Annotated in this window: 102 protein-coding genes, 2 tRNA genes and 1 pseudogene (2 of these 105 running past the window's edge); 61 read left to right on the forward strand and 44 right to left on the reverse strand. The window is 62.1% G+C overall.

Going from position 1 to position 113584, the window contains the following annotated elements; genetic code table 11:
- Positions 1 to 521, reverse strand: partial view of an isocitrate lyase gene (aceA, locus tag NCHU2750_RS01615; protein WP_119938861.1) — the beginning only. Its footprint begins 769 nt before the window's first position; only the first 521 of its 1290 coding nucleotides appear in the window; it begins with the start codon at positions 519 to 521; its stop codon lies off the left edge, out of view.
- A gap of 196 nt (positions 522 to 717) precedes the next feature.
- Between aceA and NCHU2750_RS01620 the strand changes: the two genes are divergently transcribed.
- From NCHU2750_RS01620 to NCHU2750_RS01640, 5 genes are all read left to right on the forward strand, one after another.
- Entirely contained in the window at positions 718 to 2136 is a 1419-nt protein-coding gene (locus NCHU2750_RS01620; RefSeq protein ID WP_119938862.1) for a helix-turn-helix domain-containing protein, read from the forward strand.
- Between the two features lie 144 nt (positions 2137 to 2280).
- Positions 2281 to 3375, forward strand: coding sequence for a polyamine ABC transporter substrate-binding protein (locus NCHU2750_RS01625; protein ID WP_119938863.1), 1095 nt, complete (start codon positions 2281 to 2283; stop codon positions 3373 to 3375).
- Between the two features lie 89 nt (positions 3376 to 3464).
- Positions 3465 to 4622 (forward strand): ABC transporter ATP-binding protein, encoded by a 1158-nt coding sequence (locus NCHU2750_RS01630; RefSeq protein WP_119938864.1) that lies wholly within the window; start codon positions 3465 to 3467, stop codon positions 4620 to 4622.
- Positions 4623 to 4634: 12 nt separating this feature from the next.
- Positions 4635 to 5567, forward strand: a complete 933-nt coding sequence (locus NCHU2750_RS01635; RefSeq protein WP_119938865.1) for an ABC transporter permease subunit — start codon at positions 4635 to 4637, stop codon at positions 5565 to 5567.
- Position 5568: 1 nt separating this feature from the next.
- Positions 5569 to 6390, forward strand: a complete 822-nt coding sequence (locus tag NCHU2750_RS01640) for an ABC transporter permease (RefSeq protein ID WP_119938866.1) — start codon at positions 5569 to 5571, stop codon at positions 6388 to 6390.
- Positions 6391 to 6413: 23 nt separating this feature from the next.
- On the opposite strand, the gene NCHU2750_RS01645 is transcribed toward NCHU2750_RS01640, so the two are convergent.
- The gene (locus NCHU2750_RS01645; RefSeq protein ID WP_119938867.1) at positions 6414 to 8300 is read right to left on the reverse strand and encodes an AsmA family protein; all 1887 of its coding nucleotides are present in this window, start codon (positions 8298 to 8300) and stop codon (positions 6414 to 6416) included.
- Positions 8301 to 8433: 133 nt separating this feature from the next.
- Between NCHU2750_RS01645 and NCHU2750_RS01650 the strand changes: the two genes are divergently transcribed.
- Entirely contained in the window at positions 8434 to 10410 is a 1977-nt protein-coding gene (locus NCHU2750_RS01650) for an acetoacetate--CoA ligase (protein WP_502703812.1), read from the forward strand.
- A gap of 341 nt (positions 10411 to 10751) precedes the next feature.
- Here NCHU2750_RS01650 and NCHU2750_RS01655 read toward each other — a convergent pair whose 3' ends face one another.
- Entirely contained in the window at positions 10752 to 15302 is a 4551-nt protein-coding gene (locus tag NCHU2750_RS01655; RefSeq protein WP_245480308.1) for an ATP-binding protein, read from the reverse strand.
- 236 nt (positions 15303 to 15538) lie between these two features.
- Here NCHU2750_RS01655 and NCHU2750_RS01660 point away from each other — a divergent pair, with 236 nt between their 5' ends.
- From NCHU2750_RS01660 to NCHU2750_RS01675, 4 genes are all read left to right on the forward strand, one after another.
- On the forward strand, positions 15539 to 15982 hold the full coding sequence (locus NCHU2750_RS01660) for a phasin family protein (protein WP_119942819.1): 444 nt from the start codon (positions 15539 to 15541) through the stop codon (positions 15980 to 15982).
- A 172-nt stretch (positions 15983 to 16154) separates the two neighbouring features.
- A tRNA-His gene (locus tag NCHU2750_RS01665) sits at positions 16155 to 16231 on the forward strand.
- 334 nt (positions 16232 to 16565) lie between these two features.
- On the forward strand, positions 16566 to 16961 hold the full coding sequence (locus NCHU2750_RS01670) for an FAD synthase family protein (RefSeq protein ID WP_119942821.1): 396 nt from the start codon (positions 16566 to 16568) through the stop codon (positions 16959 to 16961).
- 126 nt (positions 16962 to 17087) lie between these two features.
- Positions 17088 to 18227 (forward strand): CDP-glycerol glycerophosphotransferase family protein, encoded by a 1140-nt coding sequence (locus NCHU2750_RS01675; protein ID WP_119938869.1) that lies wholly within the window; start codon positions 17088 to 17090, stop codon positions 18225 to 18227.
- Positions 18228 to 18298: 71 nt separating this feature from the next.
- Here the strand turns inward: NCHU2750_RS01675 and NCHU2750_RS01680 are convergent, their stop codons facing one another.
- The 3 genes from NCHU2750_RS01680 to NCHU2750_RS01690 all read right to left on the reverse strand — a co-directional run bounded on the left by NCHU2750_RS01680 (position 18299) and on the right by NCHU2750_RS01690 (position 22820).
- On the reverse strand, positions 18299 to 20686 hold the full coding sequence (locus NCHU2750_RS01680; RefSeq protein WP_119942823.1) for a phosphoketolase family protein: 2388 nt from the start codon (positions 20684 to 20686) through the stop codon (positions 18299 to 18301).
- A 389-nt stretch (positions 20687 to 21075) separates the two neighbouring features.
- Positions 21076 to 22113, reverse strand: a complete 1038-nt coding sequence (gene adhP, locus NCHU2750_RS01685) for an alcohol dehydrogenase AdhP (RefSeq protein WP_119938870.1) — start codon at positions 22111 to 22113, stop codon at positions 21076 to 21078.
- A gap of 209 nt (positions 22114 to 22322) precedes the next feature.
- Entirely contained in the window at positions 22323 to 22820 is a 498-nt protein-coding gene (locus tag NCHU2750_RS01690) for a hypothetical protein (RefSeq protein WP_119938871.1), read from the reverse strand.
- Between the two features lie 241 nt (positions 22821 to 23061).
- On the opposite strand from NCHU2750_RS01690, the gene NCHU2750_RS01695 reads away from it, so the two are divergent.
- The gene (locus tag NCHU2750_RS01695) at positions 23062 to 23307 is read left to right on the forward strand and encodes an XRE family transcriptional regulator (protein ID WP_119938872.1); all 246 of its coding nucleotides are present in this window, start codon (positions 23062 to 23064) and stop codon (positions 23305 to 23307) included.
- A gap of 50 nt (positions 23308 to 23357) precedes the next feature.
- On the opposite strand, the gene NCHU2750_RS01700 is transcribed toward NCHU2750_RS01695, so the two are convergent.
- Complete coding sequence (locus NCHU2750_RS01700; protein ID WP_119938873.1) at positions 23358 to 24245, reverse strand: LysR family transcriptional regulator; 888 nt, start codon at positions 24243 to 24245, stop codon at positions 23358 to 23360.
- 124 nt (positions 24246 to 24369) lie between these two features.
- On the opposite strand from NCHU2750_RS01700, the gene NCHU2750_RS01705 reads away from it, so the two are divergent.
- From NCHU2750_RS01705 to NCHU2750_RS01720, 5 genes are all read left to right on the forward strand, one after another.
- A complete protein-coding gene (locus tag NCHU2750_RS01705; RefSeq protein WP_119938874.1) occupies positions 24370 to 25866 on the forward strand; it encodes a CoA-acylating methylmalonate-semialdehyde dehydrogenase in 1497 nt (498 codons plus the stop codon).
- A 143-nt stretch (positions 25867 to 26009) separates the two neighbouring features.
- Complete coding sequence (locus tag NCHU2750_RS31115; protein ID WP_256377698.1) at positions 26010 to 26132, forward strand: hypothetical protein; 123 nt, start codon at positions 26010 to 26012, stop codon at positions 26130 to 26132.
- A gap of 462 nt (positions 26133 to 26594) precedes the next feature.
- Entirely contained in the window at positions 26595 to 27065 is a 471-nt protein-coding gene (gene rirA / locus NCHU2750_RS01710) for an iron-responsive transcriptional regulator RirA (protein WP_119938875.1), read from the forward strand.
- Positions 27066 to 27238: 173 nt separating this feature from the next.
- Positions 27239 to 27763, forward strand: a complete 525-nt coding sequence (locus NCHU2750_RS01715) for a gluconokinase (protein WP_119938876.1) — start codon at positions 27239 to 27241, stop codon at positions 27761 to 27763.
- A gap of 160 nt (positions 27764 to 27923) precedes the next feature.
- Positions 27924 to 28580, forward strand: a complete 657-nt coding sequence (locus NCHU2750_RS01720) for a TetR/AcrR family transcriptional regulator (protein WP_119938877.1) — start codon at positions 27924 to 27926, stop codon at positions 28578 to 28580.
- 23 nt (positions 28581 to 28603) lie between these two features.
- Here NCHU2750_RS01720 and NCHU2750_RS01725 read toward each other — a convergent pair whose 3' ends face one another.
- The 4 genes from NCHU2750_RS01725 to prmB form a co-directional block, all read right to left on the reverse strand.
- The gene (locus tag NCHU2750_RS01725) at positions 28604 to 29959 is read right to left on the reverse strand and encodes an NAD(P)/FAD-dependent oxidoreductase (RefSeq protein WP_119938878.1); all 1356 of its coding nucleotides are present in this window, start codon (positions 29957 to 29959) and stop codon (positions 28604 to 28606) included.
- A 1-nt stretch (position 29960) separates the two neighbouring features.
- A complete protein-coding gene (locus NCHU2750_RS01730) occupies positions 29961 to 31355 on the reverse strand; it encodes a glutamine synthetase family protein (RefSeq protein ID WP_119938879.1) in 1395 nt (464 codons plus the stop codon).
- Positions 31356 to 31834: 479 nt separating this feature from the next.
- Positions 31835 to 33085: an NAD(P)/FAD-dependent oxidoreductase gene (locus NCHU2750_RS01740; protein ID WP_119938880.1), complete on the reverse strand. Its 1251-nt coding sequence runs from the start codon at positions 33083 to 33085 to the stop codon at positions 31835 to 31837.
- Between the two features lie 91 nt (positions 33086 to 33176).
- Positions 33177 to 34091 carry a 50S ribosomal protein L3 N(5)-glutamine methyltransferase gene (gene prmB / locus NCHU2750_RS01745; protein ID WP_119938881.1) on the reverse strand — a complete coding sequence of 305 codons (915 nt, stop codon included), beginning with the start codon at positions 34089 to 34091 and terminating at the stop codon, positions 33177 to 33179.
- 274 nt (positions 34092 to 34365) lie between these two features.
- Between prmB and NCHU2750_RS01750 the strand changes: the two genes are divergently transcribed.
- A complete protein-coding gene (locus NCHU2750_RS01750; protein WP_119938882.1) occupies positions 34366 to 35190 on the forward strand; it encodes a pseudouridine synthase in 825 nt (274 codons plus the stop codon).
- Positions 35191 to 35419: 229 nt separating this feature from the next.
- Positions 35420 to 35842, forward strand: coding sequence for a GFA family protein (locus tag NCHU2750_RS01755; protein ID WP_119938883.1), 423 nt, complete (start codon positions 35420 to 35422; stop codon positions 35840 to 35842).
- 36 nt (positions 35843 to 35878) lie between these two features.
- Here NCHU2750_RS01755 and NCHU2750_RS01760 read toward each other — a convergent pair.
- Positions 35879 to 35952 (reverse strand) — tRNA-Gln (locus tag NCHU2750_RS01760).
- Positions 35953 to 36245: 293 nt separating this feature from the next.
- Here NCHU2750_RS01760 and NCHU2750_RS01765 point away from each other — a divergent pair.
- Together NCHU2750_RS01765 and NCHU2750_RS01770 are read left to right on the forward strand one after the other, a co-directional pair.
- Positions 36246 to 37979, forward strand: a complete 1734-nt coding sequence (locus NCHU2750_RS01765; RefSeq protein ID WP_119938884.1) for a Ppx/GppA phosphatase family protein — start codon at positions 36246 to 36248, stop codon at positions 37977 to 37979.
- Entirely contained in the window at positions 37976 to 38710 is a 735-nt protein-coding gene (locus NCHU2750_RS01770; RefSeq protein WP_119938885.1) for an RlmE family RNA methyltransferase, read from the forward strand. The genes NCHU2750_RS01765 and NCHU2750_RS01770 overlap by 4 nt, the downstream gene beginning before the upstream one ends.
- Positions 38711 to 38777: 67 nt before the next feature.
- Here the strand turns inward: NCHU2750_RS01770 and NCHU2750_RS01775 are convergent, their stop codons facing one another.
- A complete protein-coding gene (locus tag NCHU2750_RS01775; RefSeq protein ID WP_119942827.1) occupies positions 38778 to 40190 on the reverse strand; it encodes an MFS transporter in 1413 nt (470 codons plus the stop codon).
- Between the two features lie 229 nt (positions 40191 to 40419).
- Between NCHU2750_RS01775 and NCHU2750_RS01780 the strand changes: the two genes are divergently transcribed.
- The 4 genes from NCHU2750_RS01780 (at position 40420) to NCHU2750_RS01795 (ending at position 44860) form a co-directional block, all read left to right on the forward strand.
- Complete coding sequence (locus tag NCHU2750_RS01780) at positions 40420 to 41424, forward strand: MBL fold metallo-hydrolase (RefSeq protein ID WP_119938886.1); 1005 nt, start codon at positions 40420 to 40422, stop codon at positions 41422 to 41424.
- A 320-nt stretch (positions 41425 to 41744) separates the two neighbouring features.
- Complete coding sequence (gene guaB / locus NCHU2750_RS01785; RefSeq protein WP_119938887.1) at positions 41745 to 43238, forward strand: IMP dehydrogenase; 1494 nt, start codon at positions 41745 to 41747, stop codon at positions 43236 to 43238.
- Positions 43239 to 43444: 206 nt separating this feature from the next.
- Positions 43445 to 43864 (forward strand): MAPEG family protein, encoded by a 420-nt coding sequence (locus tag NCHU2750_RS01790; protein WP_119942829.1) that lies wholly within the window; start codon positions 43445 to 43447, stop codon positions 43862 to 43864.
- 111 nt (positions 43865 to 43975) lie between these two features.
- On the forward strand, positions 43976 to 44860 hold the full coding sequence (locus NCHU2750_RS01795) for a dienelactone hydrolase family protein (RefSeq protein ID WP_119938888.1): 885 nt from the start codon (positions 43976 to 43978) through the stop codon (positions 44858 to 44860).
- Here NCHU2750_RS01795 and NCHU2750_RS01800 read toward each other — a convergent pair.
- The 4 genes from NCHU2750_RS01800 to NCHU2750_RS01815 all read right to left on the reverse strand — a co-directional run bounded on the left by NCHU2750_RS01800 (position 44841) and on the right by NCHU2750_RS01815 (position 47484).
- The gene (locus NCHU2750_RS01800; protein ID WP_119938889.1) at positions 44841 to 45794 is read right to left on the reverse strand and encodes a hydrogen peroxide-inducible genes activator; all 954 of its coding nucleotides are present in this window, start codon (positions 45792 to 45794) and stop codon (positions 44841 to 44843) included. The two genes, NCHU2750_RS01795 and NCHU2750_RS01800, sit on opposite strands and share 20 nt — an antisense overlap.
- A 95-nt stretch (positions 45795 to 45889) precedes the next feature.
- A complete protein-coding gene (locus tag NCHU2750_RS01805) occupies positions 45890 to 46195 on the reverse strand; it encodes a type II toxin-antitoxin system RelE/ParE family toxin (RefSeq protein WP_119938890.1) in 306 nt (101 codons plus the stop codon).
- Position 46196: 1 nt separating this feature from the next.
- Positions 46197 to 46472 carry a CopG family ribbon-helix-helix protein gene (locus tag NCHU2750_RS01810; protein WP_162939445.1) on the reverse strand — a complete coding sequence of 92 codons (276 nt, stop codon included), beginning with the start codon at positions 46470 to 46472 and terminating at the stop codon, positions 46197 to 46199.
- A gap of 64 nt (positions 46473 to 46536) precedes the next feature.
- Positions 46537 to 47484, reverse strand: coding sequence for a LysR substrate-binding domain-containing protein (locus NCHU2750_RS01815; RefSeq protein WP_119938892.1), 948 nt, complete (start codon positions 47482 to 47484; stop codon positions 46537 to 46539).
- A 190-nt stretch (positions 47485 to 47674) separates the two neighbouring features.
- Between NCHU2750_RS01815 and NCHU2750_RS01820 the strand changes: the two genes are divergently transcribed.
- From NCHU2750_RS01820 to NCHU2750_RS01830, 3 genes are all read left to right on the forward strand, one after another.
- Positions 47675 to 47989: a YjiS-like domain-containing protein gene (locus NCHU2750_RS01820; RefSeq protein WP_119938893.1), complete on the forward strand. Its 315-nt coding sequence runs from the start codon at positions 47675 to 47677 to the stop codon at positions 47987 to 47989.
- 291 nt (positions 47990 to 48280) lie between these two features.
- A complete protein-coding gene (locus tag NCHU2750_RS01825; RefSeq protein ID WP_119938894.1) occupies positions 48281 to 48739 on the forward strand; it encodes a MarR family winged helix-turn-helix transcriptional regulator in 459 nt (152 codons plus the stop codon).
- On the forward strand, positions 48736 to 49557 hold the full coding sequence (locus NCHU2750_RS01830) for an NAD-dependent epimerase/dehydratase family protein (protein ID WP_119938895.1): 822 nt from the start codon (positions 48736 to 48738) through the stop codon (positions 49555 to 49557). The genes NCHU2750_RS01825 and NCHU2750_RS01830 overlap by 4 nt, the downstream gene beginning before the upstream one ends.
- Positions 49558 to 49593: 36 nt before the next feature.
- Here the strand turns inward: NCHU2750_RS01830 and NCHU2750_RS01835 are convergent, their stop codons facing one another.
- The 4 genes from NCHU2750_RS01835 to NCHU2750_RS01850 all read right to left on the reverse strand — a co-directional run bounded on the left by NCHU2750_RS01835 (position 49594) and on the right by NCHU2750_RS01850 (position 54002).
- Positions 49594 to 50967: a glutamate--cysteine ligase gene (locus NCHU2750_RS01835; protein WP_119938896.1), complete on the reverse strand. Its 1374-nt coding sequence runs from the start codon at positions 50965 to 50967 to the stop codon at positions 49594 to 49596.
- Between the two features lie 146 nt (positions 50968 to 51113).
- A complete protein-coding gene (locus NCHU2750_RS01840; RefSeq protein ID WP_119938897.1) occupies positions 51114 to 51851 on the reverse strand; it encodes a 16S rRNA (uracil(1498)-N(3))-methyltransferase in 738 nt (245 codons plus the stop codon).
- A gap of 10 nt (positions 51852 to 51861) precedes the next feature.
- Entirely contained in the window at positions 51862 to 53415 is a 1554-nt protein-coding gene (locus tag NCHU2750_RS01845) for an inorganic phosphate transporter (RefSeq protein WP_119942831.1), read from the reverse strand.
- 104 nt (positions 53416 to 53519) lie between these two features.
- Positions 53520 to 54002, reverse strand: coding sequence for an NUDIX hydrolase (locus tag NCHU2750_RS01850; RefSeq protein WP_119942833.1), 483 nt, complete (start codon positions 54000 to 54002; stop codon positions 53520 to 53522).
- Between the two features lie 334 nt (positions 54003 to 54336).
- Between NCHU2750_RS01850 and NCHU2750_RS01855 the strand changes: the two genes are divergently transcribed.
- The 3 genes from NCHU2750_RS01855 to glcF all read left to right on the forward strand — a co-directional run bounded on the left by NCHU2750_RS01855 (position 54337) and on the right by glcF (position 58571).
- Complete coding sequence (locus tag NCHU2750_RS01855) at positions 54337 to 55770, forward strand: FAD-linked oxidase C-terminal domain-containing protein (protein WP_119938898.1); 1434 nt, start codon at positions 54337 to 54339, stop codon at positions 55768 to 55770.
- A gap of 253 nt (positions 55771 to 56023) precedes the next feature.
- Positions 56024 to 57244: an FAD-binding protein gene (locus NCHU2750_RS01865; RefSeq protein WP_119938899.1), complete on the forward strand. Its 1221-nt coding sequence runs from the start codon at positions 56024 to 56026 to the stop codon at positions 57242 to 57244.
- 1 nt (position 57245) lies between these two features.
- Positions 57246 to 58571, forward strand: a complete 1326-nt coding sequence (glcF, locus tag NCHU2750_RS01870; protein WP_119938900.1) for a glycolate oxidase subunit GlcF — start codon at positions 57246 to 57248, stop codon at positions 58569 to 58571.
- Positions 58572 to 58737: 166 nt separating this feature from the next.
- Here the strand turns inward: glcF and NCHU2750_RS01875 are convergent.
- Positions 58738 to 59421, reverse strand: a pseudogene (locus tag NCHU2750_RS01875) (L,D-transpeptidase).
- 174 nt (positions 59422 to 59595) lie between these two features.
- The gene (locus NCHU2750_RS01880; RefSeq protein WP_119938901.1) at positions 59596 to 60453 is read right to left on the reverse strand and encodes a L,D-transpeptidase; all 858 of its coding nucleotides are present in this window, start codon (positions 60451 to 60453) and stop codon (positions 59596 to 59598) included.
- A gap of 244 nt (positions 60454 to 60697) precedes the next feature.
- Here NCHU2750_RS01880 and NCHU2750_RS01885 point away from each other — a divergent pair, with 244 nt between their 5' ends.
- The gene (locus tag NCHU2750_RS01885; RefSeq protein WP_119938902.1) at positions 60698 to 61321 is read left to right on the forward strand and encodes a DNA-3-methyladenine glycosylase I; all 624 of its coding nucleotides are present in this window, start codon (positions 60698 to 60700) and stop codon (positions 61319 to 61321) included.
- On the opposite strand, the gene NCHU2750_RS01890 is transcribed toward NCHU2750_RS01885, so the two are convergent.
- The 6 genes from NCHU2750_RS01890 to relB all read right to left on the reverse strand — a co-directional run bounded on the left by NCHU2750_RS01890 (position 61308) and on the right by relB (position 64374).
- The gene (locus tag NCHU2750_RS01890; protein WP_119938903.1) at positions 61308 to 62012 is read right to left on the reverse strand and encodes an HAD family hydrolase; all 705 of its coding nucleotides are present in this window, start codon (positions 62010 to 62012) and stop codon (positions 61308 to 61310) included. The genes NCHU2750_RS01885 and NCHU2750_RS01890 overlap by 14 nt on opposite strands.
- 94 nt (positions 62013 to 62106) lie before the next feature.
- Entirely contained in the window at positions 62107 to 62517 is a 411-nt protein-coding gene (gene copM / locus NCHU2750_RS01895; protein ID WP_119938904.1) for a CopM family metallochaperone, read from the reverse strand.
- Positions 62518 to 62571: 54 nt separating this feature from the next.
- A complete protein-coding gene (locus tag NCHU2750_RS01900; protein ID WP_162939446.1) occupies positions 62572 to 63000 on the reverse strand; it encodes a hypothetical protein in 429 nt (142 codons plus the stop codon).
- Between the two features lie 93 nt (positions 63001 to 63093).
- Positions 63094 to 63846 (reverse strand): hypothetical protein, encoded by a 753-nt coding sequence (locus NCHU2750_RS01905; RefSeq protein ID WP_119938906.1) that lies wholly within the window; start codon positions 63844 to 63846, stop codon positions 63094 to 63096.
- A 17-nt stretch (positions 63847 to 63863) separates the two neighbouring features.
- Complete coding sequence (locus NCHU2750_RS01910; protein ID WP_119938907.1) at positions 63864 to 64133, reverse strand: type II toxin-antitoxin system RelE family toxin; 270 nt, start codon at positions 64131 to 64133, stop codon at positions 63864 to 63866.
- On the reverse strand, positions 64117 to 64374 hold the full coding sequence (gene relB, locus NCHU2750_RS01915; protein ID WP_162939447.1) for a type II toxin-antitoxin system RelB family antitoxin: 258 nt from the start codon (positions 64372 to 64374) through the stop codon (positions 64117 to 64119). The genes NCHU2750_RS01910 and relB overlap by 17 nt, the downstream gene beginning before the upstream one ends.
- A 118-nt stretch (positions 64375 to 64492) precedes the next feature.
- On the opposite strand from relB, the gene hisS reads away from it, so the two are divergent.
- From hisS to NCHU2750_RS01935, 4 genes are all read left to right on the forward strand, one after another.
- Positions 64493 to 66052 (forward strand): histidine--tRNA ligase, encoded by a 1560-nt coding sequence (hisS, locus tag NCHU2750_RS01920; protein WP_119938909.1) that lies wholly within the window; start codon positions 64493 to 64495, stop codon positions 66050 to 66052.
- A gap of 171 nt (positions 66053 to 66223) precedes the next feature.
- The gene (locus NCHU2750_RS01925) at positions 66224 to 67333 is read left to right on the forward strand and encodes an ATP phosphoribosyltransferase regulatory subunit (protein ID WP_119938910.1); all 1110 of its coding nucleotides are present in this window, start codon (positions 66224 to 66226) and stop codon (positions 67331 to 67333) included.
- On the forward strand, positions 67333 to 68031 hold the full coding sequence (gene hisG / locus NCHU2750_RS01930) for an ATP phosphoribosyltransferase (RefSeq protein WP_119938911.1): 699 nt from the start codon (positions 67333 to 67335) through the stop codon (positions 68029 to 68031). Before NCHU2750_RS01925 ends, hisG begins: the two co-directional genes overlap by 1 nt.
- Before the next feature lie 19 nt (positions 68032 to 68050).
- Positions 68051 to 68659 carry a class I SAM-dependent DNA methyltransferase gene (locus NCHU2750_RS01935; RefSeq protein WP_119938912.1) on the forward strand — a complete coding sequence of 203 codons (609 nt, stop codon included), beginning with the start codon at positions 68051 to 68053 and terminating at the stop codon, positions 68657 to 68659.
- 78 nt (positions 68660 to 68737) lie between these two features.
- Here the strand turns inward: NCHU2750_RS01935 and NCHU2750_RS01940 are convergent, their stop codons facing one another.
- Positions 68738 to 69184 carry a DoxX family protein gene (locus NCHU2750_RS01940; protein WP_119938913.1) on the reverse strand — a complete coding sequence of 149 codons (447 nt, stop codon included), beginning with the start codon at positions 69182 to 69184 and terminating at the stop codon, positions 68738 to 68740.
- 707 nt (positions 69185 to 69891) lie between these two features.
- Between NCHU2750_RS01940 and NCHU2750_RS01945 the strand changes: the two genes are divergently transcribed.
- On the forward strand, positions 69892 to 70968 hold the full coding sequence (locus NCHU2750_RS01945; protein WP_119942835.1) for a D-alanine--D-alanine ligase family protein: 1077 nt from the start codon (positions 69892 to 69894) through the stop codon (positions 70966 to 70968).
- A gap of 278 nt (positions 70969 to 71246) precedes the next feature.
- Positions 71247 to 73136 (forward strand): methyl-accepting chemotaxis protein, encoded by a 1890-nt coding sequence (locus NCHU2750_RS01950; RefSeq protein WP_119938914.1) that lies wholly within the window; start codon positions 71247 to 71249, stop codon positions 73134 to 73136.
- A gap of 170 nt (positions 73137 to 73306) precedes the next feature.
- On the opposite strand, the gene NCHU2750_RS01955 is transcribed toward NCHU2750_RS01950, so the two are convergent.
- Both NCHU2750_RS01955 and NCHU2750_RS01960 read right to left on the reverse strand, forming a co-directional pair.
- A complete protein-coding gene (locus NCHU2750_RS01955) occupies positions 73307 to 73924 on the reverse strand; it encodes a hypothetical protein (RefSeq protein WP_119938915.1) in 618 nt (205 codons plus the stop codon).
- Positions 73925 to 74096: 172 nt separating this feature from the next.
- Positions 74097 to 74765 carry an NUDIX hydrolase gene (locus NCHU2750_RS01960; protein ID WP_119938916.1) on the reverse strand — a complete coding sequence of 223 codons (669 nt, stop codon included), beginning with the start codon at positions 74763 to 74765 and terminating at the stop codon, positions 74097 to 74099.
- Between the two features lie 195 nt (positions 74766 to 74960).
- On the opposite strand from NCHU2750_RS01960, the gene NCHU2750_RS01965 reads away from it, so the two are divergent.
- Together NCHU2750_RS01965 and NCHU2750_RS01970 are read left to right on the forward strand one after the other, a co-directional pair.
- The gene (locus NCHU2750_RS01965; protein WP_119938917.1) at positions 74961 to 75866 is read left to right on the forward strand and encodes a hypothetical protein; all 906 of its coding nucleotides are present in this window, start codon (positions 74961 to 74963) and stop codon (positions 75864 to 75866) included.
- A gap of 113 nt (positions 75867 to 75979) precedes the next feature.
- The gene (locus NCHU2750_RS01970; RefSeq protein ID WP_119938918.1) at positions 75980 to 77224 is read left to right on the forward strand and encodes an adenylosuccinate synthetase; all 1245 of its coding nucleotides are present in this window, start codon (positions 75980 to 75982) and stop codon (positions 77222 to 77224) included.
- A 126-nt stretch (positions 77225 to 77350) separates the two neighbouring features.
- On the opposite strand, the gene groL is transcribed toward NCHU2750_RS01970, so the two are convergent.
- Together groL and groES are read right to left on the reverse strand one after the other, a co-directional pair.
- Positions 77351 to 78994, reverse strand: coding sequence for a chaperonin GroEL (groL, locus tag NCHU2750_RS01975; protein ID WP_119938919.1), 1644 nt, complete (start codon positions 78992 to 78994; stop codon positions 77351 to 77353).
- Between the two features lie 58 nt (positions 78995 to 79052).
- Entirely contained in the window at positions 79053 to 79349 is a 297-nt protein-coding gene (groES, locus tag NCHU2750_RS01980; protein ID WP_119938920.1) for a co-chaperone GroES, read from the reverse strand.
- Between the two features lie 649 nt (positions 79350 to 79998).
- Here groES and NCHU2750_RS01985 point away from each other — a divergent pair.
- From NCHU2750_RS01985 to mctP, 4 genes are all read left to right on the forward strand, one after another.
- A complete protein-coding gene (locus tag NCHU2750_RS01985) occupies positions 79999 to 80847 on the forward strand; it encodes a TIGR01459 family HAD-type hydrolase (RefSeq protein ID WP_119938921.1) in 849 nt (282 codons plus the stop codon).
- Positions 80848 to 80916: 69 nt separating this feature from the next.
- Positions 80917 to 81897 carry a bifunctional riboflavin kinase/FAD synthetase gene (locus NCHU2750_RS01990; RefSeq protein ID WP_119938922.1) on the forward strand — a complete coding sequence of 327 codons (981 nt, stop codon included), beginning with the start codon at positions 80917 to 80919 and terminating at the stop codon, positions 81895 to 81897.
- 157 nt (positions 81898 to 82054) lie between these two features.
- Positions 82055 to 82252 (forward strand): DUF3311 domain-containing protein, encoded by a 198-nt coding sequence (locus tag NCHU2750_RS01995; protein ID WP_119938923.1) that lies wholly within the window; start codon positions 82055 to 82057, stop codon positions 82250 to 82252.
- On the forward strand, positions 82242 to 83714 hold the full coding sequence (mctP, locus tag NCHU2750_RS02000) for a monocarboxylate uptake permease MctP (RefSeq protein ID WP_119938924.1): 1473 nt from the start codon (positions 82242 to 82244) through the stop codon (positions 83712 to 83714). Before NCHU2750_RS01995 ends, mctP begins: the two co-directional genes overlap by 11 nt.
- 44 nt (positions 83715 to 83758) lie before the next feature.
- Here the strand turns inward: mctP and NCHU2750_RS02005 are convergent, their stop codons facing one another.
- A complete protein-coding gene (locus NCHU2750_RS02005) occupies positions 83759 to 84043 on the reverse strand; it encodes a type II toxin-antitoxin system RelE/ParE family toxin (RefSeq protein ID WP_119938925.1) in 285 nt (94 codons plus the stop codon).
- 5 nt (positions 84044 to 84048) lie between these two features.
- Entirely contained in the window at positions 84049 to 84330 is a 282-nt protein-coding gene (locus tag NCHU2750_RS02010) for an antitoxin of toxin-antitoxin stability system (RefSeq protein WP_119938926.1), read from the reverse strand.
- Between the two features lie 317 nt (positions 84331 to 84647).
- Here NCHU2750_RS02010 and ileS point away from each other — a divergent pair, with 317 nt between their 5' ends.
- A complete protein-coding gene (ileS, locus tag NCHU2750_RS02015) occupies positions 84648 to 87566 on the forward strand; it encodes an isoleucine--tRNA ligase (RefSeq protein WP_119938927.1) in 2919 nt (972 codons plus the stop codon).
- A 160-nt stretch (positions 87567 to 87726) separates the two neighbouring features.
- A complete protein-coding gene (locus NCHU2750_RS02020; RefSeq protein ID WP_245480309.1) occupies positions 87727 to 88347 on the forward strand; it encodes a hypothetical protein in 621 nt (206 codons plus the stop codon).
- Positions 88348 to 88425: 78 nt separating this feature from the next.
- Here the strand turns inward: NCHU2750_RS02020 and NCHU2750_RS02025 are convergent, their stop codons facing one another.
- A complete protein-coding gene (locus NCHU2750_RS02025) occupies positions 88426 to 88881 on the reverse strand; it encodes a nucleoside deaminase (RefSeq protein ID WP_119938929.1) in 456 nt (151 codons plus the stop codon).
- A 146-nt stretch (positions 88882 to 89027) separates the two neighbouring features.
- On the opposite strand from NCHU2750_RS02025, the gene NCHU2750_RS02030 reads away from it, so the two are divergent.
- Genes NCHU2750_RS02030 through NCHU2750_RS02040 form a run of 3 tightly spaced genes read left to right on the forward strand, consistent with a single transcriptional unit; the run spans position 89028 to position 92623 of the window.
- Positions 89028 to 91124: a pseudouridine synthase gene (locus NCHU2750_RS02030; protein ID WP_119938930.1), complete on the forward strand. Its 2097-nt coding sequence runs from the start codon at positions 89028 to 89030 to the stop codon at positions 91122 to 91124.
- Positions 91125 to 91127: 3 nt separating this feature from the next.
- Positions 91128 to 91688, forward strand: a complete 561-nt coding sequence (gene rsmD, locus NCHU2750_RS02035; protein ID WP_119938931.1) for a 16S rRNA (guanine(966)-N(2))-methyltransferase RsmD — start codon at positions 91128 to 91130, stop codon at positions 91686 to 91688.
- A 53-nt stretch (positions 91689 to 91741) separates the two neighbouring features.
- Positions 91742 to 92623 (forward strand): patatin-like phospholipase family protein, encoded by an 882-nt coding sequence (locus tag NCHU2750_RS02040; protein WP_119938932.1) that lies wholly within the window; start codon positions 91742 to 91744, stop codon positions 92621 to 92623.
- A 12-nt stretch (positions 92624 to 92635) separates the two neighbouring features.
- Here the strand turns inward: NCHU2750_RS02040 and NCHU2750_RS02045 are convergent, their stop codons facing one another.
- Positions 92636 to 94453 carry a monovalent cation:proton antiporter-2 (CPA2) family protein gene (locus NCHU2750_RS02045; protein ID WP_119938933.1) on the reverse strand — a complete coding sequence of 606 codons (1818 nt, stop codon included), beginning with the start codon at positions 94451 to 94453 and terminating at the stop codon, positions 92636 to 92638.
- A gap of 106 nt (positions 94454 to 94559) precedes the next feature.
- Here NCHU2750_RS02045 and NCHU2750_RS02050 point away from each other — a divergent pair, with 106 nt between their 5' ends.
- The 8 genes from NCHU2750_RS02050 to NCHU2750_RS02085 all read left to right on the forward strand — a co-directional run bounded on the left by NCHU2750_RS02050 (position 94560) and on the right by NCHU2750_RS02085 (position 101065).
- Complete coding sequence (locus NCHU2750_RS02050) at positions 94560 to 95906, forward strand: TldD/PmbA family protein (RefSeq protein ID WP_119938934.1); 1347 nt, start codon at positions 94560 to 94562, stop codon at positions 95904 to 95906.
- Between the two features lie 5 nt (positions 95907 to 95911).
- Positions 95912 to 96715 carry a 3'(2'),5'-bisphosphate nucleotidase CysQ gene (locus NCHU2750_RS02055; protein WP_119942837.1) on the forward strand — a complete coding sequence of 268 codons (804 nt, stop codon included), beginning with the start codon at positions 95912 to 95914 and terminating at the stop codon, positions 96713 to 96715.
- Between the two features lie 61 nt (positions 96716 to 96776).
- Positions 96777 to 97013: a DUF4170 domain-containing protein gene (locus tag NCHU2750_RS02060; protein ID WP_119942839.1), complete on the forward strand. Its 237-nt coding sequence runs from the start codon at positions 96777 to 96779 to the stop codon at positions 97011 to 97013.
- Positions 97014 to 97174: 161 nt separating this feature from the next.
- Positions 97175 to 98509, forward strand: a complete 1335-nt coding sequence (gene waaA / locus NCHU2750_RS02065) for a lipid IV(A) 3-deoxy-D-manno-octulosonic acid transferase (protein ID WP_119938935.1) — start codon at positions 97175 to 97177, stop codon at positions 98507 to 98509.
- Entirely contained in the window at positions 98506 to 99276 is a 771-nt protein-coding gene (locus NCHU2750_RS02070) for an HAD family hydrolase (RefSeq protein ID WP_119938936.1), read from the forward strand. The genes waaA and NCHU2750_RS02070 overlap by 4 nt, the downstream gene beginning before the upstream one ends.
- Before the next feature lie 5 nt (positions 99277 to 99281).
- Positions 99282 to 100325: a tetraacyldisaccharide 4'-kinase gene (gene lpxK / locus NCHU2750_RS02075; protein ID WP_119938937.1), complete on the forward strand. Its 1044-nt coding sequence runs from the start codon at positions 99282 to 99284 to the stop codon at positions 100323 to 100325.
- A 54-nt stretch (positions 100326 to 100379) separates the two neighbouring features.
- A complete protein-coding gene (locus NCHU2750_RS02080) occupies positions 100380 to 100817 on the forward strand; it encodes a PIN domain-containing protein (protein WP_119938938.1) in 438 nt (145 codons plus the stop codon).
- On the forward strand, positions 100814 to 101065 hold the full coding sequence (locus tag NCHU2750_RS02085; RefSeq protein WP_119938939.1) for a hypothetical protein: 252 nt from the start codon (positions 100814 to 100816) through the stop codon (positions 101063 to 101065). The genes NCHU2750_RS02080 and NCHU2750_RS02085 overlap by 4 nt, the downstream gene beginning before the upstream one ends.
- Positions 101066 to 101085: 20 nt before the next feature.
- On the opposite strand, the gene NCHU2750_RS02090 is transcribed toward NCHU2750_RS02085, so the two are convergent.
- Both NCHU2750_RS02090 and mutL read right to left on the reverse strand, forming a co-directional pair.
- Complete coding sequence (locus tag NCHU2750_RS02090; RefSeq protein ID WP_119938940.1) at positions 101086 to 101319, reverse strand: DUF2093 domain-containing protein; 234 nt, start codon at positions 101317 to 101319, stop codon at positions 101086 to 101088.
- A gap of 92 nt (positions 101320 to 101411) precedes the next feature.
- A complete protein-coding gene (gene mutL, locus NCHU2750_RS02095) occupies positions 101412 to 103259 on the reverse strand; it encodes a DNA mismatch repair endonuclease MutL (protein WP_119942841.1) in 1848 nt (615 codons plus the stop codon).
- A gap of 376 nt (positions 103260 to 103635) precedes the next feature.
- Here mutL and NCHU2750_RS02100 point away from each other — a divergent pair, with 376 nt between their 5' ends.
- Together NCHU2750_RS02100 and NCHU2750_RS02105 are read left to right on the forward strand one after the other, a co-directional pair.
- Positions 103636 to 105318, forward strand: a complete 1683-nt coding sequence (locus NCHU2750_RS02100; RefSeq protein WP_119938941.1) for a response regulator — start codon at positions 103636 to 103638, stop codon at positions 105316 to 105318.
- 101 nt (positions 105319 to 105419) lie between these two features.
- Positions 105420 to 106775 (forward strand): putative bifunctional diguanylate cyclase/phosphodiesterase, encoded by a 1356-nt coding sequence (locus NCHU2750_RS02105; RefSeq protein ID WP_119938942.1) that lies wholly within the window; start codon positions 105420 to 105422, stop codon positions 106773 to 106775.
- A 47-nt stretch (positions 106776 to 106822) separates the two neighbouring features.
- Here NCHU2750_RS02105 and NCHU2750_RS30290 read toward each other — a convergent pair whose 3' ends face one another.
- Positions 106823 to 106984 (reverse strand): hypothetical protein, encoded by a 162-nt coding sequence (locus NCHU2750_RS30290; protein ID WP_162939448.1) that lies wholly within the window; start codon positions 106982 to 106984, stop codon positions 106823 to 106825.
- A gap of 56 nt (positions 106985 to 107040) precedes the next feature.
- Between NCHU2750_RS30290 and NCHU2750_RS02110 the strand changes: the two genes are divergently transcribed.
- Positions 107041 to 107439 (forward strand): hypothetical protein, encoded by a 399-nt coding sequence (locus tag NCHU2750_RS02110; RefSeq protein WP_162939449.1) that lies wholly within the window; start codon positions 107041 to 107043, stop codon positions 107437 to 107439.
- A 225-nt stretch (positions 107440 to 107664) separates the two neighbouring features.
- Here the strand turns inward: NCHU2750_RS02110 and NCHU2750_RS02115 are convergent, their stop codons facing one another.
- Positions 107665 to 108222: a TetR/AcrR family transcriptional regulator C-terminal domain-containing protein gene (locus tag NCHU2750_RS02115; RefSeq protein ID WP_119938944.1), complete on the reverse strand. Its 558-nt coding sequence runs from the start codon at positions 108220 to 108222 to the stop codon at positions 107665 to 107667.
- 66 nt (positions 108223 to 108288) lie between these two features.
- On the opposite strand from NCHU2750_RS02115, the gene NCHU2750_RS02120 reads away from it, so the two are divergent.
- Positions 108289 to 109548 carry an FAD-dependent monooxygenase gene (locus NCHU2750_RS02120; RefSeq protein ID WP_119938945.1) on the forward strand — a complete coding sequence of 420 codons (1260 nt, stop codon included), beginning with the start codon at positions 108289 to 108291 and terminating at the stop codon, positions 109546 to 109548.
- Between the two features lie 196 nt (positions 109549 to 109744).
- Positions 109745 to 111787, forward strand: coding sequence for an NADH:flavin oxidoreductase (locus tag NCHU2750_RS02125; RefSeq protein ID WP_119938946.1), 2043 nt, complete (start codon positions 109745 to 109747; stop codon positions 111785 to 111787).
- An 89-nt stretch (positions 111788 to 111876) separates the two neighbouring features.
- On the opposite strand, the gene NCHU2750_RS02130 is transcribed toward NCHU2750_RS02125, so the two are convergent.
- The gene (locus NCHU2750_RS02130) at positions 111877 to 112524 is read right to left on the reverse strand and encodes a PRC-barrel domain-containing protein (protein WP_119938947.1); all 648 of its coding nucleotides are present in this window, start codon (positions 112522 to 112524) and stop codon (positions 111877 to 111879) included.
- Between the two features lie 214 nt (positions 112525 to 112738).
- Positions 112739 to 113584: the 3' portion of an SMP-30/gluconolactonase/LRE family protein gene (locus tag NCHU2750_RS02135; protein ID WP_119942843.1), read on the reverse strand. 36 nt of this gene lie beyond the right edge of the window; 846 of the gene's 882 nt are visible here — the last part of the coding sequence; its start codon lies off the right edge, out of view — the gene reads right to left on this strand; the stop codon is at positions 112739 to 112741.

Consider the following 113584-nt stretch of genomic DNA (forward strand, 5'->3'; position numbering starts at 1 on the left):
TGGACGCCGGCCGCGCCCGCCTCGATGAACGCCTTCATGATCTCGAAGGCGTTGAGAGGTCCGCCGAAACCGGCCTCGGCATCGGCAACGATCGGGGCGAACCATGTCTCGACCGACAGGCCCTTGCCCTCGGCGGTTTCGATCTGGTCGGCCCGCTGGAGCGTCCGGTTGATCCGCCGCGCCAGTTCCGGTGCCGCATTGGCCGGATAGAGCGACTGGTCGGGATACATTGACGACGCCGTATTGCTGTCTGCAGCCACCTGCCAGCCGGAGAGATAGATCGCCTTCAAGCCGGCGCGAACCTGCTGCATCGCCTGGTTGCCGGTCATGGCGCCGAGCGCATTGACGAAATCCTCGTGTCTCAGCAGCGACCACAGCCGGTTGGCGCCCTTTTCCGCCAGCGAGTAACGAATCTCGATCGAGCCGCGCAGCCGCGTCACGTCCTCTGTCGAATAGGGGCGGGTGATGCCGTCGAAACGGCCTTGCGGTGCATTGGCGATCAGCCTGTCAAAACCAGTCATAGTCTCTCTCTCCCGTTCGTTTCGGTCATCCGCCTCCAAGCAAATGTCCTGTGTAATATTTACAGAATTGATGATTATCATTCCATAAGTCTGTGATATAAAACGAGTTATGTTGTCATGACTTACACAAGGCTGCGTGTGACGAAGTAAAAATTGTAAAAATCGAACCGCGTAAAGATTTGACAGGAGGAGGTCGATCGTGGAGCGGAAAGTATTCGCAGGCGGCCGTGTCCGGCGCGTCCGGCAGGGGATGGGCCTGACCCAGACGGCGATGGCGGGGGCGTTGGATATCTCGCCCTCCTATCTCAATCTGATCGAGCGCAACCAGCGGCCCCTGACCGTGCAGTTGCTGTTGAAGCTCGCCGCCACCTACAAGTTGGATCTCGATGCGCTGCAGGGAGAGGGCGGCGGACTGTCGGGGCAATTGCGCGAAGTCTTTGCCGATCCGCTTCTGGCCGGAGAAATCCCCGGTGACCAGGAAATCGTCGAGGTGGCGGAGGCCGCACCCAATGCAGCGCTCGCCACCGTCAAGCTCTACCGTGCCTATCGCGAACAGGCCGGCCGTCTGTCCGATCTCGCCACACTGCTTGCCAGCGAAGGTCGTGAAATGGCCTCCGCCGGCAGCCACATGCCGATCGACGAGGTTCGCCAGGCCTTCGAGCGACGCCCGAATTTTTTCGCTGGTATCGAAGACGCCGCCGAGATACTCGGCAAGGGCTTTGCGGCGGGTGACGACCCGCCCTCGGCGCTGCGCAACTGGCTGAAGACCGAGCGCGGCATCACGGTTCGCACACTGCCGACCCATGTCATGCCGAGCCTGCGCCGCCGCTACGACCGCCACAGCATGCGGCTCTTCCTCTCCGAGCGCCTGTCACCCTTCGATCGCAACCGCGAACTGGCGATGGAAGTGGCGCTGCTGGCGATCGGGCCGGCAATCGACGCCGAGCTCCACACCCTCTCGCTGCAGACGGCGGAAGCCCGCCGCATCGCCCGCTTCGAGCTTGCCCGCTATGCGGCCCACGCGCTGCTCATGCCCTATGGCAGCTTTCTCGCTGCCGCCGTCAGGGCGCGCTATGACATCGATATCCTGCGCTCACGCTTCGATGTGTCTTTCGAACAGGCCGCAAACCGCCTGACCTCGCTCTGTCGACCGGATGCCGCAGGCATTCCGTTCTTCCTGATGGAAATCGACCATGCCGGCCATGTCGTACGCCGTGCCGGGGCGCAGGGCTTTCCCCGCGCGCGGTTCGGCGGCCAGTGTCCGAAGCTCAACATCCATTCCGCCTTTGCCGAGCCCGGCCGCATCCTGGTCGATCGGGTGGACATGCCGGAAGGCGATGCCTTTCTCGCGGTCGCCAGAACGCTGGAAGGACCGCAGGCCGATTTCGGCGAAAGGATCAGGCGCACGGCGATCCTCATCGGTTGCGACATGGCCCATGCCGGCGAGGTGGTCTATACCGCAGCCTTGCCGGCCTCGGGCTTTTCGGTCGCTGCCGGCCCCGCCTGCAGGATCTGCGAGCGCAAGGCCTGCCTTTCGAGAGCCGAGCCGCCGATCACCCGCCCGCTCGGTCTGGACGAAATGGTGACCGGATTGAGCGCGTTCGATTTCCAATAGAAAGACAGAAGCTTTGCGGCACTGCACATTACCACTTGTGGCTCGCAAAAATCCTTTCTACTCTACTTAAAAATAAAGAGGGAATGGCATGCGGAAAAGAGGTCGCGAACCTCTCGCAATGTCGGAGCTGGAACAGGAGAAATCATGCGAAACCATATACTTGGCCTTGCAGCAGCATTTGCTGCTACGGTCTTTTCGACCGCTGTGATGGCGCAGGAGAAGGAAGTCCACGTCTATAACTGGTCCGACTATATTGATGAATCCATCCTGACGGATTTCACCAAGGAGACGGGCATCAAGGTCGTCTATGACGTGTTCGATTCCAACGACATTCTTGAGACCAAGCTTCTTGCCGGTGGCTCCGGCTATGATGTCGTCGTTCCGACCGGTCCGTTCCTCGCCCGCCAGATCCAGGCCGGTGTCTTCCAGAAACTCGACAAGTCCAAGCTTCCGAACCTGAAGAACATGTGGCCGCAGGTCATGGACCGCCTCGCCAAGTATGATCCCGGCAACCAGTATGCCGTCAACTACATGTGGGGCACGACCGGCATCGGCTTCAATGTCGACAAGGTCAAGAAGGTGCTGGGGGATGTTCCGATCGACAGCTGGGATGTCCTCTTCAAGCCCGAAAATGCCAAGAAGCTGAAGGCCTGCGGCGTCAACATTCTCGATGCCTCCGACGAAACCTTCGCGATTGCCCTCAACTATCTGGGCAAGGACCCGGACAGCAAGAAGACCGCCGATCTCGAGGCAGCCGGCGAAGTCTACAAGAAGATCCGCCCCTATGCGAAGACCTTCAACTCCGCCGCCTATATCAACGATCTCGCCAATGGCGACATCTGCATGACGATCGGCTGGTCGGGCGACGTGCTGCAGGCCAAGACCCGCGCCGAGGAAGCCAAGAACGGCGTCAACATCCAGTTCATCATCCCCAAGGAAGGCACCTATATGTGGTTCGACAACCTCGCCATCCCTGCGGATGCGAAGAATGTCGACGAGGCCCATGCCTTCATCAACTACCTGATGAAGCCCGAGGTGATCGCCAAGGCGTCGAACTACGTCCAGTATGCCAACGGCAACCTCGCTTCGCAGCAGTTCGTCGACAAGGAAATCCTCGACAACCCGAACGTCTATCCGCCCGAAGAGGTCGCCAAGCACCTCTTCACCATCTCGCCCTACGATCCCAAGTCGCAGCGCGTACTGAACCGGCTCTGGACCCAGATCAAGACCGGCAAGTAATCACCGATCGGCAAGGGCGGGCATTCGACCCGCCCTTTTCATTTCAAACGACGCTGAGACTAGAAGACAAGCTGGGGCAAGGCATCCGCATGGCGAAATCTCTCGGACCGGTTAAGCGCAAATTCTCTCCCTGGACCGACCCTGATGCGGTCCCCTTCATCCGTTTCGAAAATATCACCAAGCGCTTCGGCACATTCACCGCCGTCGACAATCTGACGCTTGATATCTACGAGAAGGAATTCTTCTCCCTGCTTGGCCCTTCCGGCTGCGGCAAGACCACCCTGATGCGCATGCTGGCCGGTTTCGAGGAGCCGACCGAAGGCCGCATTCTCCTGCAGGGGCAGGATATCCGCGGCGTGCCGCCCTATCGCCGCCCCACCAACATGATGTTCCAGTCCTATGCGCTTTTCCCGCATATGACGGTGGAGAAGAACATCGCCTTCGGCCTGCAGCAGGACAATCTCCCCAAGGGCGAGATCTTGGCCCGCGTCGAGGAGATGCTGAAACTCGTCAAGCTCGAACAGTTCGCCAAGCGCAAGCCCAACCAGCTTTCCGGCGGCCAGCGCCAGCGTGTCGCGCTTGCCCGCTCGCTCGCCAAGCGCCCCAAGGTGCTGCTGCTCGACGAACCGCTCGGCGCGCTCGACAAGAAGCTGCGCGAGGAAACCCAGTTCGAGCTGATGGACCTGCAGCACACGCTCGGCCTCACCTTCCTGATCGTCACCCATGACCAGGAAGAGGCGATGACCGTGTCCGACCGCATCGCCGTGATGGACAAGGGCGTCATCGTGCAGGTGGCGACGCCATCGGAAATCTACGAGGCGCCGAACAGCCGCTACGTGGCGGATTTCATCGGCGACATCAACATTCTCGAGGGCAAGATCACCGAGACGGCGAGCGCGCTCGGTGCCCCCGGTGTCGTCAAGCTGGATTGCGACGGCCTCGCCGTTGCTGTCGATCAGGAATGCCAGGCAGTCAGGGGAGACGCGGTTGCCTTCGCCATCCGCCCGGAAAAGGTGCGCATCTCGCTCGATGCGCCGGCCGACACCACGGTCAACAGCTTCTATGGCGAAGTCTGGGATATCGGCTATCTCGGCGATTTCTCGCTCTTTCTCGTCCGCGCGGAGGACGGCCGCATCCTGCGCGCCGCCCAGGCCAATGTCTCGCGCCTCGTCGACCGGCCGATCACCTTCGGCGACATGGTCTGGCTCACCTGGTCGCATGACGCCGGCCTGGTTCTGACGCGCTAGGGGAGGGTGACCATGGCCAATATCGCGGCAACCAGCCCGTCCGATGTAAAGCCTGCGAGCGGTCCCTCCTGGACCCGCTGGTTCGTCGTCCTCGTGCCCTATATCTGGCTGCTCCTGTTCTTTGCAGCGCCGTTTCTGATCATCTTCAAGATCTCGCTATCCGACACGGCGATCGCCATGCCGCCCTATACGCCGGTTTTCGACGGCTTTGGCGCGATCGGCGATTTCATCTCGCAGCTCGATTTCGAAAACTACTTCTTCCTCACCGACGACCCGCTCTACATCGACAGCTACCTCTCGTCGCTGAGGATCGCCTTCATCTCGACCGCGCTTCTCCTGCTGATCGGCTATCCGATGGCGCTCGCCATGGCGCGGGCATCGAACAATATCCGCCCGACGCTGGTGATGATGGTCATCCTGCCCTTCTGGACCTCCTTCCTCATCCGCGTCTACGCCTGGATCGGCATCCTCAAGCCCGACGGACTGCTGACGCTTCTGTTGCAGACATTGCATCTGATGGGGCCGGACCAGCAGGTGGAGATCTTCCACACCGACACGGCCGTCTTCATCGGCATCGTCTATTCCTATCTGCCCTTCATGGTCCTGCCGCTTTATTCCGCGCTGGAAAAGATGGACCATACGCTTCTAGAGGCCGCCGCCGATCTCGGCTGCACGCCCTTCAAGGCCTTCTGGAAAATCACCTTTCCGCTCTCGCTTCCGGGCGTCATCGCCGGCGCGCTGATCTGCTTCATCCCGATCACCGGCGAATTCGTCATCCCCGATCTTCTCGGCGGCGCCGACACGCTGATGATCGGCAAGACGCTCTGGACCGAGTTCTTCGGCAATCGCGACTGGCCGCTGGCATCTGCGGTGGCTGTCGTGCTGCTCGTGCTGCTCGTCGTGCCGATTGCGCTGTTCCAGAACATGCAGAAGAAGGTGGCCTGACATGAAGTCCTCACGCTTCGACATCACCATCCTGACGCTCGGCTTCGCCTTCCTCTACATCCCGATCGTCATTCTCGTCGTCTATTCCTTCAACGCCTCGCGGCTGGTGACGGTCTGGGGCGGCTTCTCGCTGCAATGGTATGGCACCATGTGGTCCAATCAGGGCCTGATGGATGCCGCCTGGGTGACCGCCCGCGTCGGCGTCATCAGCGCCACCGTCGCCACCGTGCTCGGCACGCTGGCAGCACTCGCTTTGGTCCGCTTCGAGAAATTCTTCGGCCGCATCCTGTTCTCGGGCATGATCTATGCCCCGCTGGTCATGCCGGATGTCATCACCGGCCTCTCGATGCTGCTTCTCTTCGTGGCGCTCAATGTCGATCGCGGCTTCTGGACCGTCATAATCGCCCACACGACCTTCACCATGTGCTACGTGGCGATCGTTGTGCAGTCGCGTCTTTTGACCTTCGACCGCAGCCTGGAAGAGGCTGCACTCGATCTCGGCTGCCCGCCGGTCAAGACCTTCTTCAAGATCACGCTGCCGCTCATCCTGCCCGCAGTGCTGGCCGGCTGGATGCTGGCCTTCACCCTGTCGCTCGATGACCTTGTCCTGGCGAGCTTCAACACCGGTCCGGGCGCTACGACCTTGCCGATCAAGATCTATTCGCAGGTTCGCCTCGGCGTGACACCGGAAATCAATGCGATCTGCACGATCCTCATCGCGCTCGTCACCGTGGGTGTGATCATCGCCTCGCTGATGACCAAGCGGGCCGAGATCAAGCGCATCCGCGATGAACATCTGGCCATTCGCGGCGCGTCGGCCTGAGGCCGTTGACCGGGTTCGGCGCTCTATTCGCTGGCTTTTTGCTGAGGCGCTGCCGTTGGCCAGAGGATGGGGCTCGGCCATGCGCCGCCGATGAAAAAGCCGAGCGGCGCGCCGCCATCCTTCGACAGGACCGAAGCCGAAAGCGCCAGGCTGCGGGTGGCAAGCGGCACAGCCCCCTTCATCGAGATCGTCTCGTTTCGTCCGGCAATCTCGGCCTTGTCGAAATTGGCGATCCCGTCGCGGATCACCGCCGACGCATTGATGCTGTCGAAATCCACCGCGCCGGTGGCTGCGGCGCCGAGCGGGAAATAGGGTTTCTGCCCGGCCAGTTGGCGGATCACCGCCATGTCTACTCCGGTCAACCTGCCGGGACCGGCCTGGAAGCTCAGCGAGCCAGTCGCGGCGTTCCAGGCACCCTCGTTGATCGGCTGAGGCACGTCGAGCGCGATGTCGAGTGATCCCTGCGCCTGCGGTATCGGTCCCGCAAGCTGCAATTGCTGCGCAAGCGCAGCGAAATCGGCGCCGCGGATCGACGCGCGGAAGGCAACCGCCCGCCGCTTGTCGTCCTTCCCGGACGCTTCGCTGCCGGCCGGTTCCACGCCCTTGGTTTCCTTGATCGTGCTGATCCTGCCGGTCAGGCGCCCCGGCTGCAGGTCGCTGTCGAGTATGTCGAGACGGAACTGGTCGGACACGTTCATCAGCCCGAGCGCAATGTCATGGATCTGGACTGCGCCGAGCGTCGCAATCTGCGAAGAGAGCCTGAGATCGAGTTCCAGATCGGTCATCAGCGAGGGAAGCGCATGCGGCTCCTTCATGATCGTCGGTTCGAGTGCTGCAAGCAGGCGCAGGAGATCGATACGGTCGAAGGCCAGCGTGCCGGACAGTTTCGAGCGGCCGGCATCGGGTATGTCGACTTCCATCAATCCGGTGGCATGCTCGTCATTGAGCCCGAGGGATAGATTTTCAAACCGCAATTCCTGTCGGTCGGCAATCAGCTTGGCGCTGAAGGAGGCCGATTGCAGCCCGTCCACCAGCGCGGGATTGAACCCGGCCCAGCGCATCAGCGCCGGCATGTCGGAAGCCTGCAATTCGGCATCGCCGGAGAAATAGCCTCGTCGGGTCAGGCTGGCGATGCCATCGAATGTCGCCTGGCCGAAATCCGAGTTCGCCCGCCCCTGAAATTCGCCGCTTCGCCCGTCGAGAAGCAGAAGCGGCTGGGTGCTGCGCAGGTCGAGCTCGATCTTCTTGCCGCGCAGCATCGCTTCCATTCGCCCCGAAGCAGGCGCAGAAAGGTGTGGCCAACCCATTCTGCCGTCGATCGCGTCGATGCGCAGCGCTGCCTCGCCGGGGCCGGCGGCGATCTCGATTACCCCGTTTATCACCTGCATCTCGCCGACCGGAGCATCGAGCCCGGCGGGAAGCGTCTGGTGGTCGCCATTGGCCGTGACTTTCGTCATCGCGTCCATCAGCAGGCCACCCTGCGCCCAGCGCAGATGGCCATCAGCGTCGCGGTCGAGATAGACACGCGGATGGACGAGCCTGAAGTCCTTGAATACCGGGCGATCCAGCAAGGCCTCCATCAGGTCGAACGACGCCGATAGTGAATCGATCTTCGCCAGCACCTTCTGGTCTTCGGTTCCGCTGCGCTGAATGGTGATATCGGAAAGCGTCACCTTCGGATGCGGCCAGAAGCGGATCGTAGACACGCCGCCGATCGTCGCTTCGTGTCCGGTCCATTGTTCGACGGATTGCTCGATATGCTCCCTGATCATTTTCTCCGAGATCAGGAAGGGTGTGACGATCCGGAAAATCGCAACCGCCAGGATCACCAGCGCAGCCGCGATCAGCAGCACTCGGCCATAGGGCCGGCTGGCATGCCTGCGGATGGTGTGGGCGGCTTTTGTGAACATGCAAGGCGCATATAGGAAATGCAGTTGAGGCGCAATTCAGGCAGTCCATCGAGAAATGGGCTTGCACGACCGCAGCCTGCGACATCTTATACACATCCGCGTGTGCCGGCAGGGGGAGGCCGGACACAAAGCGATGAAAGGGAGGATTATGGTCGATCAGGAAAAGCCGCTTTGGACCCCGTCCGAAGACGAACAGCGCGCCACACCGCTCTATCGGTTCATGCGCTGGTGCGAGAAGCGCCACGCAAGAAGCTTTGCGGACTATGATGCCTTCCACGCCTGGTCGGTCGCCGAACGCGAGGATTTCTGGTCGGCTATCTGGGACTTCTGCGGCGTGGTGGGCGAGCGCGGCGCAACGGCCCTGCTCAACGGCGACGACATGCTCGCCGCGCGCTTCTTTCCCGAGGCACGGCTGAACTTCGCGGAAAACCTTCTGGCCCATGCCGGTGCCGAAACGGCCACGGCGCTGATCTTCCGCGGTGAAGACAAGGTTTCCTATGCATGGACCTGGGGCAGGCTGCGCGACGAGGTGTCGAAACTGCAGCAGGCCTTTCGCGACCTTGGCGTCGGCAAGGGCGACCGCGTCGCTGCAATGATGCCGAACCTGCCGGAGACCATCGCCTCCATGCTGGCCACGGCCTCTCTCGGCGCCATCTGGTCGTCCTGTTCGCCCGATTTCGGCGAAAAGGGCGTGCTCGACCGTTTCGGCCAGATCGAGCCGAAGCTCTTCATCGCCTGCGATGGCTACTGGTACGGCGGCAAGCGGCAGGATGTGGCGGACAAGGTCAAGGCGGTGGCCGCGATCCTCGACGTGCCGGTCATCGTCGTGCCCTATGCCGGGGATGCGGCGGCGCTTGCCGGCAGCCTGACAAATGGCCGAACCTATCCCGAGCTGACGGCGAGCTATGAGGCCGGGCCGCTCGATTTCCCGCAACTGCCCTTCTCCCACCCCCTCTATATCCTCTTTTCCTCCGGCACGACCGGCATTCCCAAATGCATCGTCCATTCGGCCGGCGGAACGCTGCTGCAGCATCTGAAGGAACACCGGCTCCATTGCGGCATCGAGCCGGGCGAGCGGCTTTTCTACTTCACCACCTGCGGCTGGATGATGTGGAACTGGCTGGCTTCGGGGCTTGCTGTCGGCGCAACGCTCTGCCTGTTCGACGGTTCGCCCTTTGCCCCGGATGGCAATGTCCTGTTCGATTATGCCGCCGAGGAGCATTTCTCGGTCTTCGGCACTGCCGCGAAATATATCGATTCATTGCGCAAGTCCGGCATTGCGCCGAAACAGAGCCACGACCTTTCGGCGCTCCGCCTGATCACCTCGACCGGCTCGCCACTGTCGCCGGAAGGCTTTGCCTTCGTCTATGATGGCATCAAGGAGGACATCCATCTGGCCTCCATCTCCGGCGGCACCGATATCGTCTCCTGCTTCGTTCTCGGCAATCCGCTGAAGCCGGTCTGGAAGGGTGAGATCCAGGGACCGGGGCTCGGCCTCGCCGTCGATGTCTGGGACGATGACGGCAGGCCTGTCCGCGGCGAGAAGGGTGAACTCGTCTGCACCAGGGCTTTCCCCTCTCAGCCCATCATGTTCTGGAGCGATCCGGACGGCGCCAAATACCGCGCCGCCTATTTCGAGCGTTTCGACAATGTCTGGTGCCATGGCGATTTCGCCGAATGGACAGAGCATGGCGGCCTCGTCATCCATGGCCGGTCGGACGCGACGCTCAATCCGGGCGGCGTGCGCATCGGCACGGCGGAAATCTATAATCAGGTCGAGCAGATGGAAGAGGTGGCGGAAGCGATCTGCATCGGCCAGGACTGGCATGACGATGTCCGCATCGTGCTCTTCGTCCGCCTCGCCGATGGGCTGTCGCTCGATGAGGAGCTGGCGAGGGCAATCAAGAGCCGCATCCGCATCGGCGCGTCCCCCCGCCACGTCCCCGCCAAGATCATTCAGGTCTTGGATATTCCGCGGACCAAATCCGGCAAGATCGTCGAACTCGCAGTCCGCGACATCGTCCATGGGCGGCCGGTCAGGAACAGGGAAGCGCTCGCCAATCCAGACGCGCTGAAGCTTTACGAAAGGCTTGCAGAACTGACCAACTGATCTTGCTGCGATGCAGCAATACATGGACCCGTCTCATTTCGGGACATGTTTAAGCGGTTGTTGAGTGACGTTCGTCAAATGCGGGGCGTAACGGCCCGAACCGGTGTATCAATACCGTCATGCGATGAAGCTTGAGGCGCACCCCGCACCCCGTCGTCGTTGAACAGCACAATTTCTAAAGGCAGCCCCGGCTGCCTTCTTTTTAAACCCGGATACATGCATAGCGCGAAAAATGTGATATTTAGTCACGTTATGGAGCCGCTCTTCCATCATGTCGCAACCGCGCATCATGGATGGGAGAGGACGCATGGGGACGGGAGGCAAGCCCCCGCCTTTTGATCTCAGCTCGCCAGAACCCGTTGCGAGGGGAAGGTGATCTCCACCAGCGTGCCCTCGTTCGGCGCCGACGAAATCGAGAAATTCGCCCGGTTGGCATCCACCATCGCCTTCGTCAGCGGCAGGCCGAGGCCTGTGCCGTCACCGCGCTTGCGCGAGGCACCAGCCACCTGACGGAACGGCTTCATCGCGAGCTCAAGCTCGGCGCGGGTCATGCCGATGCCGGTATCGCGGATCCGCAACACAACGCTGCCATTCGCCTCATAGGCCGTCGATACGACGATCTGGCCGCCGGACGGGGTGAAGCGGATGGCGTTCGACAGGATGTTGAGCACGATCTGCTTGATCGAGCGCAAATCCGCCACCACCTGCGGCACGGTCTGCGAGAGCGAGGTGCGGATGATCACGCGCTGGCCATTGGCCTGCGGCTGCACCAGCGACACCGCTTCCGACACGGTCTCGTTGAGGCCGACCGAGACGAAGTCGAGATCCAGCTCGCCGGCTTCGATCTTGGAAATGTCGAGAAGGTCGTTGACGATATCGAGCACATGCCGTCCCGAGCGGCCGATATCGTTGGAATATTCGATATAGCGCGGATGGCCGACAGGCCCGAGCCGTTCGGAGGCCATCATGTCGGCAAAGCCGATGATTGCATTGAGCGGCGTACGGATCTCGTGGCTCACATGCGCCAGGAACTCGCTCTTGTGTGCATTGGCCGTCTCGGCGGCACGCTTGGCGGTGCGCAACTCCTCTTCGGTCCGCTTCCACTGGGTAATGTCGCGGATCACGGCGCAATAGCCGTTGGACGAGGTCAGCCGGCCGATCGTCATGAACAGCGGAATGAAGCCGCCGGATGCCTCGCGACCGATCACCTCGCGCCCGTCGTTCAGCACGCTCGCAACGCCGTGGCCGGACAGGCCTGCCAGATAGTCGATGATTGCCCGCTGGCTCTCATGGGCAAACAGCGTGACGAAGGGCTTGCCGTTGATTTCTTCGGCATCGAAATTGAACAGCGCGCTCGCCGCCCGGTTCAGCGAGCGGATCTCGCCGTCCGCCCCGATGATCACCACGCCATCGGTCGCCGTCTCCAGAATGGCCCGCATCTCGTCGACTTCGACCTGCAGCTTGGCCAATTGGTCGGCGGTGCGAAGCGGCCTGAGCGGCAGCACGTTGGCGCCGGATGTTTCCGGATGTTCCGGCTCTGCGGCCGCCACCGGCATCAGCGCCAGCATCAGCGCCGAAGCGTCATTCCAGCGGATCGACTGCAGCCGCGCCGTGACCGGCACGATCACGTCATCGGCGCGCACCACCACCATGCCGCCGGCATGGGTGGTCTTGTCTTCCAGTTCCTGCCGCTGCAGCAGCGCATCGAGCCCGCCGATATCGGCAAGAGCCTCGAGCGTCGAATAGCCGGTCATCTTGAGGAATTCGCCATTGGCATGGATCAGCCGGTCGCCGGCATGCACCAGCAGGGCCACCGGCATCTGGTCGATGATCTCTTCCGAAAGCCCGATCCGGTCGCGCCCCGGCATCATCGCCGCAAGCGCTGCCGCATCTGCCGGCGAGGGGAGGTGGTCTGTCTCTGCCTGCTCCCGCTCGTAGCCTTCGCCATGCCCGACACTGCTCTCATCGGCGGCATCGTGCCCGGCGAAATCGTCACCGGACACCGCGTCGGATAGCTCTTCCACGCCATGCGTCTCAGGCTCGGCGATCTCGCCAGCAGCCTGCAATGTGTCTGCCCCGGTCTCTTCGACTTCAGCCTGTTGCGAACCAGTCTGTTCCAAACCAGCCTCGGGAGCCGGGGCCGAATCATCCTCGGCCTCGTACGCTTCGACTTCACTATCGAAGGTGGACGCATCGGCCGTCGCGATATGGTCGTCGCCGTGCGCTACGTCTGAACCATCGCTCTCATTTTCGGTCGCCTGCGAGGGCTGATGATCGTGATCATCCGTCGCCGCCATCGAGGGTGTGGTAGCCGCCTGATGCTCGTCCTCGGTCACGATAGCGGCCGGTTCGGCCTTGCGGCCTGCTTCCGCATCCTCCGTCGATCTGACGAATGTATCGAGCCGGCGCGCGATCTCCTGGAAATTCGCCTGTTCGCCGGGGCTCAGCCGCGAACGATGTTCCTCCAGATGGATCACCTTGTCGGAGATCCGACGGCCGGGATTGTCGACCAGCCTCAGGGCCGGGGGCTCGCCCGCCGGCCATTCATGCGCAGCTTCGTCGATGACCGCCGGCTGTTCCTCGGGCTGGTGGTCCGCATCTGCTTCGTCCGCCGCCGCATGTTCGGCGCCATCGTCTGCCGTTGCGTGAACGGCAGCCTCGTCTTCCACTTCGTGGCTTGCAGGCCTCGTCTGTTGCAGGTCGTCCGTGGACTGATGGTCCTGTGGCAGAGTATCCCGAGCGGCTTCATTGCCGGTATCTTCCGGCATATCGTCGGCGACGCCGGTGTTATCTGCCACCACCTCGGCGGCAGGCTCGCTCGCCTCAGGTGCCTCAGCCTCCATCAGGCCATGGCCTTCCCCGGCCGTGGCAGGAGCCTCCGCTGTATCGTCGACATGAGCGGTGTCGCCCGCCACATCGTCATTGTCCAAATGCGGATTGCCGAGCGACAGTCCCGCCGCATTCGGATCCTCTGCCGCATCGCCCATGCGAACGATGCCGAAGCCGCGGAAACCGTCGAATTCGCGCGCCCGCGTATAGGTCGGCAGGGCTGCGAGATCGACCGGAACGACCAGAGACGTGCCCTCCACCGGCCACCAGATCGTCCGGCCGGACCAGGTGTCGCGGCGGCTGAGAAGTTCGGCGATCTTGCCGTCCGGATCGAGGTTGAAAAGTGCGGCAAGGTCGGAAAATGCCATGCCGGAAATATCCGCTGCATGCGGCCCGACGGCATCGGCAAATTCCCGCGACACTTCGCTGAACCGGCCGGAAGCGTCGATCTTCCAGACGAAGCGCACGGTCTTCATCAGCAGCTGCGGCTCGAATTTCTCGTCCGCCACGGGCGCAAGCTCGGCGTCGTCATCGACGAGAACCGGCGCTTGTTCGGGCACCGCCTCGGGCGCAACCTCGGACATTGCCTCGGATGTATCCGCAGAAGCTTCGTCGCTCACGCCATGGGCTGTCTGCTCCAACGCAGCGCCGTCGTCTTCCGCAGCGGTTTCGCTCGAGTGATGCGCCTCGACGGGCTCGTTTCCTTGATCGTGAGCCTCAGCGGCCTGATCGGCCGCCACGTCATCCAAGACCACGTCGTCCGAGGCCGTGTCATCCACAATGGCCGTCTCGCCGGCATGCTGAAGCGTCGCGTCCTGCTCTTCGGCCGGCTCTCCACCCGTCGCATCTGCGAAATGCGTCTTCTCAGCCTCGCCGACGACGATGGACTCTTCCGGAGCGACCATCTCGCCAGCCGGCTCCGGCGCATCATCCATCTCCGCCTCGGCATCGTCTGCCGCATGCATCGTCTCGTCCGGGAGTGGGATCACATCGTCGGCCGGAAGGTTTTCGCCATGCGGTTCGTCTTCGCCGGCGTTCTCCGGCTGCAGCGCATGCTCGCCGATACCGTCCGCTGCAGGCTCGTCCCGTGCCAAAAGATCCGCCGCATCGCTCGCGGCAGCCAAGGCATCCGGCTCTTCGCCGGTTGCCATGTCATCTGCCGGCTCGGCTGCATCCGGCGTACCCTCGAGCGAAATCTCTTCCTCGATCTCCGGATTGTCCTCGATCGCGGCCACCGCGCTGAGCGCATCCTCATAGTCCGGCGTCTCGCCGGACGAGATCTCTGCCGTCTCGATCGCAGCCGGCATGGCATTGGCCATCAGTACCGGTGCAACGATCGCAGGCGCTTCCGGCACCACCGCCTCGGTGGACGCAGGCGCGGTTACGGCTGTATCCTGGCTGCGGGTCGCGCCGACGACGAAGAGAAGGTTGAGCGCCGGATCTTCCGACACCTGGCCGATCGCAGCCGGCAGATAACCGCCGGAGGTCGAGACTGGCCGCTTGATCAGCCGGTGGCGATCATTGCCGACCATCGACACCAGCATGCGCGTCGTCTGCACGGAAATTGCCAGTGCCGGAAACTGGCCGGATTGCGCCAGCACCGCGCCCTGCTCGTCGAGCACGGCCATATGCGTTTCGGGGTCGTCGAACCCTTCGATCAGTCGCGCTGCCCGTTCGGCAAGCGAAAGCTTCTGGTTGTCGACCGGCACGCAGAGCAGGATGCAGGATTTGTTCTGCACCGTGATCATCTCGCAGCGCGCCTGCACGGCGACCCTGAGGAACCCGGAGGCGATGCGCACGGTAAATGTGCGGCGATCGCCGACGGCGCTGAGCGAACGGGCCACCGGCTCCACCTGGCGGAACATCAGTTCTCCGCGGTCGAGGCCCTGGTCGAGGAAATCATAGATCGAGGCAAAGCCGAACAGCGCCGCTCCGCGACCGTTCGCCCAGGAAACCGAGCGCAGGTCGGCGGAAAAAAGCACGACCGCCATACCCGCAGCAAAGGCTTCGCTGACACGGTCGTGTACGGCGACGTCGATGAAAGGATATTGCACGTCAGACATGGGCCAGCCTGTGAATTTACCTGTCGGCCCATAAGGCCATGGAATTAACCTCTTGTTAATATCCCGCCCCCTTCGAAGGGTCCACAAGGGAGGCGAGGAACGCGTAAACAGGGTTAACGCCGGCCGGTTGTTCACTGCTTCATGTTGCAATGCACAATGGCATCGACTATATTTACGGCAGAGGAGGCCCGGCGCTGCCTGTTTTTTCGCCGGACCGGATTTTGGAGGACCTGGATATGGCTTTTACCGACGATATTTTCTCTTTTTCCGCTTTCGATCCGGCCAAGCTCACGCAAGGCTGGCGCGAATTTGCCGAACAAGGCACGACCAGTTCCCGCGATGCCTACGGTAGGATGAAAAACGCCGCCGAGGAAGCCACCCAGACCATGCAATCCACAATCCATTCGGCCCAGGCGGGCACGATGGAATTCGGCCTGAAGGCGATGGACGCGCTGCGCACCAATACGGAAATGTCGCTCTCCCACATGGAGCAGCTGATCAGCGCCAAGTCCTTTTCCGAGGTTGTCGAACTGCAGACCGCTTTCGTGCGCAAGCAGGCGGAATTTACCGTCGAGCAGGCAAGGACGATGCAGGAAGCGGCCCGGAAAATGGCCGATGATGTTGCAAAGCCCGGTAAGGAAGCCGCCGAAAAGGTGATGGGCGCCTTCAAGGGCGCCTGAGCTGAAAAGAGCCGCGCCGCCGGAAGGCTTCAAAGCATGCTTTCCGCGCGCCATCGTCGCGTAGCGGTGATCCCACCACGATCCGGGATAGCTCGAATTTGTGCCTGCAAGGGACTTGCAATCTTCATGCGATGGCCGTATGTGACCGGTCAGCGTCGCTTCGGCGACCTATGCGGTTGTAGCTCAGTTGGTTAGAGCGCAGGTTTGTGGCACCTGAGGTCGGTGGTTCGACCCCACTCAACCGTACCATCCCGCCACCCAGAAAGTTCGATAATCACAAGGACTTACTGGGTGGCGGGAGAATTCTCCCAGGCCGTATCATGTTGTCCCGTTAAATTTGAGACAAAGCCCGGTATCCGCTCAGGATGTTGTTTCCTGCGGCTTCGATTGCGCCGTTTCGGTCCTGTTTCTCGCCCTGAATACCCAGCCCCTCCCGGCAAACGTGCTCCAGCCTTTCAGGGATCAGCCTCGCGCCAGTTTGCACGGCGACAATGTGGCCGATATGCAAGGTAGCGCTGCCTTGCGCGCGTGGGCCTTGCTCGACGCAAGGAACGCGGCACTGGTCGCCTTTGGGGGTATGTTTATGAAGACGGTGATCACGTTCGGTACGTTCGATATGCTGCATGTCGGCCATATCCGGATACTTGAACGTGCCAAGAGGCTTGGCGACCGGCTTCTGGTCGGTGTGTCGAGCGACGAGCTCAATTTCCGCAAGAAGCAGAAGAGCGCGATCTACAACGAGCAGGATCGCATGGAGATCATCCGTTCGATCGCTTTTGTCGATGACGTTTTCCTCGAGGAATCTCTTGAGCTGAAGGGCGAATACATCAAGCAGTTTTCCGCCGACATCCTCGTCATGGGTGATGACTGGGAAGGCCGGTTCGATATGTTCAACGACCTGTGCCAGGTCGTCTATCTCCCCCGCACGTTGGGAATATCGACGACGGAAACGCTCGAATACATAAGGGTAGGCGCCTGAGGGCACCTCCTTCGAAGCGGAGGCCGTCTCAAGCCAGATATGCCTCAACGGTTTTGGTCTTGATATCTCTCGGCGGGGAAACGTGGTCCGGCCGATGGCAGGGCGCTGGCGGGTAAAGGTCTTGCAATGACGCAAAAGAAAATCGTCTTCTACGGATGGAACCCGTTCCAGCTTCTGCATTTCCGCAGGCTGATCAAGGCCATTCCGGGTGCCTGCTTCATCCTGGAGAATCGGGAAAACTCGATCAAGGATTTTGCCCCCGAACTGCTCAACGACCCCCTGGTTCCGGTCATCGTGATCGAATCGGCCAAGGTGCCGGCGCTGAACGCCATCGCCGATGTCGTGGTATGCCAGAACGAATTCCCGCTGATCGAGACGTTCACCAGAGCCAAGATCGCCATGGTCCAATATGGCTATGCGAAGGAACCGCACAATTATGGCCCCTGGCGCGTCTTTGCCGATCTCAACCTCGCCTATGGTCCCTACGCAGTCGAGCGCATGGCCTATTTCGCCCCGAGCGTCGATGTCGGCAACCCGCAATATGACGACTGGTTCGACGAGAGTTTTCACCAGCGGGCCCGCGCGAAATATGGTCCACGCCTCGATCCGGCCCGCAAGACCATTCTCTATGCACCGACCTGGGGCGATCTGAGCAGCATCGACCGGTTTCTCGGGGCCGTCCAGGCGCTTTCCGGCGACTATAACGTCCTCCTCAAGATACACCACAATACCCAGCGCAGAGAGGCCGGCCGCCGCGATGCCGTCACCAATCTCAATACGCATCACTTCGGCGCCAGCGACGCTCTGCTCGATCTGATCAGCGTCTCGGACGTTGTCATCTCGGATTATAGCGGCGCGATTTTCGATGCGGTGTTCTGCTCCAGGCCGATTGTTCTTCTCAATGACCAGAAGTCGTCGTCAAGCGACAAGATGGATGACTACAGCATCGAGTTCTCGCGACGCGGCGAACTCGGCCTGCAGGTCGATCATCCCGGCGATCTGAAGGCCGTGGTCGACCGGGCTGCGTCCGATCCGAACGCCGTGATGGCGTTGAGCGAGGCTCTGCGAAACGAACTCTTCACCGATCGGCCCGATGCGACGGAAGAGGCGGCGAAGGCCATCCTCGATCTCGCCAACGGCAAGTACCAGCCCTCCCAGATGCAAACCTATCTCCGCAAGGAGATCAGGGCCTTTCGCGAAACCAGCAGGCAGCTCGGCGTTGCGGTCTATCGCATGCGGCAGATGCAGATGTCGTCTGCCAGGTAAACGAAAACGCCCCCTTTTTGAGGGAGGCGCATCGCCGTCCGGGATGGTTCCGGTTACAATCGACCGGAGGCCTACTTGCCTGCCGACCACATCCAGTCGCGGATTTCCGGCATGTCCTCGCCATATTCGCAGACATAGGCCTTATGCTCTGCAAGCTTGGCATTCAGCATCTCGACCACATGCGGAACCTTTTCCTTCAGTTCCGGCACCCATTCGATGACGTCGAGCGCCAGATGGTAGCGGTCGAGCTGGTTCAGGACCGTCATGTCGAAAGGCGTCGTCGTCGTGCCTTCCTCGATGAAGCCGTGAACATGCATGTTGCGGTGGTTGTTGCGCTTGTAGGTCAGCCGGTGGATCAGATACGGGTAGCCGTGATAGGCGAAGATCACCGGCCGTTCGGTGGTGAACATCCGGTCGAAATCCTCGTCGGTCAGGCCGTGCGAATGTTCTTCCTTGGCCTGCAGCGTCATCAGGTCGACGACGTTGACGACACGGATTTTCAGGTCCGGGATCGCTTCGCGCAGGATGGAGACCGCAGCCAGCGTTTCCATCGTCGGCACGTCGCCGGCGCAGACCATCACCACGTCGGGTGAGATCGTGTCCTCTTCATTGCCGGCCCAGTCCCAGATGCCGATACCGGCCTGGCAATGCTTGGCCGCATCCTCGATGCCCAGCCATTGCGGCTCCGGCTGCTTGCCGGCGACGATGACGTTGATCCGGTCCCAGGTGTTGAGGCAATGGTTGGCCACCCAAAGAAGCGTATTGGCATCCGGCGGCAGGTAGATGCGCACCACGTCGGCCTTCTTGTTGGCGACGAGATCGACGAAACCGGGATCCTGGTGCGAGAAGCCGTTATGGTCCTGCCGCCACACATGCGAGGTGAGCAGGTAGTTGAGCGACGAGACCGGCTTTCTCCATTCCAGCTCGCGCGTCACCTTCAGCCACTTGGCATGCTGGTTGAACATCGAATCGATGATGTGGATGAAGGCCTCGTAGCATGAGAACAGGCCGTGCCGGCCGGTCAGCAGATAGCCTTCCAGCCATCCCTGGCAAAGATGCTCCGAAAGCACTTCCATCACCCGGCCGTCGGGCGACAGATGCACGTCGTAAGGCTCGATCTTCTCCATCCACACGCGGTCTGTCACGTCGAACACGGCGCCCAGCCGGTTCGATTCCGTCTCATCCGGCCCGAAGATGCGGAAATTCTTTTCCTCGTCGTTGAGCGTCAGGATATCGCGCAGATATTTGCCGAGGATCTCCGTCGTCTGCACGATCGTCTTACCGGGCTCCGGCACGTCGATCGCATAGTCGGAAAGTGGCGGGCATTTCAGCTCCTTGCGCAGCAGCCCGCCATTGGCATGCGGGTTGGCGCCCATGCGCCGTTCGCCGGTCGGCGCGAGCGCCTTCAGTTCCGGCTTCAGTCCACCGTCGAGATCGAACAGGTCTTCCGGATTGTAGGACCGCAGCCATTCTTCCAGCACTCTGCGGTGGTCTGAATTTTCGCGGCAATTGGCGACCGGCACCTGGTGCGCGCGCCAGAAGTCCTCGACCTTCTTGCCGTCCACTTCCTTCGGTCCCGTCCAGCCCTTGGGGCTGCGCAGCACGATCATCGGCCAGCGCGGCAGTTCGGCATGTGAGGGATTGGAGCGGGCCTTGTCTTGAATTGCCCGGATCGTATCGGTGGCGGCATCCATGGCGCCTGCCATCAGCCGGTGCATCGCCTCCGGCTCGTGGCCTTCGACGAAGATCGGCTCGTAGCCATAGCCTTCAAACAGCTTTCTGAGGTCTTCGTCGGGAATGCGTGACAGCAGCGTCGGATTGGCGATCTTGTAGCCGTTGAGGTGCAGGATCGGCAGGACTGCACCGTCGCGGGCGGGGTTTAGGAACTTGTTGGAATGCCAGCTTGCGGCGAGCGGCCCGGTCTCGGCCTCGCCGTCACCCACCACGCAGGCGACGATCAGGTCCGGATTGTCGAAGGCCGCGCCATAGGCATGCACAAGCGCATAACCGAGCTCGCCGCCTTCATGGATCGATCCGGGCGTTTCCGGCGCCGCATGGCTCGGAATGCCGCCGGGGAAGGAGAACTGCCGGAACAGCCGGTGCATGCCCTCGGCGTTTTCCGCAACCTCCGGATAGATCTCGCTATAGATGCCCTCAAGCCAGGTATTGGCCACCATGCCCGGTCCGCCATGGCCCGGTCCGCAAATATAGATGACGTTGAGATCGCGCTTTTTGATCACCCGGTTGAGATGCGTATAGATGAAGTTCAGCCCCGGCGTCGTGCCCCAGTGGCCGAGCAGGCGCGGCTTGATATGCTGGGGCTGCAGCGGCTCGCGCAGGAGCGGATTGTCGAGAAGATAGATCTGCCCCACGGACAGGTAGTTTGCGGCCCGCCAGTAGCGGTCCATCAGCTTCAGTTCGGCATCCGGAAGCTCGCTCTGCGACGCTTTGGGTGCCATGACGGGTGCCGCTTCGCCTTCGGATGGCTGAAGGGCTGCGTGCTGGACTGGACGTGTCGTCGGCATGAATCTCTCCTCAAGGTTTGGCGCAGGCCGGGCAGGGGTGCAACCAGGCTGCTTCTGGCGTTGGAATCGGCGAAGTGGCGACGGGCTCGGGCACGTCCAGGCATTCGCCGTTGGTCTCCCCGTCAGGTCAGGCGGACTGGCGGCGCAGGCAGCCGGGGGAGCCGGCCTTCCTGCGCGTCTTGCGGATGCATCGGGAGGATCATGTCGCATCCCGCATGCCAGTCCAAGTCGTGAAATCGGTAAGTCGTGAATGCGATGAAAGGCGGATTGTCGGGTGAGCGGAGAACGGCACGGCCTCCGCCGCGCCGCCCTCCAGCCGCCGCTCAGGCCGATGCGGCGAAATCGAGCACCATGCGGCCCTCGACGGTGCCGTTTTTCAATCGCTCGAAGATATCATTGATATCCTCCAGCGGTGCGGTGTTGATCTCAGCCTTCACCTTGCCTTCGGCGGCAAACGCGAGCGCCTCGTCGAGGTCGCGCCGTGTTCCGACGATCGAGCCCCGAACGGTGATGCGTTTCAACACGACGTCGAAGATCGGCGTCGGAAAATTGCCGGGCGGCAGGCCGACAAGGCTTACCGTGCCCTTGGCACGCGTCAGCGCGATCGCCTGGGAGAAAGCCGGTGGCGAGACGGCGGTGACAAGCACCCCATGGGCGCCGCCGCTGGTGGCCTTGATCGCCTGCTCGACCGCATCCGGGTCGCGCGCATTGATCGCTGCGTCCGCGCCGAGCGAGCGGGCAAGCTTCAGCTTCTCCTCGCCGACATCGAGTGCCAGCACATGCAGGCCCATTGCCTTGGCATATTGCACGGCCACGTGCCCAAGCCCGCCAATGCCGGAGATCGCCACCCATTCGCCGGGCCGGGCTTCGGTTTCCTTCAGACCCTTGTAGGTCGTCACCCCGGCGCAGAGGATCGGCGAGATCGCCGCGAAATCGACGCCGGCAGGAAGCTTGGCCGCGAATGCCGCATCGGCGATCACATATTCGGCGAACCCGCCATCGACGCTGTAGCCGCTATTGTGCTGCCTCGGGCAAAGCGTTTCCCAGCCGGTCTGGCAATATTCGCAGCGCCCGCAGGCATCATGCAGCCAGGCAACGCCCACCGCATCGCCTTCCTTGAGGTCCGTCACACCGGGGCCAACTTGGACGACGATGCCGGCAGCCTCGTGACCGGGAATGAAGGGCGGGTTGGGCTTGACCGGCCAGTCGCCGTCGGCGGCATGCAGGTCGGTATGGCATACGCCGCAAGCGGAAACCTTCACCAGCACTTCGCCGGGTCCCGGAACGGGCACAGGCACGCATTCGATCGTAAGGGGCTTGCCGAACTGCTTGACGACGGCGGCTTTCATGGTCTGAGGCATGCGGGGTCTCCTTGTCCGGCACATCCACCCGAAAACCGCTTTGACGGTCTTCGCAAAGTCCGATGTGCACCCTCCAAAAATGTCACAGCGTCCTGTCGCGCCTCATGGCGCAGGGCCTGTCGAGCCCACGGGTCTGGAGGCTAGGAGATTTGCGGACGACTTCATTGATCCAGCGCAATCTTTTCATTTAAACGATTAGCATCTGTTTCTCAGGCGTCTTGGCGCGGCTTGTGCTCGGCAATTTCGGAGGCATGACGGAATATATGGACCAGCCGGTTTTGATCTTTGCCAAGCTGCATCAAGGCTTTGTCGAACCTGCGCAATTCGCTTGCTGCCGGGCGGCGCGAACCGGCATTGCCTGCCTGGGTCTGGCCTGCTTGGGCCCGGAAGCCATGAATTGCCGGCCTGACGGAAATTCGTGGCCCCACATTGTCCTGGAACTGCGCAAGCCTCATTCCCGCCTTCACCAGCAACGCGCGCACACCGGGCCTGCTTTCCGTCGCGATCACCACCCGGAAGGCGTTGATCAGCGCTTCCTTGCCGACGGGCAGTTCCTCCGTGTCGAAAAGGTCGCCGCCCATCTCATGTTCCCTGATGTGGATGAGGAATAGGTCGACCAGATGATGGGCCGCCTGAAGTAACTGTGCATCCGTTCCGCGCGGGATCTCGCCGCCTCGCATCGTGCTGGCAAAATCGTGATAGGGCATGCTCTCATCCTCCCTTGCGGAGGGAAACGCATGAAACTCCGCTTTGTTCTGCTCCCATAATGCCGTCAAGAAATACGGAGGGGCCACCGTTTTTTATCTTTCGGCTTGTGCAATGCAGCATTGCCTCTTGCACATCGGCGCCGATGGCCTATGTTCACTGCGCGACAGTGTGTCGCAGTCTGGGTCTTTAGACCCCCTTCACCCGCATTATTTGGTGGGTCGCGATAAGAAGGATGAAACCATGACAGTCTCAATCAGCACTATCAAAGCGTCTCAGTCCGGTGCCGTTATTTCCGGCCAGGTGGCCCGTGCCGTAGCCGAAGCGCGCGTTGCCGCCGGCTACAGCATCGACGATCTGGCCGTGACCACAGGCCTCGTCCACGATGAGATCCTCCGTGTCGAGGACGGCTCGAATGCCGATCCTGCAAAGGTCCGCCGCATTGCCGCGGCCTTGAAGATCCCGTCTTCGGCCTTCCTGGTCGCATGACAAAGAGCCCGGGTTGATCCCGGGCTTTTTCTTTTGCGGGCCTTTGGCCGTCATCCCGCAACGAAGATGTTGCTCTCCGCGGCGATCAGTTCGCGGATATAGTCCACGACGGTGCGCAGCCTCACGAGATCCCGCGAGGTCTCGTGATAGGTCGTCCAGTAGGACCGGCGGATCGCCACCTCGGGCATGATCCGCACCAGTTCTCGATGCTGGCGCGCCACATAGTCGTGCAGGATGCCGATACCGGCGCCGGATCTGACCGCCTCGACCTGCCCGATAGCACTCGATACCTCGAACCCGGCATCCCAGTCGCGCATCACCTCTCCGGTGAAATTCAGTGACGGCGAGAAGATCAGATCCTCCACATAGCCCACCCGCGCATGTGCCCTCAGTTCGTCGGCGCTTTTCGGTTCGCCGGCGATAGCGAGATAACTGCGCGCGGCATAAAGCCCGAGCGTGTAATCGGTCAGCTTCGAGGATACGAGCCGTCCCTGGTCGGGCCGCTCGATGGTGATGGCGATATCGGCCTCCCGCTGCGACAGCGAGAAATGCCGCGGCACCGGCACGAGCTGGATCTTCAACAGCGGGTGCCGCCGCGTCAGCCGCCCCATCCGCGAGGCAAGGAAGGAGACCCCGAAGCCGTCCGGCGCGCCGATCCGCACCGTGCCGGCAATCACGCTGTCGGGGCTTGAGGCAAGCACCTGTGCCGACAGCATCTCGGTTTCCATCCGCTCGGCTGCCGCAAGCAGGGCCTCGCCCTCCGCCGTCAGCGTGCAGCCATTGGTGCGGCGGATCAGAAGCCGCGTCTTCAGCGCATCCTCCAGCGCCGTCATCCGCCGCCCGAGTGTCGCATGGTTGATGCCGAGCCGCCGTGAGGCCGAAAGCAACTGCCCGGTGCGTGCCACTGCCAGGAACATCCTCACGTCATCCCAATCCACGGACCGCTCCACTCTGTTATGTCGAATTTTGCACAATGGTTGCGTAAACTATCGCGTTGAATTGCGCAAATTCGAGTGACATTCTGTCCGCCAGATCAATAGGTCGAACAGCAGGAGGAAAACCATGAAGGAAATCGGTCATTTCATCGGCGGCAAGCACGTCGCCGGCACCAGCGGACGTACCGCCGACGTCTTCAACCCGGCGACGGGAGAGGTCCAGGCCAAGGTCGCACTCGCCAGCGTCTCGGAGATCCGCGCCGCCGTCGAGAATGCCAAGGAAGCCCAGCCGAAATGGGCTGCTACCAACCCGCAGCGCCGCGCCCGCGTGTTCATGAAATTCGTCGACCTGTTGAACCAGAATATGGATGAACTGGCGACGCTCCTGTCGAGCGAGCATGGCAAGACGGTCGAGGATTCCAAGGGCGATATCGTCCGCGGCCTGGAAGTCTGCGAATTCGTCATCGGCATCCCGCACCTGTCCAAGGGCGAGTTCACCGAAGGCGCCGGCCCGCAGATCGACATGTATTCGATCCGCCAGCCGGTCGGCATCGGTGCCGGCATCACGCCGTTCAACTTCCCCGGCATGATCCCGATGTGGATGTTCGCGCCTGCCATCGCCTGCGGCAACGCCTTCATCCTCAAGCCGTCGGAGCGGGATCCGTCACTGCCGCTGCGTCTTGCCGAACTGATGATCGAGGCGGGTCTGCCGGCCGGCGTCCTCAATGTCATCAACGGCGACAAGGCGGCCGTCGACGCGATCCTCACCGATCCCGATATCGGCGCCGTCTCCTTCGTCGGCTCCACCCCGATCGCCCGCTATGTCTATGGAACGGCGGCGTCGAACGGCAAGCGTGCCCAGTGCTTCGGCGGCGCCAAGAACCACATGATCATCATGCCCGATGCCGATATGGATCAGGCCGTCAACGCCCTGATGGGCGCCGGCTACGGCTCGGCCGGCGAACGCTGCATGGCCGTCTCCGTTGCCGTTCCGGTCGGCGAGGAGACCGCCAACCGCCTGGTGGAAAAGCTGGTGCCCAAGATCGAAAGCCTGCGCATCGGCCCCTATACCGATGACAAGGCCGACATGGGCCCGGTCGTCACCAAGGCCGCCCAGGAGCGCATCAATGGCCTGATCGACAAGGGTGTGGAAGAAGGCGCCAAGCTCGTCGTCGATGGCCGCGGCTTCAAGCTGCAGGGTTACGAGAACGGCTATTTCGTCGGTGGCACGCTGTTCGACAACGTCACGCCCGACATGGAGATCTACAAGCAGGAAATCTTCGGTCCGGTTCTCTCCGTCGTCCGCGCAGCCAATTACGAGGATGCCCTGTCGCTGCCGATGAAGCACGAATATGGCAATGGCGTTGCGATCTTCACCCGCGATGGTGATGCCGCCCGCGATTTCGCATCCCGCATCAATATCGGCATGATCGGCATCAACGTGCCGATCCCGGTGCCGCTCGCCTATCATTCCTTCGGCGGCTGGAAGGCCTCCTCCTTCGGCGACCTCAACCAGCATGGCACGGATTCGATCAAGTTCTGGACCAAGACCAAGACGGTCACCGCGCGCTGGCCGTCCGGCATCAAGGACGGCGCCGAGTTCGTCATGCCCGTCATGAAATAGGCCAGTCATGAAATAGGCCGCAGACGACAATCCCGAGCGATGACCGCAGCCATCATCTGTGGCTGCGGTCGTCATGTGTCATCACGAACCATTGACCTTGAGCCCACGCGGTATAACTTAACCGTGAGTAGGAGTGGGAGTTCATGGTTTACGAGTGGGACGAAAAGCGGGCTCGGTACGCCAAGCTCAGCCGGTGGGGCGCCACATTGGCCGTGGCGTTGGTATTTTCCGGAATATCCGTGGCAGCCATGGCCTGGCTGGCCTGATATCGAGGCGGCGCCTCGGTGGCTCCGCCGCAACGTTGACTTCCCGACGAACGGCCTGAAAATCAAAGTGATTTTCCGGCCCGTCTGATTTTTTTGCCGCAATCGGTGCCCGTCCGGCCTGCCGCCGACGCGGCTGTCGCGCTCTCCTGCGATGCGCGCGTGGCCTTATGCGTCGAATAGCCCTAATCGAATGATCATATTGTCATGGACAGCCCCCGCCACAGGAATAAGACGGTTTCGCGTGCAGGCACTTTGCCGGCGCGGTAGTGACTAATGCGGGCTTTCCGTCTATATCCTGATCCTAATCCTCAGGATTCGGGAGGCGCGGGGGATCATCCTGCAAAAATGCCTGACGGCAGCCGGTAGGTCACGACGCGGAATTCGGCGGAGAATGTGTAATTTGGAATTGTTCAAAACTAGCTGACGCTATATACAGGGATAAACACCCCTCGGGAGAATGAAATGCGTTTGACGAAGCAGACAAATTACGCCGTGCGAATGCTGATGTATTGTGCGGCCAATGAAGGGCATCTCAGCAGAATTCCCGAAATCGCCAGGGCCTATGGCGTATCCGAACTGTTCCTCTTCAAGATCCTCCAGCCGCTCAACAAGGCAGGTCTCGTGGAAACCGTTCGTGGCCGCAATGGCGGCGTGAAGCTTGGCCGTGCGGCCGACAAGATCACCCTGTTCGATGTCGTTCGTGTCACCGAAGATAGTTTCGCCATGGCGGAGTGCTTCGAAGACGGCGTCGTCGAATGTCCGCTGGTCGATAGCTGCGGCCTCAACTCGGCGCTGCGCAAGGCCCTGAACGCCTTCTTCGACGTTCTGGCCGACTACACGATCGACGACCTCGTCAAGGCACGCCCGCAGATCAGCTTCCTGCTTGGTATCGATATTGCAGACACGCCGAAGGCTGTTGCCCCGGCCGCCTGATCTGCCTTTTCGAAAGAGCCAGATCGATTTTGAGAAAGCGCCGGCAGAGCCCGGCGTTTTTCGTTTCCGCGCTCCTCTCGATCCCGCCAGTGCCAGCCGCTCCAGGGGGCTACACATCTCCCGCCGAAATGCTATGTCTTCGCCGCATCGCATGTCAGGGCAGGGAGAACACTATGTCGAAAGCGATCATCGTGATGGGTGTAAGCGGTGCCGGGAAGTCATCGGTCGCCGAGCTTCTGGCAACGCGCATCGGCTCGAAATTCGTCGAGGGAGACCGACTTCATCCCGAAGCGAATGTGAAGAAGATGGCGGAAGGTACGCCGCTGACCGACGAGGATCGCTGGCCGTGGCTGGACATCATCGGCCGGAAACTCAAGTCCTCGCGCGAAGCCGGTGAGGATATCGTCCTGACATGCTCGTCGTTGAAGAAGATCTATCGCGACAGGCTTCGCTCTGCCGGCGGCGAGCCGCTCTATTTCGTCTTTCTGAAGGGCACTCCCGAATTGCTGGCCGAGCGCATGGGGGCGCGCAAGGGCCATTTCATGCCGACCGCCTTGCTTCAAAGTCAGTTGGCCACTCTGGAGAGTCCGGAAGGCGAGCCCGGTGTCGTTACCGTGAATATTGACGCGGAGGTCAGCGATATTGTTGCTGATTCTATCGCAAAACTTGAAACGCTATGGGCGAGCAACCGTGAATAGCTGATTTCGATTGGATTTATATCAATATTAAACGTTTTTTCGTGTTTTTTGCTTGCGCAGGTGATCCGAAGCAACCCTTTCTACGTATAACGCTCAATTAGCGTTGCCGGTTAGGCCGGCGGTGCTTCGTCTAATGAGCGTTAGTGGGAAAAGGGATCGTATGCAGGAGTCGAGCCAGGGGGCGGGACGCGCCGCGCTTCGCCGGGTGCCGAAACAGGAAAGAAGTCGCGAGCGTATCGGCGAGATCCTGAAAGTTGCAAAGGAACTGATCGGGCAAAAGGGCATCGATGCGGTTACGATGAAGGAGATCGCGGCATTGTCCGGCGGTCCCATCGCGTCCGTCTATCAATACTTTCCCAACAAGTCGGCCATCATCGCAATGCTCTACGAGCTTTACGTCGAAGAGGTTCGTGGCCTGATCGGTGAACAGCTCTCCCGCATCGAAACCGCCGACGACGCCCTGCGCGCCACCGACGGCCTGTTCGACATGTATTACGAGCGCATGCGTCAGGAACCTTCGACCCAGGACCTGTTGAATGCCATCCAGGCCGACAAGGCGCTTGCCGATCTCGATATCGCCGAAACCCGCGATCAGGCTGAGGGATTTTTCCAGATCACGCAGCATTTCGTTGCAGAACCGCTGCGCGAAAACTACGCCCAGACTTTGTTCGTCATGTTCCATATGGCCGGCGCTACGCTGCGCCTCGCCCTGATGGTGCCGGCGGAAGCAGCCCAGATCTCGGCGCAGTTCAAGTCGATCGTACGCACCCACGCGACTTATTATCTCAAGGGCCATTTCCCTGAGGCGGTCGTCTGAGGCCATGGACCAATTGTCTGGCCTCAGACCCCAAGCCTGTCCCTGAGGCCGTAATACCATGCGCCAAGCGCGGTGAGCGGCACGCGGAACATCCGTCCGCCGGGGAAGGGCAGGTTGGGCAGCGATGCCCAGATATCGAAGCGCTCGGCATGGCCGGCTACGGCCTCGCCGAGGATCTTTCCGAGAAGATGCGTCGTCGTCACCCCATGGCCGCTGTCGCCATGGGAGAAATAGACCGTGTCGGAAAGCTTGCCCATATGCGGGATGCGGGTCAGCGTCAGGGCGAAATTGCCGCTCCAGGCATAGTCGATCCGGGTACTCTTCAATTGCGGAAATGTCTTCAGCATGTTCGGCCGGATCACGCCGGTCAGGTTCTTCGGGTCCGTGCCGCCATAGCCGATACCGCCGCCATAGAGCAGCCGGTTGTCTGCGGTGCGGCGATAGTAGTCGAGAATGTAATTGGCATCCTCGACGCAATAGTTTGCGGGCAACAGGCTCTCGATCAGCGACGCATCGAGCGGTTCCGTCACCATCACCTGGCTCGATACCGGCATCATCCGGCTGTGAATTTCCGGCGCAAGCGGCGCGAGATAGGCATTGCCGCAGATCAGCACATAGGATGCCGTCACCGATCCCGTCCCCGTGCTGACAACGGGCTTGCTCTTCGCCGTATCGACCGCAATCGCCCGCGATCCCTCGAAGATCCTGGCGCCAAGGCTTTCGGCAGCCGATGCCTCACCGAGCACGAGATTGAGCGGATGGATATGCCCGCCGAGCTTGTCGATCATCCCGCCCGCATAACGGTCGGTCTTCACGTATTTTGACACGTCCGCCTTCGACACCATTTCCAGCCCGGCATGCCCATGGCGTTCCCAGTCGGCCTTGTGATGCTCCATCTCGCGGATCTGCTTGTCGGTAAAGGCGGCGAAGAAGCCGCCATGTTCGAGGTCGCAGTCGATCGCATATTTCTTGACCCGCTCGCGGATGATATTGCCCCCCTCGAGCGACATCCGGCCCAGCGCGATTGCCTTGTCTTTTCCGTAGCGTCCGGCAATCGTTTCCAGATCGCGGCTATAGCCATTGACGATTTGCCCGCCATTGCGGCCCGAGGCGCCGAAGCCGATCCGCGTTGCTTCGAGCACGATGACCGAATAGCCGCGCTCGGACAGTTCAAGTGCTGCCGAAATGCCGGTAAATCCCGCCCCGATGATACAGACATCGGCGGTCAGATCACCGGCGAGCGCTGGGCGCACGGTCTTGTCGTTGGCGCTCGCTGCATACCAGGATCCGGCATGACCGGGATTGGCCCCGGACCCGGCATAGCCGGTAGTGGCCAAGAACCCGGCATGGCCGGTATTGGCGTTGTCTTGAAACGTCATCTCACACCGTCCTTATGTAAGCGTCGTACTCCACGTCGGTAACGCGCAGCGAAAACTCGGCGAGTTCCTGCGCCTTGCAGGCACTATAGAGCGAGCGGTATTTCGGGCCGAGTGTGGCATAGGCGAATGTGGATCTGGCAAACTGCCGCAGCGCATAGTCCCAATTGGTCGGCAAAGGATCGTGGTTGATCGCATGGTCGTCGCCGGTGATCGCCCCGCCCGGATGACGCTTCTCCTTGATGCCGGAAAGCGCTGCATTGAGGATCATCGCCAGCGCCAGATAGGGATTGACGTCGGCGCCGGCGACACGATGCTCGATGCGGGTCGCGGGCTTCGACGCGGTGATGACGCGCACCGCCGCCGAGCGGTTGTCGAACCCCCATGAGGCATAGGTCGGCGCATGTTCGGATGGCCGAAGCCGCCGGTAGGAATTGGCATGCGGCGCAAACACCGCCATGCTCTCGCCCATATATTCCAGAAGCCCGCCGACCGAATGGAAAAGCGCCTCCGAGGGCCCGTCCTCGCCGGCATAGATATTGCGGCCTGTGGCATCGATCAGCGAGAAATGCGCATGCATGCCGCTGCCTGCCTGCATGCCATAGGGCTTTGCCATGAAGGTGGCATCGAGATCGTTGGCCCGCGCCACGCCCTTGACGATCCGCTTCAATAGCACCGCATAGTCGGCGGCTTTCAGCGCATCCGGCACATGGTTGAGATTGATCTCGTATTGGCCGGGACCGTTTTCGCGCACCACCATGTCGGCCGGTATGCCCTGCGCCCGCGCTGCACTCGCAATGCCGTGGAACACGTCCTCGAAATCCTGCAGTTCGGAAATCGAAAGCACCTGCGTCTGGCCCGTATGCCAGCGCCCCTCGCGGGAATTCGGCGGCCTGACCGGATCGATCGCCGAACGCACGGGATCGATCAGGTAGAATTCCAGCTCGGTCGCCACGACCGGCGTCAGCCCGATCCTTGAAAAACCGTTGACGACATTGGCCAGCACCTGCCGCGGATCGCCGTAAAAGCCGGTACCGTCGGGATCGCGCATGGCAAGCAGAACCTGCGCCGTTGGCCGGTTCAGCCAGGTAACGCGCGACAGCGTGCCGGGAACGGGAAAGCACAGGCCATCCGGATCGCCGGTTCCCTGCGCCAGTCCCGCGGAATTGACGTCACGGCCCCAGACGTCGAGCGCATAGACGGAACGCGGCATCGCCATGCCCTTGGACAGCACGTCGAGCGCCCGTTCGCGCGGCACCCACTTGCCGCGCGGCACGCCATTGACGTCGATCACGAAGGCTTCGAGAACCTCGATATCCGGATTGGCACCGAAGAAGGCTTGCGCATCGAAGAGCGCCTGATTGTCGAGAGAGGAATTCGGATTGGCAATATCATCCATGAAACACCAGAAATTCGCTTCGCCGCTGGACGCCTGCGCGCCCGCCCGTACTGTCGAAACAGCGTGCTAACGGTCGAGGAATCTGGCGTCGTAGATGAGATATCGTGCCATGATCGCAATCCCCGGTCGGTTCCGGGCATCGTCCCTTCTGGTTGTGGAACAAGCCTAACCCGGCTTTGAGGCAAAAGCCAGCTTTAGGGTCAAAACTCAATCAGGATAGGGGTTCTGCAAGCTGTATTTTGTTCCTGAGTAGGAGGAAAGGTGCAGGAAATGCTCATCATTTTCAAACCTTTCCGACGCCCGCAGGGACAAAATGCAGCTTGTCCGAAGGATTGGTTCTGATGGGCCGCCTGATCGCAAACAATGCTCGACAAGACCCAAAGGTCTTGCCTTGCGCTTGTTTGCTTCCATTCAATCCCATCAGAACCAACAGAACCCCTATCCTGATTGAGTTTTGACCATAAGGCCGCGATCACCACTTAGGCGTTGAACCGCTCCGGCCGATAGGCCGAAATGTCGATCAGCGTCCTGGCGCCTGTCATCGCCTCGGCGATCAGCTGGCCGGTCACCGCGCCGAGCGTCAGGCCGTGATGGGCGTGGCCGAAGGCGAACCACAATCCCTCGTGCCGCGGCGCCTTGCCGATGGCGGGCATCATGTCCGGCGTGCAGGGCCGCGCACCCATCCACGGTTCTGCGTCCAGCCTCTCGCCAAGCGGGAATATGGTTTTCGCCACGGCCTCGGCACGGGCAAGCTGGACTGGCGTCTTCGGCGCATCGCGCCTGGCGAACTCCGCTCCCGTCGTCAGCCTGATCCCCTGGTTCATCGGCGCAAGCAGGTAGCCGCGCTCGGCATCGAGGATCCAGCCGTTCAGCACCGCATTGCCCTTCGGCGCGTAATGCATGTGATAACCGCGCTTCACCCCGACGAGAAAGTCATAGCCGAGTGGCTTGGTGACGACTTCCGACCACGGCCCGAGCGCCACCACCACATCCTTGGCCTCGACATCGCCGTCGGCGGTTTTCACCCGCCAGCCCGTCGCGGTCTTCGAAAGGCTGCGCGCATCGCCCTTCAGCACCTGCCCGCCAAGTTTTTCGAACAGCCGCACATAGGCCTGCGTCAGCGCCAGCGGGTCCTTGACCGACCACGGATCCTCCCAGCGCAATGCGCCTGTAAAATCCTTTGAAAGATGCGGCTCGCGGGCGGCCAGTTCGTCTGCCGACAGTGCCTCGAAGGCCACGCCATGCTCCCGCTTCAGCCTTTCTGCCTCGCGCAGTTCATGGTCACGCTTGGCATTGGTGCGAAACACCTCGCTCCAGCCATGCTTGGAAATCAGCGCCTGCGCGCCGGCCTCCTCGATCAGTTCGGCATGGGTGGAAACCGAATGCTCGATCAGGGGCGCATAGGCCCGCGCGATGGACTGGTGGCGGGCATGATTGGAATGCCACCAGTATTTCGCCAGGAAGGATGATACGGAGGGAATGGCCCGCCAGTGGAAATGCGCGTCGATGCGGTTGTTCAGCGTATAGCGCAGGATCTGGCCGAACTGCTGCGGAAAGCCATAGGGCACGATGCCTTCGCGCTGGATCAGCCCGGCATTGCCATAGGATGTCTCGCGCCCCGGTTCGCCCCGGTCGACCAGTGCCACCGCCTTGCCGCGCCGGGCAAGCTGCAGCGCCGTCGACACGCCGATAATGCCGGCCCCCAAAACGATGACATCCGCAGCCGCCATGAAATTCCCTTGCCCCGCATGAACCCCGTGAAGCGGAACATGACGTTCCGCCAGGAGCGGCGCAAATGAAAAATACTTATATGGCGATCGCTCAGCCCTGCAGCGCCTCGGCCGAAATCCAGAACACCGCATCCTGCGATTCCGCCGTCTCCAGCCAGAGGAATTCCAGATGCGGATATTCTTCCTCAAGGATCTCGCGGCCCGAGCCGATCTCGCAGATCATCCCGCCCTCCGGGTTGAGATAGGCGCCGGCCTCGGCGAGGATCCGGCGCACCAGATCGAGCCCGTCCTCGCCCCCGTCATGCGCCATCGCTGGCTCCGCCCGGTGTTCTGCCGGAAAACCATCCATCGAGGCATGGTCGACATAGGGCGGGTTGGTGATGATCAGGTCGTAGGTCTTGCCCTTGAGCGGGCCGAACAGGTCACCGGCAAACAGCGAAACCTGCTCTTCCACGTCGTGCTCGGCGACGTTGATCTTCGCCACTTCCAGCGCATCGGCCGAAAGGTCGACGGCATCGATTGTGGCATTGGGGAAGAATTTTGCAGCCAGAACCGCAAGGCAACCGGAACCGGTGCAGATATCGACGGCGCTTTCCACCGCAAAGGGATCCGGCAGGTAGGCCGAACCCTGTCCGCTCAGATATTCAGAAAACAGGATCTCGCCGATATGCGAACGCGGCACGATCACCCGCTCGTCGACATGGAACCTGACACCCTGGATATAGGAATGGCCGGTAATGTAGGAGGAAGGCTTGCGCGTCGTCACCCGCGTCTCGATCCGCTCCGCCAGCAACTGGCGTTCGGAGGGCAGGAGCCGTGCATCGAGAAACGGGTCGAGCGCGTCGATCGGCAGGTTGAGGCTGTCGAGCAAAAGGAAGGCCGCATCGTCGCCGGCCGTCGTCGTGCCATGGCCATAGCCCAGCTCGGCGGCATTGAAACGCGAAATCGCATAACGCCAGTAGTCGCGCAGCGTCACGAGGTCTGTCGTAATATTATCCTGGCTCACGGGCGTCTCTCTTCGGTGGCGATGATTTTGAAGATGACCAGACCATATAGGACTGGACTGCGGCGGGCATAGAATGGCAAGGGCGGATGGGTCAACAGGCAGAGCATACCAAAGTCCCGTCCCAACCCTCCCCACAAGGGGGAGGGCTTAACCCGGCCGCCCGGTCGAGACTGAAATTGAGGCAACGCGTTGCCTTTGGTCTTCTCCCCCCTTGTGGGGGAGATGCCTGGCAGGGCAGAGGGGGACTTTCGCTGTCGCAAGTAGAGTTCGTGAGATGAAGCAGAACAGCAGGCGCGCAAAACCCGCCCAGAATCGCAAGCCGGCGCCCGCCTCAAGCCGCAAACCTGCGCCGTCCTCCTCGGCGAAACGGGTCACGCTTCCCCGTGCGCTCTCCAAGCTCGGCTTCTGTTCGCGCACGCAAGGCGAGGAACTCATCCGCGCCGGCCATGTCTCGGTCGATGGCCGCACCGTCACCGACATAGAGGCCTGGATCGATCTCGATGCCGCAAGCATTGCCGTCGATGGCAAGGTCGTCACGGCCGAGGCGCCGGTCTATCTGATGCTCAACAAGCCGCGCGGCCTCGTCACCACACGTCACGACCCCCAGGGTCGCCCGACCGTCTTCGACTGCCTCAAGGGGCACGATCACGCCCACCTGTCGCCTGTCGGCCGGCTCGACAAGGCGAGCGAAGGTCTGCTGCTCTTCACCAACGACACGCAGTTTGCCAACGCCCTGCTCGATCCCGAGACCCACGTGCCGAAAACCTACCACGTGCAGATCGACACGCTTGTGGATGACGGGGTGCTGAAAGCCATGACCGGCGGCATCATGCAGGAGGGCGAATTGCTGAAGGCCCGCCGCGCGGCAAGGCTGCGTGAAGGTGACAGGAACGCCTGGCTGGAAATCGAGCTCGACGAAGGCAAGAACCGCCATATCCGCCGCATGCTGGAAGCGCTCGGCATCGAGACGCTCCGCCTGGTGCGCGTCGCGATCGGCAGTCTCGTCCTCGGCGATCTGGAAAAAGGCGCCGTGCGCCCGCTTACTGAGCAGGAATTGCAGGCCCTGCGCCGCCAATCCGTACCGAAGGCGTCCCGCTGATCCCTGCCATCGATCCCGGTCATTGATCCCGGTTAGGGGCCTTCGCCACTGGTCTTTTACACGGATAACCGTCGCTGCTTCCCTGCCGGCAACCTGTGTCGTGCATGTCGATCGATATCGATGACCATCGCATCGATCACGGCCTCCCCTTCAGGCCGCGCCACACTAACTATCTCCCGGTAACCATCTCTGCGGCAGCGGAGGAGATGCGGACGGGAGGGGTAAACCCATGCAAGGCGTGACCATAGAAAACGCAACGGCGGAAAGCGTCACTGGAGGATGCCTTTGCGGCAGGGTCCGTTTCATCGCATCGGGCAGGCCCTATCGCGTCGGCATCTGCCACTGTTTCGATTGCCGCAAGCATCAAGGCGCGCTCTTCCATGCCTCGGCGATCTTTCCGGCTGAGGCGGTGACCGTCGAGGGCGAGACCCGTGCCTATGCCGGCCGCCACTTCTGTCCCGCCTGCGGCTCGTCCGTCTTCGGCCGCTCGGGTGACGAGGTCGAGGTCAATCTCGGATCGCTCGACGAGGCCGACCGTTTCGAACCCACCTACGAACTCTGGACCATCCGCCGCGAAACCTGGCTGCCGCCATTTCCGCTGAGGCATCACTACGAGCGCGACCGTGAGACGATGGGCAGATCAGAGGATTAGGTCGATCTGACTGAAGGTTATATGTGAAGGGAGAATTGGCTGGGGAACCTGGATTCGAACCAAGATTAACGGAGTCAGAGTCCGGCGTTCTACCGTTGAACTATTCCCCAGCAGGATCAGCCGTTGTCCGGCTCATCTGGTGTGCGGCGCTTATAACCAAACGATCGCGGATTGCAAATACCTTTTTCGCAAAAAAATGCAGTGATCCGAAATCGCCATTCGCGGGGGCAGTCGGGGCCGTTGTCGGGGCCGCTTGTGGCCCGGTTTTGCCCTCGGCCGCGCGCCCGGCCCAAAAAGGCATTGGCGAACAGGTCCTTCGCTGTTATCCTTGGCGCAACGAAACAATCAGACGCTGCAGCGTGCCTTCAATCGGTTGTGCGCGGCGAAATGGACAGAACGACCAATGGACCCCGATAGCGGCGCCAAGCCGCCAAACGGTGGGGCGTCGGCAGCCAGGAGCGAGGTTGGAAAACCGCCTCGCCGCAGGAAGGGAAAACGCGGCGGTAAAAACCGCAATGCGTCTGCCCCCAACCATGCGTCACCGGTCCATGAGACCGGTCAGGCAGCGCGCCCCGATATCACCTCGCAGGATCAGCCTGCCCGCAAGCGCAAGCGCAGGAGATCGCGTTCCGGCGCCCGCTCGGGCGATGTCGCATCCGCAAATCTATCCGGCTCCGGCCCGGCCAATGGAAATGCCCAGGGTCACGGCAAGGGTGAAGCGCGCGCCGCCCAGGGTGGCGGTGCATCGCATGCCGCCGGTGGCAACGCGCTCGCTCACGGCCATAACGAGCAATCGCCATCCCAGCCCTCCGGTTCGAAGGGGCGTAACCGCCGCAAGAAGAACCGCACCGGCCGCGGCCTGCAGGGACGGCCTTTGGTTCACGGACGTGACGGCCATGGCAGGGACGGGCAAGGCAGAGATGGGCAAGGCCGCGATCCGCAATCGAAGGGCTCTGCGAAGGCAGGCTCTGCCCGTGCTGCGCTATCCGGTGTCTCGCAGCCGGCGCTGGCGCGTGCCATGCCCGGTGCCGGGCAGGAAAGGGGGACGGCCGATCTTGCCGTCCTGCCGGCCGGCGAAAGCGGCTTCACCCATCACGACGATCTTTATGCCGCACTCGATCTCGGCACCAACAATTGCCGCCTCTTGATTGCCCAGCCGACACGGCCTGGCCATTTCCGCGTTGTCGATGCCTTTTCGCGCATCGTCCGTCTGGGCGAAGGGCTTGCCGCGACGAGCCGCCTCTCCAATGAGGCGATGGACCGCGCGGTCGAGGCCTTGCGCATCTGCGCGTCGAAACTCGCCACCAAGCCGATCCGCAGGATGCGGCTGATCGCGACGGAAGCCTGCCGCGCGGCTGAAAACGGCGAGGAATTTCTGGCCCGCGTCACCGCCGAGACGGGGCTCGATCTCGAAATCATCGATCGCGAGACGGAAGCCCGGCTCGCCGTCTCCGGCTGCTCGTCGCTGGTCGGCCGCGAGGCGCGCTCGATCGTGCTCTTCGATATCGGCGGCGGTTCGTCGGAAATCGCCGTCATCCGCATCGGCGACAACCGCTCGTCGAGGCTCGCCAACCACATCACCCACTGGACCTCGCTTCCCGTCGGCGTCGTGACGCTTTCGGAACGCTATGGCGGCCGCGATGTCACGCCGGATATTTTCGAGGCCATGGTTTCGGAAGTCGCCGGCATGCTGTCCAAGTTCGATTGCCCACCGATCGTCCAGTCGTCGCGCCGCAATGCCGATCACGATTTCCATCTGATCGGCACGTCGGGAACCGTTACCACGCTGGCCGGCGTCCATCTGGACCTGCCGCGTTACGATCGCCGTCGCGTCGATGGCCTGTGGCTGTCCGATGACGAGGTTTCGGCCATGCAGGCCAAGCTCCTGTCCTGGGATTTTGCCGGCCGCGCCGCCAATCCCTGCATTGGGCCGGACCGGGCCGATCTGGTGCTTGCCGGCTGTGCCATTCTGGAGGCGATCCGCCGCCGCTGGCCAAGCCCGAGAATGCGGGTGGCAGACCGCGGCCTGCGCGAAGGCCTGCTGACAGACATGATGGCCGATGACGGCGTATGGCGGCGTTCCCGCCCGCGCCGCTCCGGCGCAGTAAGCCCCGAGGAGGTTTTGAGACGCCGATGACGAAACCACCAGTCGGTATCAACCGGACGGGCCGCAAGCTCGGCCAGAAGGTCAAGAAGGGCAAGCTGAAGGCGTCTTCGCGCCGCTGGCTCGAGCGCCATATCAACGACCCCTATGTGCAGCGGGCAAAGCTCGAGGGCTATCGCGCCCGCGCGGCCTTCAAGCTGCTCGAGATCGACGAGAAGCACCAGATATTGAAGGGTGCCCGGCGCATCATCGATCTGGGGGCCGCCCCCGGCAGCTGGTCGCAGATCGCCGCCAAGGTGACCAATTCGACCGATGAGGATCCGCGCGTCGCCGCGATCGATTTCCTCGAGATCGATCCCTTGCCGGGTGTCAAAATCCTGCAGCTCGATTTTCTCGATGACGATGCCCCGCGCCAGCTGATGGAAGCGATCGGCGGCGTGCCCAATCTCGTCGTTTCCGACATGGCGGCGCCGACCACCGGCCATCACCGCACCGACCACCTGCGCACCATGCATCTCTGCGAGGTCGCGGCGCATTTCGCCATCGATGTTCTGGCAGAAGGTGGCCATTTCCTGGCCAAAACCTTCCAGGGCGGCACCGAGCGGGAATTGCTGGATCTGTTGAAGAAGAATTTCAAGCAGGTCATCCATGTGAAGCCTGCCTCGTCGCGATCGGAATCGGTCGAGATGTTCCTGCTCGCCAAGCACTTCAAGGGCCGCCGGCAGGATGAAGCCGATGGCGCCGAAGAGGGTGACGAAGCCTGATCCTGTCTGGGATGGATGCTGCGGCCGGCGGATCGCCCGCCGGCGCATTTGAGGTGTGCTCACACCATCACTCGCCGGCTTCCGGCTGAGCCGCCGCGAGCTTGCGCTGGCGGTGACCGGAAACGGATGCTCCCGTCAGCGGGTCGAGCCGGAAGATCGGCACGATCGACAGGACGGAGACGGCCGACACCACGAAGAAGGCAAGATGGAAATCCGCCAGCTGCAGCTGCGTGCCGGAAATGGCCGAGGAGATTTCCAGCACGAAGGCGGCGAATGCCACGCCGAGCGCCAGGCTGATCTGCTGCAGCGCCGATGCCATTGAGGTCGCCTGGCTGGCCAGTTCGTCGGAAATTTCAGAATAGCCGAGCGCGTTGACGCCGGTGAAGAACAGCGAGCGGAACAGCCCCGTGGCGAGAAGCGAGCCGATGATCAGGATATGCGGCGTTTCCGGCGTGAAGAAGCCGTTCACCGCAGTCATGGCTGCACCGAGAATGGCGGCAAACAGCAATGCGCCCCTAAAGCCCGTCAGCGCGAAGACGCGTCTGGCCACGAACTTCACCATCAGCGCCCCGATGGCGCCCGAGAAGGTGATCAGGCCGGACTGGAACGGGTTGAGCCCGAAGCCGAGCTGAAGCATCAGCGGCATGAGGAAGGGTATGGCGCCGGTCGCGATGCGAAACAGCGTGCCGCCCGTGGTCGAGGCGCGAAACGCCCGGTCGTTGAAGATCTTCAGGTTGAGGATCGGATGCGGATGATGCCGCGAATGCTTCACGTAGATCACCGAGGCGATCACGCCGGCAAGCGTCGCGCTGATGCCGACGGCAGGCGGCAATGCCGGCAGCCCGATGACCGACAGCCCGAACACCACGCCCGCCGCGGCGATCGAGGTCAGCACGAAGCCGATCCAGTCCATCTTCGCCGTTTCAATCGGCGGCACTTCGGGCAGGTAGAGGCCGGTAAGGTAGAGCCCGAGCAGGCCGATCGGCACGTTGATGATGAAGATCCAGTGCCAGGAGAAATAGGTGGTGATGAAGCCGCCGATCGGCGGGCCGGTCATTGGTCCGACAAGTGCGGGAATGGTGAGTAGCGCCATGGCCGAAACGAGCTCGCTGCGCTGGGTGGTTCTCAAGAGCACCAGGCGCCCGACCGGCGTCATCATCGCGCCGCCGACGCCCTGAAGGAAGCGCGACATGACGAACTGGATCAGCGAATCGGAAATGGCGCAAAGGATGGAGCCGCCGATGAACACGCAGATCGCCAGCCGGAAGACTTTTTTCGCCCCGAACTTGTCGGCCATCCAGCCGCTGATCGGAATGAACATGGCCAGCGACACCATGTAGGATGTCAGCGCCAGTTTCAGCGTGATCGGGCTGACGCCGAGATCGTTGGCGATCGTCGGCAGCGCGGTTGATATGACCGTCGAATCCATCTGTTCCATGAACAGCGCGACGGCAAGAATGAGAGGTATGATGCGGTTCATGGAGGTGGATGCCATATGATGACTGTCCCAGAGGTCCGGCAGGTCCGGGGAGCCTCCCTGTAAACCTGTAGCCTCTCTATGCCAATGGATGATCTCGTCTTTCCGTGAGCTAGCGCATGCTTTGCGTCACGTCTGCGTGAAGCTGGGCCTTTATTGCATGATGATTGTCAACTTTTCGCAAAGCCGCGCTATTTGGGGCCGCTTGCAAACAGTCACGAGGGAGAGGGCTATGACTGGATCAGGTATCGGAAGAAGAACGCTGCTGGGCACTGCGGGTTTCACCATCCTCGCTTCACCGGCAATCATCGCAAATCGGGCGGCATTCGCCCAGAACAACAGCAAAGCGAGCAGCAAATTGGCAATCGATCGCGTCACCCCGCCCGACATCAACAAGTTCAAGCTGGGCAGTTTCGAGGTCCTCGTCGTCAAGGATGGCGCCCGCGCCTCCGGTGCGCCGAACGAGACCTTCGGCACCAATCAGTCGGCCGAGACGGTCGGTGAATTGCTGGCGAAGAATTTTCTGCCCAAGGATCAGTTCGTCAACGGCTTTTCGCCGGCGCTGATCGATACCGGCAGCGATGTCATCCTGTTCGACACGGGCTTCGGCAAGGCCGGTCACGCCATGGGCGCCGGCCGTTTGATCGAAGGCATGGCGGCCGCCGGCTACATGCCGGCCGACGTCACCAAGGTGGTGCTGACCCATCTCCACGGCGACCATATCGGCGGCCTGATGGAAGACGGCAAGCCGGCCTTCGAAAACGCCAGCTACATCACCGGCAAGACCGAATATGATTTCTGGGTCGATCCGGCCCGCGCCGGCACGCCCGCCGAAGCCAATCACAAGGCGGTGCTGGCCAGTGTCAAGCCGCTTGCCGAAAAGATGACGTTCATCGGTGAAGGCGACCAGGTTGTTCCCGGCATTACCGGCATGCTCGCCCCCGGCCACACGCCCGGTATGATGATCTACAACATCGAATCCGCCGGCCGCCGCCTGGTCCTGACCGCCGACACGGCCAATCATTTCGTCCTCTCGCTGCAGCGGCCGGACTGGGAAGTGAAGTTCGACATGGACAAGGCAAAGGCCGCCGCGACGCGCAAAAAGGTCTTCGACATGATCGCCACCGACAAGGTAGCCTTCCTCGGCTATCACATGCCATTCCCCTCGGTCGGCTACGCCGAGAAGCTCGACACCGGCTACCGCTTCGTGCCGAAGAGCTACCAGTTCGATATTTGACAAGTCATGCCGAAGCCCTGAAACGACCAAAGCCACCCGGAGGGTGGCTTTGGCTTATATGCCCCTTTCGGGAGACGGTGACGCGTTTCCGCGACCCGCTGATGAACTATTTAACGGTGCATCGTTTTCGTGCTCTGAAAAGATCCCTGTCCCCGAGCTATGCAAACCCGGCCGGTCTGCCTCCCGGGTTTTTTCTATTCCCATCCTGTCATGAACGTGTTACCAGCCCTCGCCAACTTCCAAGCATTTCATGCAGAAGCAGCCGGACAGGGAATTTCCTTTTTCCGGAGGATTCTGCCTATTCAAACGAAGGATTGGCAATGGCACGGATCGTAATCTCGGCAACCGGCGCAGAAGCGCTTACCTTTGACGATGTCCTGCTCCAGCCGGGGCACTCGGAAATCATGCCGGGTCAGACCAATATCGCAACCCGCATCGCCAAGGATATCGACCTGTCGCTGCCGATCCTGTCTTCGGCAATGGACACCGTCACCGAAAGCCGTCTGGCGATCGCCATGGCACAGTCGGGCGGCATGGGCGTCATCCACCGCAACCTGACCCCGATCGAGCAGGCCGAAGAGGTCCGCCAGGTCAAGAAATTCGAAAGCGGCATGGTCGTCAACCCGGTCACCATCGGTCCTGACGCAACGCTTGCCGAAGCGCTGTCGCTGATGAAGGCGCACGGCATTTCCGGCATCCCGGTCGTCGAAAACGGCGGCCGCCCCGGTCGCCTCGTCGGCATTCTCACCAACCGCGACGTCCGTTTCGCCTCCGATCCGAACCAGAAGATCTTCGAACTGATGACCCGCGACAATCTCGTCACCGTCAAGGACGGCGTCGAGCAGGCGGAAGCCAAGCGTCTCCTCCATTCGCATCGCATCGAAAAGCTGCTGGTCGTCGATAATGATGGCCGCTGCATCGGTCTCATCACCGTCAAGGACATCGAGAAGTCGCAGCTCAACCCGAATGCCGCCAAGGACGCGCAGGGCCGCCTGCGTGCAGCCGCTGCCATCTCCACGGGATCCGATGGTGTGGAGCGCGCCGAGCGCCTGATCGATGCGGGCGTCGACGTCATTGTCGTCGATACCGCCCACGGCCATTCCCAGAAGGTTCTCGACGCCGTTGCCCACGTCAAGAAGATGTCGAACGCCGTTCGCATCATCGCCGGCAACGTCGCCACCTCCGAAGGCACCAAGGCGCTGATCGACGCCGGCGCCGACTGCATCAAGGTCGGTATCGGTCCGGGCTCGATCTGCACCACCCGCGTCGTCGCCGGCGTCGGCGTGCCGCAGCTCGCAGCCGTCATGGCAGCCGTCGAGGAAGGCAACAAGCACGATATCCCGGTCATCGCCGATGGCGGCATCAAGTTCTCCGGCGACCTCGCCAAGGCGATCGCTGCCGGCGCCTCCGCCGTCATGGTCGGCTCGCTGCTCGCCGGCACCGATGAAAGCCCGGGTGAAGTCTACCTCTACCAGGGCCGCTCGTTCAAAGCCTATCGCGGCATGGGCTCCGTCGGCGCCATGGCCCGCGGCTCGGCAGACCGTTACTTCCAGGCGGAAGTGCGCGACACGCTGAAGCTCGTGCCGGAAGGCATCGAAGGCCAGGTTCCCTACAAGGGCCCGGTCTCGGCCGTACTGCACCAGCTCGCCGGTGGCCTGAAGGCCGCCATGGGCTATGTCGGTGGCAAGGACATCAAGGATTTCCAGGAAAAGGCAACCTTCGTGCGCATTTCCGGCGCAGGTCTGCGCGAAAGCCACCCGCATGGCGTGACGATCACCCGCGAAAGCCCGAACTATCCGGGCGCCGGCTCCTGATACGTCGCGAAAACGTTAGAGAATTCGAGCGGGCCGGGCATTCAACCCGGCCCGTTTTCGTGTCAGAAGGCCAGGACGCATGTCTCCCAAAAGTGGTCGCCGGTTTTGGGATAAAGACATGCGCAAAAACAAGGAGCTGAAGCACGGCAAGCGAATCTGAAAGATCGCGACATGCTTTGGCGTATTCTGGAGAGTTTGCGAAGATGATGACCGATACGACCGCCATGTTCTGGCCGATGATCGCCCACGCAGTCCTGGTCTTCATCCTCTATATCCTTCTGTCGACGCGCCGCATGGCCGCCATCCGCTCGGGCGGCACCGATCCCCGGCAGTTCAAGGAAAACCTCTCCGAGCCCGCCGAGAGCCTGCTGGTCCACAACAACCTGAAGAACCAGTTCGAATTGCCGATGCTGTTTCATGCCGGTGCGCTGGCGTTGTTCATCAACAATGCCGATAACATCATCACCATCACGCTCGCCTGGATCTTCGTGATCTCGCGCTATGCGCATTCCTATGTCCACATCACCAGCAACCGGCTACAGCTGCGCCGGCCGCTGTTCATCGTCGGCCTGTTCGCCTGCGCGGCCATGTGGGGCTGGCTCGCCGTCTGGCTCGCCACGTCCTGACGCCGAAACGAGCCAGCGTCTCACGAACAAGTGTAAATTGCGCGTCGGCGGCCGTCATCGCCATATCGTTGCGTCTGCTGTACCTTTCCTCCAACCATTGAGGAGAGGCACATGGACAGGAAACCCCCAACGATCACCCAGGCGATGATCAACGCCTATGACGACTACACCCATCTGCATCTCGACCGCCGCCGGTTCATGGAGCGCCTGACTGCGCTTGCCGGTTCGGGAGCGGCGGCCGCCGCCATCGCACCGCTTCTCGCCGCCGATGGTGCCAGGGCGGAAATGGTGCCGGAGACCGATGACAGGCTGGCCACCAGCGACGTCACCTTTGCAGGCACCAAGGGCGCGACGATGAAGGCCTATCTGGTTCGCCCCAGATTGGCGACAGGCCCGCTCGGCTCGGTCATCGTCATTCACGAGAACCGCGGTCTCAACGGTCATATCCGCGATGTGGCCCGCCGCATGGCGCTGGAAGGCTTCAACGCGCTGGCAGTCGATTTCCTCTCGCCGCTCGGCGGCACACCCGCCGATGAAGACAAAGCGCGCGACATGTTTTCCACGCTCGATCCGGTCGAAACCGCCGCCAATGGCGAAGCGGCCCGCGCCTGGCTCGCCAAGCATGAAGGGGCGAATGGCAAGGTCGGGGCCGTCGGCTTCTGCTGGGGCGGCGGCCTCGTCAACCGCATGGCGGTCAACTCGCCGGAACTCAATGCCGGCGTCGCCTATTACGGCCAGCAGCCTCCGGCTACCGATGTGCCGAAGATCAAGGCGCCGCTGATGCTGCATTACGGCGGTCTCGACGAGCGCATCAATGCCGGCATCCCGGCCTTCCGTCAGGCGCTGGAAAACAACGGCAAGACCTTCGACATCTTCGTCTACGAAGGCGCCAACCACGCCTTCAACAACGATAACTCGGCGGCGCGCTACGACAAGGCCGCGGCTGATCTCGCCTGGGGCCGCACGGTCGGCTTCTTCAGGAAATATCTGCTGTAGTCGTTGGCTTGGCCATGCGCTCAGTCGCGTCTGTCGTGCCGGCCACGGTCGGCACGCAGGCGACCACCGCCTGTGCCAGCGCTGCCATGTCCTCCGTCCGGCCGCTGGACTTGCGCCAGATCAGCCCGATCTCGCGGGAGGGGGCGGGCTCGGCAAAGGGCACGATCCGGAGATTGTTGCGCACCGTTTCCGAGGCGACCGCCATTTCCGGGATCAGCGTCATCCCCATGTCGTGGGAGACCATCTGCAACAGCGTCGCCATCGACGTGGCGCCGAAATTGACGAGGCTGCGCCTGTCCGCCGTGCCGCAGACGGCAAGCGCCTGGTCGCGCAGGCAATGGCCCTCTTCGAGCAGCAGCAGCCGTTCGGCATCCACCTGGTTTTCCGTCATCGGCGAGGTCAGCACCTCGCGGTCGTTCTTCGCCATCGCCATGTAGAACCGGTCGGCAAACAGCGCTTTGGTGGCAAAATTATCCGCCTCCACCGGCAGCGCCGCGATGACCGCATCGAGCCGCCCGTCGGAAAGCTCGGCCGCAAGCCTGTCGGTCACGGCCTCCTTCAACTCGATCTCGATGGCCGGATAGGCTTGGCGCAGATAGGGGATCAGCTTCGGCACCAGATAGGGCGCCACCGTCGGAATGATGCCAATGCGGATCGGCCCGGCCAGCACGCCGCTCTTGCGCCGTGCCGTCTCCTCCAGGTCGTCCACCGCGCTAAGGATGACGCGGATGCGCGACAGCACTTCCTCGCCCTTGGCGGTCAACAGCACGCCCGCGCGGCTACGCTCCACCAGTTGCGCCCCGAGATGATCTTCCAGTTCCATTATCTGGGTCGAGAGCGCCGGCTGGCTGACATGCACCATCTCGGCCGCTTTGCCGAAATGCCGCGTCGTCGCCAGCGCCTCGAAATAGCGCATCTGGCGCAGAGTGAGCATGATAGGAAATTCCAATAGATACGTAAAAATATCAGGATCAGAAATTATGATGAACCGAGCTCGAGTTCAACCGGAATATGCCGCCGGAACGAAACCTATGGATCGCCGGCATTATTTTCGCCGCTTTCCGGTTTCTGTCGTTCATGACGAATGGCCACGATTTCGAGAATGTCTGCACGCAGACGTATCGTCAGAATCAACGGGCGCATGACAACACGTCGTGTATCGGGAATGAGGCCTTCCTCCGTCATCCTCGGAAAGTCTGCGAGAAGGTCTTTGACCCTATCAAGCCGCACAAGAATATCGCGAGCAGCCTGCGGGTTCTGTTCGGCGAGATCGGCAATATAGCTGAGGAGCCATCGTTCGGCCCTGATCGAAAGTCGGACCGCTCGTTTGCTCATCTCATCCTGCGCGACTTGCCTTGCGGGCCTCGGCGCGATCGATAACGTCGGCAGCTTTTTTCAGCACCGAGTCCAGATCGCTGGAGTGGCCATTATCGAGTTCGGCGATCCCGGCGGCTTCCTCACGCAGGTCTGTGCCTTCATCCGCCAGATAGCGCTCCAGTGCGCGTTGCAGCACCCAATTGCGATCGCGATGAACGAGAGCCGCAATCTCGTCGGCCCGACCGACGAGATCGGCGGGGAGGGATACGGAAATCTGCAGCTTGTCTTCGCTCACGAGGCTCTCCCCGGCAATTGATCATAGCCTGCGCGCCGCAGGACCCGAAGTCAATGCACGCGTCTCACCACCCCGTCATCGCCTGGCCCGAGCGTGCCCGCACCTGGCGGAAACTCTTCACCTCGCCGTCGAGATCGTCTGGCACCGCAGCGGGAGAAATGTTGTCGAGGCAGGCGGTGATGTGGTCGGTGATCGCGTTCATCAGTGACGGCGAAAGTCCCGGCCGCTTCATCAGGCCGATCTGCACCGGCGGCAGGGGAGGAAAGCCGTCGGCCGCCGTCAGCACCCGCATGCCGGGCCTCAGAGCCGATTCGGGCAGCACGGAAACGGCCATGCCGGTCATGACGGCAGCCGCGACCACGGTCGCCGACCAGCTGGTGAACAGGACCTGATATTCGCGCCCGTCGGCATCGAGCGCCGAGCAGGCAAGCTGCCGCCAAAGACAGTCGCGCCGCCCAAGTGCCAGCGGCACCGGCGCGTCGTCCTTCAGCGGATGGTTGGCGGAGGCCACCCAGCAGAGCGGCTCGGTGCGTACCACGTCGGAAATGCGCTGGCGTGGATTGTGGGTGACGAGCGCGATGTCGAGTTCGCCGCGCGCCATCTTCTCGCCGAGGCTCATCGACGGCTCGCAGACGATATAGAGTTCGACATTCGGATGCGTCTTGGCAAACCGGCCGATGATTTCCGGCATGTAGCGATCGGCATAATCGTCCGGCGTGCCGATCCGGATCGTGCCTTCCAGCCGGTTGTCGTCGAAGGCGGCGATCGCCTCGTTGTTCAGCCTGATGATCCGGCGGGCATAGTTCATCAGCTTCTCGCCCTCGGCCGTAAGCCGGTTGCCGCGCCCGTCCTTGGCGAAAAGCTGCTTGCCGATGCGCTCTTCCAGCCGCCGCATCTGCATCGAAACGGCCGATTGGGTCTTGAACACCCGGTCGGCCGCCTTGGTGAAGCTGCCTGTGTCGATGATGGCGATGAACGTATGCAGCTGGTCGATATCGAGCGGTGCGGACATGGGCGCAATCCATCAGTGAACTTGATAATCATCATTAGAAACATTCGTTGGACTGATCAATAGGATTTGCCGATAACCATCGCAATTCCAGAGGACATAAGCGCTTCCGAAGCGCCGATGTTTCGCCGTCATCCCGCCCGCTGTCTTGCGGCGGGAGACACTTGCCCGTGCCCGATGAAAGGATATTCCGATGAGCACGACCGAATGCGGAGAAGAACTCCATCTTGCAAAGACCCCCGCAATTGCGCCCGCAGGCCTCCGCCTGACGACCGGCAATAGCGTGCTGGTGCGCCTTGCATATGCATGGCGTGCGATCCGCAATCGCATCGCTGCAAGTCCGCTGTCCGATTTCGATGATCGGATGCTCGACGATATCGGACTTAGCCGCCGTGATGTCGTCGCAGCGCTCGATCATTCCGGCGCCCTGGACGACCCGTCGTTGCTTCTGGCAAGGGCGGCTCGCGAGCGCGCCCGCACGCGGTTTGCCAAACCGCCAGTTCGCTGAACCGCGTGCCCTTATTCGTCTTTAGCAGTTCCAGCAAAAGTGCGGAGCGGTTTCGCGTCCGGAACTGCGTCAAATCGAGGAGATAGAGTAATTTCGCGATTCGAGGAAAAGCGAAATCGCTCTGGTTGATTTTCCCCGCAGGGTGATAGCCAATAGCCCTGCCTCTTGCCCGGCCCGGACACCCGCGCCGGGCCTTTTTGTATCCGCAGAGATTGCAGGTCCGTTTAACTTGACATTTTGTTAGCTACCGAACCATATTCGTATGGTAGCTAACAAAAATACGAGGTTTTGATGGACGGGCCACAAGACGGCGAGTTGGTATTGGTCGGCCACTGGGCAAAGCGGTGCTATTTCGCCGCCCGCGCCCTTATGGATGCGACTTTGCGTCCTTACGGTCTCGGGGCGACGCAATGGTACGTCTTGTCGTTCTTGAACAACGGTGGCCCGGCCGTGCAGCGAGACCTTGCCCGCGCTCTCGATATCGAGCGAGCAACCTTGAGCGGCGTCGTCGCAACACTGGTCCGCAAAGGGCTTGTTTGCCAGGTCGCTGGCGTTGTGGATCAGCGCCAGCGTCTGCTGAAGCTGACCGACGCTGGCGATCTGCTATGGCAGAAGCTTCCCGATCTTCGGTTCATCCGTGACGTCGCTTTTGACGGCATCGACCCCGGCGAACTGCAGGTGACGATGCGCGTGCTGCAGACTGCAACCGATCGCCTCGGTCAACTTCTGGGGAAGGAAAGTAAATCATGACAATTCTCGTCACGGGCGTAACCGGTCTTGTCGGTCGGCGCCTTGTTCCTCGCCTCATCGAAGCCGGGAGAGAATGCCGCGTTCTGATGCGATCGTATAACAACCCGCCCGATAACGTCGAGGTTGTGATCGGCGACATGCTTGAGCCGGCAACGCTTGCCCGCGCCGTGCGCGGCGTCTCAGCCGTGATACATCTCGCAGCTGTCTTCCGCACACACGACCAGCAGCTTATCTGGAAGAGCAATCTCGACGGTACGCGAAATCTCTTGAAAGCCGTGCGTGAACACGCTCCGCAATCCCGTTTCATATTGGCCAGCACCGGACGTATCTACGAAACGGATCTGCCGCGATCGCGACCAGGCCGAGAGGATGATCCGGTTCAGCCCACACACGCCTACCCGGCCAGCAAACTTGCAGCCGAACAGCTTGTCAGGGAAAGCAAGCTGACATGGGCAATCATCCGCTTCCCCTTCGTCTATGGCGATGGTGACGGGCATATCGAGATGCTGCCGGCACATGCGGGCACCTTCAAGTGGCATCCCGCCAGTCGCATGAGCACGATCCACCATCGTGACGTAGCCACCGCCATGACCTTGGCCCTGGACGGCGTGATGGATGGGCGCGTGGTAAACGTCGCCGACGATCTGCCGGCCTCCATGCTGGAATTGCTTGCGCTCGCAGGAGGCAGGATGGAAGCTTCGGCCGAACCGCTGAACAATCCATGGGCGAGCCAATACGATACGGCACTCGCACGTAGCCTCGGCTTTAAGCCGACTGTCCGGACGGTGTACGCCGCCGCTCAGCAAGGTATCATTTGAACGGTTGGGCGCTGGCCGCAGATACCCCGGCTTTCCTCAGTACTTGAACGCGTCGAACACCGGCTCCACCGAGCCCTTCCAGTCGCCGTGATAAAGCGCCAGCAGGTCTTCGGCGAGTGTCGCCTTTTTCGCCAGCACCTCTTCGAGCGGCGCAAGGAAGATGCTCTCGTCCTCGCCCTTGGCATTCAGCCGCGCGCGTGCCTTGAGGCCGCGCGTCGAGATCGCCACGGCTTCCCGCGCCACGTCGAGCACCGGGCGCCCCTTGATCACCGCCGAAAGCCCCTTTGACGGCACCGCATCGCGCATCGCCACCACGTCCTCGAATGTCCAGTCGGCCGTCAGCTGATCGGCCTCGCCAAGCGCTGCGTCGTCATAGAGCAGCCCGACCCAGAAGGCAGGCAGTGCCGGAATGTAGCCGAGCGGGCCGCAATCGGCGCCGCGCATCTCAAGGAAGCGTTTCAGGCGCACGTCGGGGAAGAGCGTCGAAAGGTGGTTGGTCCAGTCGCCCATGTTCGGCTGCCAGTCGGCCACTTCGCCCTTCAGCGCGCCGCCCATGAACTGGCGGAAGGTCACGTGCGTGCAGTCATGATACTTGCCGTCGCGGACGATGAAATACATCGGCACGTCGAGCGCCCATTCGACATAATCGGCAAAGCCGAAATCGGGTTTGAACACGAAGGGCAGGGTGCCGGCGCGCCGGTTGTCGGTATCGCGCCAGATGTTGCCACGCCAGGACAAGAGCCCGTTCGGCTTGCCCTCTGTAAACGGCGAGGAGGCAAACAGCGCAGTAGCGACCGACTGCAGCTTCATCGACACGCGCATCTTCTGCGCCATGTCGGCTTCCGACGAGAAGTCGAGGTTCACCTGGATCGTGCAGGTGCGGTACATCATGTCGAGACCATGCGCGCCGACCTTCGGCATGTAGCGGGTCATGATGTCGTAGCGCGATTTCGGCATGCGCGGCGTGTCGGAAAGCGACCATTTCGGGCTTCCGCCGAGGCCGAGGAAAGAAATCCCCATCGGCGTGGCGATCTCCTTCACCAGCGCCATATGCTCGTTGGTTTCGGCAAAGGTCTGGTGGATCGTCTCCAGCGGCGCGCCGGACAATTCGAACTGGCCGCCGGGCTCGATAGAGATCGCGCCCATGCCGGACTGCTCGCCGAGCCCGATAATGTTGTCGCCGTCCATGATCGGCTCCCAGCCGAGCCTCTCCTGCATGCCTTTCAGGAGTGCGGAAATGCTGGCATCGCCGAAATAGGGAACGGGTCCGTTGTCCTTGGTAAAGAACACGAATTTCTCATGCTCGGTCCCGATGCGGAACTTGTCTTTCGGGCGCGGGCCCTGTGCCAGATAGGCGGAAAGCTCGGACACCGAGGAAAGCGGTGTCTGGTCGGTCGTATCACGCGCCATAAAAATACCCTGATCTGGTCAAACGTCCGGCTGCTTGGACCGAATTCATCTGCGGTGCAAGCGAATTTCTTTCAAGATCCGTTCAGAAAAACACGGCCACCTGTTGCCATTTGGCCGCCCATCCCGCGATGATTGCAGGTGGCATGTCACCGCCAGTCCCCCGCCGCCGCCTGTATGACCGCAAGGGCCGCCACGGCGGCGGTATCCGCCCGCAATATCCGTGGACCGAGCGGAATGGCGGTGACGAAGGGCAGCGAGCGCAGGAGCGCCCGCTCTTCTTCGGAAAAGCCACCTTCCGGGCCGACGAGAAGCGCAAGCTTCCTCTCGGTCACTTTCGCGAGAACCGGCAACGGGTTCTGTCCCTCGTCGCCCTCGTCGCAAAAGATGATCCGACGCTCCACCGGCCAGCGCTCGAGGAGATCGGTCAGCTTGCACGGGTCGCAGACATCCGGGATCGACAGCACCCCGCATTGCTCGGCCGCTTCGGTCACATTGGCGCGCAGCCGGTCGAGATTGGTGATCTTGCCCTGCACATGCTGGGTCATCACCGGTTGCAGCAGGCCCGCTCCCATCTCCACAGCCTTCTGCACCAGATAGTCGAGCCGCCCGACCTTCAGCGGCGCGAAGAGATAATGCAGGTCCGATGCGTCCGGCTGCGGCCGTGTCTGTTCGGCGAGTTCGAGCACGATCTTCTTGCGGCTCGGAAAAGCCACATGCGCCAGCCATTCACCGTCGCGCCCGTTGAACACCAGCACCTTCGCACCCGCTTCGAGCCTCAGCACATTGGCGAGATAGTTGAACTGCTCGGCCGATGCCTCGTGCCGGCCACCGGGCCCAAGCGGCGTATCGACGAACAGCCTTTGCAGGCGGAAATTGGCACGCATGGAGAAATCCTTACAGAAACAGCGAGAACATAACCGTCGCGATGATCGCCGCAAGGCCTGCTGCGGCCGGAAGCGTGATCATCCATGCCGCAATGATGCTGAGCATATGCGAACGGCGCACCAGGTATCGCCGCCTCGTTTCATACTCGTTCCGTTCGGAGGAACCCCTGTCGCTAGGTTTGTCGCCCGCTTTGCCGTTTGGCTTTTCATCGGCCTCGCTGTCGGCATCCTTCCCGGCACGCACCCGCATGTATTCGTAGCGCCGCCTCGAATTGCGCGTGTACCATTCACGGAACAGGCCGACGCCGAACACCGCGCCGACGGCGATATGGGTGGAGGAAACCGGCAGCCCCACCCACGAGGCGACGATCACGGTCAGCGCCGTCGATAGCGACACGCAATAGGCCCGCATCGGATTGAGCTTGGTGATCTCGCCACCCACCAGCCGCACAAGTTTCGGCCCGTAGAGCAAAAGGCCGAGCGAGATGCCGAGCCCGCCGATGACAAGCTCCCAGGTCGGCACATGGACACTCTCCACCAGCCCGTTCTGCGCGGCGGAGACGATGGCGGCCATCGGCCCGATCGCGTTCGACACGTCATTGGCCCCGTGCGCGAACGACATCAGCGCCGCCGACAGGATGAGCGGAATGCGAAACAGCTTGCGCAGCGACTGGTTGCGGTTTTCCAGCCCCTCGGCCTGTCGATTGATGACCGGGATCAGCGCCCGCCAGGCAATAAGCCCGCAGATAAGTGCGATGATGGTCGCCCTGAGCGCAGACCTTTCGAGAAACTGGTCGAAGCCGATCAGCGCCAGATATCCGGCAAAGGCACCCGTCATGATGCCGATCAAGACCGGAACCCAGGTCTTTGCCGAGGCGATCTTGTCTTCGCGGTAGATGATCGTCTCTTTGACGAAGAGCAGGAAGCCGGCGGCGATCACCCCGCCGAGCAGGGGCGAGATCACCCAGCTTGCGGTAATGCCGGCCACCATTTCCCAGTTGACCGCACCGAAGCCGGCGGCCGCAATCCCGGCGCCCATCACTCCGCCGACGATCGAATGGGTGGTCGAGATCGGCGCGCCGGCCCAGGTCGCCACATTGACCAGCACGGCGGCAGACAGCATCGCTGCCATCATCGCCCAGATCAGCATGTCCGGACTTGCGGTCGCCGTATCCGCCATGATGCCGCTGGCAATCGTATGCACCACGCCACCGCCGGCCAACACGGCACCGGCCACCTCGAACACGGCGGCAAGCGCCAGTCCGAAGCCCATTGACATGGCGCGCGCCCCGACGGCCGCGCCGATATTGTTGGTCACGTCGTTTGCGCCGATATTCATCGCCATGTAGCCGGCAAGTGCCGCCGCCGCGATGATGATGATCGCCCCCGGTTTTCCGGTCACATAGGACGAGGCGAAGATCGCCGTCAGGATGATGAACAGCAGCGCCGTGCCGGGTGCCGCCAGCCCCCGCGCCGTGTAACGGGCGGCGTCTTCCACGGAGGAAAGCTTTTCGAGATCCTTGTCGAGCGTCGGCTTGGCGAGACGCGGTTTCTGCTGTGCCATGGTCCTGCTGTCGGCGATCGTTGCCAGAACCATGCCGGTTCCGGCTGCATACCGCCTTTTAGTCTATGCTTTTGAAGGGATTGTGATTGCGCAGATGACAGCCGTCAACCGGCCGCCGTCATCGGAGAGGTGCCGGCAGGAGCAAGGTCCTGCACCGGTTTGCGCATGGTTTCGGCAAACTGCAGCAGCAGGATCTTCAGTTCCGGCTCGTTGACGCGGTTGGCCGCTTCTTCCGCCGATACCCACTCGATCCGCCGCACGCCCTTTTCCTTGAAGTCCTTGACGCAGTCATCGACCTTCAACAGGTGGACCTGCACCCGGACCGGCACCTTGATGCCGTTATCGAGACCCTTGCGGTAGTGATAATAGCCGAAGGCAGCCTTCTCGGCCTTGCCCTTCACCCCCACTTCCTCGAATGCCTCCTGCTCGGCGACTTGATGGGCCTTCTTATGCTCCATCGGCCAGCCCTTGGGGATGACCCAGCGCCCTGTGTCTCGACTGGTCGCCACCAGAACCTCCGCCTCGCCGCGTTTCTTCGTGCGGTAGCAGAGCGCAGCATATTGCTGGCGCGGGGGGCGCTGCACCATGAGACGAAGATTGCTGGCGATCTGGTTCATCAGGCCCAATTTCGAAAACACCTCCAGGAGTTTCATTTTGCTAATATAATGCTTGCGCCGGTATTAACGAGCGTTTGCGATGAATTTCACCGTGAATCACCCGTTAAAAAATCTTGCCCGGCTAAATATTAGGGGTCGTGCAAGGTGATACGTCAACAGGTTATTGCACAGCTGTTCAATTTTCCTTGGGATGTGGCGCAAATGCGAATGGCGGTTGCCCTCGCGCGACATTCGTCAAGAAAAAGTTGAACCACCCCATGATCCTGAAATAGGCTGCCAAATCAGGGATGCGAGGGAGGAAAGCATGCCGGAGGCCATCCAGTTTCTGCCGCCAAGGCGCGAGGTCCTGTCACGCCGTGCCGCAATCATCGGCGACCTCGGCGCGCTTGTGCCCGCCGATTGCGTCATCCATGAGGCGCGCGAACTGGTTCCCTTTGAAACGGATGCCTTTATCAGCTATCGCCGCCTGCCGCTGGCCGTCGTTCTGCCGCGCACCACCTCGCAGGTATCGGCGGTGATGAAATACTGCCACCAGAACGGCATCCCCGTCGTCCCGCGTGGTGCTGGCACATCGCTGTCTGGAGGCGCGATCCCGCAGGAGGACGCGATCGTCATCGGCCTGTCGCGCATGGCCCGCATCCTCGAACTCGATTATGCCAACCGTACCGCCACGGTTCAGGCCGGCGTCACCAATCTCAGCATTTCCGAAGCCGTCGCAGTCGATGGCTTCTTCTATGCCCCCGACCCGAGTTCGCAGCTCGCCTGCACCATCGGCGGCAATATCGGCATGAATTCCGGCGGCGCCCACTGTCTGAAATACGGCGTGACCACCAACAACCTGCTCGGCGTCAAGCTCGTTCTGGTCGACGGACAGGTGATCGAACTCGGCGGCAAGCATCTCGATAGCGGCGGCTATGATCTTCTCGGTCTTGTTTGCGGCTCGGAAGGCCAGCTCGGCATCGTCACCGAAGCGACCGTCCGCCTGATTGCCAGACCCGAAGGCGCGCGCCCCGTCCTGTTCGGCTTCGCCACCTCGGAGGAGGCGGGGTCCTGCGTCGCCGATATCATCGCCTCCGGCATCATCCCGGTCGCCATCGAATTCATGGACAAGCCGGCGATCGAGATCTGCGAGGCCTTTGCCAAGGCGGGCTACCCGCTCGATGTCGGCGCCCTTCTGATCGTCGAGGTCGAGGGGTCTGAAGCCGAAATGGATGCGATGCTGGCAGGCATCGTCGAGATCGCCCGCCGCCATCAGGTGATGACGGTGCGCGAATGCCAGTCGGCCACCGAGGCGGCGCTGATCTGGAAGGGCCGCAAGTCCGCCTTCGGCGCCACCGGCCGCATTGCCGATTACATCTGCATGGATGGCACCGTGCCGCTCGGCAAACTGTCCTACGTTTTGAAGAAGACGTCCGAAATCATCGACAGCTTCGGCCTGCGCGTTGCCAATGTCTTCCATGCCGGCGATGGCAACATGCATCCGCTGATCCTGTTCAACGCCAATGACCCTGAAGAGGCGATGAAGGCGGAGGAGGCCGGCAACGAAATCCTGAAACTCTGCGTCGATGCCGGCGGCTGCCTCACCGGCGAACACGGCGTCGGCATCGAGAAGCGCGACCTGATGCGCCATCAATATTCCGAGGCCGAGCTCGCCCAGCAGATGGCCGTGCGCGCAGCCTTCGACGAGGGCTGGATACTCAATCCGTCCAAGGTGTTTCCGTTGGAGGGGAGGGGATGAGGATGATGCCGGCGGCCCTTATCTCTTTACCCGCGATACCCCCTCTGCCCTGCCGGGCATCTCCCCCACAAGGGGGGAGAAGACTCGCGGCTCTGCCTTCACCACTCTCCTTTGCGACATCGCAGGCTGGCCCTCCGGGGCAGCTCGATTGGGGCAAAGCGGTGCGCCCAGCTCGTCTCCCCCCTTGTGGGGGAGATGCCCGGCAGGGCAGAGGGGGACTTGCGGCGGATCCATTCGCTGGGAAGAGTGCCGCATGCTGATCCCCAATTCCGAAGCCGATGCCGCCTATGTCATCCGCAACGCCGCCTCAGACGGCAGGCGGCTGGAGATCTGCGGCAGCAATACCCGCGGCTTTGCCGGGGCGTCCCAATCGGCGGAAGCCATCAGTTCCCGCGGCCTTTCCGGCATCGTTGACTACGACCCCGCCGAAATGGTGATGACGGTGAAGGCCGGCACGCCGGTCGCCGAGGTGGAGGCAGCGCTTGCCGCAAACCGCCAGATGATGGCCTTCGAGCCCATGGATCACCGGGGCATCCTTGCCACCAGAGGCGAGCCGACCATCGGCGGCGTGTTTGCTGCCAATGTCTCCGGCCCGCGCCGCCTCGTCTCCGGTGCCGCGCGCGACAGCCTGCTCGGCATCCGCTTCGTCAATGGCCGCGGCGAGATCCTGCGCGCCGGCGGGAGGGTAATGAAGAACGTCACCGGTCTCGACCTGACAAAGCTGCTCGCCGGCTCCCATGGCACGCTCGGCTTCCTGACCGAGGTCACCTTCCGCGTCCTGCCGGTGCCGCCCATGGTCGAGACGATCGTCATTACCGGGCTTGATGACCAGCACGCGACGAAGGCGATGGCTGAGGCGATGGCACTGCCGGTGGAAGTCTCGGGCGCCGCCCATCTCCCGGCAAGCGTCTGGCCGCGCTTTCTCCGTGGCCTGCTGCCGGAAGGTCCGGGCGGCGGCGAGGCGACCGTGCTGCGTCTGGAAGGGCTTGAACCCTCCGTCGCGGTGAGGGCCGAAAAGCTTGCCGCCGTGATGGAAGCCTTCGGCCCGGTCTCGACACTCGGGCGGGAAGCGAGCCTCGTCCTCTGGCGCGAGATCCGCGATGTCCTGCCCTATGCCGCCGGCTTTGATGGCGGGTCCGAAAGGCCGCTCTGGCGGGTCTCGGTGGCACCTTCCGCCGGTCATCGGCTTGTCGCAGCACTCAGGCTCGAAACCGGTATAGACGCCTTCTACGACTGGCAGGGTGGCCTCGTGTGGATGCGCATGGAGGCCGATCCGGAAGCCGAACTCCTCCGTCGCCACATCCGCGCGCTCGGCAGCGGCCATGCCACGCTGATCCGTGCCTCGGATGAGGCCCGCGAAGGCACGCCTGCCTTCGAGCCGCAGCCGCCGGCGATCGCAACGCTGTCGGCCGCCATCAAGGCAAGGCTCGACCCGGCGGGAATTTTTGGTGTGGGGAAGATGGGAGGCCTCTGACATGCAAACCTCGTTCACCCCGGAACAGCTCGAAGATCCTCATGTCGCCGAATCCGAACAGATCCTCCGGCGCTGCGTCCATTGCGGCTTCTGTACTGCCACCTGTCCCACCTATGTGACCTTGGGCAACGAGCTCGACAGCCCGCGCGGCCGCATCTATCTGATCAAGGACATGCTGGAGAACGACCGTGCGGCGGATGAAGAGGTCGTCACCCATATCGACCGCTGCCTGTCCTGCCTCTCCTGCGTCTCGACCTGTCCCTCTGGCGTCGACTACATGCATCTGGTCGATCATGCCCGTGTCCATATCGAGAAGACCTATCGCCGCCCGCTTGCCGATCGGGCCATCCGCGCGCTTCTTGCCGTCATCCTGCCTTATCCGGCAAGGTTCCGGGCCGCCCTCGGTCTGGCAAGGTTCGGCCGGCCCCTGGCGCCGCTTTTAAGGCGCATCAAGGGTCTGACCCCGCTTGCAGCCATGCTCGATCTGGCGCCGAAATCGGCCGGTGCGCAACCGGTCGCATTGAGCGGCGCCCAGCCGGTGCGCGGTATCCGGCGGGGCCGGGTGGCGCTTCTCTCCGGCTGTGCCCAGAGCGTACTCGATCCCGGCATCAACGCCGCGACGATCAGGCTGCTGTCGCGCCTCGGCATCGAGGTCGTGCTGCCGCAAGGGGAGGGCTGCTGTGGCGCGCTCGTCCATCACATGGGGCGTGAGGAACAGGCGCTCGATTTCGCCCGCCGCAATGTCGATGTCTGGACCCGGGAAATGTCCAGAGGCGGAACGGGTGAGGGAGGATCGGGCGCTGGCCTCGACGCGATCATCATCACCGCCTCGGGCTGCGGCACGACGATCAAGGATTATGGCCACATGCTGCGTTTCGACCCGGCCTATGCTGAAAAAGCGGCAAGCGTCTCGGCGCTGGCGCTGGATATTACCGAATATCTCGCCACGCTCGATCTGCCGCGGCAGGAGATGAAGCGCCTCACCGTCGCCTATCACTCCGCCTGTTCCATGCAGCATGGCCAGAAGATCACCAGCGCCCCGAAACTGCTTCTGAAGAATGCCGGCTTCACCGTTCGCGATCCGGCGGAGGGCCATCTCTGTTGCGGCTCGGCCGGCACCTACAACATTCTCCAGCCGGAAATCTCCGCCCTGTTGAAGGCCCGCAAGGTGAAGAATATCGAGGCGACCAGGGCCGATGTCATCGCCACCGGCAATATCGGCTGCATGACCCAGATCGGCGCGGCAAGCGCAATCCCGATCGTCCATACGGTTGAACTGCTCGACTGGGCCCATGGCGGGCCGAAGCCGGGGAAACTGAAGGGCTGAAGGGCTGCCTCATACTCAACCCTCATCCCTGTGCTCGTCACAGGGATCCAGCAGCGCCGCGTCTGCGGCGCGGAAGAGTTTTTTCACGCGAAAGACTTCGCGTGGCTGGATTCCTGTGACAAGCACAGGAATGAGGGGAGACGCAAGGACTCCCCTCGACTCAAAATCAGCCGCCGAAGATGGTGCGGAAAATGTCGATGCCGCGATCCTTGAACGCCACGTCGCCCGGCTTCGAACCGGGGCCGATGACGACCACCTTGGTGCCGACCGGCGCGCGGCCATAGAGATCCTCGACATCCTTGTTCATCATACGGATGCAGCCGGAAGACAGGTTGAGGCCGATCGACCATGGCTGGTTGGTGCCGTGGATGCGGAAGATCGTGTCGCGGCCACCCTTGTAGAGATACATGGCGCGGGCGCCGAGCGGATTGTCCGGGCCGCCCTGCATCACGACCGGAAGCTTGATGCCTTCGCGTGCTTCGCGGGCGCGCATTTCCGGCGGCGGCGTCCAGGTCGGCTATTCGGCCTTGCGGCCGATCTCGACCGTACCCGACCAGCCAAAACCATCGCGGCCGACGCCGATACCGTAGCGGGTCGCGCGGTTCGGCCCGTCGACGAAATAGAGGAACTTGTTGTTGGTATCGACGATGATCGTGCCCGGGGCCTCGCTGGTCGAGAAGCGAACGCTGCGACGCTGGAATTTCGCCGGCACTTCCTTGTTGCGAACCTTGGGCGCGACGTCGCTTGCCGTCGTCTGAGGCTGCGCGTTTGCGCTTTCGATCGGTGCCGATACGGCGAGTGCCGCTACGATCATGCCGGCGCCGGCCAGCATCAATTTACGCGATTTCATCCTACCCCCTCGTGAATGTCGGATCGATAACTGAGGCAAAATGTCCCGGCCGGCGCCGCAGGGCAAGTCAAAGCCACGCGAAAGTGAGCGGATGATGAAAGACAAAATGGCCGGATCGTTGCGATCCGGCCACAGGATATCGGCTGCGAAAGGTAAAAAACTAAGCTGCAGGGCTCAGATCACGATGACCTTGGTACCCACCGGCACGCGGCCATAGAGATCGGTCACGTCTTCGTTGCGCATGCGGATGCAGCCGGAAGACACGGCATTGCCGATCGTCCAGGGCGCATTGGTGCCGTGGATGCGGTAAAGCGTCGAGCCGAGATACATGGCGCGCGCGCCGAGCGGATTTGCCGGTCCGCCTTCCATGCGCGCCGGCAGGTAATGGCCCTTGGCTGCCTCGCGGTCGATCATGTCCTTCGGCGGGGTCCAGCTCGGCCATTCGGCCTTGCGCGTCACCGTATGGGCGCCGGCCCATTCGAAGCCTGGCTTGCCGACGCCGACGCCGTAACGCTTCGCCTTGCCGCCTTCCATGACGAGATAGAGGAAGCGGCTATTGGTATCGATGATGATCGTGCCCGGCTTTTCCTTGCTCTCATAGGTCACGATCTGCGGCAGGAACTGCGGATCGAGATGGCTGGGTGCCGGCTGGTTCGGCCGCATCGCCACCGGCTCGACTTCCCACGTATTGCCGAAGATGCCGTGGCGCACGATCGGCGCTCTCGCCGGCTGTGCCGTCTGCTGCATCGCTTGTTCCTGGGCTACCGCCTGCTCGGTGCCGGGGCGGCCCGGTGCAGCCGGATAATAGCTGTGCGGGGCAACCACCACCTGCGGCCGCATCTTCTGCTGCGGCTGCCGATAGGCCTGGCCCTGCGGCTTTGCCCCGAGCTGCATCAGCCACGGAGCAGTAAGATCCGGGCTCACCACCACCGGCGGCCGCTCGCGGTAACGGTCGTCTGCCTGCGCCGCATCAAGCGTGCTATTCGAAAACAGGGCAGCAAGGCCCAGTGCGAGAAGAAGTTTCGCCTTCATGGTCGGATCCACTCGTTACAATCACCGAAAGGGCCGCAAGGAAAGGCGGGCCCCGTTGACCCGCATGGTGAATTGAAGCTCAAAGCGAATGGTAAACGGGTGGCGTCTTTTACCCGTCAAATACGATATAGCTTCGCTCAGGGTTACCCGCCGGTTCCAAAACATGGTTGCCCGAAGCTGAAACCGCCGCTAGTGCCGTTAACGATTGGAATTTGGGTCTGGGAACATGGTCTGGGAGAAGGAAATGGCGGGCATCATCACGGGAGAAGATGGCAAGGGGCGCTGCTTTTGGCATGGCGGGCTGGAGGATTACCGCCGCTATCACGACGAGGAATGGGGCCGCCCGGTCACCGACGATTTCCGCCTGTTCGAGAAGATCTGCCTCGAAGGCTTTCAGTCTGGCCTTTCCTGGCTGACGATACTCAGGAAGCGCGAGAATTTTCGGGCCGCCTTTGCAGGCTTTGATTTCCACAAGGTGGCAGTCTTCGGCGAGGAGGATATCGAACGGCTGGTGGCCGATGCCGGTATCATCCGCCATCGCGGCAAGATCGTCTCGACCATCAACAATGCACGGCGCGCCATCGAACTGAAGGATGAATTCGGCTCGCTCGCCAAATTCTTCTGGAGTTTCGAGCCCGGCCCCGACATGCGGCCCAAGGTCATGGACCTCGACACGCTGCGCGCCAACCCGACGACGCCCGTTTCCGTCACGCTGTCGAAAACCCTGAAGAAGCGTGGTTGGACCTTTGTCGGTCCGACCACCGTCTACGCCTTCATGCAGGCGATGGGCATGGTCAACGACCATCTCGACGGCTGCTTCTGCCAGAGCGAGGTCGAGGACATGCGGCTGAAATTCAGGCGGCCATGATCTTTTCGACAAGCCCGGAGAGCTCGCCCAGATGTTCGATCTGGCGAAACCGCGGCGCATCGGTCGGCGCATCGACATGCTCGATCACCCAGGTCAGCGCATGCGGAATGAACACGCCATAGGCGCCCGCGGCAATCGCCGGCACGATGTCGGATTTCAACGAATTGCCCACCATCATCGCCCGTTCCGGCCCGTCGGCGAGCTTTGAGAAGATCCGCCGATAGGTGGTGGCGTTCTTGTCGGAAACGATCTCGACCGCGTCGAAATAATCGCCGAGGCCCGATTGCGCCAGCTTGCGCTCCTGGTCGAACAGATCTCCCTTGGTAATCAGAACCAGGAGATAATGGCCGTTCAGCGCTTGCAGCGTTTCTTCCACCTGCGGCATGCATTCGACCGGATGGCGGAGCAGATCGCGGCCGATATCGAGGATCCTGGTGATCGTCTCGGTTGGCACCTTGCCGTCGGTCACCTCGACCGCCGTCTCAATCATCGACAGGGTAAAACCCTTGATGCCGAAGCCGTAATATTCGAGATTGCGTTTCTCGGCTTCCAAAAGCCTTGCGGAAATATCCGCGCCCTCGGCAAAGTCGCCGAGCAGCATCTGGAAATGCTCTTCCGTCAGCCGGTAATATTGTTCGTTCTGCCAGAGCGTGTCGTCGGCATCAAAGCCGATAGCGGTAATCGGGCGCATGGGATCGTGCCTCCGGCCCTATCATATGGAGAAGGAAAATGCGCCGGGCAAGCGCTCTGCTCGCCCGGCACGTTTTTGTGTCGTCTGTTTTGTCTTACTTGGCGTGCTCTTTCAACCACGCCTGCATGTCGGCGATTTCCTGCTCCTGCGCCTTGATGATCGCCTCCGCAAGCTTCCGCTGGGTCGGATCCTTGCCGTATTGAAGCTCGACCTTGGCCATGTCGATCGCGCCCTGGTGATGGGCGATCATGCCGCGGGTGAAATCGACGTCGGCATCGCCCGAATAGTCGATCGACATGCCCTCATGCATCTTGGCATTGCCGGCCTTGAACGCCTTGGTCGACGCGCTGTCATTGGCGTTAGCATCGCCCATCGCCATGCCGTTCATCTTCATGCCAGCCATGTCCATATTGGAATGGCTGCAGGCCGTATCTGCCGCGGAGGCAAGCGAGGTGGCAGAGAAAAGCGCAATCGCGGCTGCGGTAAAAAGGGTCGTTCTGGACATGAGATTTCCTTCCGTGTCCTTGAAATCCGTTGTTCGATCTGTCGAAGAAAACGGTCAGACGCGCGGAGGCGGCACCAGCGGCTGAAGGCCGGAAACGATCAGCGAGGGACCTCTCTCCGGCGCGGGATAGCGATGGATCAGCCGGCCCGTATCGGCAAAGGTGATTTCCGCCGGTGTCACAAGACAGGCGGAGCAGAAGGGCGCGATGCAGATCTTGCCGCCCCCCGACCCGAAATGCGGGCAGGGCAAGCCTGACGCGGCCTGCATGACACCCGCATGCCGTTCCACCATCCGGCCAGCCTGCGACTTTGCCATGTCATGGTGGCCATCAGACATCGCCATCATCTGCCCCGGCATGTCGGTCGTCATGTCTGACGTCATCCCGGATCCCATCGGGCCGGACATCGATGGCATGCCGATTGCCGGCATGGCTCCGTAAAGAAGCCAGGCGGCAAACATCATCATGGCGGCGAGCTGTTTCATTGCAATGATTCTAAGCCAGAGGCGGCGGAAATCAAGCGACGCCGACATCATGTCTCAAGGGCCGCCTGCCGCAGGGTCTCAGGCCACGATCGATCAGCAGGCGATGACCCGGTGCACCGCCTGCCGGTCGCGGCCGATCTCGCCGAAAGGCGCAACCGGCCAGTCCCAGCTGCGTTTGGCGGCCGGTGCCGGCACGCCGCAAAGCAGGTCGTCCGCCTCGATCGCCACCCCCTCGCGGTCGGTGACCTCATAGGCAAGATCGGTCAAAAGCGCCGTCTGGCACGGCAACCCGGCAAGCCCGTCGAGATGCGCCCGGATCAGCGTCGCGATGACCGCATCCGCGTCACCATGGCCGTCGCGCTCGACAACCCTGCGGCAACCGACACCGATCTGCGAGACGATATTGGCCGAGACGACGAGATCGAGATAGGGCACTTGCCTGAGGAACGACAAGGGCTCCGGCGCGTGGCCTGCAAGCGCATCGGAGAGGCCGGAAAGATCCCGCGAGATCAGCCGCACGTTGTGAAGCCGCTTCGCCCTGATCCAGGCGCGAACACTGGCAAGATGCACGAGATCGACCAGCACCACCGTATCGAAGGCCTTTGACAGGTCCATGATCGGCACGTCACGCAACAGGCCGGAACCGAGCACCACGGCGGTGCGCCGCTCCCGCATCGGCGCGATCGTCTCACGGATGAAGGCATGGCAGTTCTCTTCATGCGCCGCCCACTCTTTCGCGCACCGTCCGGCCCGGCCCCAGAGGCCGAGAGAAGAGCGGATGAAGGGGCGAAATTCCCGCGGCGTGACCATGGCGGTCGCGGCATATTGAATGGCTTCGAGGATCATACAATTACAGGCAAGGACTAGCGGTAAATCTGGCGGCGGTGATCGACTTCCATCACCAGAACCACCAATCGTTGATCTTGTATGTCACAGATGATGCGATAGTCACCAACCCTGTAGCGCCAGAGATGTTTGAAATGGGGTCCCTGGAGAGCCTCGCCGAGTTGACGGGGATCGTCGAGCGGCTTCACCCGAGTGTGCAGGAAATCTCGTATGCGAGCGGACTCCGTATGCCCCATTTTCTTGAGCTGTTTGATCGCGGTCGCCTGAAACTCAATCGTCCAGGCCAAGTTCGCGCTCCATCTCTTCCCAAGTGTAGGTACGTTCGCCATTCCGAATGCGCTCCATCGCCGCTTCGGCGAGCGCAATGTCATGCAGATCCTCGAGATGCTGCTCGATGACGTCGCGCATATAGGCGTCCGGTGCGGCGCCCGCTTCGGCCGCATATTCCTCGACGAGCTTCATCATCTCATCCGGCATTTCGATCGTGACGCGCTTGTTCATGGCGATGATCCCTCTGGTAGCGGACATATACCATCCGGTCCGACACTTCGCCAGCCGTCGCCCTTGCTGCATGGCGGTTGATCCTCTAAGAAACCGCTCGTATTTCGGGCCTTTCCCAAAGGCCATCAAGCGATGGATATCGATCATGAACGACAAGAGCAAAAAGCCCCAGAAACTCAAGGCCCGCCTGCCGCGCGGCTTTGTTGACCGCTCGAGCGCCGATATCCATGCCACCAACGAGATGACCGCCAAGATCCGCGAGGTCTATGAGCGCTACGGTTTCGACCCGGTCGAAACGCCGCTGTTCGAATATACTGATGCGCTGGGCAAGTTCCTGCCCGATAGCGACCGCCCCAACGAAGGCGTCTTCTCGCTGCAGGACGATGACGAGCAGTGGATGTCGCTGCGCTACGACCTGACGGCGCCGCTCGCCCGTCACGTGGCGGAGAATTTCAACGAGATCCAGCTGCCGTTCCGCACTTATCGCGCCGGCTATGTCTTCCGCAACGAGAAGCCGGGCCCGGGTCGTTTCCGCCAGTTCATGCAGTTCGATGCCGATACCGTCGGCGCGCCGGGCGTCCAGGCCGATGCCGAAATGTGCATGATGATGGCTGACACGATGGAAGCGCTCGGCATCAGGCGCGGCGACTATGTGATCCGCGTCAACAACCGCAAGGTTCTCGACGGCGTCATGGAAGCGATCGGCCTCGGCGGTGACGACAAGGCCGGCCAGCGTCTCAACGTGCTGCGCGCCATCGACAAGCTCGACAAGTTCGGCGAAGACGGCGTCAAGCTTCTCCTCGGCGAAGGCCGCAAGGATGAGAGCGGCGATTTCACCAAGGGTGCGGGCCTGAATAGCGACCAGATCGACAAGGTAACCGGCTTTGTCTCGTCTCTTGCTGTCGATAAAATTCTCGTCGATGACAAAGCTCTGGATTTGGTCGCTCTCGCAGAGAGTGCTTGCCAGCATTTGGATATTACGAGCCCAATGTTGACTGAGGGCTTCACGGAACTGAAGATAATTCAGTCTCTCGCGACCGGCGCAGGCTACTGCGCCGACCGCATCAAGATCGACCCGTCGGTCGTGCGCGGTCTCGAATATTACACCGGCCCGGTCTTCGAAGCCGAACTCCTGTTCGACGTCACCAACGAGAAGGGCGAGAAGGTTGTCTTCGGCTCGGTCGGCGGTGGCGGACGTTATGACGGCCTCGTGTCGCGCTTCATGGGCCAGCCGGTGCCGGCCACCGGCTTCTCCATCGGCGTCTCGCGCCTGATGACGGCCTTGAAAAACCTCGGCAAGCTCGGCCAGGACGAGGTCGTCGCACCCGTCCTCGTCACCGTCATGGATGGCGATGTCGACAGCATGGGCCGCTACCAGCGCTTCACGCAAGCGCTGCGCGCCGAAGGCATCCGCGCCGAAATGTACCAGGGCAACTGGAAGAAATTCGGCAACCAGCTGAAATATGCTGACCGCCGCGGCTGCCCGATCGCCATCATCCAGGGCGGCGACGAACGCGCCGAAGGCGTCGTGCAGCTGAAGGATCTAATCGAGGGCAAGCGTTTGTCCGGCGAGATCGAGGACAACGCCTCCTGGCGCGAGGCCCGTGTGGCGCAGGAGACAGTCTCCGAAGCAGATCTCGTCGCCAAGGTGAAGGACATTCTCGCAGCTCAGGCGGAAGATCGCAGGCGGGCCAAGGATGTTTGACAAACCCCTCCCCAACCCTCCCCACAAGGGGGAGGGGGCAGGTCGGCGTTCTTGGTTTGCCTTTCAAGCCACCGCCAAGTTTGATGATTTCGCACCTGATGGTGCGGCTGGCTTAACCCTCCCCCTTGTGGGGAGGGTCGGAGCGAAGCGACGGGGAGGGGACTTCCTTTCATGCCTCTGATCAACATGCCGGAATTCTCCGGCCACCTGCTCGACGAATTCGCCGCCCGCGGGACCGCTCGCATCGACACGCCAGTCATCCAGCCGGCAGCACCGTTTCTCGATATGGCCGGCGAGGATCTGCGCCGCCGCATCTTCTTGACCGAGAGCGAGACGGGCGAAAGCCTGTGTCTGCGGCCGGAATTCACCATTCCCGTCTGCCTGCGCCACATTGCCAATGCCACCGGCACGCCGCGGCGTTACTGCTATCTCGGCGAAGTCTTCCGCCAGCGCCGCGAGGGCGACAACGAATTCTATCAGGCCGGCATCGAGGATCTCGGTGAAACGGCAATCGCCGATGCCGATGCCCGTGCCGTCAACGATGCGGTCGAGATCCTTGAGAACCTCATTCCCGGCCGCCGGCTGAAGATCACCCTCGGCGACCAGGCGGTCTACGAGGCGGTGGTCAAGGCGCTCGGCCTTCCCGCCGGCTGGCAGAAGCGGCTGATCCAGTCTTTCGGCAATACCGCGCATCTGAAGCACCTGTTGCTCAGCCTGGCCAGCCCGCAGCCCGTCGCCGGCCTGTCGCCGGAACTGGCCCAATTGCTGCGGCAGGACGAGGCGGCGCTGATTGCCCATATCGACCACACGATGCAGGAAACCGGCTATTCCACCAATGCCAGCCGCTCGCCGCGCGAAATCGCCGCGCGGCTGAAGGAAAAGCTGGCGCTGGCCGAAACGCGGCTCGATGGCGCAGCGCTTCTGCTGCTCAGCGAGTTCCTGTCGCTCGAAATGCCGATGTCCGAGGCGCCGGCCGCACTGGCAGGCTTTGCCGATGCCGCCGGGCTTTCCATGGGCCAGGCACTTGCCACTTTCGAGGCGCGTGCTGGAGCGCTTGCCGATCTCGGCGTCGACCTGACCAGGGTCACCTATCGCGCTGCCTTCGGCCGTCCGCTCGATTATTACACCGGCCTCGTCTTCGAGGTCAGCCGCGATGATGCGGTTCTGGCGGGCGGTGGCCGTTTCGACCGGCTGATGACCTTGCTCGGTGCGAACGAAGACATTCCGGCCGTGGGCTTCTCGCTCTGGCTCGACCGGATCGAAAAGGCGAGGGCGCGCTGATGTCCACCATTACCATTGCTCTGCCCTCCAAGGGCCGGATGAAGGAAGATGCGTCTGCGATCTTCGAACGCGCCGGCCTGCCGATCGTCGCCGTCGGCAACGAGCGTTCCTATCGTGGCCGTGTCGAAGGCCGTGACGATATGGAGATCGCCTTCCTGTCAGCTTCGGAGATCGCCCGCGAGATCGGCGCCGGCACCGTCGATTTCGGCGTGACCGGCGAAGATCTGATCCGCGAAGGCCTGATCGATGCCGACGCGAAGATGGAAATTGCAGCCCGCCTCGGCTTCGGTCATGCCGATGTCGTCGTTGCCGTGCCGGAAATCTGGCTCGATGTCGACACCATGGCGGATCTCGGTGATGTCGCCGCCGATTTCCGCTCCCGCCACGGCCGCCGCCTGCAGATCGCCACCAAATACTGGCGGCTGACCCAGCAGCATTTCTCCGCGCAACACGGTATCCAGCTCTATCGCATCGTCGAAAGCCTCGGCGCCACCGAAGGCGCGCCCGCGGCGGGCCAGGCGGATATCATCGTCGACATCACCTCGACCGGCTCGACGCTCAAGGCCAATCACCTGAAGATCCTGTCGGACGGCATCATCCTCAAATCGGAAGCCTGCCTCGTCCGCGCCCGCAAGGAAAGCCACAAGGGCGATCCGCGCGTGATGGCGATCGTCGAGGCCGTGCGCAAGGTCGTCTGATCCTCATGGTCCGCTTCTGATGTCAGGCGAAGACGCCAATATCATCCCGCTCTACGAGCGCCACGCGCTGGCTTTCGACAAGCTGCGCGGCAGGAACCTGTTCGAAAGGCCGTGGCTCGAACATTTTTCGGCCCTGATGCCGCGCCGCGGCCATGTGCTCGATCTCGGTTGCGGCGGTGCCGAGCCGATGGCAGCCTTCCTGATCAAGCGCGGCTTTCATGTGACCGGCGTCGACACGTCGAAGACGCTGACCGGCCTTGCCCGGCAGCGCTTTCCCGGCATGGCCTGGTACCAGGCCGACATGCGCAAATTTTTTATCCCGACGAAGTTCGACGGCATCCTCGCCTGGCACAGCTTCTTCCACCTCAATGCCGATGACCAGCGGGCGATGTTCCCGCGTTTCGGCGCCATGGCCGGTCCGGGTGCTGCCCTGATGTTCACCGCCGGTCATTTCGAGGGCGAGGCGATGGGCGAGTTCGGCGGTGAGCCGTTGTATCACGCCAGCCTGTCGAGGGATGAGTATCAGGCACTGCTGACCAAAAACGGCTTTGAAGTCGTTGCCCAGATCACCCAGGACCCCGTCTGCGGTGGTGCTACCGTCTGGCTCGCCCGCAATATCAGGCGCTGATTTATCCATCGTTTTGGCAATAAAAAACCCGCCGGATGTTGGTCCGGCGGGAATGTCTTGGCAGGGAATTGATAAACGTTAGGCGGCAATTGCGACCGAACCGCGGCGGGCATCGAGCGAGTAGGCGCCTGCGCCGAAGGTGGCGAGCATGATATAGGCGCCGGCAAGCGTGAAGTTCTTCATCACCATGATGCCGTTGAGAGCATTGATCCAGCCAAGAGCCGGTTCAGGCCAGCCGGGAACGGCAACGGTCGGCAGGTGGAAGACGAGCGCGGTGAAGATGCAGAACAGGGCAAGCACCCAGCCGATGATCTTGACCTGGAAGCCGATCAAAACGCAGATGCCGGTGACCAGTTCGAAAATGCCGGCGAGATAGGCAAGCGCGGTCGCAGCCGGAAGGCCGGCACCGGCGATCATGCCCGCAGTGCCGGCCGGGTCGGTAACCTTGCCGAAACCGGTATAGATGAACATGAAGGCAAGCAGAATGCGTGCGATCAGAATAATGCCGTTCTGAGAGTTGGACATGGAAGTCTCCAGATGTTCGCTGCACACCGCTTTGTTGGGGCCAGCCGTTGAATTCTCTGGAAACCTGTTTGCCATTTTTACCTCGGATACGAAAGATGAACACAAGTAGACGAATTGTTCGCAAAAAATGAACGATATATGCATGCCGAGGAGCGGTCCGGTTGGAACCGTGAAAACTGCCAGGGCATGGGGAGAAGCCGCGCAATTGCGGGATCGTAGGGTTGGTAGTGTTGTTAGGCGTTGCAATTGCGCGGCCCTGGCATTCCGTCTCCTGTCTTCCGTCCCTTCCTTCCTGTTTGCCTCCTTTCGGGCCAACTGGGTCGGTTCTTCGACAGGCTGCCAAAGTCCGCGGTGGTTGCAGACTGATCGGCCGGTTGCCAGCCTCTGCCTGCCCGCGAACGTCTCGCGAAACACTCCGGTGGCGGAAGCAGGGCAAGTATGCGGTCTCTTCCGCTACCGGGGACGATAAGGTCCGAGATTTCTGCTAGGCCATTGAATCATCTTGGAACGAAGCTGTCATTCGTCCTCGCTCGCTGCAGCCGAATCCGTCCCGTGCGCAACCACTTTCCGTTCTCCATCCGAAACCGATCTGGCCGACGTCACTTTTTTCTGTCTGCAACTGCTGATCTTTGCCGACGGCCGCCTTTGGCCACAGAACCGACGCAAACCTCGGCAGGCTTGCGGCAGTTCATATGGGGGATTCGATCATGGCGGATATTTCAGGGAAATTGCGTATCGGGGTTCTTTTCGGCGGGCGGTCGGCCGAGCACGATGTGTCGATCATGTCGGCGACCAATGTGATGAACGCGCTCGATCCGGACAAATACGATGCCGTGCCGATCTTCATCACTCGCGAAGGACTGTGGCGGCTGAGCGCCTTCGAGGATGGTGAGCTGGCAAGGCCCGAGCATGGTACCGAACTCAGCCTCGTGCCCGGCGGCAGGGGCCGCGCGGTCGCCCTGCCGCAGGCCGGCACCCCCTATGAGCTGCCGGCTTTCGATATCATCTTTCCCGTCATCCACGGCCTCCATGCGGAAGATGGCGCCGTGCAGGGGCTTGCCGAAGTCGCCCGCGTGCCGCTGGCCGGATGCGGCGTGCTCGGCTCCGCCAATGCACTCGACAAGGATATCGCCAAGCGACTGTTCAACGAGGCCGGCATTCCGGCGGCACGCTCGGTGACGGTCTATCAGGATGCGGTTCCCGCCTTCGACGAACTTGAAGCAACCCTTGGCCTTCCCGTCTTCATCAAGCCGGCTCGCCAGGGCTCGTCGGTCGGTGTCAGCAAGGTTGCGACCAGCGCGGATTACGACAAGGCGCTGGCGGAAGGTTTTCGCCATGACAGCAAGCTTCTGGCGGAAGAATTCATCCGTGGCCGCGAGATCGAATGCGCCGTGCTGGAAGCGCCGGATGGCAGCCTGTTCGTCTCGACGACCGGCGAGATCGTGCCCGCCGAAAGCCACGGCTTCTACAGCTACGATGCCAAATATATCGACGAGGATGGCGCAGCACTCCGCGTGCCGGCACAGATGCCGGAGGACGTCGAGGACGAGATCCGCGCCTTCGCCGTGAAAGCCTTCCGGGCACTCGGCTGCGATGCCATGGCGCGCGCGGACTTCTTCCTGACGCCGGATGGCAGGATCCTCGTCAACGAACTCAACACCATTCCCGGCTTCACCAATATCAGCATGTATTCCAAGGTGATGGCCGCAAGCGGCGTCAGCTACCCTGAGGTCATCGACCGGCTGGTCGAACACGGTATCGCTAGGGCACGCAACGCGGTTTGAGCGACCGGGCCGGGGCGGCGCCTTTGCTGCCGCCTCCGCCATCGTTCGAGAACCAGCGCCGGCATCACGCTATTTATTAAAAACATATATATTACAATGTGTTATGTTCGTAATACGTAACGCATCGCGCCATATTGTGAAATTTGCGTCACGGAACTGTCATATTAACTTTCTGTTGAAACCCGGATGCGATGGCTGCCCCGGGCGTCGGAAATTCACCCCTAAGGAGATTGTCCGCGCCTTTGCAACCGTAGTCAGGACGTCAGGAAGTTTCAGCCATGCAGCATATCAAGATCGCCTGGAAGATCCTCTCGATCCTCGCTGTCTTCGGCCTGTTTTCGATCGCCGCGGCACTTTATGCCGGCAAGAGCATGATCGGCGCCGATGACCAGATTACCAGGTTGATGAACGGCGAGATCCGCGCCTCGGTGACGCTGCTCAAGGCCAATCTCGAACTGCAGAACGCCCGCGCCGATATTGCCGACCTCGTCATGGTGTCGGAGCCCGAGGCGGTCGGACGCGCGTTCAAGGACTATAATGCCACCCGCAAGGAATTCGAGGCGCTGATGGACAGCGTGATCGCTGCAACACCGGGCGATGCCGAGATGACCGCGATCAAGCAATCCGCCATCGATGTCCTCGACAAGGCCTGCAAGGAAACCCGCGACGACGGACTGATGTCGACGACCAAGGCAGACCGGCTGGAGGCGATCGACGCCTTCAGCAAGCAGTGTCAGCCCAACTTTCCGCCGCTTGCGGCCAAGATCATCGGCAAGTCGAAGGAGCTCGAAGATGCCGCCGCGGCGGGCGGAATGGAGCTGCATGCGAGCCTCTGGCAGACCGCCTCGACATCCGTTGCTGCAATGGTTGGCGGCACGGTCCTGATCATGGCACTTGCCTGGATTGCGGTCCGGTTCTGGCTGGTGCGCCCGGTCAACCGGCTGAGCGGCATCATGGCGACGCTCGCCTCGGGCGAATACGAGGTAGAGATTTCCGGCACGACACGGCGCGATGAGATCGGCGCCATGGCCAATGCCGTTCAGGTGTTCAAGGACAACGCCCACAGGGCGCGCGAGACGGAGCGCGAGGCGGCGGAACACCGCGATATCGCGGCAAGGCAGCGTGATGCCCATGCCGAAGAGGATCGCATCCGCGCAGCCGCGATGGCCAGGGCGACGGAAGGGCTGGCGGGCGGCCTGAGGCAGCTTGCCGCCGGCGATCTGACCGCAAGGCTCGACGCCCCCTTCGCCGCCGATTTCGAAACACTGCGCAGCGATTTCAACGCGGCAGTCGTCCAGTTGCAGCAGGCGCTCGGTGCCGTCGCCCGCGCCACCCGCTCGATCGACAGCGGCTCGCGGGAAGTCAGCCAGAGCGCCGACGACCTTGCCAAGCGCACCGAGCAGCAGGCGGCCTCGCTGGAAGAGACCGCGGCAGCGCTCGACGAGATCACCACCAATGTGGCCAATTCGACGAGGCGGGCCGAAGAGGCCCGCAGCGCCGCCGTCGAGGCGAACAAGAGCGCCCGCCTGTCGGGTCAGGTAGTGCAGAACACCGTCGAGGCGATGGCACGTATCGAACAGTCCTCCGGCCAGATTTCCAGCATTATCGGGGTGATCGACGAGATTGCCTTCCAGACCAACCTTCTGGCCTTGAATGCCGGCGTCGAGGCGGCCCGCGCCGGCGATGCAGGCAAGGGCTTTGCCGTCGTCGCCCAGGAAGTACGCGAACTTGCGCAGCGTTCCGCAGCCGCCGCCCGCGAGATCAAGGGCCTGATCGGCAAATCCTCCGTCGAGGTCTCCTCCGGCGTCAAGCTGGTCAGCGAGACCGGCACCGCGTTGAAGGCGATTGAGGCGCATATCGTTTCAATCAACGGGCATATGGATGCGATCGCCACCTCGTCGCGGGAACAGTCGACCGGGCTTTCCGAAGTCAACGGTGCCGTCAACCGCATGGACCAGGTAACCCAGCAGAATGCCGCCATGGTGGAAGAAGCCAACGCCGCCGGCGCCACGCTCGCCGCCGAAGCCGGCCGGCTCCAGGACCTGATCGGCCGGTTCCGCATCGAGGTTGCCGAGATGGAAGATGATCAGGCGGAGCACCTGCGCCGCACCGCCGAAGCGATGGCCGCCCCGTCATCCGCAACGCCATCTCTACGCCGCAGCGCCTGAGGCTGCTTGCGTTGCCCGTATCACCTCTGGCGCGGTGTTACCGCGGGGCAGCGCAGTCAGGCCGCACAGCCCGCTTGGGTTACGCAGACATCAAGTAATAACTTGCGGGCTAATACTGTGCCTTGTCATTGGCTGTGCTGATGTCCCCCATATCCGGTTATCCGCTGATCTCAGGCGTGGGTGAAGACGAATGACGAACTGTTCTGCACCCGCTCCATCACGGCATCCGCGTCCGACATCTGCGCAAGCGGAATGAAGAAGATGACGTCCGGCAGGTCGCGGGCGTCACCGGCGGTGATCTGCAGGATGCCGTCGCGCTCGAAGATCAGGCCTATCCTTTCGGCGTCGTCATAGTTGGCGGCGAAGCGGACATTGTCCTGCACCAGCTCGAAACCGTCCTCGCTGAAACGGGCCTCGCCGCGCACGCTGTCGCGGCCCTTGAAGATCCGCTTGTCGATCGCCTTGACCACGGCCTTCTGCGACACGGTTCTGCTCGCGCCGAGTTGCCCCATGCCCCGCTTTATCCGCCAGTCGCTGAATTTGAACAGAAAGCCGAAGACGATCAGGATCACCACGCCGATCTGCATATAGGGCGGTCGGTTGAGCCAGATGCCGGCAATGATCGACGGGATCAGCACGATGATCGACAGGAGGCGGAGCTTGCGCCACAGCCCGGTCTTGTCTTCGACCACTGCGGCTGATGCGCCGCGCTGGACCTCCATGACCGCCAGAACATCCGGCCGTCGCAAGGTGAAGCTGCCTCTGCTGATCGTTTCCTCATGTCGCATCCGGGTCTCCTTGTCGCGGCCGGCCCGAAGGCCGGCTTCATGCCATTCGAAGAAGCGTTTAGATGATATGGACTCAGGATGCCACACGCCATGCGGGCATATGGCTGTGGCGGCATCGGGCGGATATCTCCTTGATCCGATACCGAATAATGTCCGGCCAGATCAGATCAGATCAGATCCGTCGGTCGAATACCTTGAGCGGTGATTTGAGCCGGTAGAGCGTCGTCGGCCGTCTTGCCCGCTCCGTTTGCCTTTTCTCGCCCTCTACCTCCTCCAAAAGGTCGAGGTCGTTGATCTTGCGACGAAAGGCGCTCTGGTCCAGCCTCTCGCCCATCACGGTCTCGTAGATCGCCTGCAGTTCCGACATCGTAAAAACATCCGGGAGAAGCCGTGCCGGAATGGTGGAATAGGCGCCCTTGCCGCGCAGCCTTTCCAGCGCGGTCTTGATGATCTCGCCGTGATCGAAGGGCAGTTCGCCCGGCGAAACGGCAGGTCGCAGATCGAGGGTGACGCCCGCATGCTCCACCAGGGCAGGGGGGACCAGTGCAACATAGGCGATGGACACAGACCAGCCGCGCGGATCGCGAGTCGCGGAGGCAAAGGTCTTGAGCTGTTCGAAGAAGATACCGGTCAGCCCCGCCTTGGCCTTGAGAATGCGGACCACGGCAGATTGGGTATCGGCATCCTCGTCGGTATGGACATAACCGCCGATCAGTGCCGGGGCGCCTGCATAAGGTTCGCCCGGGCGCGGCAGGAGTGCAACATGCAGCCGCGCGGCGCAGACCGTCAAAAGCACGATGTCCACTGTCACGATCGGCCGCGGGTAGTCGGTTTCAGCCATCTCTTCAAACCTCGTCAGCGCTTCGCGCTCATGGCCTCTTCCTTAACCGCTGCCTCGCAGAACAACAAATTGCAAATGGCAACTTGCAAAATACATATTGCAAGTTTATATAGAGATCACCGGCAGGCGGGCAGTGTTCGAAACGGAACGCAGCCCGGCGCCGCGAACCGAAGGCAGAAGCAAAGGAGTGTTGCCATGGGTATGGGACGTTTCAGCACGGCCGATTGGGCCGATTACAACGCGCGCCACGTCAACGGCCGCAGCCGTTCGGAGATTTTCGGCGCTACCGGCATGGACCCGCGTTTCGATCCGGCGCGCTTCGGCTATCGCGAAAGTCGCGACAGCGATTTCAACCCGCAGTCGACGCCGATCATCCTTGCCGCTGACGTGACCGGTTCGATGGGCATGATCGCGCATGAATTGATGCGCAACGGGCTGGTGACGCTGACATCGGAAATCTACGACCGGCGCCCGGTCAGCGATCCGCATATCATGGTCGCGGCGATCGGGGATGCGACCTGCGACCGGGCACCGCTTCAGGCGACCCAGTTCGAGGCCGATATCTCGCTCGCAAGCCAGATCCGCGGCTTGTGGCTGGAAGGCGGTGGCGGCGGCAATGACGGCGAAAGCTACAGTGCAGCCCACCTGCTTGCCGCCTTGAAGACATCCACCGATGCCTTCGAGAAGCGCGGCCGCAAGGGGTATCTCTTCACCATCGGCGACGAGCCGATCCTCGACGGGCTGACCGGCCGGCAGATTAGCGAGATCTTCGGCACCGAAGGTCCGCGCGGAGGCCTGAGCGCCCGCCAATGCCTGCAGGCTGCGCAGAAATATTACGACGTCTTCCACATCGTCATTCGCGAAGGCTATGCCGCCAGCCGGATGTCGAGGGTGCTGGACACCTGGGAGCCGCTTTTGCCCGGCCGCACCTATGTGCTGGAAGACTACCGCCGTCTGGCCGAACTGGTCGTGTCGATCATCGAGATCAACGAAGGGCGAGACGCCGATGATGTGGCCGCAAGCTGGGGCGCCGAGGCCGGCACCATCGTCGCCAGGGCCGTGCACGCCCGCCCGAAGAGAAAGTTCCTGAACTTCTTCTGATCCGGCGGCTGCATTTCGGGAGGGGATAGGGAGCCCCTCCCACCCCTGCGACGAGGGGAGGGCTTTCTGCACCCTTCGTTGCCCTCTTTAATCCCAAGACAAGGAGCTTTCCCATGAACATCCGAGCACAGGCCGTCATCGGCGCTGCCTATGGTGACGAAGGCAAGGGATTGATGGTCGACCGATTGTCGGCCATGGCGGAAAACACCGGCGAAAACGCCGTCGTCGTCCGCAGCAATGGCGGCGCCCAGGCCGGCCACACGGTCATCTCGCCGCAAGGTATGCGACACGTTTTCCACCATGTGGGATCGGGCAGCTTCGCCGGTGCCGCGACCCATTTCAGCCGCTTCTTCGTCGCCCATCCGATGCTGCTGATCGACGAACTCGCCACGCTCGCCGATCTCGGTATCCGGCGCCGCCTGACCGGTGATCCTGCCGTTCCCGTCACCACGCCCTATGACGTCATCCTCAACCAGGCGGTCGAGATGGCGCGTGGCCATGGCCGTCACGGCAGTTGCGGCCTCGGTTTCGGCGAAACGATCGAACGCAACCTGAGGCCGGAATTCTCGCTCACCCTGCGTGATCTCTATCGTCCCGATCTTGCCGCCCGCCTTGCTGCGATACGTGACCTCTGGGTGCCTGACCGGCTGGCCGCTCTCGGCATGGAAAACCTTCCCGGCGAACTGGCATCGGCGCTTCGGGCGGAGGCCACGATGTTGCGGTTCATGGAGGACTGTGAGGCGACGCTCGATCATGTTGTGCTGTGGCCCGACCGTCGGCTGGCCGAACTGGGACCGGTCATTTTCGAGGCGGCTCAAGGCCTGCTGCTCGATCAGGATTTCGGTGCCTTCCCGCATGTGACCCGTTCCAATACCGGGCTTAAAAACATTCTTGCCATCGCCTCGGGAGCCGGCATCGATACGCTCGACGTGACCTATGTGACGCGCGTCTATACCACCCGGCACGGCGCGGGGCCGCTGAAGGGCGAGGTGGCGAGACTTGAAAATCTGCGCATCACTGACCCGACCAACGCGCCGAACGACTGGCAGGGGACCCTGCGCCTCGCACCGCTCGATCTCGATATCCTGCGCAATGCCATCGCCCATGATCTCGACCGCGACCATGCTGGCATTGCCGTCTCGGCGGGTCTCGCAGTCACCTGTCTCGATCAGGCGGAAGGCGCCTTTGCCGTGGTTGATGATGGCAACGCCGTGTATCTCGATCCGGCAGGCGCGGCCTGCCGCATCGCGGAGGCTGCCGGTCTTGCGCTTGCGGCGGAAAGCTGGGGGCCGGGGCGCCACGACGTCAGCAGCAAGGTGGAGGTGGATCTGAACGCAGATATGGTGACCGATGCTTGATGGAGCATGCCCCTGATCCTCTGCACAAAATGTTGAAAGCATTGCCCCTAATGCAAAAAGGGCGGCCTCGCGACCGCCCTTTCCGTATTCTGAACCGGATGGCTCAGACGCAAGACCTCAATGGTCTCACATCATGTCCATGCCGCCCATTCCGCCCATGCCGCCAGGCATGCCGCCGGCCGGAGCGTCCTTCTTCGGCAGCTCGGCGATCATGGCTTCCGTGGTGATCAGCAGCGAAGCAACCGAAGCTGCGTTCTGCAGAGCCGTACGGACAACCTTGACCGGGTCGACGATACCCATGGCGATCATGTCGCCATATTCGGACGTCTGGGCGTTGTAACCGAAGTTGTCTTCGTTCTTTTCGAGGATCTTGCCGACCACGATCGAAGCTTCGTCACCGGCGTTTTCGGCGATCTGGCGAACCAGGGCCTGCAGCGCGCGGCGGATGATGTTGATGCCAGCTTCCTGGTCATCGTTTTCACCCTTGGCGGTGATCTTCGAAGCCGAACGGAGCAGGGCAACGCCGCCGCCCGGTACGATGCCTTCCTGAACGGCCGCGCGGGTTGCGTTCAGAGCGTCGTCGATGCGGTCCTTGCGTTCCTTGACTTCGATTTCGGTCGAGCCGCCGACGCGGATGACGGCAACGCCGCCAGCGAGCTTGGCAAGACGTTCCTGCAGCTTTTCGCGGTCGTAGTCCGAAGTGGTTTCTTCGATCTGCGCCTTGATCTGGGCTACGCGGCCTTCGATGTCAGCCTTCTGGCCGGCGCCGTCGACGATCGTCGTGTTTTCCTTGGAGATCGAAACCTTCTTGGAACGGCCGAGCATGTCGAGGGTGACGTTTTCGAGCTTGATGCCGAGGTCTTCGGAAATGACGGTACCACCGGTCAGGATGGCGATGTCTTCCAGCATGGCCTTGCGGCGATCGCCGAAGCCCGGAGCCTTGACGGCAGCAATCTTCAGGCCGCCACGCAGCTTGTTGACGACGAGCGTTGCAAGAGCTTCGCCTTCGACGTCTTCAGCGATGATGACGAGCGGCTTGCCGGTCTGAACGACGGCTTCGAGAACCGGCAGCATGGCCTGGAGGTTCGAGAGCTTCTTTTCGTGCAGGAGGATGAAAGCGTCGTCGAGGTCGGCGATCATCTTTTCCGGGTTGGTCACGAAGTAGGGCGACAGGTAGCCGCGGTCGAACTGCATGCCTTCGACGACTTCGAGTTCGGTTTCAGCGGTCTTGGCTTCTTCGACGGTGATGACGCCTTCGTTGCCAACCTTCTGCATGGCTTCGGCAATGTCTGCACCAACCTGCTTGTCGCCGTTGGCAGAGATCGTGCCGACCTGGGCAACTTCAGCCGAGGTGGAGATCTTCTTTGCCTTTGCCTGCAGGTCCTTGACGACTTCTGCAACAGCGAGGTCAACGCCGCGCTTCAGGTCCATCGGGTTCATGCCGGCAGCAACGGCCTTTGCACCTTCGCGAACGATCGCGCGGGCCAGAACGGTTGCAGTCGTGGTGCCGTCGCCGGCGATATCGTTGGTCTTCGAAGCGACTTCGCGGACCATCTGGGCGCCCATGTTTTCGAACTTGTCGTCAAGTTCGATTTCCTTGGCGACCGATACGCCGTCCTTGGTGATGCGCGGAGCGCCGAAGGACTTGTCGATAACGACGTTACGACCCTTCGGGCCGAGCGTTACCTGCACTGCGTCAGCGAGGATGTCGACGCCGCGCAGCATCTTTTCGCGCGCAGAGCGGCCGAATTTTACTTCTTTAGCTGCCATGTTGAGAACTCCTGAATAGAGGTGTCAGCGAATTTTAAGAAAAAGGCGTTGCCGGCAATCAGCCGATAACGCCCATGATGTCGGATTCCTTCATGATCAGAAGGTCTTCGCCGTTAAGCTTGACTTCCGTGCCGGACCACTTGCCGAACAGGACGCGGTCGCCGACCTTGACGTCGAGAGCAACGAGTGCACCCTTGTCGTCGCGCGAACCCGGACCAACGGCGATGATTTCGCCTTCAGCCGGCTTTTCCTTGGCGGTGTCCGGAATGATGATGCCGCCCTTGGTCTTTTCTTCAGACTCGACGCGCTTGACGACAACGCGATCGTGCAGGGGGCGGAAAGTTGTGCTTGCCATTGTCTAATCCCTCGATCAAATGACATGGACAGGTCTCAGGAATAAGACCCGCGGATCTCGTTTAGCACTCCTCTCTTCAGAGTGCTAACGGAGCCCGAGATAAGGGTGGCCATCAGGCGAGTCAAGAACGGGCTCGAAATTTTCGTTGCCACCGCGCTCCATCAGGCGAAATAGGCTTAACGGAACCGCCCTTCCCGGGCAGCATGGCTTTTGCCGACCGAGTTTGACCAGAGGATGGCAGCGTCCCTGATAACGCCTGAACGTGACAGTTTTAAAGAGGCGGCTTCCTTCGTGGTGGCCTGCTTCAAGGCAGCCGGTTTGTATCTGACAAAGTCCCCCTCTGGCCTGCCGGCCATCTCCCCCACAAGAGGGGAGAGGATCTGAGGTGACCGCCTTGGCTCAATTGAAGCCCGGGGGGCAGCTGGGTTAAGCCCTCCCCCTTGTGGCGAGGGTAGGGAGGGGTCTTGGTCGCAAGAGACGGAGCATGGTTGCCGTTCTGGGCTTTTGCGTCGCAGCCGCTTCCCGATCCGCCTGCCGGCTCTCATGTAACGATCCGATGAAATATCCCGCACCGCACGCAAATCTCCTTGCCATAGCGGCTACGCTTTGCGACATCACCGGCAGTTCCATGCAGAGGTGATCGATAAGAATGGTTGAGCGCATCCAGAATTTGAGCGAGGTTCTCGGCGGCTACGACGTGGTCCTGTCCGATGTCTGGGGCGTGGTGCATAACGGCGTTTCTGCCTTCCAGCATTCCTGCCACGCACTCGCGGCGGCCCGCAAGGCGGGTGCCACCGTCGTGCTGATCACCAATTCCCCGCGCCCGTCGCCGGGCGTCATCACCCAGTTGAAGGCACTCGGTGTTGCCGACGATACCTATGACCGTATCGTCACCTCCGGCGACGTCACCCGCACCCTGATCGCCGAAGGTCCGAAAAAGGTGTTCCTGCTCGGCCCCGAGCGCGACATGCCGCTTTTCGACGGCATCGACGTCGAGGTCGTCTCCGCCGATGAGGCCGAAGCCATCGTCTGCACCGGCTTCTTCGACGACGAGAAGGAAGTGCCGGAAGATTATACCGACATGCTGAAGGCCTGGGTCGCCCGCGACGTTCCCTTCATCTGCGCCAATCCGGATCTGGTCGTCGAGCGCGGCCACAAGATGATCCCCTGCGCCGGTGCGGTTGCCGCCTATTACGAACAGCTCGGCGGCAAGACCCGCATTGCCGGCAAGCCGCATTTTCCGATCTATGATGCGTCGCTCGCCGCTGCCCGCGAGGCGCGCGGCGATTTCGACAAGGCCAAGGTGCTCGCTATCGGCGACGGCATGCCGACCGATGTGCGCGGCGCGCTTTCGCAGGGCCTCGACCTGCTCTATATCTCCGGCGGCATCCATGTCGCGGAATATACCGTCAACGGCGAGACCGACGAGGCGATCCTCAAGGCCTGGCTCAAGGCTGAAAACGCCGCGCCGAAATTCTGGATGCCCAGACTGGCTTGATTGATCTGGCCTGATCGATCTCGCCCAACTGGTCTTGCAATGTAGAATAGCCTGATCCGGACCTGCCACATGACCGTTTTCCACCGCAACGACAAGAAGGAACCGCTGCCGTCGAGCCTGAAGGGCGGCGTCGTGGCGATCGGCAATTTCGACGGCGTGCATCGCGGTCACCGCAGCGTGCTGGAACGGGCGCTGAACCTGGCGAAAGAGCGTGGCGTGCCGGCGCTGGTCCTGACCTTCGAGCCGCATCCGCGCACCGTCTTCCGTCCCGACCAGCCGGTTTTCCGCCTGACGCCCGCGCCGCTCAAGGCACGGCTGCTGGAAGCCATGGGCTTCCTCTCGGTCATCGAATATCCGTTCGACCGCGAGTTTGCCGGCCGCTCGGCGGAGGAATTCGTCAACTCGATCCTGATCGACTGGCTGGGGGCGAGCGCGGTCGTGACCGGCTTCGATTTCCATTTCGGCAAGGGCAGGGAAGGCGGCCCGGCCTTTCTGATGGCGGCCGGCGAGCGTCACGGCTTCTCGGTCTCGCTGGTCGATGCCTTCCGGGACGAAAATGCCGAGGTGATCTCGTCCAGCCGCATCCGCAATCTGTTGGGCCAGGGCGATGTCAGCCAGGCGGCCGGCCTTCTCGGCTATCACTATACGGTCGAGGGCGAAGTGATCGGCGGCCAGAAGCTCGGTCGCCAGCTCGGCTTCCCGACCGCCAACATGCAGCTTGCGCCGGAAACGGAACTGAAGCCCGGCATCTACGCCGTGCGCTTCCGCCGCCCCGACGGCACGCTTTACGACGCCGTGGCAAGCTATGGCCGCCGCCCGACGGTGACCGACAATGGCGCGCCGCTGCTCGAAACCTATCTCTTCGATTTTTCCGGCTCGCTCTATGGCGAGATCGGCTCGGTCTCCTTCTTCGGCCATCTGCGCGACGAGCTGAAATTTGACGGGCTGGACCCACTGGTGGCGCAGATCAGGCGTGACGAGGAGGAGGCGCGCGCGCTGCTGTCTGGTGTCACGCCGATCGGCGAGTTGGACGCAAGAATCGCCTTCTGAAATTGACAAACCGCAAATTCACGCGGGACGCGCAATTGCCGCATGCCAGCCTCAACGGCAGGCCGAACTTCGCCTTGCCGTTGCTTGTTCTTGATAAGTATCAGGTGATTTAGTTACCCCGTGCGCGGGAGTCGCGCTCGGTGAGGGATAACTAATCATGAGAAAACGCTATGCGACGGCGGCCTGTTGGCTGCTGTTGATACCCTATGTCGGCCTTTTGTGGGTCCCGTTCTACAATTTTCACGATCCCGTTCTTTTCGGCTTTCCTTTTTTCTACTGGTATCAGCTTGCCTGGGTGCCGATCACCGCGGTCCTGACCTGGATCGCCTATCGGAGCATGCGCCATGACGACTGAGATCGATCCGACGGCGTTGGCCGTTTTCATCTTCTTCTTCCTTCTCGTCACCGTCATGGGCTTCGTCGCCGCCAGATGGCGCGTCCCCAAGACGCTTGCCCATATCGACGAATGGGGCCTTGGTGGCCGCTCCTTCGGCACCTGGATCACCTGGTTTCTGGTTGGCGGCGATTTCTACACGGCCTATACCGTCATCGCCGTCCCGGCCTTGGTCTATACGGTCGGCGCCTACGGCTTCTTCGCGCTGCCCTATACGATCGTCGTCTATCCCTTCGTCTTCATGGTCATGCCGGTCCTGTGGCAGAAGGCCAAGGATTTCGGTTATGTGACGGCCGGCGATGTGGTCTATGGCCAGTACGGCTCGCGCGGCCTTGAACTCGCGGTCGCCATTACCGGCGTCATCGCCACCATGCCCTATATCGCGCTGCAGCTCGTCGGCATGACGGCGGTGTTGAAGGCGCTCGGGCTTCACGGCGAAGTGCCGCTTGCCATCGCCTTCATCGTGCTGGCGCTCTATACCTATTCGGCGGGCTTGAGGGCCCCGGCCTTGATCGCCTTCGTCAAGGATATCATGATCTATATCGCCGTCATCGCGGCGGTGGCGGTCATCCCGATCAAGCTCGGCGGTTATGAAAACGTCTTCAACGCCGCCCAGGCCGATTTCACCGCCAAGGGTGCAGGCAGCCTGCTTCTCGGCGGCAACCAGTATGTCGCCTATGCGACGCTGGCGCTCGGCTCGGCGCTTGCCGCCTTCATGTATCCGCACACGCTGACCGGCATCTTCGCATCGAACAGCGGCAAGACGATCCGTAAGAACGCCGTGCTGCTGCCGGCCTATACGCTGCTGCTCGGTCTTCTGGCCTTGCTCGGCTATATGGGCCATGCCGCCCATCTGACGCTGTCGAGCCCCAACGACGTCGTGCCGGCGCTGTTCCAGACGCTGTTTCCGAGCTGGTTTGCCGGTTTCGCCTTCGCTGCAGTCGCCATCGGCGCGCTGGTTCCGGCAGCGGTGATGTCGATCGGTGCCGCCAACCTCTTCACCCGCAATTTCTGGAAGGCCTATGTCAATCCCAAGGTCGATCCGGCGGGTGAGGCGAAGGTCGCCAAGGTGACGTCGCTGGCGGTCAAAGTCGGGGCGCTGCTCGTCATCGTCTTCCTGCCCACCCAGTTCGCCCTCGACCTGCAGCTGCTCGGCGGCATCTGGATCCTGCAGACGCTTCCCGCACTCGTCTTCGGCCTGTTCATGAACTGGTTCCGCGCGCCCGGCCTTCTGGCAGGCTGGTTCGTCGGCTTCTTCGGCGGCACGTATTTGGTCTGGTCGAACGGGCTGAAGCCGCTGCAGGCGATCAGCCTCGGTGGCGCGCCCTTCACCGTCTATATCGGCCTTCTGGCGCTTGCCGCCAACATTATCGTGGCGGTGGTCGTCAACGCCGCGATGCCGAAACAGGTGGCTGCGGCCTGACGCAATGACGACGGCCGGCGGTGAAAGCCGCCGGCCGTTTTTGATCATGTTCCCGCCGGCGGCCACAGCCGGGCCGTGTGGATGATCATCAGGATCGATACGGTCTCATCATCGACCTGATAGACGATGCGATAGCTTTCGTGCGGGATGATCTCACGGGTACCGGCGACTGCCCCGCGCCGTCCCGAAAATGGAAAATTGACCAGCCGCGAAACCGCGCCGGAAAACAGCTCATCCATCGAAATGGCGGCCTCCGGGTTCTCGCCGGCAATATAATCGAATATCTGCGCTCGATCTCTTTTCGCTGCGGGCGCCCAGCGTATCTTCATGATCGTCAGCGCATCCTGGCAGTGGTCGCAGCACGGAGCGCTGAGAATTCCCGCTCGACTTCGTCGCCGCCAATAGCTTCACCGGCATCCAGTTCGCTTCGGGCGATCGCGGCCTTCTCCTGCATGAAGGCCAGATAATCGGGGGCCATTTTCTGCTGCTGGATGAAATCCTGCATCATGTCCTGCAGCACGTCCGATGGCGATTGATCGGATGCTTGCGCTGCCGCCACGAATTCGTCACGCAGTTCCTGCCCGAGCGTCAGCGTGAAGATTGCTTGCTTGCCCATATCGATCACCTCTTTCCGTCAAAGATATACATTATGGTCGTCTGCGCCAAGCACGCTGCCATTCCCGCCGAAATCCCCCTTCCTTTCCTCGGCAAAACGCCTTAATAACCGCGTCCATGACAGATTTCCGGTCGGCCCAGATCTCGGCACGGATCATCGACAAGATGATCATACGAATTATCGGCCCGGCTTTCCGCGCCGCCTGAGAAGGGCTGCGGGAAGGTCCGGGATTTTGGCGTTTGCAAAAATCAGCGCCTCCGCCACCGAATTTTCAATCCGCATTGCGCCCCATCGGCGCCAAGAGACGATTGCCCGTTATGACTGAAACAGCCGAAAAGCTCGACTACTCGAAGACCCTCTATCTGCCCGAAACGGAATTCCCGATGCGCGCCGGCCTGCCGCAGAAGGAGCCGGAAACCGTTGCCCGCTGGCGCGAGATGGACCTTTACAAGAAGCTCCGCGCCTCCGCCGCCGGCCGCGAAAAATTCGTCCTGCACGACGGCCCGCCCTATGCCAACGGCAACATCCATATCGGCCATGCGCTGAACAAGATCCTCAAGGACGTCATCACCCGCTCGTTCCAGATGCGCGGCTATGACTCGAACTACGTTCCCGGCTGGGATTGCCACGGCCTGCCGATCGAATGGAAGATCGAGGAAGAGAACTACCGCGCCAAGGGCAAGGCCAAGCCCGACCTCAAGCAGCCCGACGCGATGATCGAGTTCCGCAAGGAATGCCGCGCTTACGCTGAAAAGTGGATCAAGATCCAGGGCGACGAGTTCAAGCGCCTCGGCATCGTCGGCGATTTCGACCACCCCTACCTGACGATGGATTTCCATTCGGAAAGCCGCATCGCCGGCGAACTCCTGAAGATCGCCATGAGCGGCCAGCTCTATCGCGGCTCCAAGCCGATCATGTGGTCGGTGGTCGAGCGCACGGCGCTGGCGGAAGCCGAAGTCGAATACCACGACTACGAGAGCGACACGATCTGGGTGAAGTTCCCGGTTGAGCGCACGAAGTCGGCTGTCGCGTTTAAAGATCCCGACGTTTCGATCGTCATCTGGACCACCACCCCTTGGACGATCCCCGGCAATCGCGCTATCGCCTATTCTCCCAAGGTCGCTTATGGTCTTTACGAGGTAACGGCAACCGAAAACGACTTCGGCCCTCGGCCCGGCGAGAAAATGGTCTTTGCGGACGCGTTGGCAGAAGACTCGTTTAAGAAGGCCAAGCTGCAATACGTTCGTCTTTCCGATGTCTCAAGCGAAACTCTGAGCAAGCTGACGGCGGAGCATCCCCTCAAGGACCTCGGCTACGACTTTGCCGTCCCACTCCTCGCCGGCGATCACGTCACCGACGATGCCGGTACCGGTTTCGTCCACACCGCTCCATCCCATGGCCGCGAGGACTTCGAGGCCTGGATGTCGTCGGTCAAGGAACTGGAAGCCCGCGGCATCGACACCCGCATCCCGTTCCCGGTCGACGATAGCGGCACCTACACCGCAGACGCCCCCGGTTTCGAGGGCGGCCGCGTGATGGATGACAACGGCAAGAAGGGCGACGCCAACGACCGCGTCATCAAGGCGCTGATCGAACGCAACATGCTTTTCGCCCGTGGCCGCCTCAAGCACTCCTATCCGCATAGCTGGCGCTCCAAGAAGCCGATCATCTTCCGCAATACGCCGCAATGGTTCGTCTATATGGACAAGGACCTGAAGGATGGCACGACGCTGCGCACCCGCGCGCTGTCGGCGATCGACGACACCCGTTTCGTCCCCGCCGGCGGCCAGAACCGCCTGCGCGCCATGATCGAGCAGCGCCCGGACTGGGTTCTGTCCCGTCAGCGCGCCTGGGGCGTCCCGATCTGCGTCTTTGCCGATGACGAGGGCAATGTCCTGCAGGACGAAGAGGTCAACAAGCGCATCCTCGAGGCCTTCGATGCCGAAGGCGCCGATGCCTGGTTCGCCGAAGGCGCCAAGGAACGCTTCCTCGGCAATGGCCACGATGCGGCCAAGTGGACGCAGGTCATGGACATCCTCGATGTCTGGTTCGACAGTGGTTCCACCCACACCTTCACGCTGGAAGACCGTCCAGACCTGAAATGGCCGGCAGACGTCTATCTCGAAGGTTCCGACCAGCATCGCGGCTGGTTCCATTCCTCGCTCTTGGAATCGGCTGCCACCCGCGGCCGCGCGCCTTACGACACGGTCGTCACCCATGGTTTCACCATGGATGAAAAGGGCCAGAAGATGTCGAAGTCGCTCGGCAATGTCGTGTCGCCGCAGGATGTGATGAAGGATGCCGGCGCCGATATCCTGCGCCTCTGGGTCATGACCACCGACTATTGGGAAGACCAGCGCCTCGGCAAGACCATCATCCAGACCAATGTCGATGCCTATCGTAAGCTGCGCAACACCATCCGCTGGATGCTCGGCACGCTGGCCCATGACGAAGGTGAGGAGATCGCTTACGCCGAGCTTCCCGAACTCGAAAAGCTCATGCTGCATCGCCTCTACGAGCTCGATAAGCTCGTGCGCGAAGGCTATGACGCGTTCGAATTCAAGAAGATCACCCGTGCGCTGATCGATTTCGCCAATATCGAACTGTCGGCCTTCTATTTCGACATCCGCAAGGATGCGCTCTATTGCGATGCCCCGTCGTCGCTGCGCCGCCGCGCGTCGCTCGCCGTCATCCGCAAGATCTTCGAGGCGACCGTCACCTGGCTTGCCCCGATGCTGCCCTTCACCACCGAAGAGGCATGGCTGTCGCTGAAGCCGGATGCGGTCTCTGTTCACCTCGAACAGTTCCCCGAGGTCCCGGCCGAGTGGAAGAACGAGGCGGTTGCCGAAAAGTGGGCGAAGATCCGGAAGGTTCGCTCGGTCGTGACAGGCGCACTCGAAATCGAGCGCAAGGACAAGCGCATCGGTTCGTCGCTGGAAGCGGCCCCGGTGGTCTATGTTGCCGATGCCGAATTGTTGAAGGCGCTCGAAGGCCTCGAATTCGAGGAAACCTGCATTACCTCCGCGATCACGGTGACTGCGGGCGAGGGTCCGGAAATGGCCTTCCGTCTGCCGGAAGTGCCGGGCGTGGCGGTCGATCCGAAGCTTGCGGAAGGCGTCAAATGCGCCCGTTCCTGGCGGGTCACCACCGATGTCGGCTCCGATCCGGCATGGCCGGACGTATCGGCGCGCGATGCGGCAGCATTGACCGAACTGGCGGCGCTCGGTCGTATCTAATGTGCTTCAAGGTTACCGGATGATTGCGCTTCAATGCATCATCCGGTATTCCTGCCTGAAATTGGCCGGATTTATCCGTCAGGTCGATGGCAATAGTCTCTAAGGCGTCGAGGCGGGCGTCTCTGGTAGGGGTTTGATGAAAACAACGATAACCTTGCGTATGGCCCTTGGCACGGCCGGTTTGCTGGCTGCTTCTGCGGCTCTTTCCGGCTGCATGGGCCCGACTTACGGTACCGACAAGCCTGCCATGGTGCAGTTGGGTGACGATCTCGGTGCCGCTGTCGCCATTGGTGGCGGCAAGGACGAGGACAAGGCCAAGATCCGCTACAATCCGCGCCCGACGCTGGTCGTCGCCAAGCAGGATGAAACCGGCCACGAGGCGCTTCCGGCGCCCGAGAAGTCGCTGGCCAACCGCGACAACAATCCGAACTGGGTCGAATCACCGGAAGAAACCCGTGCGCGCCTGCGCAAGGAAGCCGAGGATAACCGGCTGAACCAGAATTACCGTTCGCCGCTTCTGGCCGGCGATGGTACCGCGGGCCAGCTGACGGAAACCCAGAAGTGGGAAGCCTTCCGCAAGGCCAAGGCTGCGGCCGAGACCACCGATGTGTCGGGCGGCCGCCATTCGCTGACCGATCCGCCGGCAGCCTATCGCTCTGCCGATCCGGCAGCGCTTGCCGATCTCGGCGAGCCCGAGAGCAAGAAGGAAGCGCGCCGCAAGAAGGAGGCCGAAGCCGCCTCTACTGGCAGCAATTCCGCCTGGTGGAAGCCGTTCCAGTAAGGCTGATCCGGTAGGCAGGGCCAGAAGAGCAGGCCCAGTCAAACAGACATGATCCCGGCAATCTCTGCCGGGTCTGCTTCAGCTCTCTCGTCTGGCGCGGAAGAAGTCGGTCAGCAATTCGGCCGCCGGTCTTTCCGCAATCCCCGAATAGACTTCGGGGGCATGATGGCAGGTCGGCTGGCAATAGAACCGCACGCCGCTTTCCACCGCGCCGCCCTTCGGATCGTTCGCCCCGTAATAAAGCCTGCGGATGCGGGCAAAGGATATGGCGGCGGCACACATGGTGCAGGGCTCCAGCGTCACGTAGAGATCGGCATTGCCGAGCCGCTCGCTGCCGAGTCTTGCGGCTGCCTCGCGGATGACTGCGATCTCGGCATGGGCGGTCACGTCGTTTTCGCCGCGGGTCACGTTTCCCGAGCGGGCGACGATCTCCCCGTCGATGACGAGTACAGCGCCGACCGGAACCTCTCCGCGGGCCGCGGCATTCCTGGCTTCGGTCAAGGCGGCGTCCATGAACCCGGCCCTATTAGTCATTTGGGCGATTTCCTCTTAACCCGGATCGCACGAACTGGTAGGAAGCATGCAACACGAAGCGCGCTTTGCGCGTGATAACGTCAAACCAACACGAACAAGGATGTCCGGATATCATCCGTAGACATCATGCTTCAGGCAAACAACAAATGAATTCAAAAGACAAGCCGAAGCGCGGCGAGGCAAAGCCCTTCGTTCGCGAAACCAAGCCGAAAGCCGCGGCGAAACCCCCTGCAAAGCTCGGTTCCAAACCGGGTGCCAAGCCGGGTGCGAAGTCGGCAGGCCCGAAGTCGGCAGGTGGAAAATCCGCTGCGCCGGCAAGGCCGCGTGCCAATCAGGACGGCGCGCCGAAGAAACAGGTTCGCTCCGCCAAGCGCGAGGAATTTGTCACCGACGACGCCGCGACTGTTGCCGACGGCAAGCCCGAGCGCATCTCCAAGCTTCTCGCCCGCGTCGGCGTGGCATCGCGCCGCGATGTCGAGCGCATGATCCTCGACGGCCGCGTCACGCTGAACGGCAAGCCGCTGGATACGCCCGTCGTCAATGTCACGCTGGAAGACAAGATCGAGGTCGACGGCGTGCCGATCCGCGGCATCGAGCGCACCCGTCTGTGGCTTTATCACAAGCCCGGCGGTCTGGTGACGACCAATTCCGATCCGGAAGGCCGCCCGACCGTATTCGACAATCTGCCGGAAGGCCTGCCGCGCGTTCTCTCCATCGGCCGCCTCGATATCAATACCGAAGGCCTGCTGCTTCTGACCAATGACGGTGGCCTGTCGCGCACGCTCGAACTGCCGACCACCGGCTGGCTGCGCCGCTACCGCGTGCGCGCCCATGGCGAGGTCGATCAGGAAGCGCTCGACAAGCTGAAGGACGGCATCGCCGTCGACGGCGTGCTCTATGGCTCGATCGAGGCGACCCTCGACCGCTCCCAGGGCCACAATGTCTGGATCACCATGGGGCTTCGCGAAGGCAAGAACCGCGAGATCAAGAATGTGCTCGGCGCGCTCGGCCTCGAGGTCAACCGCCTGATCCGCATCTCCTATGGCCCGTTCCAGCTCGGCGATCTGCCGGAAGGCGAGGTGCTCGAAGTGCGCGGCCGCACGCTGCGCGACCAGCTCGGGCCCCGCCTGATCAATGAATCCAAGGCCAATTTCGAGGCTCCGCTCTTCAATGAAGGTGGCGAGGACAATCCGCAGCGCGTCGAAAAGGCAGAGCGTCCGGCCAAGGCCGAGCGTGGCTGGGCGAACGAGCGCCCCAATGAACGCGGTGGCGACCGCGAGGATCGCCGCGAGCGGGCACTCGGCCGTCTCGACACCAAGCGTCCCGATATGAAGCGTGACGACCGCAAGTTCGGTGCAAAGCCCGGCTCCAAGCCGTTTGGCAAGTTCGCCGCCGCGCCCCAGGATCGTGATTTCGACGACGACAAGCCGAAGAAGCGTCCGCCGATGGGCACCAGCCGCACCGCCAATGTCTGGATGGCACCGGGCGCAAAGCCCACCGCCGACGGCAAGGAGCGCAAGTCTTCCGCCCGTGCCAAGGCCGAGGAACTGTTCAAGAAGCCATCGGCTGAGAGCGAACGCCGCGCCTCGATCAACCGCGCCAGCGACGAGGATGGCGACTGGATCCGCGCCGATGGCCCGGATACGCCGACCCGCGGCGGCTTTCGTGATCGCGACGACCGTCCGTTCTCCGACAAGCCGAGAGGCGAGGGTAGAGGGGATCGGTCCTTTGGCGACAGGCCCCGTTCGGATCGCCCCCGTGGTGACCGCCCATTCGGTGATCGCCCATTCTCCGATCGTCCCCGTGGGGATGGTGCTCGTAGGGACGACGCTCGTGGCGACAGGCCGCGTGGTGACCGTCCCTTTGGAGATCGCAAGCCGCGCCAGGATGGCGACCGTCCCGCACGCGCCTTTTCGGGTGACGAACGGCGCAGCGATCGCCCCCGTGGTGACCGGCCGTTCTCCGATCGCCCGCGCAGTGATCGCCCGGATCGCGGCGAACGCAGCTTTGGTGATCGGCCTGACAGAGGCGACAAGCCCTTCGGCGGCAAGCCTGCAGGCGCGAAATCCGGTTTTGGTGGCAAGCCATCAGGTGGCCGGCCTTCCGGCGGAAAGCCCGGCTTCGGCGGCAAGCCCGGTGGCGGAAAATCCTTTGGTGGAAAGCCCTCCGGGGGCCGCCCGAATGGCGGTCGTCCCGCTGGCGGTCGTCCGGGCGGCGGCAAGCCGCGTAGCCCCAAGGGTTGATGCATGCGGATCGTTGGGGGAGAGTTTCGCGGCCGCGCGCTGGCCACGCCGAAGTCGAACGATATCCGGCCGACCATCGACCGGACGCGTGAGAGCCTGTTCAACATCATCGGCCATGTCTATCCGGACGCGATAGACGGCACGCGGGTATTCGATCTTTTCGCCGGCACCGGCGCGGTGGGGCTCGAAGCCCTGTCGCGCGGCTGCAAGCAGGCGCTGTTCGTCGAAAACAGCGTCGAGGGCAGGGGCCTGCTGTGGGAGAATATCGACAGTTTCGGCCTGCATGGCCGCGCCCGCATCCTGCGGCGGGATGCGACCGATCTCGGCTCTATCGGCAATATCGAGCCCTTCGATTTCGTCTTTGCCGATCCGCCCTATGGCAAGGGGCTGGGTGAAAAGGCGCTTGCCGCAGCCCATTCGGGCGGCTGGCTGAAACCCGGCGCACTGGTTATTCTCGAAGAGCGGGCCGACGCTGCACCGGTGCTCGATCCGATCTTCAAGCCGCTCGAGAGCCGCATGTTCGGCGATACCCGCGTCGAATTCTACCGCTACCAACCGGGCTGAGCCCCAGGGCCAACCGGGCTGAGCCCAAAGGAAAGTCCGCAGGAAGTCTCGTCATGAACACCCGCATCTCACTGCCGGATCTGGATGACGAGAAAACCCCGGGCGGCCTGCGCTATGCCGTCGCCTTCGGCGGGGGCGGGGCGCGCGGCATTTCTCACATCAGCGTCATCGAGGCGCTGGATGAGCTCGGCATCCGCCCGGTGGCGATTTCCGGTTCGTCGATCGGCGCCATCATGGGCGCCGGCATGGCGTCCGGCATGCGCGGCAAGGAGATCCGCGATTATGCGCTCAGCACCGTCGGCAACCGTAATTCGCTGTTCAACCGGCTGTGGAGCCTCGGCCCGGCCAGCATGCGCGACAGGCTCGGCGGCTTCCGCTTCGGCCATTTCAATCTCGATCCCATCCTTGAGGCCTTCCTGCCGCCGCATATTCCGGAGGACTTTGCCGACCTGCCGATCCCGCTGAAGATCTCGGTGACGGATTATTACGGCCAGGCCGAAGTCGTGCTCGAAGAGGGGGACTTGAGGAGCGCGATCGCCGCCTCTGCCGCCATTCCCGGCCTGTTCATGCCGGTCATGATCAACGGCCGGGTGATGATCGATGGCGGCGTGTTCAATCCGGTCCCCTATGAACACCTGCTCGATCTTGCCGACGTCGTCATCGGCGTCGATGTGGTCGGCGCCCCCGAAGGCGACGGCACCCATCCGCCGACCCGCATCGATGCGCTGTTCGGCGCAAGCCAGCTCACCATGCAGGCCTCGATCGCTCTGAAGCTGAAGCTCAATCCGCCGCATATCTTCCTGCGCCCGCAGGTCAACCGCTTCCGGGTTCTCGATTTCCTCAAGGCGCAGGACATCCTGGACGAGTCCGAGCATGTGAAGGACGAGCTGAAACGCGCCGTCGACGCGCTGGAGACGGCTGTCGGCAGGGGCTGATGGATCGGGGGGTCACCACTCGCCGACGGCTGCCGCGCCCGCTTCTTCCGCCTTTTTCTCCTCCTCGACGCTCACGCGCTTCGGCTTGATCAGCGGTTCCGGCTTGACCGGGCTGTTGAACAGCATGTCGCGGCCGGCGGTAAGGCCTTCCACGGCCTGGATCTGCAACCGCTCCTCGTCGCGGCGGCGGATGTCGTCGCGGATCTTGTCCGCATCCGCCTCGCTCATGCCGAGTGCCTCGAGCGTCCGGCTGCCGAACAGCAGGCCGGATTCCAGCGTCTCGCGCAATTCGTATTCGACGCCCTTTTCCCTCAGGTAAAGCGAATGGATACGGTCATAGGAGCGGGCGAAGAGGCGCACGTTCGGAAACTCCGACATGACCAGTTCGACGATCTTGTTGGTCGTCTCCCGCTTCTGGGTGCAGACGATGACGATCTTGGCATGCTCGATGCCGGAAGAAACCAGCACGTCGCGGCGGGTGCCGTCACCGAAATAGATGCGGAAGCCGAAATTCGCCGCCTGGCGGATACGGTCGGCGGAATCGTCGATGACCGTGACCGAACGTCCGCCGGCGAGCAGGATCTGTGCGGCGATCTGGCCGAAGCGCGAAAAGCCGATCATCAGCACGTCTGCGCCGGCACCCTCGAAATCCTCCTCCAGCTCCTCGCGCGTCTCGCCATGTAGCAGCCGCTTGGCAAGCGTCGCACCGGCCGGCGTCAGCGCCATGGAAAGCGTCACGATGGCGATCAGCTGCGAGGCGGTCGATGATGAAAGCAGCCCCGCGGCGGTTGCCGTGGTGAACAGCACGAAGGCGAATTCGCCGCCCTGCGGCAAGAGGAAGGCGATCTGCACCGCATCGTTATGCGGCGAACCCCACAGGCGGCAGAGGCCATAGATGACCAGCGCCTTGACCACCATGAAGCCGATCACCGCCGGAATGATGAACAGGATGTGGTCGAGGATGACATCGATTTCGAGCGACAGGCCGACGGCAACGAAGAACAGTGCCAGAAGCAGCCCGCGGAACGGCTCGATATCGGCCTCCAGCTCGTGCCGATAGGAGGATTCCGCCAGCATGATCCCGGCCAGGAAGGCGCCCATCGCCATCGACAGGCCGACCGCCTGCATCGCGGCGGCGGCACCGAGTACGACGAGCAGGGCTGCGGCGATCATCACCTCGCGCGCACCCGTGCGCGCAATGATCTGGAACATCGGGTTGAGCAGGTATTTGCCGGCAAGCACCACCGCGGCGACGGCTGCGACGGCGACGGCGAAATCGATGAGTGGAGTTGCCGCCTGCTCCGCCGTTCCCGGCGCAAGGATGGTGATCAGCGCCAGAAGCGGCACGATGGCGAGATCCTGGAACAGCAGCACGGAAAACGACCGCTGGCCGTAGCGGCTGTTGATCTCGCCGGCATCGTTGAGCAATTGCAGCGCGAATGCGGTGGACGACAAGGCCAGGCCAAAGCCGATGATCAGGCTGCCCTGCCATGTTGCAAGCCCGGTTTCGAAGGCCAGCGCGCCGAGCACCAGCCCGGTGACGATGACCTGCGCCGGGCCGAGCCCGAACACGTCGCCGCGCATCTGCCAAAGGCGCGACGGTTTCAGCTCCAGCCCGATGACGAAGAGCAGGAAGACCACGCCGTATTCGGCGACATGCAGCACCTCTTCCGTATCGGTAATACGCTGCAGTACCGGACCGATCACCACGCCGGCGGCAAGATACCCAAGCACTGTTCCAAGCCCGAGCCGCTTGAAGATCGGAGCGGCAATCACGGCCCCTGCGAGCAGAAGCAGCATTTCGGTGAACAATGATCCGGGTGCAGTCATGAAAGAACTTTCAATAGGAAGGATATGGCAGTCAAGAATCGGTGTGGCGCCCTTGATGCGTCGAAGCGCTCACAATAAATGGGACAGGAACGAAAGGCTTGCAAATATGAGCTCCGAAATTGATTCTGCCGCGCTTTTGTCCCGGGCGTCCGAACTGATCGATCTGGCGAAGGCGGCAGGGGCTGATGCGGCCGATGCTGTCGTGGTTCGCTCCCGCTCCCGCTCCGTCTCGGTGCGGCTCGGCAAGGTGGAAGGAACCGAATCCTCCGAAAGTGATGATTTTGCCCTGCGTGTCTTTGTCGGTCAAAGGGTCGCGAGCGTCTCGGCCAATCCCGGCTTCGACATGAAGGTACTGGCAGAGCGCGCCGTCGCCATGGCCAAGGTCTCGCCGGAAGACCCCTATGTCTGCCTGGCGGATGCCGACCGGCTGGCAAGAACCTATCCCGATCTCGACCTCTTCGATCCGACCGATGTCTCGACCGACCAGCTGCGCGAGGCAGCGCTTGAAGCGGAAGCGGCAGCACTCGCCGTCGGCGGCGTTACCAATTCGTCGGGCGCAGGCGCCTCTGCCGGGCTCGGCGGCATGGTTCTCGTCACCTCGCATGGCTTTACCGGTTCCTACATGGCCTCCCGCTTTAGCCGCTCGGTCAGCGCCATTGCCGGCGAGGGCACGAAGATGGAGCGTGACTACGATTTCGACAGCCGCCTCTACGCCGCCGATCTCGATGCCGCAGACCTGATCGGCCGCCGCGCCGGCGAGCGCACCGTTGCCCGCATCAATCCCCGCCAGGTGCCGACCGCCAACAATGTCACCGTCGTGTTTGATCCGCGCATGGCCCGCGGCTTCGTCGGCGCCATTGCCGGCGCCATCAACGGCGCCTCGGTCGCCCGCAAGACCAGCTTCCTGCGCGACAGGATGGGTGAACCCGTGTTGAAGGCCGGCTTGAACATCACCGACGATCCGCTGATCGTGCGCGGCTCCTCCTCGCGTCCCTTCGATGGCGAAGGCGTCAAGGGCGAGCGCATGGTGATGATCGAGGACGGCGTGCTGAAGCACTGGTTCCTCTCCACCTCGACCGGCCGCGAACTCGGCCTGCCGACCAACGGCCGCGGCGTGCGCGGCGGCAATTCGGTCGGCCCCGCATCGACCAATCTGGCGCTGGAGCCGGGCGATATCTCCGCCGACGACCTGATCGCCTCCGTCGGCACCGGCCTTTATGTCACCGAACTCATCGGTCAGGGTGTGAACATGATTACCGGCGAATATTCGCGGGGTGCGAGCGGCTTCTGGATCGAGAACGGCAAGCTTGCCTATCCGGTTTCGGAAGTCACGATCGCGTCCAACCTCAAGGACATGTTCATGCGCATCACCCCGGCAAACGATATCGACCGTAAATATGGTGTTGCCTCGCCGACCATCGCGATCGAGGGCATGACGCTGGCGGGGCTTTGACCGCCATGGATGCAGCCGACCGCAACTGGAACGCCGATCTCGATCTCATCCGCGATGCCGCGCGCCAAGCCGGCGAGGTGGCCAACGGCTTCTTCCGGCAGTCTCCCGAGGTGTGGTGGAAGAACGAGGGGCGTTCGCCGGTCAGCGCCGCCGACTTTGCCGCCAACGATCGCCTCCAGTCGATCCTGACCAGGGCACGGCCCGACTACGGCTGGCTGTCGGAGGAAACCGACGACGACAGTGACCGCCTGGAGCGCGACACTCTCTTCGTCGTCGATCCGATCGATGGCACCCGCGCCTTCATTGCCGGCGAGGCGATCTGGTGCGTCTCGGTGGCCGTCGTCCATCGCGGCCGGCCGGTGGCCGGCGTGCTGGTGGCACCGGCACTCGATCAGGAATATCTGGCCGTCGCCGACGGCCCGGCTTTGCGCAACGGCATTCCGATCACCGTACCCAAAGAGGACGACAGCCGTGACGAACTGGTGCTTGCCGCCGATGAAAAGGTGGTGAAGCGGCTTTTGCCGGATCTCTCCGTCCGCAGGGTCAGCCATGTTCCTTCACTCGCCTACCGCCTGGCCATGGCCGCCGATGGCCGTATCGATGGCACCATCGTCAAGCGTGACAGCCATGACTGGGATCTGGCTGCCGCGGACCTCATCCTCGAACGGGCCGGCGGAGCATTGACCGATCTCGACGGCGAGCCTTTGACCTATAACCGCAAGGCCGTCAGCCACGGGGTTCTGGTCGCCGGAACCCGCCATGCGCGCGAGGTTCTTTTGCCGCATCTTGTGACCGGCGCGGCGGGTTGACGTTTGCGGCGGAATGCCGCAGAGGATGAGCCGAAAGTCGTATAAACGGACGGATATGGAAATGACGGAATCGAGCGAAAAGAAGCAGCTTCTGCACCTGGTTTTCGGCGGTGAACTTTCAAGCCTTGGCGGCATTCAATTCAAGGATCTTGCGGCGCTCGATATCGTCGGCATCTATCCGGATTACGCGACGGCGCTCGTCGCCTGGCGCTCAAAAGCCCAGGCAACGGTTGACAATGCGCAGATGCGCTATTTTATCGTTCACATGCACCGGCTCCTGGAACCGGAAATCAAATAGGCCTGACACAAGCCTCGAAGAATATGATAAAGCTTCAGGTTGAGGCCTCTCGATCTGAAGCCCGCTTTTTTGACGCATTTGTGAAACACGTAAGCCGGAATAGATTATCACTTCGGGAGTGAGCTTTTGATGGCGTTTGGCATGGTTCGGGAGCGGAAGCTATGAGCAGCGGTATGGCCCGCCTGGCTCTGTTTGGCTATCGCGTTGCCGGCATCGCGCTTTACCCCATGGCCGGCCCATATCTCGGCATGCGTGCGTTTAAGGGCAAGGAAGACCGGTCCCGCCGGCTGGAGCGCCTCGGTTATGCCAGCAAGCCGCGTCCGCGCGGGCCGCTGGTCTGGGTCCATTCGGCCAGCGTCGGCGAAACGCTGTCCATCCTGCCTTTGATCCGCGAGCTTCGCCGTCGCGAGATCCATGTCGTCCTGACCACCGGCACCGTCACCTCGGCGGCACTCGTCGAGGCCCGTCTCGGCGACGAGGTCATCCATCAATATGTGCCGGTCGACGTCAAATTCCCGATCAAGCGCTTCCTCCGCTACTGGAAGCCGGATGCCTGCATCACGGCGGAATCGGAAATCTGGCCGACCACGGTTGCCGAGCTTTCCCGTCGCCGCGTGCCGCAGATCCGCGTCAATGCGCGTATTTCCGATCGGTCTTTCAACCGTTGGCGCAATCATGTCAAGGTAGCGGAAGCACTGTTTGAGAAGATGGCGCTCGTCGTTGCCCAGTCCGATCTCGATGCCGAGCGTTTCCGCGATCTCGGTGCATGGCCGGTCATCGTCTCGGGCAACCTGAAGAGCGATACCGATCCGCCGCCCTGTGACGAACTTCTGCTCGCGAAATACAAGGCGGAGATCGGCGACCGCAAGACCTGGGCCGCAATCTCGACCTTCGATGGCGAGGAAAAGGCGGCAGCCACCGTGCACCGGGCGCTGAAGCCGAAGAACGGCCAGTTGACCATCATCGTGCCGCGCCATCCCGACCGTGCTGATGCGATCGAGGCCATGCTGAAGAGTGAGGGCCTGACCGTTGCCCGCCGCTCGCGCGATGACGTTCTGACGCCGGAAACCGATATTTTCCTTGGCGACAGCATCGGCGAGATGGGGCTCTATCTGCGCCTCACCGAGATTGCCTTTGTCGGCCGCTCGCTGACCAACGAGGGTGGCCAGAACCCGCTGGAGCCGGCCATGATCGGCTGCGCCGTATTGACCGGCCCGAATATCCAGAACTTCCGCGAGGCCTATACGCATCTCGTCCGCAAGGGTGGGGCGCGCGTGGTCAAGGATGTCGAGATGCTGGCAAAGGCGGTTCATTATCTGCTGATCACCGATCCGGCACGCCGCAAGATGGTCGATGCCGGCCAGGAAGCGATGGAAGACCTGCGCGGCGCGCTCGGCAAGACGATCAAGGCGCTCGAGCCCTATATCAATCCGCTCACCGTCAGTGCCCGGCTGCAGCCCAAGGTCGCTGCCGCGGCTGCGGGGAGTGGACGGTGACAGTGCCACCCGCGATCGCGGGCATCCTGTTCGACAAGGACGGCACCCTCATCCGCTATGACGAAAGCTGGGGCCCGGTAAACCGCGAGGCCGCCCGCATCGCTTCCGCCGGCAATGCCGATCTCGAACCGGTCCTGCTGCGCGCGGGTGGCATGGATCCCGAAACGGGAGCGACGAAAGCCGACAGCCTGCTTGCCGCCGGCAATGCCGCCGAGATTGCCGAAGGCTTTGTCGCCGCCGGCTCGCCGCTCGATGCGGGTGAACTTGCCATCGAACTCGACGCGCTGTTCGTCCGTGCCGCCGAATTTTCCGTGCCGGTGGCCGATCTTGCCAGCGTATTTGCCAGGCTGCGGGCGAGGGGGCTGAAGCTCGGTATCGCCTCCAGCGACAACGAAAAAGCCATCCGCCGCACGGCCGAGCATTTCGGCATCATCGGCGATCTCGATTTCATCGCCGGCTACGACAGTGGTTTCGGCGCCAAGCCGCAGCCGGGCATGATGCTCGCCTTCTGCAAGGCGGTCGGGCTCGATCCTTCCGAAGTCGCCATGGTCGGTGACAACAATCACGATATGCATATGGGCCGCGCCGCCGGCGCCGGGCTCACTCTCGCGGTGCTGACCGGCACCGGCACGCGCGATACGCTGTCGGCGCTTGCCGATCACTGTCTCGATGACATTACCCTGATCGAAGGCCTTCTCTTCTCCACCGCATCCTCTCAGGCCGCACTCCCTCGGGCCGCAGCCACGTCCGGCCCCGCGGGAGAATAGCCGCTATGGTTTCCGAAGCACCGCCATTCTGGTGGGAGAAAGCCGATTGGCGTGCGTTCGCGCTCACGCCGTTTTCGGCGCTTTACGGCAGTATCGCCGGGAGCCGCATGCGCAATGCCAAACGTGCCTCCGCCACCGTTCCGGTGATCTGTGTCGGCAATTTCACCGTCGGCGGTGCCGGCAAGACCCCGACCTCGATCGCGCTGGCAAGGGCTGCCAAGGCCATGGGGCACAGGCCGGGCTTCCTCAGTCGCGGTTATGGCGGCTCGCTCGACGCGACGACCATGGTCGACCGCGAGCGCCACCGCGCCGATGCCGTGGGCGACGAGGCGCTGCTTCTCGCCGCCGAGGCGATGACGGTGATCTCGCGCAGGCGCGTCGAGGGCGCCAGAAGGCTTGCCGCCGAAGGCGCCGACCTGATCATCATGGATGACGGTTTCCAGAGCGCCCGGCTGACACTCGATTTCGCCCTTGTCGTCATCGATGCACGCCGCGGCATCGGCAATGGCCATCTCGTTCCCGGCGGCCCGGTGCGCGCGCCGATCGCCGAGCAGATGCGCCAGCTCTCCGCCATCCTCAAGGTCGGCGATGGCGAGGCCGCCGACCGGATCGTCCGCCAGGCGGCACGCGCCGGCAAGCCCATCCATGTCGCCGGAATAAAGCCGCGGCCGGATTCGGGCATCTCGGGCAGGAACGTGCTTGCCTATGCCGGCATTGCCGATCCGGAAAAATTCTACCGCACCGTCCGCGCCGTCGGCGGCATGGTTTCCGAGACGCGGTCCTTCCCCGACCATCACTATTTCACCGAGGACGAGATCCGCGCGCTGCTCGACGATGCGGCGCGTCAGGGCCTTCTCCTGGCGACCACCGCCAAGGACGCAGCCCGGCTCGTCGGCCATCAGGGGGCAGCCGCCGAACTTCTGGAAAAGTCGAGGATCATCGAGATCGACATGGTCTTCGACGACCCGCGCGCCCCGATGACCATCATCGAAACGGCCTTCAACAATTTCCGCGATCGGAAGCTGCGTGAAACAGGCGCTCACGGATGAAGGCCGCTGATCTGGAAGCTTGACGTGATATCCTATATGATATCATTGTAGGTGATGATCGTTGCTGACGCCAATGTTGTTCTGGCGGGCCTGCGTTCTTCGCGCGGTGCATCGCATCGGCTTCTGCGGCAAATGCTGGTGGGCGAGACATCTTTTGCGGTTTCGCCAGCCGTGGCTCTCGAATACGAGGATCTGTTGAAACGGCCCGGCATTCTTGGCGAAAATCCTTTGATCGAGGCAGGCGCGATCGACACCGTTCTGGACGCACTCTTTCGGAAGGCCCGGCTGGTATCGCCGTCCTTCAAATTCAGGCCATTCCTGTCTGATCCCAAGGACGATTGCTATATTGAATGCGCATTGGCGGCCGGCGCGACATATATCGTCAGCAACCACCGCCATTTCAAAAATCCCGCCGTCAGTGCATTCGGCATGTCCGTCATGAACGCCGGCGAATACCTGGCAGGACGGAATGAAAGGAGAGACCCGAGATGAGCACCTATCCTCTGAGGCTGGCTGATCACGTCATGGAAGAGGCACGGTTGGCTGCGGCCGAGGACAATGTTTCGCTGAACCAGTTGCTTTCCGCGCTGATTGCCGATGGCATAGGTCATCGACGTGCAATCATGGACCTGAAGAAGCGAGCGGTACGCGGCAATGTCGAGGCTGCGCTCGCCATCCTCGATCGTGTTCCGGCCAATGAGCCGGACGAAGGCGATGAATTGGCTGACGAAGGAAAATGACGCAGTAGCGCCGGGTGAGGTCAGCCGTGCTGCTGGCTGGGCAGCGTGCCGGCGCGCTTTTCCGCTTCGAGCGCCGTGGCGCAGTCGGCATAGGGCTCCTGGCGCGCAACGCTCCAGTAGCGCAGTTCGTCGACCGGGATGTGGGTACCGGTGACGGCGCAGGTGACGTAGGAGCCGGAAGTCAGCACCTGGTAGTCGCCGTCGAGATAGCGGATCTTTGCTTCGCGAAAGCCGCTGCCTTCGAACCGGTTCATCACTCGTCTCCTGCGAAAAAACATCGTTCCCTCTACCCCGAACGCAGCACCATTACCAGACCGCTTTTCGGGGCGGTCTTTCGAGGTAGTCCTCAACTGCGCCCGAACAGCCGCTCTATATCAGAAAGCTTGAGTTCGATATAGGTGGGCCTCCCATGGTTGCATGTGCCCGAGCCCGGCGTTGCCTCCATCTGGCGCAGAAGCGCATTCATCTCGTCCGGTTTCAGCCGCCGGCCCGAGCGCACCGAACCGTGGCAGGCCATGGTCGCGGCGATATATTCGAGCTTGTTTCGGAGCCCGCTGGCGGTGTTCCATTCGGCGATCTCGTCAGCAAGGTCGCGGATCAGCGCGCCCGCATCCACTTCGCCGAGCATGGCCGGCGTCTCGCGCACCGCGACCGCACCCGGCCCGAAGCGCTCGATCGCAAGTCCCAGCCGGTCGAGTTCGCTCGCATGCACCATCAGCCGGTCGCAATCCTCTTCCGGCAGGTCGACGATATCCGGGATCAGCAGCACCTGCGAGGCAAGCCGGTCACTCTCCAACGCCTTGCGCAGGTTCTCGTAGACGAGCCGTTCATGCGCGGCATGCTGGTCGACGATGACGAGCCCGTTTTCGGTCTGCGCCACGATATAGTTCTCGTGTACCTGCGCACGCGCCGCCCCGAGCCGGTAGCCGGCAGCGGTCGCCTCAGGTGCGTAAGCCGTCTCGCTTGCCGTATCGGCGCGCGCCGTCGGCAAGGCAAAGGCGTCGAATCCGCCCTGCGTGGGACGCGGCTGGTAGGGAGCGGAAACGGCAAGATCGAGCGGTCGCGAGACGGAGGACGCCGCCGACCATGGGGCCGCCGGGGCAGGCTGCTGTCCCCAGGCCTGCGGCGCAGAAGATGTTCTCGGTGTCTCGGAAAATCCCGGCTGGAAGGCGCGCAGCATGGCAGCAGCTCCTGTGGTCGCCGCCCGGTCGCCCTCGCGATGCAGCGCCTGGCGGATGGCGCCGACGATCAGTCCGCGCACCAGCTGCGGATCGCGGAAGCGCACATCCGCCTTGGCCGGATGCACGTTGACATCGACAAAGGCCGGATCGAGCTCGATCGACAGAACCGCAACCGGATAGCGCCCGGCCGGCATCTGCTCGGCATAGGCGCCGCGGATCGCCGACAGGATAAGCTTGTCCTGCACCGGCCGTCCGTTGACGAAGGCAAACTGATGGGCCGAATTGCCACGATGGAAGGTCGGCACGCCGACGAAGCCCGAAAGCGACACGTCCTCGCGCGCGGCATCGATCTCGATCGCATTCTCCTTGAATTCGGCACCGAGCACCTGCGCCATGCGCGCGAGATGATCCTCGCCGGTCGCCGGGAATTCGAGCGTCGAGCGGTCTGGGCCGGACAGGGTGAAGCGGATCTGCGGAAACGCGATCGCCATCCGCTTGACCACCTCGGTGATCGCTGCCGCTTCCGCCCGCTCGGTCTTCATGAATTTGAGCCGCGCCGGGGTGGCGAAAAACAGATCGCGCACCTCGACCACGGTGCCGGGATTGGCCGGTGCCGGCTTGACCGGCGAGGCTTGGCCACCCTGGACGGAAACCTGCTGGCCGGAAGCGTCGCCATGGCGGCGGCTGGTGATCGTCAGACGCGCCACCGAGCCGATCGATGGCAGCGCCTCGCCGCGAAAGCCGAGCGTGTTGATGTCGTCGAGCGTGGTGGAAATCTTCGAGGTACAGTGGCGGCGAACGGCCAGTTCGAGATCCGCCGCATCCATGCCCGATCCGTTATCGGTGACGCGCACCAGGCTCTTGCCCCCGCCGGCCGTGGCGATCTCGATGCGGGTCGCGCCGGCATCGATCGCATTCTCGATCAACTCTTTCGTTGCGCTGGCCGGTCGTTCGATGACTTCGCCGGCGGCGATCTGGTTGATCAGGGTTTCTGGCAGGAGCTTTACGGACATGGTGCCATTTTCGGGGATTCGGACGCCGGAGGAAAGAGCCGGCCTCGGATTATCCCCCATAGGAGTTTTCACCCTTGGTAATTGAGGGGTGCGAGATGTTTCAATGCGAAACGCCATTAATCCGGCCTTAAGGGAAAAAGGCTAGTTTCTCCCTGTTGATTTGGATGAAGCCGGGGGAGTGCAAAACTCCCCGCGAACGACCGACGTGGCGACCAGCTGGGCACCGTCACATGACCTCGACCGTTCGTTGAAGACTTGGAGCCAGCATGTTCCCACCTGATCTGACCGGACACGAAGGAAATTTTGCCGATCGAACGTAGGGTCGGCTGATCGGGCACGGCGTTACGTCGTCCCGCGAGCATACGGAGTTTCATCCATGAATGATTTGGAGACGGCGGATCCGAACATTCAGACTGCCATTCTGGAAGCGTTTGCCGAAGGCTTGTCCGCGGCTGTGCTTCTGTATGACAAGAACGACCTTCTCGTGTTTGCCAGTCAGCAGCTGACCGGTTTTATACGGGTGCAGCCCCGTGTTCTGGTGCCGGGTACGCGATTGCGCGACCTGCTTGCCGCCATGTACGATGCCGGCATCCGTCTTGTGTCCGATACCCACAATTATCGCCGTGCCCTTGGCCGCGAGGACTGGATCGCCGAACAGATCGCCGGCCTGTGGAAGGAGCGTTCGGAAAGCCTCGAACGCCCCGGCCCGGATCGCTGGTTGAGCGTCGTGCGCCGCAGGCTCCCCTCCGGATACGGCATCTGCGTCGTCAAGGACGTCTCCGAACAGAAGAAGCGCGAAGAACAGTGGCGGCTCGACACCGAGCGCGTTCAGGTGACCGAAGAGGTGCTGGACAACCTGCCTTTCCCGATCAGCGTCAAGGACCGCAATTCCACCTACGTTGCCGTCAACAAATCCAATTGCGATTTTCTCGATCTGCCGGCGGAAGCGATCCTCGGCCGCAAGGGCGCCGACATCAATCCCTCCGCGCTCGAAACCCGCCTCGGGCCGATCAACCAGCATGTCTTCGAGACGGGTGAACCGGTCCAGCTTCCAGAGCGCATCACCCGGCCCGACGGTTCGACGGTTCTCGCCATCGTCCACAAATACCGCATCGGCAAGCCCGGCCGCTATTACATCGTCACCGTCAAGCAGGATATCTCTGCCGTCGCCGCAGGTGCCACCGGCCCCGAGGGTTTAGCGCCCCAGACATGGCCATCCGAGTTCGTGCCGATCGACATGACCCGCGATCCGGTTCTGGCGCTGCCGCCGGAGGAGACCGGCGAATTGTTGCGCGGCTCAAACATTCTTCTCGTCTCGCGTTTCGTCGACACATCCGCTGAAGTGATCGACATCCTCTCCCGCCGGGGCGCGGACGTCTCCACCGCCACCGAGGCCGAGGAACTGACACTGTTCCTCCAACTGGCGGCGGAAGCCGATGTCCGCATTGACCTCGTCGTCGTCGATGCCCGCATGCCGGCGGAATGCGTCGAGATCGCCGAGGCCTATGGCGTCCAGGCCGTGCGTGTCGAAGAGCAGGAACTCGGGCCGGAACTGCCGAACCGGATTGCCGCGGAGCTGGGTCGAGATACGATGGAACTGCATCTCGGATCGGACGAGATCTATGGGGAGACCCCGGTTCCCGAGGCAAGCGACATCGATATTCTCGTAGCCGAGGATAACGAGGTCAACCAGATCGTCTTTTCCCAGATCATCGAAGGGCTCGGCTACCGCTATGCGCTTGCCGTCGATGGCGAGGAGGCGGTGCGCCTGTGGCGCGATCGCCAGCCTCGGCTGGTGCTGATGGATGTGACGCTGCCGAAACTCACCGGCTTCGATGCCTCCGCCGCGATCCGCGCGCTTGAGGATGGATCGCAGCCCGTGCCGATCGTCGGCGTGTTGCCGCAGGCCTTCGACCGCGACCGCGAGGCCTGCCTTGCCGCGGGCATGAACGACGTGATCCTCAAGCCGATCAGCCCGGAAGCGCTCGATGCCGTCATCCGCCGTTTCCTTTATCCGGAAGACGCGCAGAATGCGCCGGAAGCCCGGCCTGTGGCATAACCACACCAGACCGTGACGGCTTTGTCACAAGCTGATACATCGGCAGAAATTCTTAATCTTTGTCCCGCATCCTTCGCTGGTTTCGAGGGGCAGGAATTTTTATGAAGCCAGCGGGCAACCCATTGCCGCAAGTCAGTCAGAATGAACTGCAGGCGATGGCCTACAGCGATCCACTGACCGGTTTGGGCAACCGCTACAGGTTGCGCGACAAGGTGCGCCTGCTTGCCGCCGAGCGTGCCGACGATCCGGCTCCCTTCACCATCTGCATCGCCAATCTCGATGGTTTCAAGCCGATCAACGATCTGTTCGGCTCGGAAGCCGGTGACGAGATCCTCTGTCAGGTCGCCCACAGGCTGAAGGCCTGCATGCCCGATGGCGCAACCGTCACCCGCCACGATGGCGACGAATTCGCCTTCATCCTGCCGCTGGTCTTCGAGCGCAACGGCGCCGAACGGATCGGCCAGATGATGAAGGACGTGCTGTCTGCCCCCTATGATCTCGGCGACCGCAATGTCCGCCTCTCCGCCTCCTTCGGTTTTGCCATCTATCCCTTTGCCGGCGAGGAATTCGAGGATCTGCTGAAGAGCGCAGAGACCGCGCTCTACCGCTCCAAGCGCCGTGGCCGGGCACAGATCACCGTCTATTCGACCGAGATCGCCCAGGAGATGAAGCGCGCCACCCAGATCGAGCAGGCGCTGCGCAATGCCATCATCTCCGATGCCGTGGACGTGCATTTCCAGCCGATCGTCAGGATCCGCGACGGCATGGTCGTCGGTTTCGAGGCGCTGGCCCGTTGGCGCGATGCCGATTTAGGCTTCGTCTCGCCGGCCGTCTTCGTGCCGCTGGCCGAGGAACGCGGCTTCATCGACGCGCTGTCGGATACGCTGTTGCGCAAGGCGGCCGAGGCCGCACTCTCCTGGCCGCGCGAACTGTTCCTCTCGTTCAATCTCTCCTCGGCGCAGTTGATGGACCCCGGCACGGCCGGCAACATCCTCTCCACCCTGTCGCGTGTCGGGCTCGATCCGCAGCGTGTCGAACTGGAAATCACCGAGACCGCGGTGATGACCTCGGCCGATACAGCCCAGCGCATCATCGCCGAACTGCGCGAAAGAGGTGTGCGCATTTCACTGGATGATTTCGGCACCGGCCAGTCGAGCCTCGGGCGCCTGCGCGATTTCACCTTCGACAAGGTCAAGATCGACCGCGCCTTCATCTCCCGCATCACCACCGACCGCGCCTCCGAACACATCGTCCGCGCCATCATCGCCATGTGCCAGGGCCTCGATCTCGATGTGGTGGCCGAAGGCATAGAGGAAAAGGCCGACGCCGACATGCTGCGCGCCCTCGGCTGCGGCATGGGCCAGGGCTATTATTACGGCAAACCCGTCGATGGCCCCGCCACCCTGCGCTATCTCCACGACCACTACCACGACTTCATGGCGCTCGACCGGATTTGAGCGGAGCGACGTGGGGCGACGGGCAGTGTCCTGAAAGCGGATCTGTATCAGAAGCCGAACTTGCGGCGGATTTCATCGAGCATCTTGTGGGGCGCCTTGCCAATGCGCTCGATGCTCACGAGACGTTTCGTCTTCGCCACAAAGACTTGAAGCTCATTGAATTGGACCGTACACGCCTCCCGACGAAATTTTTTCATTGCGACAGTCATGCTTCCGCTCGGGGGATGGCGTGTCGGTTTGAGTGGAAGCTGAGACAGGAATAGCGATGTCGATCACCGTGACGAAAACAATCCCGGCTGCGCGTATGCGGCAGTTCCACCAGATGGTCGATCGCTGGCTGGAGGAAGGTCCGATCAAGCTTGCGACCAATGCCACCATCACCGCCATGGACAATGCCGAAATCCCGAAGGCCGAACAGGCGGCCATCATCGAGGACCGGGATATCATCATGAAACACAACATGCGTCTCGGCCTGATCAGTGAAGTCTTCGCCCCAGCCATCGAAACGGCGGTCAGATCGTCCCGGTCGGGAAGCGAAGCGCAGGACGAGATCGCACGGCTGATCGTGACCGCGGTCGGTATCCGTCAGGAAGATGACAGTGAACTGGTCACGTTCAACTTCGCCAGCCAGAGTGAGGCCGATGCTTTTGACGGGTTGATCTGAAAGCGTTGCGGCCAGCGGGTTTCAGTCAGGTAGAGAGCGCAATGTCGAGTTGACGGACGAAGTCCGAGGGGGGGCCGAAGCGGTCGGCGGTGTGATGCGATGGGATATTGGTATTGTTCTGCATCTCCGCCGGAACCGGTTGTTACCTAACCTCGTGTTGGATCGTGATGTTGTCTCCCATCCGACGATGAACGTGCGCGGGGACGCTTTTGGAGCTTCCGCGGATCATTTATATCGTGACGAAAGGCCGTCCAGGATCAGTTTAAGCCCTCCTTCGAATGCCTCTGACTGGTCGAACTGTGGCTGCTCACCGGATCGCTTTCTGGCGACTTCTGCTTGTTCCTCCAATACGCTCCCGACTGTGTAGCGGCTTGCCGCAAACAAGGCCACTTTCGCATCGTATTCTGGGATGCCTGCGGCAATCAGAAAGGCCAGCTTTCGCATGATGCGCTCGATGTCGGACCCTCCCGGGAAAGAACCAGCATGGAGCCGTGCACCGTCGCGCCGCATCAAGAGCGTCGCTCTCAAGCTACGATGATTGTCTAAAAACCAATGCTGCCAGCTGTCCGAGGGCTTGGGTAGTTGTGCACCTGTATGTGGTTGCATTGCCGCTTCCGCCATCGCAGCAAGCAAGTCCTCCTTTTTCTTAAAGTGCCAATAAAGCGACGGCTGTTCGACCCCCAGTCGGCTCGCCAGCCGACGGGTGGTGATTTCGTCGAGCCCCACTTCATCGAGAAGGTCAAGTGCCTCGGCAACAATGGTCTCGCGATTAAGTTTTGCCATCTTGACACCCTATCATTGATAGAGAATGTTAGGCAACACCCTATCAATGATAGATTTACGCGTGACATGACCAAACTTAACCCGGCTGATCGATTAAAAATCCTCATCTGCGGCGGCGGCATCGCCGGTCCAGCACTGGCGTTCTGGCTTGTGAGAGCCGGGCATCAGGTCACTGTCGTCGAGCGATTTCCAGCGCTCAGGGCGACGGGAGCCCAGGTAGACTTGCGTGGACAGGGCATCGATGCGGCCCGCAGGATGGGACTGCTCGACGCCATTCGCAGCAAACTGGTCGATGAACCCGGTGTGGCTTTCGTCAACGCCAGGGGAAAGCGCATTGCAACGATCCTTGCCAACACGTCGGGCAAGGGTGCCCAGACGATGACTTCAGAATATGAAATCATGCGGGGCGACATTGTCCGCCTTCTCTTTGATGCGACTAAGGATGGGGTCGAATATCGCTTCGGCCGATCACTGGAAAAGTTTGATCAGGATGACGAGCGCGTGATCGCCCATTTCTCTGACGGGTCCTCGGAGGAATTCGGTCTGCTGGTGGGCGCGGACGGACAAGGTTCACGTATTCGCACCGCCCTCACGGGGCCGGACATCCCGCAACCTTATTTCCGGTTTGGAATCCACATGGCTTATTGGTTCATACCTCGCATCGCATCGGACACCAGCATTCGAGACACATATCAGGCGCCCGGTGGACGCATGATCATGCGCCGCAGCCATAATGAGACGGAAACGCAGGTTTACTTTTTCATGCAGTCGAGTTCGGAGGAGGCATCCAGAATACACCGCGCGACGCTGGAGCATCAGAAGAAGTTTTGGGCAGAGCGCTTTCAGGACGCTGGTTGGCAGGTTCCTCGATTCATCGAGGGGATGCAGACTGCCAGCTTCTTTTACTCGCAGGAGGTCGTTCAGGTCCGGACCGACCAATGGTCGAAGGGCCGCACCGTTTTGGTAGGCGACGCTGCGCACTGCGCCTCGCCCTATAGCGGCATGGGGGTGTCCGGCAGTCTCGTGGGTGCCTATGTTCTCGCAGGCGAGATAAACAAAAATCCCGGTAATCTCGGGGCTGCATTCGCAAATTACGACCGCGTGTTACGACCTTTCGTCGACAAAATTCAGGATGTTAACCCGCGGCTGCTCAGGCTCGGCATGCCCCGCACCCAGCTTGGCATCAAGCTGTTTCAGGGTGTCACGGCGCTCGCGACCGCGCTTCACATTCCTGGCCTGGTTGCGAGTCTCGCCTCGGAAGATAGGGGGGGAGGTTGGCGCTTGCCCTCATACCCCAACACCGATGTCTCCTATTCATCGACCTAAAAAGCGAAGCCTGAAGGTTCGCTATTGATATTCCTGCAATCCGATCCCTTTGCGGCGCGTTGTCTGGATGGGCAAAGAGATCTCGCGTATTGACGACCGCAATTGCCGCTTTACGGACACCCCGCGCCGCTTCTGATTATCGCGCGTCTTTCCTCGCTCGGCGATGATCCGCTCTCGACCGAACGAGAGCGCCCCGATGTCGAACTCCAACGATCCCCTGTTGCAGCCGTTTAACCTCAAGCATCTGCGGCTGAAGAACCGCATCATGTCGACCGCCCATGAGCCGGCCTATTCCGAAGACGGCATGCCGAAGGATCGTTATCGGCTCTACCATCTGGAAAAGGCCAAGGGCGGCATCGCCATGACGATGACGGCGGGGTCGGCAAGCGTTTCCGTCGACAGTCCGCCGGCCTTCGGCAATCTCCTGGCCTACAAGGACGAGATCGTGCCCTGGCTGAAGAAGCTCGCCGACGACTGTCACGAGCATGGCACGGCGGTGATGATCCAGCTTACCCACCTTGGCCGCCGCACCAACTGGAACAAAGGCAACTGGCTGCCTGTCCTGGCGCCATCGCCGATCCGCGAGCCCGCCCACCGCGCCTTTCCGAAGGAGATGGAGGACTGGGATATCGAGCGGGTCGTCAAGGACTATGCCGATGCCGCCGCCCGCATGCAGGAAGCCGGTCTCGACGGTATCGAGATCGAGGCTTACGGCCATCTGATGGACCAGTTCTGGTCGCCCGCCACCAATCGCCGCGACGACGAATTCGGCGGCTCGCTGGACAACCGGCTACGTTTTTCCGATCGCGTTCTGACGGCCGTGCGCAAGGCGGTCGGCGAAAACTTCATCGTCGGCATCCGCATGGTGGCCGACGAGGACTGGGACAGGGGCCTGTCGCGCGAGGAGGGGATCGAGATCGCCAGGCGGCTGGTCGCCTCGGGCAATGTCGATTTCCTCAACGTCATTCGCGGCCATATCGATCACGATGCGTCGCTGAACGATGTCATCCCGATCCAGGGCATGCGCGCCTCGCCGCATCTCGATTTCGCCGGCGAGGTGCGGGCTGCGACGAAATTCCCGGTCTTCCATGCCGCCCGTATCGCCGATGTCGCAACCGCACGGCATGCGATTGCCGAGGGCAAGCTCGACATGGTCGGCATGACCCGCGCCCATATCGCCGATCCGCATATCGTCAGGAAGATCATGGCAGGCGCGGAAGCCCGCATCCGCCCCTGCGTCGGCGCCACCTACTGTCTCGATAGAATCTATGAAGGCGGCGAGGCGCTCTGTATCCACAATGCGGCGACCGGCCGCGAGGCACTGATTGCCCACGAGATTGCGCCGGCAGCAGCAGTGCGCAAGGCGGTGGTGGTCGGTGCCGGCCCGGCAGGGCTTGAGGCGGCGCGGGTTCTGGCCGAACGCGGCCACAAGGTCACGGTGCTGGAAGCGACCGGCGAGGCCGGCGGCCAGGTCAATCTCCTTGTCCGCAATCCCCGCCGCAAGGAAATGATCGGCATTGTCGACTGGCGACTTGCAGAACTCGAACGCCTCGGCGTCGAGATTCGCTATGATGTCTATGCGGAGGAAGGCGATGTCCTGTCGCTGGAGCCGGACCTCGTCATTGTCGCCACCGGCGGTTTCGCGCAGGTGCCGGAACTCGACGAGGGAGAGGATCTCATCACCTCGAGCTGGGATATTCTGGCCGGCACGGCAAAGCCGCAGGGGCCGGTCCTACTGTTCGACGACAATGGCGGCCATCCCGGCATGAGCGCCGCCGAAGTCATCGCCACCTCGGGCGCCACGCTCGAACTCGTCTCTCCCGAACGCTTCTTCGCGCCGGAAATGGGCGGCATGAACCACGTGCCTTATGCGAAAACTTTTGCCGAGAACGAGGTGACGGTAACGATCAATACAAGGCTGAAGGCGGTGCGCCGCAACGGCAACAGTCTGACGGCAGTGCTCGGTTCGGACTATTCGCCGGTCACCGTCGAGCGGCAGGTCGGCCAGGTCGTGGTCGAACATGGCACGGCGGCCAATGCCGATCTCTTCTTTGCCCTGAAACCCCTGTCGAGAAATCTCGGTGCGGTGGATTACGCAGCCCTGATCGCCCGTAGCGAGCCTTTGCCGCAAAAGCAGCCTGAAGCGGGTTTCGATCTCCTGCGCATCGGCGATGCTGTTTCAAGCCGCAACATCCATGCTGCCATCTATGATGCGCTGCGCCTCTGTTCGCTATTGTGAACATGAAAAGGGCGACACCGCGGTGCCGCCCCTGATCATCATGCCAGCCATTGGCGATGGTTCGCCCGTTCCGGGCAGCGCTCAGAGCCTTACTGCTTGGGCGCTGCCGTCGACGAGTTCGTGTCGTCGCCATTGGTGGATGGTGTAGTCGAAGGCGCGGAAGTCGCCGGCGTGGCCGATGTCGTCGAAGACGTCGTCATCGAATCCGTGCCGTCCTTCATATCGCGAAGCGCCTTGAATTCCGGTGCGGCCTTCAGCGCGTCTGCCGTCTCCGTCGTGGTCAGACGAACCTCGTTGCTCTTTGCATCGCGTGCCATGGTCACCTTGTCGATCGGCAGGGCGACATTCTTCTCGCCGATGCCGAGGAAGCCGCCGACGCCGACCACGGCCGCGACGATGCCGCCGTTCTCCTGCAGGATCAGGTCGTTCACGTCACCGATGCTCTCATTGTCGGCATTGTAGATCGACTTGCCGATATAATCATTGGCGCTGACCTGGTCTTTCGACTGCTGGGTCAGGAAGGCTGCATCGCCCATACCCGACCTGTCGGTCTTAGGCGCAGGTGCCATGCCGTTCGGCTGGGCTTCAGTCGTCGGTGCTGCCGGTGTGGCGGGCGTCGTCGTGCTGGTCTGCGCAAAAGCCGGCGCAATCGCGGTGGAGGTCAAAAGAGCGGCGGCAATGATGGCGCCAAGGGTCTTGTTCCCGAACTGGGCCTTGTTCCCGGTGGTGTTCGTCATGGTGATCCTGCCTCTTCAGTTTGTTATCGTTCCATCGATAGGCTGCCGCCTTTGACCGGGTGGTCCCGGGTGGTCATTGCGGTGGCGGCTCGATAGTCAAACAAAGCTGGGCAGGTTCGGTTCCCCGCGGCATCGTTTTTTTGCCCGGCCATTTTCCGGTCTGGCGCCATGCCTGTCCCGTTCTCATGCCGCCGGGACAGGCCGTTTCGCGTCCTCAGGGAAGATAGGCCGGGTCGTATTTCGCCTTGGCGCCGACATCCAGAACGAAGGTCGCACCGGCCATCGGATCGGCGGTGCGGCTGGCCTCGTCGAGCCCTTCCCATGCGGAGGTGACGGCGATCCGGCCATTGTCGATAAAGGCCGGGCAGGTCGTTCTTTTGGCCGGAAGCTGGTAGCGCTGGATGAAGCTGCCATCGGCGCTGTAATGATCGAGCGCCGCCTCGCCCCAGCGGGCATTCCAGATATGCCCGTCGGCATCGCAGATCGACCCGTCGATCCCGCCCGCATCGGCGCTTCCGTCGATAAACAGCGTTGGCTTGCCGCTGGGAAGGCCGGTTGCCGGATCGACCGCGACCGTCATCATCTTGTTGGCCCGCGTATCGACGAAATAGGCAGTGGCGGCATCCGGCGAAAAGCAGATCGAGTTCGGGATGCTCACCGTATCGAACAGTTTCGTCACCACGCCTCTGGCCACGTGATAGATCGCGCCCGCGCCGTCGGCCGCAGTTCGCCCCATCGTGCCGATCCACAGGCTGCCGGAGGCATGCATGCGCCCGTCATTGGAGCGGTTGCCATCGCGGCCCGGTTCGATCTCCCCATGCGGCGTCAGTTCGCCGGTGGCCCGGTTGCGGATGAACAGGCCTTTGTCGCTGGCGATCAATTGCCGCCCGGAATCGATGCGGGCAACGACGCTTGCCATCACCGGCAGGGAGAACGCCGACTGTGTGCCGCTTGAAAGCTCCAGCGAATAGATCTCCTTGCCGAGAATGTTGCACCACCACAGCGTATTGGTCTCGGCCTCGAAGCTTGCTCCCTCGCCGAGTTCGCACAAAGTCGAAGA

The organism is Neorhizobium sp. NCHU2750 (assembly GCF_003597675.1).
Taxonomy (GTDB): Bacteria; Pseudomonadota; Alphaproteobacteria; order Rhizobiales; family Rhizobiaceae; genus Neorhizobium.

Bases quoted from the DNA above. Each gene is read 5' to 3' on its own strand.
- NCHU2750_RS01625 (WP_119938863.1), top strand. From the start codon at position 2,281: ATGCGAAACCATATACTTGGCCTTGCAGCAGCATTTGCTGCTACGGTC.
- NCHU2750_RS01630 (WP_119938864.1), top strand. From the start codon at position 3,465: ATGGCGAAATCTCTCGGACCGGTTAAGCGCAAATTCTCTCCCTGGACC.
- NCHU2750_RS01635 (WP_119938865.1), top strand. From the start codon at position 4,635: ATGGCCAATATCGCGGCAACCAGCCCGTCCGATGTAAAGCCTGCGAGC.
- NCHU2750_RS01640 (WP_119938866.1), top strand. From the start codon at position 5,569: ATGAAGTCCTCACGCTTCGACATCACCATCCTGACGCTCGGCTTCGCC.
- NCHU2750_RS01645 (WP_119938867.1), bottom strand. From the start codon at position 8,300: ATGTTCACAAAAGCCGCCCACACCATCCGCAGGCATGCCAGCCGGCCC.
- NCHU2750_RS01650 (WP_502703812.1), top strand. From the start codon at position 8,434: ATGAAAGGGAGGATTATGGTCGATCAGGAAAAGCCGCTTTGGACCCCG.
- NCHU2750_RS01655 (WP_245480308.1), bottom strand. From the start codon at position 15,302: ATGTCTGACGTGCAATATCCTTTCATCGACGTCGCCGTACACGACCGT.
- NCHU2750_RS01660 (WP_119942819.1), top strand. From the start codon at position 15,539: ATGGCTTTTACCGACGATATTTTCTCTTTTTCCGCTTTCGATCCGGCC.
- NCHU2750_RS01670 (WP_119942821.1), top strand. From the start codon at position 16,566: ATGAAGACGGTGATCACGTTCGGTACGTTCGATATGCTGCATGTCGGC.
- NCHU2750_RS01675 (WP_119938869.1), top strand. From the start codon at position 17,088: ATGACGCAAAAGAAAATCGTCTTCTACGGATGGAACCCGTTCCAGCTT.
- NCHU2750_RS01680 (WP_119942823.1), bottom strand. From the start codon at position 20,686: ATGGCACCCAAAGCGTCGCAGAGCGAGCTTCCGGATGCCGAACTGAAG.
- adhP (WP_119938870.1), bottom strand. From the start codon at position 22,113: ATGCCTCAGACCATGAAAGCCGCCGTCGTCAAGCAGTTCGGCAAGCCC.
- NCHU2750_RS01690 (WP_119938871.1), bottom strand. From the start codon at position 22,820: ATGCCCTATCACGATTTTGCCAGCACGATGCGAGGCGGCGAGATCCCG.
- NCHU2750_RS01695 (WP_119938872.1), top strand. From the start codon at position 23,062: ATGACAGTCTCAATCAGCACTATCAAAGCGTCTCAGTCCGGTGCCGTT.
- NCHU2750_RS01705 (WP_119938874.1), top strand. From the start codon at position 24,370: ATGAAGGAAATCGGTCATTTCATCGGCGGCAAGCACGTCGCCGGCACC.
- NCHU2750_RS31115 (WP_256377698.1), top strand. From the start codon at position 26,010: ATGGTTTACGAGTGGGACGAAAAGCGGGCTCGGTACGCCAAGCTCAGC.
- rirA (WP_119938875.1), top strand. From the start codon at position 26,595: ATGCGTTTGACGAAGCAGACAAATTACGCCGTGCGAATGCTGATGTAT.
- NCHU2750_RS01715 (WP_119938876.1), top strand. From the start codon at position 27,239: ATGTCGAAAGCGATCATCGTGATGGGTGTAAGCGGTGCCGGGAAGTCA.
- NCHU2750_RS01720 (WP_119938877.1), top strand. From the start codon at position 27,924: ATGCAGGAGTCGAGCCAGGGGGCGGGACGCGCCGCGCTTCGCCGGGTG.
- NCHU2750_RS01725 (WP_119938878.1), bottom strand. From the start codon at position 29,959: ATGACGTTTCAAGACAACGCCAATACCGGCCATGCCGGGTTCTTGGCC.
- NCHU2750_RS01730 (WP_119938879.1), bottom strand. From the start codon at position 31,355: ATGGATGATATTGCCAATCCGAATTCCTCTCTCGACAATCAGGCGCTC.
- NCHU2750_RS01740 (WP_119938880.1), bottom strand. From the start codon at position 33,085: ATGGCGGCTGCGGATGTCATCGTTTTGGGGGCCGGCATTATCGGCGTG.
- NCHU2750_RS01750 (WP_119938882.1), top strand. From the start codon at position 34,366: ATGAAGCAGAACAGCAGGCGCGCAAAACCCGCCCAGAATCGCAAGCCG.
- NCHU2750_RS01755 (WP_119938883.1), top strand. From the start codon at position 35,420: ATGCAAGGCGTGACCATAGAAAACGCAACGGCGGAAAGCGTCACTGGA.
- NCHU2750_RS01765 (WP_119938884.1), top strand. From the start codon at position 36,246: ATGGACCCCGATAGCGGCGCCAAGCCGCCAAACGGTGGGGCGTCGGCA.
- NCHU2750_RS01770 (WP_119938885.1), top strand. From the start codon at position 37,976: ATGACGAAACCACCAGTCGGTATCAACCGGACGGGCCGCAAGCTCGGC.
- NCHU2750_RS01775 (WP_119942827.1), bottom strand. From the start codon at position 40,190: ATGAACCGCATCATACCTCTCATTCTTGCCGTCGCGCTGTTCATGGAA.
- NCHU2750_RS01780 (WP_119938886.1), top strand. From the start codon at position 40,420: ATGACTGGATCAGGTATCGGAAGAAGAACGCTGCTGGGCACTGCGGGT.
- guaB (WP_119938887.1), top strand. From the start codon at position 41,745: ATGGCACGGATCGTAATCTCGGCAACCGGCGCAGAAGCGCTTACCTTT.
- NCHU2750_RS01790 (WP_119942829.1), top strand. From the start codon at position 43,445: ATGACCGATACGACCGCCATGTTCTGGCCGATGATCGCCCACGCAGTC.
- NCHU2750_RS01795 (WP_119938888.1), top strand. From the start codon at position 43,976: ATGGACAGGAAACCCCCAACGATCACCCAGGCGATGATCAACGCCTAT.
- NCHU2750_RS01800 (WP_119938889.1), bottom strand. From the start codon at position 45,794: ATGCTCACTCTGCGCCAGATGCGCTATTTCGAGGCGCTGGCGACGACG.
- NCHU2750_RS01805 (WP_119938890.1), bottom strand. From the start codon at position 46,195: ATGAGCAAACGAGCGGTCCGACTTTCGATCAGGGCCGAACGATGGCTC.
- NCHU2750_RS01815 (WP_119938892.1), bottom strand. From the start codon at position 47,484: ATGTCCGCACCGCTCGATATCGACCAGCTGCATACGTTCATCGCCATC.
- NCHU2750_RS01820 (WP_119938893.1), top strand. From the start codon at position 47,675: ATGAGCACGACCGAATGCGGAGAAGAACTCCATCTTGCAAAGACCCCC.
- NCHU2750_RS01825 (WP_119938894.1), top strand. From the start codon at position 48,281: ATGGACGGGCCACAAGACGGCGAGTTGGTATTGGTCGGCCACTGGGCA.
- NCHU2750_RS01830 (WP_119938895.1), top strand. From the start codon at position 48,736: ATGACAATTCTCGTCACGGGCGTAACCGGTCTTGTCGGTCGGCGCCTT.
- NCHU2750_RS01835 (WP_119938896.1), bottom strand. From the start codon at position 50,967: ATGGCGCGTGATACGACCGACCAGACACCGCTTTCCTCGGTGTCCGAG.
- NCHU2750_RS01840 (WP_119938897.1), bottom strand. From the start codon at position 51,851: ATGCGTGCCAATTTCCGCCTGCAAAGGCTGTTCGTCGATACGCCGCTT.
- NCHU2750_RS01845 (WP_119942831.1), bottom strand. From the start codon at position 53,415: ATGGCACAGCAGAAACCGCGTCTCGCCAAGCCGACGCTCGACAAGGAT.
- NCHU2750_RS01850 (WP_119942833.1), bottom strand. From the start codon at position 54,002: ATGGTGCAGCGCCCCCCGCGCCAGCAATATGCTGCGCTCTGCTACCGC.
- NCHU2750_RS01855 (WP_119938898.1), top strand. From the start codon at position 54,337: ATGCCGGAGGCCATCCAGTTTCTGCCGCCAAGGCGCGAGGTCCTGTCA.
- NCHU2750_RS01865 (WP_119938899.1), top strand. From the start codon at position 56,024: ATGCTGATCCCCAATTCCGAAGCCGATGCCGCCTATGTCATCCGCAAC.
- glcF (WP_119938900.1), top strand. From the start codon at position 57,246: ATGCAAACCTCGTTCACCCCGGAACAGCTCGAAGATCCTCATGTCGCC.
- NCHU2750_RS01880 (WP_119938901.1), bottom strand. From the start codon at position 60,453: ATGAAGGCGAAACTTCTTCTCGCACTGGGCCTTGCTGCCCTGTTTTCG.
- NCHU2750_RS01885 (WP_119938902.1), top strand. From the start codon at position 60,698: ATGGCGGGCATCATCACGGGAGAAGATGGCAAGGGGCGCTGCTTTTGG.
- NCHU2750_RS01890 (WP_119938903.1), bottom strand. From the start codon at position 62,012: ATGCGCCCGATTACCGCTATCGGCTTTGATGCCGACGACACGCTCTGG.
- copM (WP_119938904.1), bottom strand. From the start codon at position 62,517: ATGTCCAGAACGACCCTTTTTACCGCAGCCGCGATTGCGCTTTTCTCT.
- NCHU2750_RS01900 (WP_162939446.1), bottom strand. From the start codon at position 63,000: ATGAAACAGCTCGCCGCCATGATGATGTTTGCCGCCTGGCTTCTTTAC.
- NCHU2750_RS01905 (WP_119938906.1), bottom strand. From the start codon at position 63,846: ATGATCCTCGAAGCCATTCAATATGCCGCGACCGCCATGGTCACGCCG.
- relB (WP_162939447.1), bottom strand. From the start codon at position 64,374: ATGTCCGCTACCAGAGGGATCATCGCCATGAACAAGCGCGTCACGATC.
- hisS (WP_119938909.1), top strand. From the start codon at position 64,493: ATGAACGACAAGAGCAAAAAGCCCCAGAAACTCAAGGCCCGCCTGCCG.
- NCHU2750_RS01925 (WP_119938910.1), top strand. From the start codon at position 66,224: ATGCCTCTGATCAACATGCCGGAATTCTCCGGCCACCTGCTCGACGAA.
- hisG (WP_119938911.1), top strand. From the start codon at position 67,333: ATGTCCACCATTACCATTGCTCTGCCCTCCAAGGGCCGGATGAAGGAA.
- NCHU2750_RS01935 (WP_119938912.1), top strand. From the start codon at position 68,051: ATGTCAGGCGAAGACGCCAATATCATCCCGCTCTACGAGCGCCACGCG.
- NCHU2750_RS01940 (WP_119938913.1), bottom strand. From the start codon at position 69,184: ATGTCCAACTCTCAGAACGGCATTATTCTGATCGCACGCATTCTGCTT.
- NCHU2750_RS01945 (WP_119942835.1), top strand. From the start codon at position 69,892: ATGGCGGATATTTCAGGGAAATTGCGTATCGGGGTTCTTTTCGGCGGG.
- NCHU2750_RS01950 (WP_119938914.1), top strand. From the start codon at position 71,247: ATGCAGCATATCAAGATCGCCTGGAAGATCCTCTCGATCCTCGCTGTC.
- NCHU2750_RS01955 (WP_119938915.1), bottom strand. From the start codon at position 73,924: ATGCGACATGAGGAAACGATCAGCAGAGGCAGCTTCACCTTGCGACGG.
- NCHU2750_RS01960 (WP_119938916.1), bottom strand. From the start codon at position 74,765: ATGGCTGAAACCGACTACCCGCGGCCGATCGTGACAGTGGACATCGTG.
- NCHU2750_RS01965 (WP_119938917.1), top strand. From the start codon at position 74,961: ATGGGTATGGGACGTTTCAGCACGGCCGATTGGGCCGATTACAACGCG.
- NCHU2750_RS01970 (WP_119938918.1), top strand. From the start codon at position 75,980: ATGAACATCCGAGCACAGGCCGTCATCGGCGCTGCCTATGGTGACGAA.
- groL (WP_119938919.1), bottom strand. From the start codon at position 78,994: ATGGCAGCTAAAGAAGTAAAATTCGGCCGCTCTGCGCGCGAAAAGATG.
- groES (WP_119938920.1), bottom strand. From the start codon at position 79,349: ATGGCAAGCACAACTTTCCGCCCCCTGCACGATCGCGTTGTCGTCAAG.
- NCHU2750_RS01985 (WP_119938921.1), top strand. From the start codon at position 79,999: ATGGTTGAGCGCATCCAGAATTTGAGCGAGGTTCTCGGCGGCTACGAC.
- NCHU2750_RS01990 (WP_119938922.1), top strand. From the start codon at position 80,917: ATGACCGTTTTCCACCGCAACGACAAGAAGGAACCGCTGCCGTCGAGC.
- NCHU2750_RS01995 (WP_119938923.1), top strand. From the start codon at position 82,055: ATGAGAAAACGCTATGCGACGGCGGCCTGTTGGCTGCTGTTGATACCC.
- mctP (WP_119938924.1), top strand. From the start codon at position 82,242: ATGACGACTGAGATCGATCCGACGGCGTTGGCCGTTTTCATCTTCTTC.
- NCHU2750_RS02005 (WP_119938925.1), bottom strand. From the start codon at position 84,043: ATGAAGATACGCTGGGCGCCCGCAGCGAAAAGAGATCGAGCGCAGATA.
- NCHU2750_RS02010 (WP_119938926.1), bottom strand. From the start codon at position 84,330: ATGGGCAAGCAAGCAATCTTCACGCTGACGCTCGGGCAGGAACTGCGT.
- ileS (WP_119938927.1), top strand. From the start codon at position 84,648: ATGACTGAAACAGCCGAAAAGCTCGACTACTCGAAGACCCTCTATCTG.
- NCHU2750_RS02020 (WP_245480309.1), top strand. From the start codon at position 87,727: ATGGCCCTTGGCACGGCCGGTTTGCTGGCTGCTTCTGCGGCTCTTTCC.
- NCHU2750_RS02025 (WP_119938929.1), bottom strand. From the start codon at position 88,881: ATGACTAATAGGGCCGGGTTCATGGACGCCGCCTTGACCGAAGCCAGG.
- NCHU2750_RS02030 (WP_119938930.1), top strand. From the start codon at position 89,028: ATGAATTCAAAAGACAAGCCGAAGCGCGGCGAGGCAAAGCCCTTCGTT.
- rsmD (WP_119938931.1), top strand. From the start codon at position 91,128: ATGCGGATCGTTGGGGGAGAGTTTCGCGGCCGCGCGCTGGCCACGCCG.
- NCHU2750_RS02040 (WP_119938932.1), top strand. From the start codon at position 91,742: ATGAACACCCGCATCTCACTGCCGGATCTGGATGACGAGAAAACCCCG.
- NCHU2750_RS02045 (WP_119938933.1), bottom strand. From the start codon at position 94,453: ATGACTGCACCCGGATCATTGTTCACCGAAATGCTGCTTCTGCTCGCA.
- NCHU2750_RS02050 (WP_119938934.1), top strand. From the start codon at position 94,560: ATGAGCTCCGAAATTGATTCTGCCGCGCTTTTGTCCCGGGCGTCCGAA.
- NCHU2750_RS02055 (WP_119942837.1), top strand. From the start codon at position 95,912: ATGGATGCAGCCGACCGCAACTGGAACGCCGATCTCGATCTCATCCGC.
- NCHU2750_RS02060 (WP_119942839.1), top strand. From the start codon at position 96,777: ATGACGGAATCGAGCGAAAAGAAGCAGCTTCTGCACCTGGTTTTCGGC.
- waaA (WP_119938935.1), top strand. From the start codon at position 97,175: ATGAGCAGCGGTATGGCCCGCCTGGCTCTGTTTGGCTATCGCGTTGCC.
- lpxK (WP_119938937.1), top strand. From the start codon at position 99,282: ATGGTTTCCGAAGCACCGCCATTCTGGTGGGAGAAAGCCGATTGGCGT.
- NCHU2750_RS02080 (WP_119938938.1), top strand. From the start codon at position 100,380: ATGATCGTTGCTGACGCCAATGTTGTTCTGGCGGGCCTGCGTTCTTCG.
- NCHU2750_RS02085 (WP_119938939.1), top strand. From the start codon at position 100,814: ATGAGCACCTATCCTCTGAGGCTGGCTGATCACGTCATGGAAGAGGCA.
- NCHU2750_RS02090 (WP_119938940.1), bottom strand. From the start codon at position 101,319: ATGAACCGGTTCGAAGGCAGCGGCTTTCGCGAAGCAAAGATCCGCTAT.
- mutL (WP_119942841.1), bottom strand. From the start codon at position 103,259: ATGTCCGTAAAGCTCCTGCCAGAAACCCTGATCAACCAGATCGCCGCC.
- NCHU2750_RS02100 (WP_119938941.1), top strand. From the start codon at position 103,636: ATGAATGATTTGGAGACGGCGGATCCGAACATTCAGACTGCCATTCTG.
- NCHU2750_RS02105 (WP_119938942.1), top strand. From the start codon at position 105,420: ATGAAGCCAGCGGGCAACCCATTGCCGCAAGTCAGTCAGAATGAACTG.
- NCHU2750_RS30290 (WP_162939448.1), bottom strand. From the start codon at position 106,984: ATGACTGTCGCAATGAAAAAATTTCGTCGGGAGGCGTGTACGGTCCAA.
- NCHU2750_RS02110 (WP_162939449.1), top strand. From the start codon at position 107,041: ATGTCGATCACCGTGACGAAAACAATCCCGGCTGCGCGTATGCGGCAG.
- NCHU2750_RS02115 (WP_119938944.1), bottom strand. From the start codon at position 108,222: ATGGCAAAACTTAATCGCGAGACCATTGTTGCCGAGGCACTTGACCTT.
- NCHU2750_RS02120 (WP_119938945.1), top strand. From the start codon at position 108,289: ATGACCAAACTTAACCCGGCTGATCGATTAAAAATCCTCATCTGCGGC.
- NCHU2750_RS02125 (WP_119938946.1), top strand. From the start codon at position 109,745: ATGTCGAACTCCAACGATCCCCTGTTGCAGCCGTTTAACCTCAAGCAT.
- NCHU2750_RS02130 (WP_119938947.1), bottom strand. From the start codon at position 112,524: ATGACGAACACCACCGGGAACAAGGCCCAGTTCGGGAACAAGACCCTT.